Origin of the sequence: Rhodococcus sp. 14-2496-1d (assembly GCF_002259365.1) — a bacterium.
In the GTDB taxonomy this organism is placed as follows: Bacteria; Actinomycetota; Actinomycetes; order Mycobacteriales; family Mycobacteriaceae; genus Rhodococcoides.
Map to the genome: position 1 here is coordinate 286,409 of NZ_NPFV01000005.1, position 81,377 is coordinate 367,785.

Consider the following 81,377-nt stretch of genomic DNA (forward strand, 5'->3'; position numbering starts at 1 on the left):
TCCTGGGGCTGGCGTGTCGCATTCCTCTTCTCGGCCGTTCTCGTCGGTTTCGGTCTGTGGATCCGCTTGAAGCTCGAGGACACCCCGGTGTTCAAAGCACTTCAGGAGAGCGGCGATCGCTCGGAAGCCCCGATCAGCGAAGTGTTCAAGACGGAACTGCGACCACTGGTGGCAGGCATCATGTCCCGCGTCGCACCCGACGTCATCTACGCACTGTTCACGGTCTTCTCGATCACCTACGGAACTCAGAAACTGGGCTTCGAGCGCAGCGAGGTGTTGACGGCAATTCTGGTCGGATCGGCCTGCCAACTCGGCTTGATCCCGCTGGCCGGAGCGGTCTCCGACCGCATCAACCGACGCCTGGTCTACGGCGTCGCGGCCGTGGGCGGCGTTGCCTGGAGCGCGATCTTCTTCCTCGTCATCGGCGGTGGATCCCTGCCGCTGCTGATCCTCGGCGTCGTCGTCGGCCTGGCGTTCCACTCGTTCATGTACGGACCGCAGGCCGCCTTCGTCACCGAGCAGTTCAGCGTTCGACTCCGCTCGACCGGCAGCTCGTTGGCGTACACGATCGCCGGAGTGTTCGGTGGAGCGATGGCACCGCTGATCTTCGTGTACCTGCTCGACAAGACCGACAGTTGGGTACCGATCGCCGGATACATCGTCATCGTCGGCGCGGTGACGCTGGGCGGCCTGGCACTGGGACGCAACCCCGACCCCACCGAGGACGAGCATTACGTGCTACTGAATCAGGAACACGAAAAGGCTACGCGCGCAGCAGAGTCTGAAGTGTGACCTCGAGGTGAGCGTCGATCTTCTCGTGCACCAGGCCCTCGTCGCCGACACTCAGTGCGTCGATGATGGCCTGGTGCTCGGCGCACACGCGGTGCTGCCGGTTGGCCGCGGTGAACAGAGCGCTCAGACCGACCCGCAGCTGCCGAGCACGCAGACCCGCGTAGGTGCGGGAGAGGAGATCGCTGCCCGCCGAATCGATCAAACTCTGATGGAAGGTCCCGTCCCAGTCGATGAACTCCTTCGGCGCATCGGCACTGTCGGAGTTCATCAGCAATTCCTGCTGTTCGAGCGCATGCTGCATCGCCTCGATCGGAGCGTCCCCGGCTCGCAGCGCACGGGTGGCCGCATGCCGTTCGAGAACGCCGCGCAGATCCATCAGTTCGGCGATCTGCCGTCCGGACATGGCCGGCACATGCGCGCCGCGCTTGGGCACCATCTCGACCAGTCCCTCGGACTGCAACATCAGCAGCGCCTCACGCACCGGTGTCCGCGACACTCCGATACGCGTCGCGAGCTCCTGTTCGTTGAGAAACGTGCCGGTGGCCGCCGGTGACGACAACACCTGATCGCGTACGAACAGATATGCCTTGTCCCTCCCCGACAGTGGTTGCATACGATATGTATACCTGTCTTCCCCCGACGAAACCAGGAGTCAGACCGTGAGCTCGACTATCCGCATCAGCCTGGCCCAGATCACCAGTGGCGAACACCCCACCGACAACCTCGAACTCGTCGACACCCACGCCCGTGCCGCCGCACACGCCGGTTCGGACGTCGTCGTGTTCCCCGAGGCGACCATGCGATGCTTCGGCGGACCCATCAGGAAAATCGCGGAGCCTCTCGACGGCGAGTGGGCGAACGCCGTGCGCTCCATCGCCTCCGACGCCGGCATCACCGTCGTGGCCGGAATGTTCACTCCAGCCCCGGACGACAGGGTGACGAACACCCTGCTCGTCACCGGGCCCGGCATCGACGCGAGCTACGACAAGATCCACCTGTTCGACGCATTCGGATTCGCCGAATCCGATACCGTCGCACCGGGTTCGGATCCGCTCGTGGTGGACATCGCCGGAGTTCGAGTGGGCTTCGCGACCTGCTACGACATCCGATTCCCCTCGCTGTTCCAGAAACTCGGCGACCTCGGAGCAGAGGTCGTCGTGGTTCCCGCGTCGTGGGGATCGGGTGACGGCAAGGTCGAGCAATGGACCCTGCTCGCTCGCGCACGCGCGTTGGACTCGACCACCTTCATCGCAGCCTGCGACCAAGCCGAACCCGCTGCCGCCGAGGGTAATGCGCCGTTGGGCGTGGGACACAGCATCGTCTGCTCCCCCACCGGCGAGATTCTCGGTCAGCTCGACGCGACACCGGGCATGCTGACCATCGACATCGACACAGGACTGGTCGACGCCGTACGCAAGACTCTGCCGGTGTTGGAGAACCGAGTCCATTTCGCGTGACGAATCCTGCTCGTTGCAGGTTCGGCTTTTCGCGAGATCTGGGGCGGGAACGCGGTTTCGGGTCACCTCCGCCGTGAAAACGTGGTGTGATGTCGCTTGTCGAACTGGAGAAGTGGCGGGGCACTTCCATCGTTTCACGAGGAGACGACGATGGTGCAGGTCAACCGACGGGATGCGGTAGCACTCGGGCTGAGCGCGGCGATGCTCGGCGGCTCGACAGCGACCACGGCACGCGAGGCCGAACGTTCCGCGATCGACCGCAGAACACGAGGCCGTGTGAACGGCAACACGAATCGCATCCACGATGCCATCCCCGCTCCCTCTCTCGCACAGGGACTTTCGACATGAAACGACTACCACTTCGGGCCTGCCTCGATGGATCGACGCCGAATCATGCCATCTGCGGTGAGCAGGCATGACCGGAAGCACGCGTCCCAGTACCGGCCACAACGACCGGAGACGAAGCCGACCGTCGTGGTCGGTGTTCGACGCAGAACCGTTGATCTACGGGACGGTGATCATCATGACCGTGATGGTGGTGGGAGCGGACGATACGGACGTCGATTTCGGTGACGCGACAGGAATGATCCTCGGGCCGATGGTCGCGACTGCCGTCGCGCACCTCTTCTCGTCGTGGCTGGGATACGTGAACAGCCACCACCACATGCCCGACGGTGCCGACAGGCGCCATTTGCTCTGGCACTCGGCGCATTTCCTGCTGCTGACAGTGGTGCCTCTCATCATCATCGGGCTCGGACGGGTGAGCGGTCTGTGGTCGGCCTACGGCGCACTCGACACCATTTCCGATCTTGCGTTCCTGTTCCTTCTCGTCCTCGGAGCCGCCAGCGGCTGGCACGCAAGCAGGAGGAAATGGCGTGGGGCAATTCTCGGTGGCCTGGTTGCCATCGTCGTCGGTTTGATCGTCACAGTTCTCAAGGTCGTACTCGAACACTGACAACCGAGAAGGAGGAGCCGGCCATGGTTCTCCGCTCCGCCACCACCTCCGGTCGAGGCTGGGCCACGTTGGCTCTCGCGGTCGTACTCGTCCTGACGGCATGTTCTTCGTCCGAGGACCGGAGCGAGGAAGGGTTCACCGAGATGGACCCCGGTTCGGGCACGCTCGTGGCCTCGTCCGGCTTCGACGTCCGGCGGGACGGCTTCTCGTTCCCCAACTGGGGACCGCCGACCGCGGAGCATGGCCGAGGGCTCACACCGGCCTCGATGCAATCGCTGTTCGGAGATGCCGTGTGCACTCCCGGAACCGAGAGCGCCCAGTGCGTTCTCTCGCCGATGGGACGGGTGACCTCGGAGGTGTTCGAGAACGGAATGAACGGTGGTCACTGCTTCGGAATGGCCGCGGTCGCAGGGTTGGCCTACCGCAACTCGATCGACACCTCGTCCTTCGTCGCCCCCGGAGCGACATTGTTCGATGCACGCCCCTCCCCCGCGACCGATGCCGTGATCGCGCGATACTTCAACACTCAGGAGGTCGAACCGACAGCCGACTCCGAGATGTCCGAACCTGTGGACGAGGTGATCGATCGACTCACGTCCGCGTGGGCCGAAGGGCAGGACCATCTACTCGCCTTCTACACCGAGGACGGAACGTCCGGCCATGCCGTGACACCGATCGCGATACGCGATCTGGGAGACAGCAAACGTGGAATTGTCATCTACGACAACAACTATCCCGGTGTCGAGAAGATGATCGTCACCGATCCGGCCGCCGATACGTGGTACTACACCACCTCGGCAGACCCCGCCGACGACAGCTACCTGTTCTCCGGGACTCCGGACAATCAGTTGAAGTTGTTTCCTCTGGCCGAGATGACCGGCGTTCATCGGTGCCCCTCCTGCACGGAGGTCGGTGAGCCGGGCCAGGACTACCTGGTGCTGGTCACCGACGACACCAACGATCCCGTCGATGCGACCGATGTCGAATGGAGCTTGTCGGTGTCCGACACCGACCGGGTGCGACGGTCCGCGTTCATCAACAACGACAACACGGCGTTACTGGAGACCTCGACCGACACACCGATGCGGCTCACGCTCTCCGACGTCGCGGACAACGATCGCGACGCGTCGATCGACATCTCCATCCTGTCCGACGGATGGGTGGTTCGATCGACCTCCCTTCGCCTGCCTGCGGGCGCGTCGATCGTCGCCGAGGTCAGCCCCACCGAGCGATCGTTGACGCTCACGACCGACGCCCCCACCACGAGTGATTACACCGTCGCCATCGAGGATGCTCGGGGGTCACGGTCTGCATTCGTCAGCACCATCGACCTACCCGTCGGCGGCAACCTCGTGGTCGCCCCGACGGATACGGACACCTTGCGCCTGAGCGACGGTGCAGGACAGGTGCTGCGCGAGGTGGCGATGACCTAGCAGCCACGCCGCCGCGAACTCGAAGTCGGGGATGGAATTCGGCGGAAAACCGTCCATCACTTCGAGTTCAGCGAAGCCGGACCAACGACTACGCCGCCGACTCCCGAGGGGAGCCGGCGGCGTCGTTGTACAGCGGGAGCTAGCGGGAGCCGACGTCCTGGTAGTCGCGCTCGGTGTAGCCGGTGTAGATCTGGCGCGGACGGCCGATCTTGCCGGTCGTGTCCTCGTTCTGCTCGCGCCAGTGCGCGATCCAGCCCGGGAGACGGCCCATCGCGAACAACACCGTGAACATGCGCGGCGGGAACCCCATCGCGCGGTAGATCAGGCCGGTGTAGAAATCGACGTTGGGGTACAGCTTGCGCTCGACGAAGTAGTCGTCGGTCAGCGCGGTCTCCTCGAGCTTGAGAGCGATCTCGAGCAGTTCGTCGCCGTTGCCGAGCTTGCCGAGGATCGTGTGCGCAGTTTCCTTGACCAGCGTCGCGCGCGGATCGAAGTTCTTGTACACGCGGTGCCCGAAGCCCATGAGCTTGACGCCGTCTTCCTTGTTCTTGACTCGACGCAGGAAGTCGGTGGCGTCGCCGCCCTCGGCCTTGATCTTGTCCAGCATCTCGAGCACGGCCTGGTTGGCTCCGCCGTGCAGCGGGCCCCAGAGCGCGTTGATGCCGCCGGAGATCGAGGTGAACAGGTTGGCCTGCGAGGATCCGACGAGACGCACCGTCGAGGTGGAGCAGTTCTGCTCGTGGTCGGCATGCAGGATGAGCAGCATGTCGAGTGCCTTGACGATCTCGGGATCCACCTCGTACGGCTCGGCCGGGAAGCCGAACGTCAGACGCAGGAAGTTCTCGACCAGGCTCTTCGAGTTGTCCGGGTACAGGAACGGCTGACCGACCGACTTCTTGTAGGCGTACGCCGCGATGGTCGGCAACTTGGCCAGCAGACGGATGGTCGACAGCTCGACCTGCTCCGGGTCGTTGGGGTCGAGCGAGTCCTGGTAGTACGCCGACAGCGCGTTGACGGCACTCGACAGCACCGGCATCGGGTGAGCGTTGCGCGGGAACCCGTCGAAGAACCGCTTGAGGTCCTCGTGCAGCAGAGTGTGCCGACGGATCTTGTCGGTGAACTTCTCGAGCTGAGCCTCGGACGGCAGCTCCCCGTAGATCAGCAGGTAGCTGACCTCGATGAACGAAGACTTGCCCGCAAGCTGTTCGATCGGGTATCCGCGGTAGCGCAGGATGCCTGCGTCACCGTCGATGTAGGTGATGGCCGACTTGGTCGACGCGGTGTTGACGAACCCGCCGTCCAACGTCGTGTAGCCGGTGGTGGCCAGCAACTTTCCCAGCTCGATGCCGTTGTTGCCTTCGGAGGCCTCGGCAATCGACATGGAGTATTCGCCACCGGGATAGGTGAGGGTGGCTTTGGCATCATTCTCAGCGGGCACGAATGGTCCCTCTCGAACTCGTGTAACGGACACGTACTTGAAGCGGACAGTTCTAACGTCGATAGTGAAACTAGTCTCTCGACGCCTCGGACGCCCACGGAGGGTCGGCACCGGGTCGAGAAACCGTGATTGCCGCCGCTTTCGCGGCGAAATCGAGCGCTTCCCGCCAATCTTGCTTGCTCATCTCTTTCACCGCGTTCGATGTGATAATGCTCTCCTTCTCCAGAAAGCTGAGCAGAGCCCCGTGCACGGTGTCACCTGCCCCGATGGTGTCGACGACGTCGACCGCAACTCCCGGCACCGAGATCTCCTCGGCTGTGACAATTCCTGTACCCGACGTCTCCTCGGCTGCGGTGAAGACCGAGATTCCGTTGCCGCCGCGGGTCATGACCACTGCGGTGACACCCGACGCGAGCCAGTCATCCACCGTTGTGCCCTGGGTTCCGAGCCCCAACCAATGCGAGTCGTCCTCGGAGACCTTGAGGATGTCGATGCTGGGCAACCACGAACGGAAACGGTCGCGGAACCCGTCGGCGGTGATGTCTCCGCTGGTGCTGTCGATCGCGGCAGGCCTGATGTTGGGGTCGAGCATCGTGAGCTTGCCCGCCGCCCGGGCGCGGTGCAGCAGGCCCGCGTACATCGACGCCCCGGGTTCGTAGAGCAGTGACAACGTGCCGAACGAGAGCACGCTGATCTCGTCGGGTAGATCGCCGGGATCGGCAACGAGACGATCGGCGGTGCCGTCGGCGTAGAACGAATACTCGGCACTGCCGTCGTCGGCGAGGGTGGTCATCGCCAAGGTCGTCGGCTCGTCGCCGCGCTGCACCCACGTGGTGTCCACACCCGCGTCGCGCAGACTCGCCAGGATCTGCTCGCCGAACGGGTCGCGCGAGATACGCGAGAGGTACGCGACGGGCGAACCGAGTCGACCGATCGCGACGGCGACGTTGAACGGCCCGCCGCCGAGTTTCGGCGAGAGCAGCGGCCCCTCGTGCACCGGGACCAGATCGACCAACGCCTCACCGCACACCAGAATGGTCACTTCTCGTACCTCATTCCCCAGGTGCCGGACCAGGTTCGTCCCGGATCGAGCACGATCAGATCGATTTCGGAGTTCAGCGCATCGGGCGGGCACGTCATCGGCTCGATCGCCAACGCCCGGCCGCGCTCGGGATATGCCTGATCGTTGGCGGGATCGGCAGTGAACACCTGCACCCATCCGAAGCTGCTGTCGGTCCACAACACCGTCGCAGTGCCGTCCGGGCCGCGCAGTACGTGGTTCGCTCGGCCGTCGACCTCGGGCAACGAGGCGCTGAACGGAGTGTCCAGCTGCACGCCCTCCAGGGCTCTCGGCTGCCGGAAGTCGTACTCGGTATCGGCCGTCGGCACCGAGTTGCCCACGGGCAGATTGCGTACCGGATCGAGCGGCAGCCGGGTTCCCGCGGACAGCTCGAGGGTGCACTCGTCGAGCGGCACGTCCCCCACCCGGACGAAGGTGTGAAAGCCCATCCCGTACGGCGCGGGCGAGTCACCGGTGTTCGTCGCCGACGCGGTGACGGTGAGACCGTCCGCCGACAGCTCGTGCACCACGGTCACCGTGATCGAGAACGGCCAACCCTGATGCGTTCCGATGTCCACGCTCTGCTCGACGCGAGAGTCGGTGTGCTCCAAGAGAGTCCACGCCACGCGTCGAACGAATCCGTGACTGGCGTTGTTACGAGCCGGCTCGGAGATCTCCATCCGATGCTCGACGCCTTCGAAGGTGAACGTCCCATCGGCCGTCCGATTGGGCCACGGGGCCAACACCAGCCCCGCCGACAACGGCGGCTTCGAGCCCGCCTCCCACGTCTCGGTGAGCGCTGCGCCGTCGTATTCGAGCGCCCGAAGGCCCGCTCCGACGGCAGCGATGTCTGCCCGATACTTGCCGCTCGTCAACGAGTACGTCTGCGCGTCAGCCATGAGAGACATTCTTCACCACCGCACCCACGCGATACCGAATGAATGCAGGAAGAGCCAGCGCGGCGATCGAGACGCCGATGACGACCAGAACCCCACCGCCGGCAGCAGCCGCCGCCGTACCGACGGATGCGGCCGCTGCGCCGTGCAGTACGTCGCCGATTCGCGGACCTCCCGCGACGACGACGATGAACACACCCTGCAGTCGACCGCGCATCTCGTCGGTCGCGACCTGTTGGAGCATCGTGCTGCGGAACGCCGCCGAGATCATGTCGGCGCCACCGCCGAGGGCCAGGAACGCCAACGCGAACCACAGGGCGACAGTGGTGGCCCCGTCGGTGGCCGCGCCGACGGCCAGACCGAAGCCGATCATCGCCGCGCCCCACACGACGATGCAGATGAGCACCGCCAGCCCCTGCCTGCGTACTCGGGGCAACCAGCCGGAGAACACGCCTCCCACCACCGCGCCCGCGGACATCGCGGCGAACAGCATGCCGAGCACAGGACCGCCCGACGCGGGATCGCCGAAGCTCTCGTGCGCGATCTGCGGGAACAGCGCGCGGGGCATACCGAACACCATCGCAATGATGTCGACGACGAACGAGGCCAGCAGCACCTTCTGCGTCGCGAGGTAGGCGAAACCGTCGAACACCGAACGCAATCCGGCGCGCTGACCCGACTTCGCCGGCGGAATCCCCGGCAGCCGGATCACCGCCCACAGGGTGGCGAACAGTGCGACGGTGTCGATCAGATAGAGGGTCTCGAGTCCGATGTAGTAGATGAGGATGCCTGCGCTGAGCGGTCCGGCGATGGCACCGAAGTTCATCACCGTCATGTTCAACGAATTCGCAGCGGGCAACTGCTCGGCAGGCAGGATCCGCGGGAGAATCGCGCTGCGCGTCGGCTGGTTGACCGCGAAGAATGCCTGCTGAACGGCCAACAGCACCAGGATGATCCACACGTTGTTCAGGTCGAGAAACGCTTGCAACCAGAACAGCGCCGACGTACCGATCAGGCCGCAGGTGGTGATCATCAACAGGGTGCGGCGGTCCATCACGTCGGCCAACGCCCCACCCCACAGGCCGAAGACGATGAGCGGCACCAACGCGAACACACCGGTGAGGCCCACGTAGGCCGAGCTGAGCGTGATCTGAAAAACCTGTTGCGGCACAGCAACAATGGACAGTTGGGCACCGATGACGGTGACGATGTTCGCGAGCCACAACCGCTTGTAGGCCGGAGTCTTCAGCGGAGTGGTATCGGCAAGAATGCCGCGCAATCGGCTCACGGCTGCAGACGCTCGATCACACCGCTTGCCACCGTCAGGCGAATTCGGTTGTGCATGCGGCTCGTTCGGCCCTGCCAGAACTCGACCGTCTCCGGCTCGACGCGAAAGCCGCCCCAGTTGGGCGGAACCGGCACGTCGATTCCGTCGAACGTCGCGGTGACCTCGGCCAGTCGCGCAACCAGATCCTCCCGCGAGCCGACCGGTCGCGACTGCTCGGACGCCCATGCCCCCAGCTGGGAGCCCCGGGGCCGCGTGCGCCAATACGCCTCGGTGGTCTCGGCATCGACCTTGACCACCGGACCGCGGACGGTGAGCTGGCGGGCAATTCCGATCCACGGGAACGTGATCGACGCATACGGCGTCGCGGTGAGCGCACGGCCCTTGTCCGAGTCGTAGTTGGTGTAGAAGACCACACCGGACGCGTCGAAGTCCTTGCACAACACGGTGCGGGTGGCGGGTCTACCCGACTCGTCGACCGTCCCCAACACGATGGCGTTGGGCTCGGGCAGATTCGCGGCCATCGCGTCGGACAACCACTGCTGCGCCAGCGAACACCACCCGCCCGCCAGAGCATCGACGTCCAGGTCCTCGGGCTCTCCGTAGTCCACCCGCATGTTCGCCAGGCGCTGTTCATCTGCAGACACAAGCCCAGACGCTACTCCCGCGTCGATCCCGGCTATGGTTCTGACGAAGTACGCCCGGATGCGGCGCAGAGCCGGGTGCAGTTGCGACGAGGGAGTCCACAGGCCATGGCTGTTCAACGAGTTCCCGAGGATTTCGTCCCCGGTCTCGAAGGTGTCGTCGCGTTCACCTCCGACATCGCCGAGCCCGACAAGGACGGCGGCGCATTGCGCTACCGCGGCGTCGACATCGAGGAACTCGTCGCGCAGAACGTCACTTTCGGCGACGTCTGGGCCCTGCTCGTCGACGGCGAGTTCGGACGAGGACTCCCGCCGGCCGAACCCTTCCCACTGCCGATCCACACCGGCGACGTCCGTGTCGACGTCCAGGCGGGTCTGGCGATGCTCGCTCCGATCTGGGGATACCAGCCGATACTCGACATCGACGACTCCACCGCTCGCGACAACCTCGCCCGCGCGTCGGTGATGGCCCTGTCCTACGTCGCCCAGTCCGCTCGCGGCATCTACCAGCCCGCAGTTCCGCAGACCCGCATCGATCAGGCCGCAACCGTCACCGAGCGATTCATGGTCCGGTGGAAGGGCGAACCGGATCCCGCCCACGTCGCCGCCATCGACGCATACTGGGTCTCGGCTGCAGAGCACGGCATGAACGCCTCGACGTTCACCGCACGTGTCATCGCCTCCACCGGGGCAGACGTCGCCGCCTGCCTCTCCGGTGCCATCGGTGCGATGTCCGGACCGCTGCACGGCGGTGCACCCGCCCGCGTCCTGCCGATGATCGAAGAGGTCGAGAAGACCGGCGACGCACGGGCTCTGATCACCGGAATCCTGGACCGCAAAGAGAAGCTCATGGGCTTCGGGCACCGCGTCTACCGCGCCGAGGACCCGCGCGCCCGTGTACTGCGCGCCACGGCGAAGAGACTGAACGCACCGCGCTACGAGGTCGCCGCAGCACTCGAGCAGGCGGCGCTGACCGAACTGCGCGAACGCCGCCCCGATCGAGCCATCGAAACCAACGTCGAATTCTGGGCCGCGGTGATCCTCGACTTCGCCGAGGTACCGGCGCACATGATGCCCGCCATGTTCACCTGTGGACGTACCGCGGGCTGGTGCGCGCACATCCTGGAGCAGAAGCGCCTGGGCAAGCTCGTCCGACCCGCTGCCCTCTACACCGGCCCCGAACCGCGGTCACCCGAGTCCGTCGAAGGCTGGGACCTGATCCGGTAGTCGAAGCTGATATGGCACCCGACTACCCTGTAAGGGCCATATTCCATCGACGCTAGGACGCGCTACTCCATGGCCGAATTGCCGATCATTCCCGCCGATCTCCTGCCCGCCGACGGACGCTTCGGCTGTGGCCCGTCCAAGGTTCGCCCCGAGCAGCTGCAATCCCTGGTCGATGTCGGCGCTTCCGTGTTCGGCACCAGCCATCGCCAGAAGCCCGTCAAGGACGTCGTCGGACGTGTGCGCAGTGGTTTGAAGGATCTGTTCTCCCTCCCCGAGGGCTACGAGGTCGTCCTCGGCAACGGCGGCACCACCGCATTCTGGGACGCTGCTGCATTCGGCCTGATTCGCGAGAAGTCGCTGCACCTGACCAACGGCGAGTTCAGCTCGAAGTTCGCCTCGGTGGCCAAGAACAACCCGTTCATCGGTGATCCGATCGTCGTCAAGGCAGAGCCGGGCAGCGCGCCCGAGCCCACCTCCGACCCGTCCGTCGACCTGATCGGCTGGGCGCACAACGAGACCTCGACGGGCGTGGCCATTCCGGTCAGCCGTCCGGCCGGCTCCGAGAACGCCCTCATCGCGATCGACGCCACCTCCGGCGCAGGCGGTCTCCCGGTCAACGTCGCCGACTCGGACGTCTACTACTTCGCTCCGCAGAAGTGCTTCGCCGCCGACGGTGGCCTGTGGGTCGCGCTGATGAGCCCCGCCGCGCTCGAGCGCGTCAGCGAGATCGCCGCCACGGATCGGTGGGTCCCGGACTTCCTGTCACTGCCGATCGCCGTCGACAACAGCAGCAAGAACCAGACGTACAACACCCCGGCCGTGGCGACACTGTTGCTCTTCGCCGATCAGATCGAATGGCTCAATTCGCAGGGCGGCCTCGACTGGGCCACCAAGCGCACCGCCGATTCGTCCTCGCGCCTGTACGACTGGGCCGACAACAGCGAATTCGCAACGCCGTTCGTCACGAACCCGGATCACCGCAGCCAGGTCGTCGGCACCATCGACTTCGACGAGAAGGTCGACGCAGCCCAGGTTGCGAAGATCCTGCGCGCCAACGGCGTCGTCGACACCGAGCCGTACCGCAAGCTCGGCCGCAACCAGCTGCGTGTCGGTATGTTCCCGGCCATCGAGCCGGACGACATCACCGCACTGACCAAGAGCATCGACTGGGTCGTGTCCACACTGAGCTAGTTGGCAGGGCAGGAGTGGAGCCTGCGGAACGATCATTCCCAGGGCAGGAGTGGAGCCTGCGGAACGACCATTCCCAGGGCAGGAGTGGAGCCTGCGGAACGACCCTTCCCAGCAAGCTCACAGCTCCGGCGCTCCCTTCGAGGCCTACACTTGCTATCAAGTAAGCAAGCGTAACGACCTCGGAGGGAGCGCTCGTATGTTCAGGCTCCTCACCGTCGCGCTGCGGATCCGCGTGACACTGGTCTACTGCACCCTCGCGGTGGCAGGCACGGTAGCGCTCGGCCAGATCGGGCCGCACGATCGCTGGCACGTGCTGCATGCGGCGAGTACCAACCTGCACAATCTGACCGACGGTCACCTCGCCACTGTCGTCACGAGCGTCTTTCTCACCGAGGGTCGGGTGAACTGGCTGTGGTTGGCCGCGGTCGCCGTGCTGTTCGCCGTCGCCGAATGGGTCTCCGGCTGGCGACGCTTCCTTCTCACCTTCGGTGCCGGACATGTCGGTGCCACTGCTCTGGTGGCCGTCGGCCTGCTCATCGGTATTCACAACGACTGGCTCGCGGACTCACTGGCGATGGCCGTCGACGTCGGTGTCAGCTACGCGGCAGCAGCGGTCGCAGGGTCGATGATCCGGTACCTGCCGATGCCGTGGCGTGTCGGCTGGGCCGCACTGTGGATCGGCGTCGTCACGATCAGTGGAGTGTCCGATCCGTCCTTCACCGCCGTCGGGCACGCGATTGCCCTGACCATCGGTTTCGGCCTGGGTGCCCTCTACCTGCGCAGGGACGCATCGGCGTTGTCGCACAAAGCAATCGACGCAAGATCGGCCGAATGGGTGCAGCCGAGCCCGCAGCTGTCTACCCTCTGACAGGGAAACGATCGTCGGCAGAAGCGATGCGTGTCGAACACCCGCCGAATACGGCAGGTGAACTAGGCTCGAACTCGACGGTATCGCGAGCCGGCGCGATGAGGAGGTCAAGGTGCGAGACTTACGTGTGGTGGGTCTCGAGGCCGACGGAAAGTTCGTCGTGTGCGCAGATCCCAAGACCGGCGACAGATTCCGGCTTCCAGCCGACGACAAGCTCCGCGCGGCCTCACGCGGTGACATCGCTCGACTAGGACAGATTGAGATCGAAATGGACAGCTTGCTTCGGCCGAAAGAAATTCAGGCCCGCATCCGCAGCGGAGCGACCATCGAACAGGTTGCCGCCGACTCCGGAATGGCCATCAGTCGCGTCGAGGTGTTCGCTCACCCGGTGCTGCTCGAACGTTCGCAGGCCGCGTCGATGGCCCAGGCCGGTCATCCGCTGCGCCACGACGGCCCGGCCGTGCAGACCCTGCTCGAGATCGTCACCCTCGCCTTCCGTGCTCGCGGGCACAACCTCGACGACGCGGAGTGGGACGCCTGGCGCGACGAGGACAACAAGTGGGTCGCACAGTTGAAGTGGCAGGCGGGCCGCACCACCAACAAGGCGCACTGGCAGTTCCTGCCCGACGGCCACGGCGGCACCATCGCGCCGCTCGACGACACCGCCCACGAACTGATCGATCCCGACTTCGGACGCCAACTGCGCGGCCTCGCACCGGTGCGCGCACTGACGTCCGCCGAGGATGACGACCAGGCCTCGCAGCAGAGCTTCGACGAGTACTACGGCACCACCGCCGACAGCGAACTCGACGCCGAAACCATCGAGGTCGAGGTGGACGATGCGCCGACTCCCGAGCCCGAGCAGCCACGCGAACCGGTGGCCAGGGAGCCGAGGCCCGCACCCAAGCCTGCCGCCGGTCACACCGGCGGCAAGGACAAGCGCGGCAAGCCGGCCATGCCGTCGTGGGAGGACGTGCTGCTCGGCGTTCGCAGCAGCGGGCACAACTGATCTCTTCGATGGCCGATTTGCCGCTCGGTGACAGATTGCCGACGCTCACACCGTAGGCTTTCGACGGAGCTTACGGAGAGAGAGGTGCCGGTAGTGGGGGCCAAAGCATCAACGATCTGGTACGTGGACGCACCGGATCCCATTTCGGTACTCCGAGAAGCCACCACCTCGGACTGGAATGCTGCGAGCGCACTCGTCGGACGTCTGTACCCCCACCTGACGGCAGTGCCCCTCGGACAGGGTCCGATATCGACATCGGCAGGCGTGGACGACGATCACGTCTTCATCGGTTGCTACCCCGGCGTCACCGTGGTCTGCGGATCGAACCTGTCGGTGCCGACACCGTCGACGCTTCCCGAATCCTTCACCCGCCCTCTGGCGTCCGAACACACCTACCTCGTCGCCTCGGATCCCCAGCACGCCTGGGGTGCATTCGCGTACTGGGAGCGCGGTGAATTCCGCCGATCGTTCAGCGCCACCCCGGTGTACATCTACGAGGACGCCGGCCTGCCACTGGTGTGGGAGCGATCGTTCTGGGCCGGTGAGCATCCGCTGATCTATCCGCCCGGAGTGATGCCGGATCCACAATCGCTGCCGTTCCACCCACAGGAATTCGCCGAGGCGGCCAACGCCGAGTGGCTCGGATTCCGCTACACCGGCGCGCCGCACGCGGACGAATTCGATCCCGACACCCTGCCGGTCTGCGGCTTCACGATGTACGTTCCCGGACAGGAGCCGCCGCCACCGAACCGGAGTGCGAACGGCCGTGGCGCACAGGAACCGATGCCCGACGCCCCCGACGAACAGGCACCGCGTCCGAAGAAGCGTTGGTTCTCGCGCAAGTAGATGCGGCAGGGCCGTCCTGGGTGCCGGCGAACGTCAGAACGCCAGCGCCGCCAGTGCCACGAAGCTGAGGATGGAACCGATACCGGCTCCGTACACCGCCCAGCGCCACACCGGTATCGCGAGCCACCGCATGACCGTCGGAGCTGCACCCGCGACGACGATAATGTTCAGACCGAGTGCGAGCAGTGGATGAATTCTGGCCAGCTCCAGACCGAACGTCGTCAGTGCCACACCCACCAGCGCCGCCGAGATGACGGCGATCGGGACTCCGGTCCAGCGGACGCTCGGGTCGTGGTCGTTCACGTCAGGCGCACACGTTCGTAGAACCCCATCGCCGCGGCCGTCGCCACGTTCAGCGAATCGGTGCCAGGGGCCATCGGAATCCGCGCGCGAATGTCCGTTGCTCGCATGGCATGTTCGGTCAGACCCGGCCCCTCGGCACCCAGCAGCAGGGCAACCTTCTCCCCCGTCATCGCCGTCGCCAACGACACCGCCGCCGGGTTGGGCGTCAACGAGATCAGCTGAAACCCGTGCGCGCGAACACGATCGAGGCCACGGGGCCACTCGGGCACCTTGGCGAACGGCACCCGCAGCACATGTCCCATCGACACTCGCACCGAACGACGATAGAGCGGATCAGCACACGCGGCCCCGAACAGAACGGCATCGACCCCGAGGCCCGCCGCGTTGCGGAACATCGACCCGAGATTCTCGTGATCGTTGACGCCCTCGAGAATCGCCACCGTCCTGGCACCGTCCAACACCTCGTCGAGATCGAGGGCCGGCGGCCTGTTCGCCGCGGCCAACACACCACGATTGAGGTGGAAGCCGACGACCTCGGCCATCACCTCCGCGGACGTCCGGTAGAACGGAACGTCCGAATCGACGAGATCGTCGCGCAAGGCGTCGAGCCGTCGATCCACGCCCAGCAGGCTGATCATCGGAAACCGCGAGGTCAGCAGCCGCTGCGCCACCAACACACCCTCGGCGATCACCAGGCCCTTGCCCTCGGGCAGGTCGGGTCGCCGATCCGACGAGTTGAGATCGCGAAAATCGTCCAGTCGCGGGTCCGAGGGGTCGTCGATGTCGAGTACATGCACCACGTGCTCATCTTGTCACCCGGCCGATTTCGAGACTCCCTCGGCGAAGGCCTGCTTCCGTATGGCAGATTTTTCGGGTCGTTCCGCGGGCTCCACTCCTGTATGGAAAAGTAAAGTCCGATGACTACCGACGAATCGATCACCATCCGCACCGCCACCGACGACGACTGGGATGCCGTCGCGCTGCTCGACGCCCACGCGTTCGGCGAGCACCAGAACGCCGAGGACCTGGCCGAGACGCAGATCCTGACCCAGTCCGAGCACGTGTACCTGGCCTGGGACGGCGAGACCCCGGTGGGTGTGGCCATGCACTTCCCGATGTCGGTCACCGTTCCCGGTGGTGCGCAGGTCGAGGCGTCCGGAGTCTCCTGGGTCTCGGTCGCGCCGACGCATCGACGACGCGGCATCCTGCGATCGATGTTCACCCAGCAGCACCGCGCCCTGAACGACGCGGGCGCACCACTCTCGCTGCTCACGGCCAGCGAGGCGACGATCTACGGACGCTTCGGCTACGGGCCGGTGACCGAGGAGATCAGCGTCTCGATCGATCGTCGATTCGCGCAGTTCCGCAAGGACACTCCCCCGGCCACCGGCGTCCGGCTGATCGAATCGGCCGAGGCCACCGAACTGCTCCCCGACATCTACCACCGCTGGCAGCAGCAGACCGCAGGCGCGCAGCCCAAGCCGCCGATCCGCTGGGAGCGGTTCTTCGCCGACCGCGAGAACCGGCGCGGCGGACTGACGGCACTGTTCTTCGTCGTTCATCCCGACGGATACGTCGCCTACCGACGCGGCCGCAACCCGAGCCGAGTGGTGGTGGAGGAATTCATCGCGGTGACCGACGACGCGTACGCCGCGCTGTGGCAGATCCTCGTCGGCGTGGACCTGGTCGACACCATCGAGGTACGGCAGGCACGGGACGAAGCGCTGCCGTTCCTGCTGACCAACAATCGGCTACCGAAGGTCACGGCTCACCACGACGCTCTGTGGGGCCGCATCATGCACGTCGAGGCAGCTTTGGAGGCACGCACCTACGCGCTCGACACCTCGCTGATCATCGCTGTGCGAGATCCCTTCCTCGATGCGGGCGGCACCTACTCGCTGACCGTGACCGACGGCCGCGCCACCTGCACCCGGGTGGAATCCGAACCGGACATCGAACTCGACATCGACGTGCTCGCCAGCATCTACTTCGGCACCCATCGGGCCCGCTTGTTCGCCGCGGCCAACCGCCTCACCGCCCGCAACGACGCGTCGCTGCACGCACTCGACCTGACGTTCGGAACTGCGCGCCCGGCCGTCATGGGCTGGGGTTTCTAGGACCGGTCGACGCATCGAGCGCGGTGGCCGAGCCACCCCGCATCCACAGGGCTGCGCAGAGCGTCACCGAGAGCAGCACCGTCGTGTAGACGACGAAGTCGGTGCTGCCACGGCCGCTGGTGGCGTGGTAGATCAACGGTGCCGTACCCCCGAACAGGGAGTTCGCCACGGCGTAGCCGAAGCCGACGCCGAGGGCACGAATGTGAGCGGGGAACACTTCGGCCTTGGCGATGCCGTTCACCGACAGATAACAGGTGAGAACGGCGAATGCGCTCACCAGCATGACGAACACCGCAGGCGGAGACGTCAGCCGGTCGGTGGCCAGCACCAGTGCGCCGGTGACCGGTATGCCCAGTGCCCCGAACGTGACGAGAAGAGGCTTTCTCCCGATGCGGTCGCTCAGTGCGCCGCCGACCGGCTGCAGCACCATCAACACCACGAAGGCCGCGAGCACGAGGCCGGTCGCGGTGAGCTCGCCCCTGGCACCGTCCGCGGCGAAGAACGTCTCGCGAACGATCGAGGGAACGGTGACCGTGTAGGTGTAGAACGCCGCACTCCCTCCCGCGGTCAGCAAGAACACCCAGACGAGCGGACGCCGGTGATCGCGAAAGAGCGCCCCCATCGTGGCGTCTCGGTCCGCCCGCGGCGCTCCCGGTGCACGGGGCACGCGATCGAGTCCACGCGCCCACCACAACGACGCCATGCCCGCCGCGCCGCCCGCGGCGAACGCGAGACGAAAGCCCCACTCGGAAATTGCCGCGCGATCCGTACCCGCGAGGAGCACGAGCAGACAGGCCTGCGCGAGCACGAGACCGCCGACGATGGTCGCGGCCTGGAACGAGGCGAACAATCCCCGGTGTCCGCGCGTGCCCGATTCGGAGAGCAACACCGTCGCCGCCGCGTACTCGCCACCGGTTGCGATGCCCTGCACGATGCTCACGACCGCGAGGATCACCGCCGCCCAGACACCGATGCCGTGGACCGTCGGAGTGACCGCAAGGGCAACAGATCCGGCCGACATCAGCGTGACCGCCGCGACGAGCGCGAACTGCCGGCCCCGCACGTCCGCGAGCCTGCCGAACAGCCACGAGCCGAGTGGCCGTACGACGAAGGTCAGTGCGAACAGTCCGTAGACGTACACGAGCGAATTCGTCGAGGCCGGATCGAAGAACTCGGTCCGAAAGTACGGTGCGAACGTCGCGTAGAGGTACAGGTTGAACCACTGCACCAGGTTCGGCACCGAACCGGCCAGAATGACGCGGATCTGCGGACGACGGCCGGGGCTCGCCGACTCGGTGCGATTCACGAGGCGAAGGTACCCGGCCCGCGGCCCTACCGCTCGCCGTTCGAGCGACAGAACCGCCGTCGCCACGAGCGCGCTCATGACTTTTGTCATGGCCGGACCGTGACGGTGTCACTTCAGGTCATGATGCGCCGCACTGTTTTCGGTGGTTCGGGCGCAGCAGACTCGTAGTCATGAAGCAACCAGACGAGGGAAACCTGTTCACCGATCTCATGGAGCTCGGGCCGGCTCCGACGATGGCGCGTGAGATCGTCGTCATCGTCATCAGTCTCGCGATCGTCGCCGTGTTGTTCGCGATCGTCGGCACGTCCCTTCCGGCATTCGTCGCACTCGGCGTCATCGTCGCCTTCATGGGCGTGCGGTTCGTCATCGGACTCCGCAACTGGGAGAAGCAATCATGACCATCATCGAAGTCAGCGGCATGACTCGCCGCTACGGTTCGGGCAAAACCGCTTTCGAGGCCGTGAAGACGCTCGATCTCGAGATCGCGGAGGGTGAGCTGTTCGGCTTGCTGGGCACCAACGGTGCCGGCAAGACCTCCACTCTCGAAGTGATTCAGGGACTTTCACGGCCGAGCGAGGGCACGGTGCGGATCATGGGAATGGATCCGGTGTCCGATCGCCGCAAGGTTCGACCGTCTCTCGGCATCATGCTGCAGAAGGGCGGCCTGCCCCAGGATCTGACCACCGCGGAAAGCCTGCGGATGTGGGCGGGCACGTGCAGCAATCCACTGCCGACGGCGGAGGTGCTGGGGCGCGTCGACCTGGCCGACCGGGCCGACACGCGGGTGAAGTTTCTCTCGGGCGGCGAGCAGCGCAGGTTGGATCTGGCGTGCGCCATCATCAGCCGCCCGAGGGTGCTGTTCCTCGACGAACCGACCACCGGACTCGATCCCGAATCTCGCCGCAACACGTGGCGTCTGATCCAGGAGCTGAAGAATTCCGGCGTGACGATCATGTTGACGACGCACTACCTGGACGAGGCCGAGTCACTGTGCGATCGGCTGGCGATCATGCACCGCGGCAGCGTCGTTCGTAGCGGAACGGTCGACGAGGTGGTCGCCGACCATCCGGCGAAGATCGAACTGCAGGCCCCCGGTACGGCACTGCCGACTTTGCCCGGTACGTCGATCGACGTCTCGGGAGACACCATCTCGATCCAGACGTCCTCGGTACAGGAGACCTTGACCGATCTGCTGCTGTGGGCGCGAGACAACGGAGTGACCCTCCACGGTCTCGACGCCCGAGCGGCATCGCTCGAGACCGTATTCCTCTCCATTGCAGACGAATTCGACAATTCCGCTATCCAGAACAACGAGGTGATGAGCGCATGAGCACGATGACCGCCCTGTCACGAGCAGAGTTCACGCTGCTCGGACGCAACCGAGTACTGCTGTTCAACGCAACCGTCATACCCCTCGTGCTGCCGATCGCGTTGCTGATCATCGGCAGTCGGGGCGACGACGGATTGACCGACGTGGGCGTCGGAGCGGCGCTCGAGATGTTCGTACTGTTCCTGTTGGTGTTCATGGTCTACTACAACATGCTCTCGATCTACGCCACGCGTCGAGACGAGTTGGTACTCAAGCGACTTCGGACCGGAGAGAGCTCGGACCTACAGATTCTGCTGGGGCCGGCCGTACCCTCGTTCATCCTCACCGTGGCACTGGGCCTGATCGTCGGAGCCGTGGTTCTGGCCTTCGGTGGCCCGGTTCCTACGAACGCACTGCTCGTCGCGGTGGCCCTGCTCGGCGGCGCGGCTCTGTTCGCCGCACTGGCACTGATCACGTCTGCCTTCACCCGCAATGCGGAAGCGGCGCAGATCACCAGTCTTCCGGTCATTTTGATCGCCATGGTCGGCTCGTCACTGCTTCGCGGTGTACTCCCGGATTCGTTCAGCCGGGTCATCGAGCTGACCCCGATGGCTGCGGTCTCGGACCTGCTGAACCTCGGCTGGTTCGGCACCACCACGCCTGGCGACGCGCCCATCGGCTTCGCTGCCACCTTCACCGAAGCCGGAATGCCGCTGCTGGTGATGCTCGCCTGGATCGTCGGCAGCCTGCTGATCGCCCGCACGCACTTCCGTTGGGAACCGCGGTCCTAGATCGCCCCTTTCGCCGCACCGTCTGCAAGGCTGGAGATCATGAAGTTGCACCAGTACCTCAATCCACTGCACGGCTGGAACGACAGCAGTGCAGTGGACAAGGTGCGCGTCTACACCCGCCAGTCGTTTCTGCTGATCACCGTCGGTGTTGCCGCCGCTGCGATGCTGACGTCACTGCAGTTCGAGGACTACCTGTCGATGGCGGCCGTGGCAGTCTGTGCCGCAGCGACCTTCGTGGTCGTTCAGCGCACCCCCGCGCTCGGCGGCCAGTCGACGGCGAGCCCACGAATTCCCCTGGCGATCATGGCAGTCGCCGCTGTGGTGCTGGTTGCCGGCGGGGCCACGAACAATGCATTGTGGGCCGTCGTGCTCGTCACCAGTGCGGTCGCAACGCTGATCCCGTTGCGGTGGTGCCTGGCGGCGGCCGTGGCCGCTGCTGGACTTGCAGCAGCTCTCGGCACGCCGGCAGTGGAAACACTGGTGCTCGGTCTCCTCATCGCCTTCATGGCCTTCACCGTCCAGCTGTCGGCGTGGCTGCTGCGTATCGTCACCGAACTCGATGCCACCCGCGACGCTGCTGCCGCGCTCTCGGTTGCCGAGGAGCGTCTGCGATTCTCGCGAGATCTGCACGACGTCGTCGGCCGCGCACTCTCGGCCATCGCGGTCAAGAGCGAACTCGCCGCGGCACTGGCGCGTCGAGGTGACGATCGAGCTGCGGCCCAGATGGACGAGGTTCGCATTCTGGCCCAGGAATCCATGGCCGACGCCCGAAAGCTGGTCCGCGGCTATCGATCGATCGATGTGGCCTCGGAACTCGACGGCGCTCGATCCCTGCTGTCCGCCGCGGGCATCGCCACCGAGCTCGTCGGTGAAACCTCGATGCTCGACGAGCGCGCAGCCGAGGCCGCCGCGTGGGTGGTCCGTGAGGGTGTGACGAACATTCTGCGTCACTCCGAGGCCACCTATTGCCGGATCGAGCTGACCGACAACAGTATTCGACTGATCAACGATCATCCGCAACCATCGACCGGCCGCGACGACGGCACAGGCCTGAGCGGACTGCGAGAACGGCTGGTCGCCGTCGACGGTACCCTGCACACCGAGCAGACCACCGACGAATTCACCCTCACTGCGGCGTTGCCGACCTCGCCCCAGAACGCAAGGACCACACCATGATCCGAGTTCTCTTGGCCGACGACGAGAATCTCATCCGTGCTGCGCTGGCAACCATGCTCGATCTCGAGGACGACATCGAGATCGTCGGGCAGGCCGACTCCGGGGAGAAGGCGCTGACCGCCGCAGCCTCGCTCTCCCCCGATGTGGCCGTGCTGGACCTGCAGATGGGCGGAATCGACGGCATCGAGACGGCCCAGAAGATCGCCGAGACGTTGCCCGCCTGCGCGTCGATCATCGTCACCAGCCACGGCCGGCCGGGCTACCTCAAGAAGGCGCTCGAAGCAGGCGTGCGCGGTTTCCTCCCCAAGACCACCTCGGCCGCCACTCTGGCCGAGGTGGTGCGCACCGTGCACGGCGGCGGGCGCTACGTCGACCCGACGCTGGCCGCGGAAGCCATCGGGGCCGGAGACTCGCCGCTGACACCGCGCGAGGCCGATGTGCTCGAGTTCGCCGCCGACGGCGCGTCGATCGCGGAGATCGCACGCCGCGCCCATCTTTCGCCCGGCACCACTCGTAACTACCTGTCTGCGGCGGCTGCGAAACTGGGTGCAGCGAACCGGCACGAGGCCTGCGCTCTCGCCCGACGCCACGGCTGGATCTGAACGCCTCACACCTTCGCGGTGGCGGCCACGGTGTCGAGGGTGGGCAGCCGGTGCCCGTCTGCGGGCGGCACCACGGTGATCCGCAAATTGTTGTGCCGCAGTAGATACACGGCCGCGAACAGCCCCGTCGCCAGTGAGATGACGCCGCCGAATACCAGTGGTGCGCGTGGATCGAGGACGTCGGCGAGCCAGCCGAGCACCGGGCTGCCGAGCGGAGTTCCGCCCAGGAAGCACAGCATGTAGATGCCCATCACGCGTCCGCGCATGTCGGACGGCACCGACATCTGCAGAATGTTCATCGCCGACGTCGTGAACGTCAACGTCAGGGCACCGGTGGGTATCAGCAGAAGTGCGACGAGCAGGTAGTTGGGCATCAATCCGACGATCAGCTCGAAGGCTCCGAATGCGATGACGGCACCGATGAACAGCCGCAGGCGCGGCGCGCTCGCCCGCCGGGCCGCCAGGGTCGCGCCGGCCAATGTGCCCACTGCCAGGGTTGTCGAGAGCAGACCGTAGGCGTCTGCCCCGCTACCGAACGTGTTGCGCGCCAACACCGACAGACTCAGCGGAAAATTGAGGCCGAACGTCGAGACCATGAAGACCGTGGCCAGCAGTACTCGTAGGTCACCGCGCCCCCAGACGTAACGAAAGCCCTCTCGCACCTGCCCTTTGGCGCGTGGGGCGGGTTCGACGCGGAAGAGCTGACCGACGTTCATCGCCACGAGGGCACCGAAGACCGCCGCGAACGACACGGCGTTGATGAGAAACACCCAGCCGGTGCCGACGAGGGTGATCAGTACTCCGGACACGGCAGGGCCGACGATGCGCGCCATGTTGAAGGTCATCGAGTTCAACGCGATCGCATTGGCGAGGGTCTCTTTGCCGACCATCTCGATGGTGAACGATTGCCGTACCGGAGCGTCGATCGCCGACGAGCAGCCGAGGACGAATGCGATGACGTAGACGTGCCAGAGTTCGACCATCCCCCCGACGTCGAGGACGCCGAGCACCAGACCGCAGACCGCGGCGAAGACCTGGGTGATCATCAGCAGCTTGCGCTTGTCGTAGCGGTCTGCCAGGACCCCACCCCAGACCGAGAGGAACAGCGTCGGTCCGAACTGCAGGGCCATGACGATGCCGACGGCGAAGCCGTTTCCGCCGGACAGCGTCAGAACGAGCCAGTCCTGGGCGACCCTCTGCATCCACGTGCCGACCAACGAGACGATCTGCCCCGACGCCCACAATCGGTAGTTGTGGGTCTTCAGAGCAGCGAACATCGTCGAGCCGGGGGTACGGGAAGCAGGGGCCACCGTTCAAATAATAAACCTAGGTAACTACTCGGAGTCGCTGACGAGGGCCCCGATGATCGCTACCGCGTCACGGAGTGTGTCGAGTTGCTCGGGACCGAGGCCTGCGAGCTGCGCCGTCATCCATGCTTCGCGGGCACTGGCCTCGTCGGCGATCAGTTCTCGACCGGCCGGTGAGAGCGAGACGATCACCTGCCGCCCGTCGGTGGGATGGGGGGTGCGCGCCACCAGGCCCAGTTCGGCCAACGATGCGATCACCCGTGTCATCGACGGCGGCTGGACCTTCTCCCGCGCGGCCAATGCACCCGGCGTCATATCGCCCTCCCGACTCAGCGTGGCCAGAGCCGACAGCTGAGTGAGCGAGACTTGCGAGTCCACTCGCCTACCCCGAAGGTGGCGAGTCAGCCTCACCACCGCAAGCGACAGGTCGCTTGCCAATTTCCGATTGTCCTTCACACCATTTCCCGACGTCACAGCGCAGAGAATACGCCCTGGTACCGACCATGCGTCATGTAACCGCCTCGGTGATGGGTCCGACGGCGAAATATGCGACGAACAGCAACGCGACGATCCACAACAGGGGATGAACCGACTTCGCGCGACCGGAACCGACCGCAAGTACGACCCAGGTGATGAAACCGACGCCGATCCCGTTGGCGATGGAGTACGTGAAGGGCATCACCACGATGGTCAGGAAGGCGGGCAGTGCGTAGTCGAACCGGCGGAAGTCGATGTCGAGGACCTGCCCGATCATCAGGGCACCCACCACGACCAGCGCAGGCGCAGCCGCCTCGATCGGAACCACGGCCGTGAGCGGGGTGAAGAACATCGCCAGCAGGAAGAGCAGTCCGGTGACGACGTTGGCCAGTCCGGTGCGCGCCCCCTCGGCGATTCCGGACGCCGATTCCACGAACACCGTGTTCGACGACGCCGAAGCACCGCCTCCCACGATCGCTCCTGCTCCCTCGACGACCAGTGCCTTTCCGATGTTCGGCAGGGTCCCGTCCTTGTCCAGCTTCGCTTCCTTGCCCAAGCCGGTCATCGTGCCCATCGCATCGAAGAAATTCGCGAGCACCAGCGTGAAGACCAGCAGGCTCGCGGCGAGCACGCCGATGCGCGTGAACGCTCCGAAGAGATCGACGTTGCCGACCAGCGACAGATCGGGAGACTGCACCAACTGGCTCGGCAACTGCGGCACCGACAGATTCCACCCCTTGGGGTCGACGCCGTTGGAGGGCCCCACATCGGTGACGGCCTCGACGATCGCCGCGAAGATCGTCGTGACGACGATGCCGATCAGCAGTCCGCCGCGTACCTTGCGCACCACGAGCACACCCATCAGCAGCAGCCCGAACACGAAGATCACCGTCGGCCACGACGCGATGGACCCGTCGATACCGAGCCCGACGGGAACCGTCGTGCCTGCGGCGTCGGGGATGCGACGCACGAAGCCCGAGTCGACCAATCCGATGAACGCGATGAACGCGCCGATACCGGCGGCGATCGCCGCCTTCAGCTCCGGCGGGATCGCGTTGAATACCGCGGTGCGGAACCCGGTGACGGCCAGCAGCACGATGATGATGCCGTCGATGACGACGAGCCCCATCGCCTCGGGCCACGTCACCTGCGGCGCGATTGTCACCGCGAGCAGGGTGTTGATGCCGAGGCCCGCTGCGATGCCGAAGGGGTAATTGGCGATGATGCCGAAGGCGATGCTCATGAATCCGGCCACGAGCGCCGTGACGGCGGCGACCTGGGCGACCGGCAGAATGTTGCCGAGTACGTCCGTCTTGGCCGCTGCGTCGTCGGCGGAGAAGCTGCCCAGGATCAGCGGATTGAGGACGACGATGTACGCCATGGCCACGAACGTGACCACGCCACCTCGAACCTCGGATCCGACCGTCGAGCCGCGTTCGGTGATCTTGAAGTAGTTGTCGAGTAGCCGCGACGACAATTGCATGAGCGAACGATAAAGCACACCGAAGCAGTTGGGTAACTGCAGCGACGCAACCGAGACCAACGCAGTGGCGTAGCGTGATTTCGTGGCCCACCTCCCCCAGATTCCGCGCAGCCTCACCGATCCGGTGCCGGTGTTGACGATCGGCATACTCGGCTGGATCGTCGCGCTGGTGGTGTTCACCGCCACCGGAGAGCGCACCGACGACGCACTGGCGACGTGTTGGTCCGGTATCGCCGTGGGTGCAGTAGGGTTCGGAATCTTCCTCGCGCAGAGAGCGGCGTCACGTCGCGGAAGCAAAACCGCCCAACGAGGCCTCGATTGAGATCAGGATCACGTTAGCCCGGTCACCGCACCGCCCCTGACGTGGGCAAACTAACCCGTCAGCCGGTTGAGTAACACAAAGTTAACGTGGACCATGGGTTATGTCAGTTCAGATAACCACTAGATCCACGAAAGCCAGGCCATGAAGCTCGTCTCTCAGTACCGCAACCGCCGCAACCACGTCCGCTCGCTCCGCGCCCTCTACGCACGCGCCAACGCTGTCTCCAGCCCGGCCATGCGCGACGAGCTGCTCGTCATCGCCCAGCGCTCCGATTTCTCGCGCTGATCAGCCTGACGGCATAGATCGACCCCAGCCCCCACAGGGCACCGAACACCCAGCCGGCCAGCACGTCCGTGGTCCAGTGCGCACCCAGGTAGATCCGAGAGAATCCGATCAGCAGGGACGCGACCACAGGTAGTACGAGCAGGGCCGGCCGATGCAGCCACGGAGCAGGCGATCGCAACATCACCGCGATCGCCACCGTGGCAAGCACCATCGACACCATCGCGTGGCCCGACGGAAACGAATGGCTCGCAATGTCCACCAGCCGCTCCGGAATCGGTGGACGCTCCCGCGCGAACGCGAATTTGAGCGCATTCATCAGACCCCACCCGGTCAGCATCGAGCCCGCGACGACAACGGCATCCGATCTGCGTCCGACGCGAAGCAACGCACCCACGATCACCGTGGACAACAGAAACATCGACACCGTGTTGCCCACCGTGGTGATGATCCAGAACATCGTCGTGACCCAACCGACTCGATGCTCGACCATCCAGTCCAGGATCACACCGTCAAGCCCCACGAGGTCGCTCCCAACTCTGCGTGCAGTGGACCGTTCCGTCGGCGGTCACCCACCACGGCACTTCTCGATCTCCGCTCACGTCACCGGACAGCCGAACCACCAGCTCGTGATGGACCACCACCCCTCCTGACGGCAGCGGCAATCCCATTACGGCACAGGCCAACACGGCTCCCGGTTCACGATCCCACGAGCTGACGCGTCCTACGCCGATCACTTCTCCGCCGATCGCCTCCGACGCCTGCCCGACGTCCAGAACATCGGCCAGTGCGGCAGCGGTTGCCATGTCCGAGAGCACGGCGACCTCCGGCGGCACCACGCTCGCCAGCCACGGAGCGTCGATCACCAGCGCATCCGACGCGTCCACGACTGTGCCGCCGAGCGTGCGGACGCGATCCGGTGGATCGATGTCCGAGACCTCGATGCGTTGCTCTGCAACAGCGGTGGCGATGAGCGTGTGGGTTCGCGCGATCACCGCGGGAGTCGGGGTGCGCTGCGAATCCGACAGCGCCGCCAGCAACACGCGGGCAGTATCGGCGTTCTCGCAGTTCGACGCACTGAGCACCGCCCGCAGTTCGGCGGCACGCGGATGATCCAGCGGATCGAGCAACCCGGCGAACGTCTCGTCCGAAGGCGCTCGGAACTCGATCGGACGCGAATCGTGCAGTCGTGCATGACGCCTGAGCCACCACGCGGTGTAGCCCTCACGATCGACCAGTGCCGCACAGGTAACGGGATCGTCGAGTAGCACCGTCAGGGCCTCGGTCCATGCGTCAGATCGAACGAGGTCGAGATCCCGGACCGCGAGAAGTGTCTCCGGCTCATCGGACAGACTCGACCACCACGCCGCCTCGTCGTCGAGATCGTGATCAGGCCCGGTCGGCAGCTCGTCACGCACCACCGAGAATCCCCACCCGACTCCCACTGCACGCAGCGCACGCTCACCGAACCTGTCCACCACCGCGGACGCGAGAACACCGAACGGCGAGTCCTGAACCAGCAGATCCGCCAACGGCGCTCCGGGAAGCAACAATTCGTCGGCGCTGCGCAATTCGCCCTCGTCGTCCGCGAGGGGCAGGCCGCCCAGCCAACTCGGTAGCTCACCCGCCTCTCCCGCCAGCGCGAGCACGGCATCGACCAGCCGGTCGACCTCCTCGCTCTCGTCCCAGTCGAGATCGTCCAGAGCCGCCTCGAGTGCCGGGTCGCTGAGCAGTTCGGTCGCAGTCGCCTCCCGAGCACCCAAGCGTGTGAGCAGCGAACTCACCGCGTCCGGATGCACCAGCCGGACCCAGGTGACCGCGGCAGAGGCATCGGAGCCGATCACCGTCGTGCGCGGGCCGGTCACCGTACGACCGTCTGCGAGCGGAACAGGCAGCGCGGCAAGCTCTTCCGCAGCCACGCCATCGACCACGAGCGGGGTCAAGGCGTCGTACACTCGCCGCCACCAACTCGGCTCGCGATCGAGCCCACCGACCATCTCCGCCAGCCTCGCCAACCCGATCCGGCGCACACCCACCGCCGACAGCGCCGATGCATGCCGCGCACCCGACAGCGACGCGTCGACCGGATTCGGTACGACGTCGACCAGCGCCGAGACGAGTTCCTCGGTGGCGTCCGCGATGACGTTCGCCTGCTCGGGCACGAGGTCACGTCCGTCGGCACCGGGAAGCCATGGCGCACTGGACAATCGACGGAAGATCAGTTCACGCAGTGCGCCGTCGACCTCACTGCGCGCGAATCCGACTTCGGGTACGAACGACGCCCTCGACCCGGCAGGCAGCGAGGCCACGAAGTCCGGGTACCCGTGCGCTACCGCGTCGAACGAGACACCCGGCAACACGCGCCGCCGATCGGGCTGCATCGGCACATCGGCAATGACCAACGCGGGCAACGACATCAGCTCGTCCGAGCGAGTCGGCGCGCGCAAGACGTCGGGCGGCGAGGGAACGGGCACACCGTCGACGACCGGAGCGAGCCAGCGCGCCGCCGGGGTGACGAACTGCCGCCAAGTTCGCGATCCGATCGTGATCTCGGCGCTGCTGTCATCGAGTGTCGTTCTGACGCAGTCGATCACGACACCATCGATCTCGATGGAGTTCAGCGCCTCCAGTTCGAGCAGCAGGTCGACCGCCTCGTCCGCGAAGCCCGCGGCGACAGAATTCGCTGCCGCGTCGGCTCGCACCGTCAGCACGATCTCGGTGTCGAACCCATCGGTGGGCGGGACGGCGACCGGCCACGCGAGCCGCAGCACCGGCACGCCGGTGTCGGGCGTACGCATGTCTCGCTCACGCAGCGCCTCGAGCGTGCGATGCGCGCTGAACATCACGCCGCCGTTGCGGGATCGCACCTCGATCTCGTCGGACACCGACCGCACGGCGGTGAACCCGACCCCGAACTGTCCGACGCCCGAATCCGCAGCAGTCTTGCCCGACGCCCTCAAGGCGGTCAACGCATGCACACCCGAAACATCCAGCGCAGCACCGGTGTTGGCCACATGGACGGCACCGGCGTGATCGGTCCAGACCGCCATGCGACCCGGGACACCGGCGCGTCGGGCAGCATCCGCTGCGTTCTGCGCGAGCTCGGTCAACAGCCGGTCGCGGTAGCCCCCGCGCACCAGATCGGACTCGGACGCCGAATCCTCCCGAAGCCGGGTGGGCGACGAGCCCCACGCCGCGAGAACAGACTCCCGCAACGACCCGGTATCGAACGGATCGATCAGCTCGGAGATGCCGAATCCTCTTCCTGCGCAGCGCGATCGGTGTTGGTCGTGGCATCATCGGCCACTGTGTCGGCCTCGTCGGACGCAACGAGATCGGCAGCCGCGGACTCTACCGGGGCAGCCTCGGTGACTTTCGTCGTCTCGACGGTGTCGGTCGTCTCGACCGTATCGGCCGATTCAATTGTCTCGACAGAGTCCGCTGTCTCGACGCTGTCGGCGGTCTCAACGCTGTCGGCGGTCTCAACGCTGTCGGCGGTCTCGACGCTGTCCGTTGTCTCGACGCTGTCGGCTGTCTCGACGCTGTCGGCCGGCTTCACCGGGGGAACCGGCGTTGCGATGACGTCGAGTGCTGCGTCGTCGTACGGCTCGAATTGTGGCGATCCGGCCCCGGTGGGGAGTTCGGTGTCGGAGTGCGCACCGCAGCCGTACTCGGCGTGCACCACGCGTCCGTCGGCGGCGAATTCGTTGCCGCACACCCCGAATGCGGCCGACAGCGAGCCGGCGATGGGGAGATAGAAGCCGCAGAGCCCGCAGGTCGACGGCGCGGCCTTGGCCATCTCGGTATCGGGACCGTAATCACCGTCGTGCCACCGCTGGGCAGCGTCGAGGCGTCCCTCGAGGCTGGTGACCTGTGTTCGGCCCAGACCGATCTCGCCTGCCACCTCGTCGATCGCAGGGTCACCGGATGCCATGTACCCCGGCACGAGCCGCGGATCGTTCTGACGCGGAGAGAGCAGATCGCCCGGTCCCAGGTCGCCGGGACGGATGCGCTCGTCCCACGGCACCCAGGACGGAGCCACGAGAGCATCGGGGCCAGGAAGCAGAACCAGCTCACTGATCGTGGCGTGGTCCGCGTCCTCCGGGGCGGCGACCACGACGGCCCACTGCCATCCTCGGTACCCCTCGAGATCGCTGGCGAACCGGTGAGTGGCCGCACTGGCGTCCTCAGCGGTGACCCCGAGGTACTCCCCGACACCGCCCTCTCCCAGGTCGAGCAGAGCCTGCCGCGCGAGGTCCACGGCATCGGCCAAGACGGGGCGGATGGAATCGAGCTCTGGAGAAGATACGAAACTCACACATTCAGTTTGCCGCATCGACTCGGTGACGCCCAGTTCGGGCTGCCATCATGGGTGCAATGACCGCCAGCGCTCGCACCTACGCCGCCATAGTCACCTCGCTGCTGGCTGTGTCCGCCTGCTCGTCGTCGACGCAGCCGGCCCCGGTGACGTCCGACTCGGTTCCGGCCCTGACGACAGAGATCGTGCGCGAATACGACCGCGGCGACGACGCATTCACCCAGGGCTTCGAGATCGACGGCGACGTCCTCTACGAGGGCACCGGACTGGAAGGCTCTTCGTTCGTCAGGCGGACCTCGCTCGCGACCATGACCGAACTCGATCGCGTGGATCTGCCGGCCGACCTGTTCGGCGAAGGCATCACCGTCGACGGCGACACTCTGTGGCAGATCACCTGGCAGGACGGCGTCGCGATCGCCCGAGACCCGAACACTCTGGCCGAGCGACGCCGGGTGAACTACGACGGCGAGGGCTGGGGGCTGTGCACGCAGACACCGGACGACCGCCTCGTGATGAGCGACGGCTCGTCCACCCTCACCTTCCGCGATCCCACGTCGTTCGACGTCGAGTCCACCGTGAACGTCACGCTCGACGGCAATCCGGTCGAGCGACTCAACGAACTCGAATGCGCCGACGATGGATCGGTGTACGCCAACGTGTGGCAGACGTTCGACATCATGCGCATCGATCCCGCGACCGGCGCGGTGACCGCCGTGATCGACGGCACCCCACTGTGGAATTCGATGTCGGCCACCGAACGAGGCGGTGCCGACGTGTTCAACGGCATCGCACAGATCCCCGGCACCGACCGGTTCCTCGTGACCGGCAAATACTGGCCCAAGATCTTCGAGGTGCGATTCACCGATACCGCGCCGGTAGGACAGAATTGACCCGTGACCGATCCACGTCTCCCCCACACCCCACCGGGTGCGGACGACCCCGAGCGCAACGGCGCTCCCGACCCCACCGGTCACTCCGCAGGCTCCGCTCCCGACCCCACCGGTCACTCCGCAGGCTCCGCTCCCGACCCCACCGGTCACTCCGCAGGCTCCGCTCCTGACCCCACCGAGCACCCCGGTCTGGCGAACTACCCACCCGCTGTTCCCCTGACGTCCACCCATGTGCCGAGTCGGCGTCAGCCGTTGCCGCCGTTGCACCCGCCGCGGACCGAGCAGATCACTGCCGCGCGTGGCAGGGCCGGCGCACGCAAGCCGCCGCCGATGCCCAAGAAGCTGACCGTCACCCGCGTCGCCGCCATGCGCGGCCGCGAGCTGACCGGCAAGGGCATCGCGTCCTTCCAGCGAGCCGCGAAGGCGGACGGTGCCGACAAGTCCGGTCTGACCGCACTCACCTACGCCACCATGGCGAACTTCGCTTCGGACGCCGCCCTGGCGATCGCATTGGCCAACACGCTCTTCTTCTCGGCTGCCACCGGTGAGGACAAGACCAAGGTCGCGCTGTATCTCGTCATCACCATCGCACCGTTCGCGCTGATCGCGCCGCTCATCGGGCCACTGCTCGACCGATTGCAGCACGGCCGTCGCATCGCGCTGGCCACCTCGTTCGGGTTGCGCACCGTGTTGGCGGTGGTGCTGGTGTTCAACTTCGACAGCTGGGTGTTGTATCCGGCCGCGCTCGGCATGCTCGTCCTGAGCAAGTCCTTTGCGGTGCTCAAGAGCGCGGTGACGCCGCGAGTACTGCCGCCGGAGATCGACCTCGTTCGCGTCAACTCCCGTCTGACGGTGTTCGGTCTGCTCGGTGGCACCATCGCTGCCGGCGCGCTCGCCGGCGGCATCGCGTTCGTCGCAGGTTCACCGGGAGCCCTGTGGTTCGTCGCCGCGATCACCGTGCTCGGCGCTTATCTGAGCATGCGCATCCCGTCCTGGGTCGAGATCACCGAGGGCGAAGTGCCCGCGACCCTGAGCTACCACGCCGATCAGCACGGTGGACGCGATTACGCCGGAAGCGGTGCCCCGACCGAGAACCTCCGCCGCACGGTCTCGGCCCCGCCGACGTCGAGCAGCACCAAGAACCGCAGACAGCCCCTCGGCCGCGCGGTCATCGTCGGTCTGTGGGGCAACGGCACCATCCGGGTTCTCACCGGGTTCCTCACGCTCTACATCGCGTTCGTCGCCAAGTCCCGTACCGAACACGAGCCGCTTCAGCAGGCTGCGATGCTCGGACTCGTCGGGGCCGCCGCCGGTCTCGGCAACTTCTCGGGCAACGCGCTCGGTGCCAGGATCAAGCTCGGTCGGCCGTCCCTGGTCGTCCTGCGATGCACCATCGCCGTGACCGTGGTGGCCGTGGTCGCTGCCATCACCGACAGCCTGCTGACCGCGGCGGTGGCCGCGCTCGTCGCGTCGAGCGCCAGCGCACTCGCCAAGGTCTCCCTCGACGCATCGCTGCAGGCCGACCTGCCGCCGGAATCGATCGCGTCGGGATTCGGCCGCTCGGAGACCGTCATGCAGCTGTGCTGGGTCCTCGGCGGCACGCTCGGCGTCCTGCTCCCCACCGAGTACTGGCTCGGTTTCACGGTGGTCTCGGTGTTGCTTACGATCGGGCTCGTGCAGACATTCCTCACCTACCGCGGCAGATCGCTTCTGCCCGGCTTCGGCGGCAACCGACCCGACCACGTCGAACAAGAAGTGTCCGACGGTTCCTTCGGCGAAAACGTGACCAAGTGAATCTCGCTCCCCGTACCAAGAAGATCGCCGCCCTGACCGTCGCTGGTCTGTTCGTCGTCGCCGCTGCGTTCGTCGCGGTCCTCGCACTGTTGATCGGGAACGCACCGGAGAAGGAACCGACCGTCTCCGCTTACGCCAACGGCCGGGCCGTCGAGGTCGAGCCGTACCTGTACTGCGCCGTCACCGACCCGCTGTGCACCAATGTCGGCGAGACGACCGAAATCGAGGTCGGCAAGGCCCCGACGGTGCAGCTCTCACTCCCCGAGGCCGTCTACTCGGCGCCGTGGGTGCTGGCCCGGGTCTACGGCGACGACAGCGGGAACGTCGTCGAGGACAGCGAGTTCAACGAACCCGGAACCAGGCTCAGCGTCACGGTGCCCACCACGGACGACAGCGACCGGACCCTGCTGGGGATCGAAATTCGTCTGCCCACCGGCATCATCGACACCGACACCAATCAGGAGGGCTTCGTCAGCCACGCCATCTGGTCGATCGGCACGCGCCCGTAGTTCGTTCCCGGGATCAGCTGTCCAGCTCGCGGGCGACGGCCCGGACCACCTCGGAGATGCGCTGCGCGATCTTGCGGTCCGGGTACTTGCCCTTGCGGAGCTCGGGCTGCACGGTCGCTTCGAGCAGCGTGATCATGTCCTCGACCATCCCGTGCAGTTCGTCGGGTGTGTGCTTGCGCTCGACGGGTTCGCGGCGGGTGCTGCCGGTGTTCTGACGCACCGACGGTGCGGGCTCGAGAACCTTCAGGCTCAGTGCCTGCGGTCCGCGGCGGCCCGCGGCCATCCCGAACTCGACCCGCTGGCCGGCTTTGAGGCCTTCGACGCCCTCGGGCAGCGCCGAGGAACGCACGTAGACGTCCTCGCCTTCCTCCTGCGAGAGGAATCCGAATCCCTTGTCGACGTCGTACCACTTCACCTTGCCGGTCGGCACTGAGCTCACCCGTTCATCTGTTGCTGTCGTTAGTTGCGTTGGTCGTGGGACCGATGGTCGGCCCGCACAAGTTTCGCGCCCCACGAGAACGTAGGACGCGAATACTTCAGTCTAGCGCGGTGAGCCCGGATAGAGCATTCGAGTTGTTCCCGCACCGTGCTCCTCACAGCGCCCCGCTTCGCACTACCGTGGGGTACGTGGACACAACGACCCGTAAGAGCAGCACCGCCCTGCTGCGCATCGCGCTGACCCTGTTCGCGATCGGCCTCGTCGCCATCGTCGCGATCCTGATGTTTCCGATCTTCTCCGACGCCAAGCCCCCACTGGGGCTGTATCTGACGGCCATGTTCTCCGCGCCGACCGGCTTCCTGCTGGCACTGGTGTACGCGCTGGCATCCGGACGACGGGCGCGCTGACCATGCGATTGATTCTGAACATCATCTGGCTGGTCTTCGGCGGCCTGTGGCTGGCGCTCGGCTACTTCCTCGCCGGACTGCTGCTGTGCATCCTCATCGTGACGATCCCGTTCGGGATCGCGTCGTTCCGCATCGGCGTCTACGCGCTGTGGCCGTTCGGGTCGACGATCGTCGACAAGCCGGGGTCCGGATCGGGCGCGCTCATCGGGAACGTGCTCTGGCTGATTCTGGCCGGTTGGTGGTTGGCCCTGACTCACGTGCTCACTGCGCTCGCGATGGCGATCACCATCATCGGCATCCCGTTGGCGATCGCGAACCTCAAGATGATTCCCGTATCCCTCATGCCCCTCGGCAAGGACATCGTTGCCGTTCGGTGACCTCTCGAACGAGGCGACACCGATGTGACTTCCATCACATCACGCTCGGGTAACGGACAGGCAACGGACAGGGGTTCAATGCCCGGCACGTCCACTAGCTGGGCCGACTCGAGAGACCCGAAACAGGTACGAAATGCGCTCTCGACGACGCCCCGAAATCGACAGTTACCAAATAGTGACGTAAGGCGGGAATTTCAGTACGGTCAGCAGCGGCCGGAAAGTTCGGCCGAATTCCGGCCCGCAGCGCCAAACCTCGTCCCGCGGGAACCGGAACACCCTCGACGATCACCCAGGGGACGAGGACGGGGGACCCACGTCCTCCACGGACAACCGGGAAGTTGTAGCGGCTCACGAAGCCGCCCCGACTTCCCTTGGGGTTAAGCCCAATTGCTCATTCCGAGGAGTGAGCGAAAAGGCCGGGCTACCTCTCAGCCCGAACCCGACAGCTGACCTCGCAGGCGCGTGTGGAGAGGATTTCAACTCGTATGAGCGGACGTCATCGCAAGCCGAGCACCACTGGCAAGACCGTCGCGAAGGTGGCAGTCACCGGAGCCATCATGGGCACCGCGAGCATCGCCTTCACCGGCACCGCCAACGCGGCACCGGATTCCGACTGGGACCGCCTGGCACAGTGTGAAGCCGGCGGCAATTGGGGCATCAACACCGGCAACGGCTTCCAGGGCGGGCTGCAGTTCTCCCCCAGCACCTGGAACGCACACGGCGGCCAGCAGTACGCGGCCACGGCCAACCAGGCCAGCCGCGAAGAGCAGATCGCAGTGGCGGAGAAGGTCCTCGACTCGCAGGGCTGGGGCGCATGGCCGTCCTGCTCCTCGAGCCTCGGCCTGAACAGCGCGCCCACCGAGCGCAGCGTTCCGGTCACCCCGAAGGCACCGGAGGTTCCCGCTCTCCCCGACCTCACGTCCATCCCGGCCGTGGACAGCTCGCCCGAGGTCGTCGAAGGCATCGTCACCGCCGTCCAGAACATCACCAACGATCCGCAGATCGCAGCGTTCGTGCAGAACGCGGCTCAGGGCATCCAGCTCGATCCGCAGATCGTGAACTTCTACCAGGCCAACAAGGCATTCCTGCCCCAGTAGGCTGCACGGCAGCTCGAGCTCGTACGAGAAAAGCCCCCGACGATCGTCGGGGGCTTTTTCGTGTTCGAGGTCCGCAATCAGCGATTGACCACGGTCACCGGGTGGGCATAGGGCAGGTCTTCGACGGGCAGCGGGAACTCGGTGTCCTCGCCGAAGGGTGACAAGCCACCCGATCGAGCGGACGAGAGTTCGGTCACCGCGTGGTCACCGCGAGCGGTGTCCGGCCAGCCTGGATCGACATAGGGCTTCTTCGACTTGTTCACCATGGGCCCATTTTGACACCTGCCCTGCGGCGAGCACCAGCCCAGGTCTCTAATCTGATAGACGATGACCGACACGACTGCGCACCGACACACCGACACGCCTCCTGATCTGCCGCAATGGATCGCAGCTCGCAGCGACGCCGAGCTGATCAAGGCCATGTCGCTGCGTCCGGATCTGACCGCGCCGCCGCCCGCATCCCTGGCCGTGCTGGCCGGACGGGCCGAGCAGCGCCGATCGATCCTGCACACCGCGGACACCCTCGACACCCTGGCCCTGACGATCCTCGAGATCCTCGCCATCGAGGAAGCGTACGAACGACCCGTCACTCGCGCCGCGCTGCTGGCAGTGGTCGCCAAACGCGCACCGGCCAAGAGCGTGGACAGGGCACTGGCCCAGCTGCGCGAACGCCTGCTGGTGTGGGGCGATGCAGCCGGCTTCCGAATCAGCGCCACCGCGGCGGACGCGGTGCCGTGGCGCATCGGCCGCGCACTCGACCCGGTCGACAACCTCACCGAATCACACATCACCGCGGCTCTGGCCGAGCTCGGCGACGGCGAACGCAGCCTTCTCGACACCCTCGCCAGGTCGTCCCCGACCGGCCGCACCCGAGACGCCGCACCGGGAACACCGCCCGATCGACCCGTCCAGAAGCTGCTCGCCGCAGGCCTACTGATCTGGTTGGACGAGCAAACCGTCGAGCTTCCCGTCCAGGTCGGGCAGATCCTGCGCGGCGAACCGATGTCCGACCCACGCTCGCTCGCCGAACCCAAGCTCGCCACCAGCACCTATTCGCTCACCGATGTCGACGCCGCTGCCGCGGGAGAGGCACTGGAGCTGAACCGACACTGCGTAGCCGTGATCGAGGCGTTGTCGGCCTCGCCTGCACCCGCCCTCAAGGCCGGCGGCCTCGGAGTGCGCGAGCTCCGCAAGATCACCAAGGCCACCGGCCTCGACGACGATCGAGTGAGCATCCTCGTCGAGTTGCTGGCCGCCGCCCATCTCATCTCGAGCGGAACACCGGACCCGGTGCCTGCGTCCGACAACGGCGACGACTACTGGGCACCCACACCCGCCGTCGACGCGTGGCTCACCGCGGCCCCCGCTGCCCGCTGGCACACCCTCGCCTCCGCCTGGCTCGAAGTGCCACGGGCACCGTGGGTCATCGGGATGCGTGACCCCAACGACAAGCCCATCGCCGCCCTGTCCGACGAAGTCCGATCCCCGGCCGCGCCCCGGGATCGACGGATGATTCTCGAGTTGCTCGCCGAACTCGGCAGCGGACACGCAGCGCAGCCCGCCGATCTCGCCCGCACCCTGGCGTGGCGTCGACCCCGGTGGTCGGGACGCTTCGGCGTCACCCCCGTCGGACATGTTCTCGCCGAAGCAACGGCTCTCGGCATCGTCGCCCGCGGGGCGATCTCGACCCCGGGACGCTCCCTGCTGCACGACGGCAACGCCGAGGCCGACATGCGTGCGACGCTGCCCGAGCCCATCGACTACGTCCTGGTGCAGGCCGACCTCACCCTGGTGGCACCCGGACCCCTCGAGCCCGAACTACAGGATCGAATCGAACTGGTCGCCGACGTGGAGTCCGCGGGCGCAGCCACGATGTACCGGATCAGCGACACCAGCCTGCGCCGCGCCCTCGACGTGGGACTGACCGCCTCCGAACTGCACTCGTTGTTCGCCACCCACTCGCGAACGCCGGTACCCCAGGCCCTGACCTACCTGATCGACGACGTGGCTCGTCGGCACGGCCGCCTACGGGCAGGCGTCGCCGCGTCGTTCGTTCGATGCGAGGACCCGGCCCTGCTGGCCGAGGTGATGGCGTCGCCGGCAGCCGAATCCCTGGCCCTGAGGGCACTGGCTCCGACCGTCGCGATCTCACAGGCCCCGCTCGCCGAGGTGCTCACGGTCCTGGCCGGAGCGGGATTCGCGCCTGCGGGCGAGGACTCGTCCGGCACCATCGTCGATCTGCGTGCCCGCGGGTCGAGGGTATCGGCCAGGCGGCCACGCCAGACGTTCCGCACTCCGGCCGTCCCGACCGAGGAACAGCTGGGTTCGTTGGTGCGTGGAATGCGCGCAGCCGACAGGGCGGCAGGCAACGGCGGCGCAGTGGTGCGCGCCGACGGATCTCGGGCCAGCAGCACCGCGACGATGACGCTGCTGCAGACCGCGGCGAAGGTCAAACGGAGCGTGAGCATCGGCTACGTCGACGCCCAGGGCGTGGCCACCCATCGCATCGTCGATCCGATCAGCATCGGCGGCGGCCAACTCGACGCGTTCGACCCCGCAACCGGTGGGGTTCGACGCTTCACCCTGCATCGCATCACCTCGGTCGCGTTGGTCGAGTAGACCGGGCTCACGTGCACGCGCGCCCCTACCTGTGGACAATGGAGAAGTTGCGCTCTTTCGGGCGCAGCAGATGTCTCTAGGAGGAACCGTGACCGACGGCCCGCTGATCGTCCAGTCCGACAAAACGCTGTTGCTCGAGGTCGATCACGAACTCGCGGGCGCAGCGCGGGCGGCCATCGCACCGTTCGCGGAGCTCGAACGTGCCCCCGAGCACGTGCACACCTATCGCATCACCCCGCTGGCCCTGTGGAACGCCCGTGCCGCGGGCCACGACGCCGAGCAGGTGGTCGATGCGCTGGTGAACTTCTCGCGTTACGCGGTGCCGCAACCGCTGCTGGTCGACATCGTCGACACCATGGCGCGCTACGGCCGGTTGCAGTTGGTCAAGAGCCCGATACACGGTCTGGTCCTGATCAGTCTGGACCGCGCCGTGCTCACAGAGGTGATGCGGCACAAGAAGATTGCACCCATGCTCGGCGCGATGGTCGACGAGGACACGGTGATCGTGCATCCGTCCGAACGCGGCCACGTCAAGCAGATGCTGCTCAAGATCGGTTGGCCTGCCGAGGACCTCGCCGGCTACGTCGACGGCGAAGCTCACCCCATCGAGCTCGACACCGAGGGCGGCAACTGGACGCTTCGCGACTACCAGGAGATGGCGGCCGATTCGTTCTGGGCCGGTGGCTCGGGAGTGGTGGTACTGCCCTGTGGTGCCGGCAAGACGATGGTCGGCGCAGCCGCGATGGCCCGAGCGAAGGCGACCACGCTGATTCTGGTCACCAACACCGTCGCCGGTCGGCAGTGGAAGCGCGAACTCATCGCACGCACCTCGCTCACCGAGGACGAGATCGGCGAGTATTCGGGAGAGCGCAAGGAGATTCGCCCTGTGACAATCGCCACGTATCAGGTGATCACGCGTCGCACCAAGGGTGAGTACAAGCACCTGGAGCTCTTCGATTCCCGCGACTGGGGATTGGTGATCTACGACGAGGTGCACCTGCTCCCCGCGCCGGTGTTCCGCATGACGGCCGATCTGCAGTCCCGTCGACGCCTCGGCCTCACCGCGACCCTCGTCCGCGAGGACGGCCGCGAGGGCGACGTCTTCTCGCTGATCGGACCCAAGCGGTACGACGCTCCGTGGAAGGACATCGAGGCACAGGGCTGGATCGCGCCTGCCGAGTGCATCGAGGTTCGCGTCACCCTCACCGATGCCGAGCGCATGTCCTATGCCGTCGCCGAGCCCGAGGAGCGCTACAAGCTGTGCTCGACGGCGCACACCAAGATCGCCGTCGTGAAGTCGATCCTCGCCAAACATCAGGACGCTCCGACGTTGGTCATCGGCGCGTATCTCGATCAGTTGAACGAGCTCGGTGAAGCGCTGAACGCTCCGGTCATTCAGGGCTCGACCAAGAACAAGGAGCGCGAGGTGCTGTTCGACGCGTTCCGCAAGGGCGAGATCCAGACGCTCGTGGTGAGCAAGGTGGCGAACTTCTCGATCGACCTTCCAGAAGCCTCTGTGGCAGTTCAGGTTTCGGGAACATTCGGCTCCAGACAGGAAGAGGCGCAGCGCCTCGGCCGACTGCTCCGGCCGAAGCACGACGGCGGTCAGGCGCATTTCTACTCGGTGGTCTCCCGCGACACCCTCGACGCCGAGTACGCAGCCCACCGTCAGCGTTTCCTCGCCGAACAGGGCTACGCCTACCGCATCACCGACGCGGACGATCTGCTCGGTCCGGCGATCTGAGACGTCGGGTCCACTCGGGACCGTGCTAGGAATACCTCTGTGCGCAAGTTCGAGTTCCCTGTAGACGTAGCCCACGCGAAGTCGGTCAACGAGACGTTCACCGAGCTTCGTCGGCTGCGTTCCTCCGCAGCGCTGACCGCCGTGTTCCTCATCGCGCTCGGGGCCTGGTTCATCTGGATCGCCGCTCCGTGGTCGTACATCCTCGGCGCGGTGTTCCTGATCGGTGCGGCCACCTCGCTCTGGGTGATGCTGTGGGCACCCCGAAAGATGGGTTCCATCGAATCGCAATATGCTGCAGGCGATCTGGTGCCGGCGATGGTGGCCGAGAAGCTACCGAGTGGAGCGATACTGCTGGCTCTGATCGACATCGCGAAGCCGGAGGTGGACGAGCCGCACTACGTGTTGATCACCCGCGTCGTGCGCACGCTTCCCGGCCACGCCGTCGAGCGGGGCGCTCAGGTGCCTGCGGTGTCGGTTCTCGCGGACCGTGGCCGCAACACCGGCGGACGAACGTGGCAGTTGGCCACGGCGATGCCCATCGCATGGGGAACCACCGATCCGGGGGTCATCGCGCGCGCAGTCGAGGAGATCACCGAGGGCGAGTGGGCGTTGCTGCACGCCAACATCGGCCTGTCGGAGAAGGTCCGCACCGCCAAGAACCAACAGTTGCTCATCGATCCTGCGGATCTTCCCGACGACCTGCGCTGAATCGAACCGCATCCCCGGCCTAGGCCAGGGCGGGGATCACCTCGCGCTCGAAGAGTTCGATACCGGACCGGTCGTACGCCGCTTCGGGGAAGTAGAAGATGCCGTACGTCATCCCTTGTTCCTGCAGCGCCGTCAGATTCTCGATGATCTGCTCAGGAGTTCCCACTGCGGGCATCCCGCGGTACGCGTCGAGGGCACTGTGCGCCTTCTCGGCACCCACGTACTCGGTCAGGCGGCTTTCGAGCGCGCGCAGTCGGTCTTCCACCTCGGCCTCGGTTGCACCGATGGCGACGTTGTAGTTCGCCGAGCGGACGATGGCATCGAAATCGGTACCCACGGTTGCACAATGTTCACGCAACAGAGCGGATTTGGTGGCGAAACCGGTGGGGGTTCCGTCGAAGTTGGTGTAGTCGGCGTACTTCGCGGCGATCTTCAGGGTGACCTTCTCGCCGCCACCCGCGATCCACAGCGGGATGCCGCCCTCCTGCAACGGCAGGGGTCGCACCACGGCACCGTCGATCTCGTAGTACTTTCCGTCGAGGAACACCTCGCCGGCCGTCCATGCCTGCTTGAAGATCTGCACGCCCTCGTCGAGCCTGCCCAATCGTTCTCCGGCAGAGGGAAATCCGTAGCCGTAGGCTCGGAACTCGTGCTCGTGCCAGCCGCCGCCGATGCCCATCTCGACGCGGCCGCCCGACACGATGTCCACGGTGGCAGCAACTTCGGCCAGGTAGGCCGGGTTGCGGTACGCCATCGCCGTGCACATCTGCCCGAGCCTGATCCGCGAGGTGGACGCGGCCAACGCGGACATCAGCGACCAGGCCTCGTGCGTGGCCTCGTCGGTCGCGGTGGGAACGGTATGGAAGTGGTCGTAGACCCACAGAGATTCCCACGGACCGGCCTCGGCGGCGAGCGCGTGGTCGCGCATCGCACTCCACTGCCGGGCAGGGTCGATACCGACGAGATCGAGACGCCACCCCTGTGGCACGAACAATCCGAATCGCATGACAGGCACAGTACAGACGCAGGGCGAACGACCGGCTGCCGTCTGTGAACTACGCTGCAGGAATGTCCGAGTCGTTCCCCTCGCGCACAGTGGCACGGTTGCGCCCGTTCGCATCGACGATCTTCGCCGAGATGACCGCGCTCGCCGTCCGGAAGAATGCCGTCAACCTCGGGCAGGGCTTCCCCGACACCGACGGCCCACCCGCCATGCTCGAAGCCGCGCGCCAGGCCATCGCCAGTGGCCTCAATCAGTACTCCCCCGGCCCTGGCATGCCGGTGCTGCGCGCTGCCATCGCCGAGGACCGGTCGGCGCGATTCGGTCTGCGCTACGACCCCGATTCGCAGATACTCGTCACCGTCGGTGCCACCGAGGCGATCTCGGCGTCCCTCCTCGGTCTGATCGAGCCGGGCGACGACGTCCTGCTGATCGAGCCGTTCTACGACTCCTATGCCGCCGCCATCGCTCTCGCCGGTGCCACCCGGACCGCCGTGTCGCTGGTCGCCGACGGCAACGGGTGGACCGTCGACACCGACGCCCTCCAACGCGCCATCGGGCCTCGCACGCGCATGCTGATCGTCAATTCCCCGCACAATCCCACCGGCACGGTCTTCGACCGCGACACCATGATCCGCATCGCCGAGATCGCGGTGGCACACGATCTGCTGGTCCTCACCGACGAGGTCTACGAGCATCTCGTCTTCGACGGCCGCGTACACACGCCGATCGCGACACTGCCCGGGATGTTCGAGCGAACCGTCACCGTGTCGAGCGCCGCCAAGACCTTCAACGCCACCGGGTGGAAGACGGGGTGGGCTTTGGGGCCTGCCGAACTGATCGACGCCGTCCGCGCCGCCAAACAGTTCATGAGCTTCGTCGGCGGTACTCCCTTCCAACCGGCCGTGGCCTACGCGCTCGAGCACGAACAGGCCTGGATAGCCACGATGCGCGACGGCCTGCAACGCAAACGGGACACGCTCTCGGCCGCGCTCGCCGCCGCAGGAGCGGATGTGAAGTACAGCGCGGGAACATATTTCGTCTGTGCCGACATCGCGGCGATCGGGCGCGGTGACGCCTACGAATTCTGCCGTGCCCTCCCGGACCTGGTCGGCGTGGCGGCGGTTCCGGTGACCGCGTTCGTCGACGAGCCGGGTCCGTGGAAATCATTGGTGCGCTTCGCTTTCTGCAAGCAGGACGAGGTTCTCGCCGACGCAGCCGAGAGGCTACGAAGGTTGTGACTGCGCAACCGACGATCCCGGCGTACTTCGTCAGGCAGGCCGTCGACCTGGCGACGAAGAGCGGGGTGGACCTGACCTACCCGCTGTCGATGGCCGGCATCGGTTCCACCATCCTCGACAATCCTGCGGAGCGCCTGACCACCCGGCAGGTCACCGCGTTCACTCAGGCGGTCTGGGCGATGACCGGCGACGAACTGTTCGGCCTCGCCGCAGTTCCGGTACGACGCGGGAGCTTTCGCGTGGTGTGCCAGACGCTGATACACACCGAGAACCTGTGGGCTGCGCTGGTTCGGATGTCCGAGACCATGCGGGTGCTGATTCCGGTGCGTCCCATGACGATGGACCGAACCGAGGAATCCACGGTGTTGACCGTGCACGTCACCCCCACCACCCACCTGAGCCCGGAGGGCAACGAACTCGCCGAGCGACTGCTGACCGATTTCCTGTTGATTCTGCTGCACCGATTCGCGGCGTGGCTCATCGGCAACCGGGTCAAACTTCTGTCGGTCCAACTGCCCTACCCGCTGCCGGGACCCGAAGCGGGAAAGATGTACGACGCCATCTTCGGCACTCATGTGGAGTTCGGAACCGATCTGGCCACACTGGAATTCGACAGCGCAGTGATGCGGGCACCGATCGTGCAGACCGAGGCGACGCTGGCGGACTATCTCGCGGAGTCGCCCAATCTGCTGTTCTCGTCTCGAGATTACGACAGCACGGCGTCGAGCCAGGTCCGTCGCGCCCTGGAAACCGGTTTCAAAGGTGGAGCACCGGGAACCGAGGAGATCGCGGCGATGCTCAACATCAGCCCACCGCACCTGCGACGAATTCTTCGGCAGGAGGGCACCTCCATCAACCAACTGCGCGAGGAGGTGCTGCGCGATGCGGCGATCTCCGGGCTCAGTCGCGGCGACAGCGTCGACGACATCTCGACCCGCCTGGGGTTCTCCGAGCCCAGTGCCTTCCGCCGGGCCTTCAAGCGATGGACCGGCCAGACTCCCGGTGCTTACCGGCTCAACTGACGCAGAACTCGTTGCCCTCCGGATCGGTCATGGTGATCCAGACACTGGGGCCTTGGTGTCCTCGATGCAGTACCGATGCACCCCGGGCCTGCAGTTGCGTGACCACCGTCTCGCGCTCGTCGCCGACGCGAATGTCCAGGTGCAACCGGTTCTTCACCGTTTTCGGTTCGGGCACCGATTGGAACAACACCCGCGGACTGCCGGGCGACTCGGGATCCGAGATTCCGGCGCCCGCCCGCCACACCAGAACGCCCTCGAAGACGGTCGTGTCCTCTTCGCGGGCGTGACCCGCGGCGACCATCTCACGGATGAAACTCTCGTTGCTGGGTTCGACCTGCCAGCCCAGTGTCTGCGCCCACCACTTCGCCAGCGCATGGGGGTTCGAGCTGTCGACCACAACCTGAATTCCGTATCCCATGCGGGCACGATACCGCCACTCACTGGTAATGGGAACACCTGTTCGATACAGTCGATCCATGTCGCTCGCGATGCAAGGCTCCCTGTTCGGTGACGACGACGGTGGCGTCGGATCGCTGCAATCCGTCACCCGCCGCGAACTCACGCTCGGGGCGTGGGTGGACGTTCGACCGGGCTGGTTGGCCGGTACCCACCTGTTCGATTCGCTGGTGGACGCCGTCGATTGGCGAGCCGAACGTAGGCAGATGTACGACCGCGTGGTCGACGTGCCGCGCCTGGTTCGGTTCTACGCCGAGCGCGAACGGTGGCCCGACGCAGCCCTGTACGACGCGCGCGATGCGCTCGACGATCACTACCGCACCGAACTCGGTGAATCGTTCGCCACCGCCGGACTGTGCTACTACCGCGACGGATCCGACAGCGTCGCCTGGCACGGCGACAACATCGGTCGCAGCGCCACCGAGGACACCATGGTCGCGATCGTATCGCTGGGTGCCACAAGGCAACTCATGCTTCGACCGCGTGGCGGCGGAACGTCGCTGAAGTTCACGCTGGCCCACGGGGACCTGGTGGTGATGGGCGGCTCGTGCCAACGCACCTGGGAGCATGCGATTCCCAAGTCGACCCGCGCGATCGGCCCACGCATCAGCGTGCAGTTCCGACCGCGCGGGGTTCGCTGACGGGCCGGGTTCGTCAACGAGCGGTGATCGAGTTCCGTCGCTCCACCACCGCTGCGGCCAACGTGTCCAATTGCGTTGCCGTCGTGTCCCAATCGAGGCAGGCGTCGGTGATCGACTGTCCGTACACCAGCTCGTCCCGGTGGCCGAGTTCGAGATCCTGACGGCCCGCGACCAGGAAGCTCTCCAGCATCAGTCCGACGATGCCGTGTTCGCCTGCCGCCACCCGAGCGGCCACGTCGGTGACGACGTCGACCTGCTTGTTGTGGTCCTTACGACTGTTGCCGTGGCTGGCGTCGATGACCACCCGCTCCGGCAGACCCGACTTACGCAGTCGCGCAACGGTATCGGCGACCGATTCGGCGTCGTAGTTCGGCCCGTCGACACCGCCGCGCAGGATCACGTGGCAGTCCGGGTTCCCGACGGTGCGAATGAGAGCCGCCTGACCGTCGAGATCGGTGCCGGGGAAGACGTGGCTCGCGGCGGCAGCGCGGGTGCCGTCGACCGCAACCTGGATGTCCCCCTCGGTGGAGTTCTTGATCCCCACCGGCATCGACAACGCGCTGCACAGCTGCCGGTGCACCTGGCTGGCCGCCGTTCGCGCACCGATTGCGCCGTAGCTGACCAGGTCTGCGATGTACTGCGGGGTGATCGGGTCGAGGAACTCGCACCCGACCGGCAGACCGAGCGCGGAAATGTCGAGCAGCAGTTGGCGTCCCACTCGCAGACCGGCGTTGATGTCGAAGCTGCCGTCGAGGTGCGGATCGTTGATCAAACCCTTCCAGCCCAGCGTCGTTCGCGGCTTCTCGAAGTAGACGCGCATGACGATGTGCAGGCGATCGCCCAGTTCGGATGCCTTGGCGGCGAGGCGTCGGGCGTAGTCGAGAGCAGCGGCGGTGTCGTGCACCGAGCACGGGCCGACGACGACGATCAGCCGATCGTCGCGGCCGTCCAGCACGTCGACCACACCGGCGCGGCCGGTACGGACCGTGGCCGAGATCGCGTCGTCGACGGCATGCTCGCGGCGCAGCACCGACGGAGCGATCAACGGACTGATGCTGATGGTCCGCTGATCGTCGAGAGGTGGGGTGTCGAGAGAGAGTGTCATGAGAGGTCGTTCCTGTTCCCAGGCCGGCTCCTCATGCTCCACACGCACTTCGAGCCGGTCTGTATCCGGCTCGTGGGGTGGAAGTTCAGCGCATGGCGTCGCTGGCTGACCCACCCGGGGCCGGCCTGCTAAACCAGAAATACGTGCGCTGCATGAGAGCACCGTAGCAGACGCTTCGTCGATGCATCTATGCTCGTCCCTGCAGTCGGTTCGCCAGGTGGTCATGAGGAGCCCCGAAGTTCACCACGGCGCCGAAGCGATGCGTGCGGTACGGCGCGTCGTGAGAGGGAACCCGGTGAGAATCCGGGACTGTCCCGCAGCGGTATGCAGGAACGACCGCCGTCAACAGCACTGAAGAGGCCTCTTCGGGAAGCGACGGCCAGTAGGAGTGGACTGTTCGTCCACGTGCCCGCGAGTCCGAATACCTGCCGTCTGTGCTGTGCACGCCGTGCGCAGCGGTTCACCGCCTCGTGGAATGGGCGCGTAACCCTGGTACGGCTGCTCGTGGGGCTCTCCGGGATTCGCGCGCCCGAGAAGGCGGTGCGCCATCGATGCAGCAGTCACCTGGAGAACTACCGTGAGTATCGAATTCACCGCCACCGTGCTCGGTTCCGCCCGTATCGGACCGAACCGAGAACTGAAGAAAGCCGTCGAATCCTACTGGGCCGGAACGCTCGACGCAGCCGCACTCGAATCCGTCGCGCGAACATTGCGCGAGAACACCTGGCGAGAACTCGTCGCTGCCGGACTCGATTCCGTTCCGGTGAACACCTTTTCGTACTACGACCACGTGCTCGACACCGCGGTCATGCTCGGCGCACTACCCGAGCGGGTTCGGAGCATCAACAGCGAGCTGGACCGCTGTTTCGCCGCCGCCCGAGGCAACGAGACCGTCGCACCACTGGAGATGACCAAGTGGTTCGACACCAACTACCACTACCTCGTGCCCGAAATCTCCCCGGCGACAACCTTTTCACTGCATCCCGAGAAGGTGCTCGCCGAGCTCGAAGAAGCTCGCGCGCTCGATGTCCCGGCTCGACCGGTCGTCCTGGGACCGGTGACGTTCCTGTTGCTGTCAAAGGCAGTCGGCAGCAGCGCCCCGCTACTGGACCGCCTCGACGAGATTCTGCCGCTGTACGCGGAGCTGCTGACACACCTCGCCGATGCCGGGGCGAAGTGGGTCCAGCTCGACGAACCTGCGCTCGTGGCCGACCGCACGCAGCACGAGATCGACTGTGCGAAGAAGGCTTACGACTACCTGAGCGCAGTGTCGACGAGGCCTGCCATACTGCTGGCGTCGTACTTCGGTGACCTCGGTGCGGTACTGCCCGTGCTCGCGTCGACCGGTATCGAGGGATTGTCGATCGATCTGACGGTGCCGGGCACCGTCGAGCACGTTGCCGTGATACCTGCGCTCGCGAGCAAGCACATAGTCGCGGGCGTCGTTGACGGGCGCAACATCTGGCGGACGGATCTCGACAAGGCGCTGGCAACGTTGGCGAGCCTGTTGGGTAGTGCCGGCACGCTCGCGGTGTCGAGTTCGTGTTCGCTGCTGCACGTTCCGTACACCCTCGACGGAGAGACCGACATCGTCGATCCGCTCCGATCCTGGCTGGCCTTCGGTACCGAGAAGGTTGCCGAGGTGGCCGTCCTCGCGAGGGCGCTGCGAGAGGGCACCGAATCGGTGTCGTCCGAGCTCGAGCAGGCCCGAGCCGCGCTCGAGACTCGTCGCACCGACCCTCGTCTGCACGACGCGGCCGTTCGGGCACGTCTCGACGCGGGAATCTCCGTCGACCGCACCCCGGCCGAGGAACGCTGCCGGGCTCAGGCTGCGCGACTGGACTTGCCGTCGTTGCCGACGACCACCATCGGTTCGTATCCGCAGACCACGCAGATTCGACTCGCTCGGGCAGCCCTGCGCACCGGTGAGATCGACGACGCCGAATACGTATCCCGGATGCAATCCGAGATCGCCGATGTCGTTGCACTGCAGGAGAAGATCGGCCTCGATGTGCTGGTCCACGGCGAGCCCGAGCGAAACGACATGGTGCAGTACTTCGCCGAGCAGCTCAGTGGCTTCGCGGCCACGTCGAACGGCTGGGTCCAGTCGTACGGATCTCGGTGCGTTCGGCCGCCGATTCTGTACGGCGACGTCTCGCGCCCGAAACCGATGACCGTGCACTGGTCCGAGTACGCGCAGTCGCTCACCGACAAGCCGGTCAAAGGCATGTTGACCGGCCCGGTGACGATTCTGGCGTGGTCGTTCGTCCGAGACGACCTACCGTTGGCCGAATCCGCAGCCCAGATCGCCCTGGCGATTCGCGACGAGACGATCGATCTGGAGGCAGCGGGTATTCGAATCGTCCAGGTGGACGAACCTGCCCTTCGTGAGCTCCTCCCCCTGCGCTCGAAAGACACAGCGGCGTACCTGGACTGGGCCGTGCGATCGTTCAAGATCTCGACATCCGGCGTGTCCGACCACACGCAGATTCACACGCATCTGTGCTACTCGGAGTTCGGTGAGATTATCGACGCGATCGCCGACCTCGACGCCGACGTGACGTCGATCGAGGCGGCCCGCTCGCACATGGAAGTACTCGACGACCTGAACTCGATCGGATTCGACCTCGGTGTCGGCCCCGGCGTGTACGACATCCATTCACCGCGGGTGCCGAGCGTCGACGAGATCACCGAATCGCTGCGGGCGGCATTGAAAGCAGTTCCTGCCGAACGACTCTGGGTCAACCCCGACTGTGGACTCAAGACCCGCGGCGTGGCGGAGGTCGAGCGGTCGCTGAGAAACATGGTGCAGGCGGCGGCCGCGCTGCGCTGACCCAGGTGAGCGGAACTTCGACCCCTGCTACGAAGTTCCGCTCACCTCGTTCGCCAGGTACAGGCTAGGCTTACCTGCCTACGCCCGATCTGTGAAAGAGAACGAAGTGAAACGTCTACTCCTGGCCACCACGATCGCCGCGGTCACCGCACTGACCACTGTCGCCTGCGGCGGCACCGCCGAGCAGACGGCCACTCCCTCCACCGCGTCGACGTCGGTCACAGCCGATGCGGCCACCGACGCCCCCGGCCCGACCGGCATCCCCGACGGCATGGGTTCCGGTGCCGCGGACGGCGTGTTCCCCCGCACGGTCGGCCACTTCGGCGGCTCGACCGAAATCCCCGCCGAACCGAAGAAGATCGTCGTGATCGCCACCGGCCAGCTCGACGCAGCTCTCACCCTGGGCGTCGTACCCACCGGAGTCGCCTACGGGGACGGCGCCGCACTGGTCCCGGACTACATCAGCTTCTCGTTCCCGCAGTACGCGGATCGCATGTCGCAGTTCGTCGACGTCGGCAACCGACAGGAGGTCGACATCGAGGCCATCGCCGCCATCGAACCCGACCTCATCCTGGCGAACAAGACCGGCTCCGAGGACATCTACCCGACACTGTCGACCATCGCGCCGACCGTGCTCACCGAAGGCACCGGAGTGAACTGGAAGCAGGACTTCCTCCTTCTCGCCGACGCGTTGGGCCGAACCGATCAGGCTCAGACCTTCATCGACACCTTCACCTCCGACGCTGCGGCACTGGGTGGTTCGTTTGCCGACACCGGCGCACCCACGGTCTCGTTCGTCCGCTTCACCGCCGATCGGGCACGGGTGTTCGGCATCCCGTCGTTCGCGGGATACATCGCCTGGGACGCCGGTCTGGCGCGCCCGGACAGCCAGCAGTTCGACAAGACCTCGCAGGACTTCAGCGAGGAGGAAATTCAGCTCGCGAACGCGGACTGGGTGTTCGTATCGAGCCAGGACGCCGGAGCCGATTCCAGCGCCGCGTCGTACACCACCAACCCGCTGTGGACCGGAATGAGCGCGGCAACCGAGAACCACATCGTGCGCGTCGACGACGACCCGTGGTACCTCAATGCCGGCCCGACGGCGGCAACGATCGTGCTCGACGGCCTGAAGAGCGCCCTGCAGAGCTGACCCCCATGTGCATGGAACTTCGTAGCCCACTACGAAGTTCCATGCACATCGAGCAGGTAGGTTGCGCACAACTTAACCGTGCACTACTGTTCTTGACGTGACCAACGAACTCGCACTCGACCGTCAGGTGTGCTTCGCGCTGTACTCCGCATCGCGGGCTACCACCGCGGTGTATCGCCCGATGCTCGACGAGCTCGGCGTCACGTATCCGCAGTACCTCGTACTGCTGGTGCTGTGGGAACGGGACGGGCGCGGCGTCAAGGACATCTGCGCCGAACTCGATCTCGACACCGGCACGCTGTCGCCGATGCTCAAGCGCCTCGAAGGCCTCGGTTTCATCGAGCGCCGACGCCTGAGCACCGACGAACGTCGGGTCGAGATCCACCTCACCGAGACCGGAAGTGCCATGCGCGCAAAGGCACTCGACATTCCACGAAAGCTGGCCGAGAAGACCGGCATGAACGTCGACGATCTCGTCAAACTCAAGGAGTCGCTCGACGCATTGACGAGCGCTCTGCATCACACCGATTCCGGCACGACAGAAGGAGCATCATGAAGACGATCTACACCGCCGAGGCACTGGCCACCGGTGAAGGCCGAAACGGCCACGCCCGCACTTCCGACGGACGGCTCGATCTCGACCTCGCCATCCCGGAGGCCATGGGCGGCAGCGGCAACGGCACCAACCCCGAGCAGCTCTTCGCCGCCGGCTACGCCGCATGCTTCCACTCCGCACTGCAGATGGTCGCTCGTCAGGACAAGGCCGACGTCACCGATTCGGCCGTCGGCGCTCGTGTCGATATCGGCCCCAACGACGCGGGCGGCTTCCAGCTCGCCGTCACCCTCGAGGTGACCCTGCCCAATCTGAGCCGCGAGAACGCCCAGGCTCTGGCCGACAAGGCCCACCAGGTGTGCCCGTACTCCAACGCCACCCGCGGCAACATCGACGTCACCGTCACAGTCACCGAAGACGAGTAGAGGAAATCCCTTGAAGGCACACGAAATTCACCTCGCGTCCCGCCCAGAAGGCTGGCCGACGGAAGACAACTTTCGCGCGGAGGTCGTCGACCTTCCCGAACTCGCCGACGGGCAGATCCTCGTCCGCAACATCGTGATGTCGGTCGATCCGTACATGCGTGGGCGGATGAACGATGTGAAGTCGTACGTCCCGCCGTTCCAGCTCGACGCCCCACTCGACGGCGGTGCCGTCGGCGAGATCATCGAATCCAAGGCCGAGGGTTTCGCTGTCGGCGACGCCGTTCTGCACGGTAAGGGCTGGCGCGATGTCGCCGTCGTCCCCGCCAAGGGCGCAAGCAAGGTCGATCTCTCGGCCGCGAAGGCGTCCGCATACCTCAGCGCGCTCGGAATGACCGGCACGACGGCGTACGCAGGCCTCACCGAAGTCGCTTCGTTCAAGGAGGGCGACGTCGTCTTCGTCTCCGGCGCTGCAGGCGCAGTCGGTTCGCTCGTCGGACAGATCGCCAAGGCCCTCGGCGCATCTCGGGTCATCGGCAGTGCCGGATCCCCCGCGAAGGTCGCTCGACTGCTCGAGCTCGGCTTCGACGCAGCCTTCGATTACCACGACGGCCCAGTTGCCGAACAGCTCCGCACAGCCGCACCCGACGGCATCGACGTGTACTTCGACAACGTCGGCGGCGAGCACCTCGAAGCCGCCATCGGTTCGATGAACAAGTTCGGCCGAATCGCCATGTGCGGGGCCATCGCTCAGTACAACTCGACCGAACCGACCCCGGCACCGCGCAACCTTGCGCTCGCCATCGGCAAGGAACTGACGCTCAAGGGCTTCATCGTCGGCTCCTACGCGCACGTGACCGAGGAGTTCCGCTCGAAGATGACCGAGTGGCTGGGCAGCGGCGCAGTCGAATTCGACGAGACGGTCGTCGACGGCCTGAACAACGCCCCCTCGGCGTTCATCGGCCTGATGAAGGGCGAGAACACCGGCAAGATGGTTGTCACCATCTAGGTAGAACCCGAACGGTTTCACCGCAGACCACACCCCGGCCGGAATTTCCGGCCGGGGTGTTTCCATGCCCAGACCGATTACAGTCGGTGCATGCCCGCCGCTCCCCTCCCGTTGCGCGACGGCCTCGATCCCACTCGGGTGCGGATGCCGGAGGTCGCGACCGGAGCGACGGTGCTCGAGTACCTGCGCGCCCGGTTCCCGCAGGACGCCGCCCGACTGACCGAGAAAGTTGCGAGCGGCGAGATCGTCGACGCAGCAGGCGTACCCGTCGATTCGACGACCGTCGCGAGACCGCGGGCGGACATCTACCTCTACCGCGACCCGCCGGTGGAGCCGACGGTACCGTTCTCACTCGACGTCCTCCATCGCGACGAGAACTTGCTCGTCGTCGACAAGCCGCATTTTCTGGCCACCACTCCGCGCGGCGCATACATCGCTCGCTCTGCCCTCGTTCTGCTCCGCCGCCGATTCGACCTGCCCGAGCTCAGCCCGGCGCACCGTCTGGACAGGCTCACCGCAGGGGTTCTGGTGTTCACCGTGCGACAGCAGGCCCGCCGGCCGTACCAGGAACTCTTCGCTCAACGCACCATCACCAAGCACTACGAGGCGATTGCCCCACGCTCCCGGGACATCGACTTCCCGCTGACGGTACGCAGCCGAATCATCAAGGAGCGCGGCGTTCTTCAGGCCCGAGAGGTACCGGGCGAACCCAACGCGGAAACACTCGTCGAGCTCGTCGACACGTTCGGATCCCACGGCCTGTACCGATTGCGTCCGCGAACCGGAAAGACGCATCAACTTCGAGTTCATCTGTGCTCGTTGGGCATTCCGATCGTCGGCGACAATTTCTATCCCTCGTTCCGTGAGGTCGCTCACGACGACTACTCCGACCCGCTTCGCTTGCTGGCGCGTTCGATCGAATTCGTCGATCCGCTCAGCGGCCTGATTCGACGGTTCGAGAGCAATCGGAGTCTCGATCCGCCTGCGTCGCAGCAGCTTCCGACGTGAGCTCGGCGGTACGGACGGTGATTCGATGCGAGATGACCGCGAGCGCGAACAGTCCCACCGCCACATTCCCCAGCGCGGCGAAACCCTCCTGAGCGAAGTCCACGAGGGCGTTGAGAAGAGTGAAGATCAACGCGGACACCCGGAGGGTTCGCAGCGGCCAGAGCGGTCCTCGAGCACGTAGGCACAGCATCGCAGGCAGCGCCGTGACGAAGGTGAGGCAGGCACTGACGAACAGGATCCCGCTCGCGATTCCCATTCTGTCGACGTCGATCGTCAGGTCGCGTCGATCGATGTGCAGGTCCCCGATGACGAGCTCGACGATCCCGAACACCACCCCCGCCCCGGAGAGCAGAACCAACCCCCACCCGACGACGGGAATCCACCGGGCGCTGGTGAAGAACGCGGGAATCAGCCGGGGAACGACATTTTTCAGCGAGTGGGTCCGCGACGTCGACTGTCGAGCGCGGCCGAGCAACAGTCGTATCCCGGCCACGGTGTCCGCGTCGGCACCCTCGGCCTCGGCCCGCGCGACCATGCGTAGCGCCCAGTCGCGTCGATGCTCGGGTAGGCCGTGCGCGACGCCGTCGGCTGCGATCGCAGCCGCGTTGGCCAGCGATTCGTCGACCGAGGGCCGGCGGAACTCCCGAACGATCCTGCTGAACACCAACAGCAGCACCACCAGGACGTACATGATCTCCGACGAGGGTCCGTAGAAGTAGTCGTTGTCCTTGGTGACGAATTTGCCGACTTCGTCGAGAAAGAGCCCGAATCCGATTCCGCCGAGCACCACCGTGAACACTCGAACGCCGAACCCGATGAACATCCACCCGATCAGCAACGCGAGCATCATCGCAGCGCCGCCGTACAGGGCGTGAGCGATGTGCAACGATTTGCCCCCGACCTGGGGATAGTCGGTCAACTCCAGGTAAGCCCTTGTGATCAGAATGGTCACGATGGCGACGACCATGAACGCCTCGGATGCACTGCTTCCGTAGGCATCGCGGATCATGCCACTGCGGTACGTGGTCCCCGGACGACCGGTCATCGATCGAGTATGTGCCGCCTGCCGTCGCCCGCGGGCCGTTTTCGCGGGCCGTTTTCGCGCCTCGATGTTTCCTGGGTTGACAAACCTCGTTGCCGAACCTGCAATGGTGTCATGGAAGATTCGATCTCTGGCCTGGACGAGGTCATCGCGGGCCTCGGTCCCCGCCTCAAGCGCATCAGGATGGAGAAGAACACCACCCTGGCATCGCTGTCGGACACCACGGGAATTTCGATCAGCACACTGTCGCGACTCGAGTCCGGTGACCGCAAGCCCAGCCTCGAATTGCTGTGGCCCATCGCTCGTGCGCATCAGATGAAGCTCGACGATCTGGTGACCGCGCCGCCCGTGGCGGACCCTCGGGTGCGCACCACGGCCACCGTTCGCGAACACGTGACCATCCTGCCGCTGACGCTGCGTCCCGGCGGTCTTCAGGCGTACAAGCTCCTGGTCCGCCCAGAGGGCTCGGAGCCGCGTCCGCGAACACACGAGGGGTACGAGTGGTTGTACGTCCTCGACGGCACCCTGCGGCTGATTCTCGGCGAGCACGATCTGACGATGAAGGCAGGCGAGGCAGCCGAATTCGACACTCGTGTGCCGCACTGGTTCGGTGCCGTCGGAAACCGACCGGTGGAGCTTCTGAGCCTGTTCGGACCCCAGGGCGAGCGGATGCACGTGCGGGCGAAACCGACGGTATGAAATGTCACGTCCGTGTGAGACAGTGAAGCCGCTCGACGCCAGGATCCACTTCGGTCATCCGCACCGACCACACACCATCTCGAGGAAAAAGATGACCGACAGACTGCCCGAATCGCCTGCGTCCCGCACTCACGTGGACATCGCAACCGGAGTGCTCATCGGGATCCACGGTGGATCCGTTGCCGACGCCATCGACGAGCTGTTCACGACCGCGAGACATCACCGGGTCAGTCTGTTCGAGCTCTCTCGCACGCTCATCACCGTCGCGGAAGGCCGCGACATCGAGCGATCCTCCGCCACCGACGCGGTGTACGAGGTCTGGGGATCGGCACTAGGCCGTCGAGGCGCAGAGACGACCTTCGGCCTGGTCACCGATTCGGCTGCCCTCTGATCGAACGAGCGCTCCGGAGAGCTAGCCGCGAACGGATGGGTCGCTGCGCAGCTCCGGAAAGCGTGCCGTCATCGCGTCGATGTGTCGGTACATCTCGTAGAGCTCGGTTCGGAGCGTCGACGCTTCGGACTCGAACGCTCGGGCCCGTGATTCGGCGCGATCCGCGCGAGCTCGAAATGCCTTGGACTGCGCGAGTTCGATGGATGCCGAGCACGTCACGATATGTTCGGCCAGCCCTCTCGCGAACACCCTCGCCTGCTCGAGGTTGACGGCATAGTTGTCGTCTCGCGGAGCCGGTGACGCCGCACCGTTCGCTGTGCCCATGGAAACTCGTCACCCTCGATCGTCGGCGGAAATTCTTTCGCGACTCTACGCTCGGTGCCGCACGCTTCGTCCGTGAACCGGCGTCACCCGAAGACGAGTGCCAGCACCACCGATGCCGAGGTGGCAGCGATCGCGATGACGATGGTCGCCGCGATCGCCCGCTGCCGCACCGTTCGGTAACTCGACCCTGCGCGGTCGTACTCCGAGTCGTCCTGATCGCCGTCCCGGCCGTAGAAGTCGTCCGAGTTCAGCCCGTCCTCGTCGAAATACACGACGTCTCGTGGCGGCACCCAGTGCTGACCGTTGGCTTCGATCGCGGCACCCAGCCGCTCCAGCCGTATCCGAGCGCGGGTGGGATACCAATCGGAGGGCGCGTGGATGGGCAGGGCCCGCGCCATCATCAGAGGCGACCGGTACTGCTTCTCCAGGGCGGCGAACGCTGCGGACGCCGTCGGATCGTCGTCGGACTTGTCGGTGAGGAACCAGACGGCTCCGGCCGCCGCACGATCGCCGATTACCAGATACGTGTACGCGAGCAATTCGAGAATGCCGGGCGACGTCGGGTTCCGGACCAGTGCGACGAGAAGCCGATCTCGAGCGGCGATACTGTCTCCGCGCGCCAGATCCTCCTGCGCTCGATCGATCACGTCCACGCGTCGACAATAACTCCTGGGAACGAAAAAGCCCCTGCCGGACGACCGGAAGGGGCTTTCATCGTGCTTGTCGATCCAACACCGTGGTGGCCAGGGCCGGGATCGAACCGGCGACCTTCCGCTTTTCAGGCGGACGCTCGTACCAACTGAGCTACCTGGCCGGGCGGCACCGGTGAAACAATGCCATCGCAATGTCGGCACCTTCGTACCGATGTTGCGACCCTGACGGGACTCGAACCCGCGACCTCCGCCGTGACAGGGCGGCGCGCTAACCAACTGCGCCACAGGGCCTTGCTGTTGTTGCCGCGCTATTTCTAGCGCACCAACTCTCCGAACTGCAAATCCGCATCACGCGGGAAGCGAGACGAAGAATGCTGTACTGCCGACCGGATTGTCAATCCGATCTCTTCCTACGTACCCCCTACGGGATTCGAACCCGCGCTACCGCCTTGAAAGGGCGGCGTCCTAGGCCGCTAGACGAAGGGGGCCCGCCGAACTGCTTCGACGTTACCCTCAACGGCGTTCCGTTGGGAGCTGGGATAGCTTAGGACACTTTCGCTGTAAATCTCAAACCGGCAGGTCAGAGGTGGTTTTCGCGCAGTTTTCGCCGTAGTGCTCCCACCCGTGCAGTTTGAACTCGGCGAGCCAACGCTCGGACGCCATGGCGAGCAGTACGACCTCGACGGATTCCTCGAACCGCTCGCGCAGATCTGCGTTGTCGGCAACCAGATCCGACATGTACCGCTGACCGGCCATCGACGCGGCAAGCACCCGCACGAACTTGGCTGCGTCGAACTCCGGCTTGAGGTCGCCCATCGCGAGAGCGCGCTCGGCTTGCTTGTGGCCTTGAGCTCCCCAGACGCGACCGCCCCCGGAGTGCACCTCCGCGTAGAACTCCGGCTCGACTATCAACCGGAACTCGGCGCGCACGATCACGTCGTTCTGGAAGTTCTGCGCGATGTCGTCCACGATCCCGCGGATGACGTAGAACGGGTGTGCGGTGGTGTCGGCCCACTTCTCCGTAATGGCGACGTACCGATCCAGACCGGCCGCGAGCACGGCTCGGGCCAGATCTTCCTTCGACTGGAAATGGAAATACATCGCACCCTTGGTGGCGTTGGAGCCCTCCAAGATGGTGTTGACGGATGCCGCTGCGTATCCACGCTTGGCGAATTCCGCCGCCGCCGCCTCCACGATGGCAGCCCGGGTCCGCCGTGCGCGCTCTTGTTGTGCCATTTATTCCGTGCCTCCGAGCCCCAAGCGCCCTGCGTATCCGCAGGTAGTACATATAGAGAGTACTTCACCCGAACGACACGTGAGTCGACTCACCTACGGTTCGCTTCGCCACACACATCCGTCGGAAAAATCGGTTAGGCGTCCGAAACAAGCCGGATGGTATGATCTGCGCGGCTCGAGTGCGCTGCAGGGGGTGCGCACTCGAGCCGCTTTCCACTCGGTCCACCGCTGTCGCCGACGCGACCTTCTTCGGACCGACCCCCTTACCGACCGCGTGCCGACTCGCGGCTCGTCCGATTCGCCATCGGCAGCGACCGAGGTACAGCCGAGTTCCGTGAAACGAACGATCGACGCATCGTTCACGTCGCTTGGAGCACACACGCACTTTCGGTTGAAAACCGAATTACATTTCACGGTAACGGATCTCGGACCAGAACTGATTCGCGTGCCTCGTTAGCATTTTTCAAATCTAGTGATCAGCAATCGAATACGCCGAAACCGCTGTCTGCCCTCGGTCAAATCCATTGCCCGGTAATCGATACGAGAAAGACCGGTCGGTAACGTTTTCGACACGTTCCCGGACTCGCACCGAACTCGCACCTGTACTGAATTACTGTGACATGCACCACATGGAGTAGTTCGGCCGATCGGAAACGAGTGCATGCCATGAAGGTGTCATTTCGCGTATTTCGTTCCATCACAACGTCGTTCGCGGTGGTCGTACTCGCTCTGTCGACGACCGGCATGGCATCTGCAGACCCCCTGGGTAACTTCGTGGCCCCCGTCGCCGACCCGGCTCTCTATCTACCCACCCCACTGGGTGAGCCCTGGTTCGATCCCCCTGCAGGCTACGAACAACAACCTCCCGGGACCGTACTCGCAACCAGACAGGCGACCGTCGGACCGTTGTTCACGCCGGTCACCTCGACTCAGATCCTGTTCCGCACCAACGATTCCAAGGACCGTCCCGTCGCTGCGGCCACCACCGTGATCGTGCCGGTCGCACCGTGGACCGGAGCCGGGAGCCGACCCGTCGTGGCATACAACATGGCCATCAATTCACTCGGCAACACCTGTGCGCCGTCGTGGCTGCTTCCTCGCGGCCTCGCCCGAGAGATACCGGCCGTTCAGGCGTTTCTGGCCAAGAACTACGCCGTCGTCGTCACCGATCACGAGGGGCCACGGCAGGCCTACGCCGCCGGACGCATGGCCGCACACGCGGTGCTCGACGCCCTCCGAGCCATGGTTCGACTGCCCGAGCTCGGCGTGCCTGCGTCTTCTCCCATCGCCATGACGGGGTACTCGGGTGGGGCGATCGCCACAGGATGGGCGGCACAATTGGCCCCCACGTACGCGCCCGATGTGAATCTGGTGGGCGCGGCGTTTGGTGGTCCACCGACCGATTACCGGATTCTGCTGACGTCGATGAACGGCACGGCCGCATCGACGCTCTTCCTGTCGGCGGCGCTCGGGGTGGCACGGGAGTACCCCGAGATGTTCTCGCTGATGAACGCCGACGGACTGCGTCTGGCCACGATCGCCAAGGACATGTGCGTCGGTCTGCTCGCCCCCGGTGGCGTGGTGGCTCCGATCCCGGCACAGGCGCTCTCGAACGTTCCGAATGTCGATCGCACCGAGATCGCCGAGAGCATCATCGCCGCGACCCGTCTCGGCGGCGACCTCGCGCCCACCATCCCCACCATGATCTATCAGGGCAGGCAGGAGTTCTGGATTCCTCGACAGGGAGCCGAGACCCTCTACGACGAGTGGTGCGCCCAGGGTGCGAACGTCAGACTCGAGGAATATCTCGGCGAACACCTGATCGTCGCCCTCAGCGGCATTCCCGGCGCGTACGCCTGGATCGACGACCGGCTGGCAGGCATTCCGGTGCCGAGCGGATGCAGCAGCTTCGGGCGCTGACCCGTCGGAACCCACTGCCGGGGGTACTGCCCGTTGGCGCTACGCGGCCCATTACACTTTCGAGCCGCGCCCCTATAGCTCAGTTGGTAGAGCTACGGACTTTTAATCCGCAGGTCGTAGGTTCGAGTCCTACTGGGGGCACCGGAGGTGCTGGGACAGGCGATTCGCCCGTCTCCAGCCAGCGGAGGTTCACGCCCGTGGCCATTGCCCACGCAATCAGGATCGGCCGCTTCGGCTGACGAACGCCGGCCTCATAGGACCCGATCGTGCGCCGGCTCATGCCGAGGCGGTCGGCCAGTTCGTCCTGACTCAACCCGACATGCCGGCGCGCTTTGTCCAGCCGGTCCCCGATGGACCAGCTGGGAACGTCGCCCCCGCTCTCGTATGACGTCGGCTCACTCATGGCTTCCCCGTTTCTCCCTATTCGGTCTGTTGGTCAAGCTTAACCACATGCACTGACATGCGGCAAGTGGTGAAACTGCGCGTCGTTCTTGCAAAAGTTGCGCATATGGTCAACTATCACCGTCATGGAAACAGAACTGATCGGCGCTGCCGAGGTCTGTGAGCGACTGCACATCGGGCGTTCGACCCTCCAGCGCTGGGCCAAGAGCGGCCGACTCCAACCCGTCCACAAAGCCCCCGGCACAACCGGGCCGCGTCTCTACGATCCGGCCGATGTCGAGGCACTCATGCCGGCGGTATCGCAATGACCGCCCCGAAGAACCCCGAGTGGTCCACCTCAAGGCCGGCCGACGCAATAGTCCTTCGCCAGTACGAGATGACCATCAGTACGGCCGGCGTCGATCTCGAGGGCAAAGACATGCCAGCGGACGTGTCGCGCGCTCACTTTGTCGAGCAGGCCGCTGTGGACGCGTGTCTGGTGGCGTCGATGTTCGCTCGTGAGGCCGGCCTGGGTCGGTCGGCCGCCGAGCTGACGCGGATCGCCCACGGGATGCTTGATCGGCTCGAACTGTGAGCGCCCGGTATGTGACGCCGACTGCTCGCCCGCAGTGGCCCACCGGTCCACAGCTGCGTGAGTTGATCCGCAAGTTGTTCTTCTGGTGGTTGGTGCCGTCGTGTGGCTTCGCGTGCATCCTGCTCGCTCTGGGGGCCTGCTACGTCCTCGCTGGCGGTCAGGGATGAGGCGGCGCGCGATCATCGGCCGCACTCTGAACCACATCCACCATTCAAGGTTGCGAGACCGTATGGAGTTCGGCGCACACGAGGTCTGGTCGCCCCGTTCAATCAGACACCTCGGTGCCGGCAGGGGCGTCCTGCTCGATGAGTTGGTCATCTACTGCCGCTGGGACGAGATCCGTTCGTTTGATGACGTGATCGAGATCCTTCGGCCCTGCTTTTCAATGTCGAGTGAACCGCAGATTCGTTGGGTGATTGAGCCGTGACCCCTGACCAGTGGGGTTATCGAGTATGGGGCCATCCCGAGTTCGGCACAGAGTTCCATCACGTCGGCACGATCCTGGAGACGCTGGCAGCAATCGACCAACACGAGTTGCGCCGCAAGGACGACCACACGTTGGGGCCGGCCACCATGGTTCACGAGGACGAGTTCCTGTGATTGATTACGGCGACCGCTATCAGCGAACAGTATGCGATGGCTGTGACCGTCCGTTCCCCCGTGACCGCATGGTCCTGCATCCCTTGTGCCGCGATTGCCGCGATGCTGCCCGCGAGGCAGCTCTGCCGCCCGTAGATCTCGATTCGGTGGGCGGCGACGACGTGCCGCCGTAGCCCTCTAGGTGCCTCGTAGTCCCTGCGCCCGTGGATCTTTCACGTACGGGTGATGCGCTTAGCCCGCGTAGTCGTCGCCCGTTAGAGGGGCCACTGCACCCATCCCGATTCGGGTGTCTGACCTGGTTAAGGCGGACTCGGGCAGGAACACCGTTGCTGGTGTATCAGGCACTCGAAGTATCCCAGTCCCGGCAAGCCGAGTAATTCCCGCGCTTGCGTTCACACCAACCGACCGACGACCGACGCGACCGACGCGAAGGAACCGAGATCGGGTGATCCCGTGCCTTTGCGGTACGGGGTACGCCCTGCCCTCCCAACTCCCTCTGCTCCCTCTACGAAGCGTCACAACGGCTCTCAGCGCAACGCTGAGAGCCGAACAAACACAAGGAGATTGAAATGCAACCCACGATCGGACGAGTAGTCCACTACAACCCGCACCCCACGCAAGCTCGGAACGCTGGCCTGCCACCGCAGCTGCTCGGTGATCCCCACGCAGCGCTCATCACCTACGTGCACGACGAGAAGGACGATCCAGCCGAGAAAGACTGGGTGGAACTGGTGGTGTTCCCTCCGCGCGGCATGCAGTACACCGTCTCGGCTATCGAGGGCACAGCGGCCGGTGACTGGTCCTGGCCTCCGAAGGCGTGACGCATGGTCGCCAAGGGCAAGTTGGTCATCAAGCTCTACACCCGTAGTCGGCCGATCATGAAGGCGCTCAAAGACTTCTGCGAGACCCACGACTGGGAACTGTCCATCAACATGGGCGACCGACCCGATACGGCGTCGTTCGTGGTCACCTGCGCCGACCACACAAGGGACACAGTCATTCTCGCCAACATGTACTGCACGCCGCTATCTCGGTGCGAGGTCGTCACTCTTCCCGAGGGAAACCTCTACATGGCCGCTGCTGCTCGCTATGCACGCGGCCTGACGTTGGTCGGATCTGACCACGTTCGGCGTGCCGACCCCGGCAACAAACAACCCGAAGGAGTGCTGTTCTGATGATGGACAAGGACTTGGCGACGTTGCTCGATGCGACCTCGTTCCAAGTAGCGGGTCTGGTGGGGCCGGCCATCGTGATCGAGGGAGCGGCGAATCATCTGCTCTCGCGGCTACCTGAGACGGACGATCACCGGTGGAATGTGACGCAGGCGCTCGGGTCGATCGTCGCGGCGCGTAAGTCGTTGGAGTCGGCCGCTGAATCGTTGTTGCACATCGTCGCTCAGGACGGTGTCGACATGCTCGCAGTCGAGGTCGACGGCGGCACCATCGTGGGGCAGCCGCAGTGCACTGCTCTGTACATCGATGCGAATGACGATGAGTGGGACCAGCCGGCTCGATGTGTTGGCCTTGCCGACCATGCCGGTCCGCACTGGTCGAACGACCCTGATCTGCCTGCATGGGACGCTCCCGTTGCAGTGGCTCGATCGAGGCGTATCTGATGGCGGGCCAGTTGGTGCCGCTCGATGGCCTGCCGGGTCGGTTCGCATCGGTGTCGTACGACGCTGAGCGGAAGATGATCGTGGTCCAGGTCGATGACGCCGAGGGCAACGTGATGGGCTCGATGTCGTGGGGCTACACCGAGCCCGAAATCATCGAAGAGCCGGTGACCGAGCCATGACAGTAGTCCACGACTTCTACTGCCAGGAGTGGTGCAACCACTGCATCGTCTGCGGTGCCGGTGTCCTGTACGGCTCGCTCTGCCACGAGCACCAAGCCCGATGAGCCGTTGCCGAGGGCGTGCTGCTGAATACGAGTATGCGAATGTCGCTGGCGGGCAGTGGCGTACGAAGCGGGCGGCTGCCGAGCAGCTGTGTGCTGGCTGCCCTGTCCTGTCTCGTTGCGCTCAGCGTGCGCTGCAGCATCACGCTCTCGGCATGGTGTGGGCCGGTGTGCCCATTCCCCCTGACCACGACAACAAGAACACTCACGAGGCACGTCGCCTCCTGATCGAGGTGGCTCTGTATGGCAAGCGATAGGCGTCCTCCGATACCGGACGACATGGCCAAGGCGGTGCGCGCGCGTGACGGCTACGTGTGCCGTAAGTGCGGCAGCGATGACCGCTGCGAGATAGACCACGTGGTGCCCTGGCACATCGTGAAGGTGCACGAGCTGGACAACCTGCAACTGCTGTGCCTGCCGTGCAACCGCAGCAAGGGCGGCAAGGTGGAGGCCGATGGCCGGCGTACGTGGTTCGATCCAGAGTTCTTCGGCGCAGGGATCACAGCATGAGCTATCCCCAACGCTGCTGTGCCGCTTGCCGTGTGCCACCTGTGCGCTTGGCTATGTCAGCCCAGCTGTACCCATCACCACGTACTGCTGTCACTGCTTCGGTGATCTGCCCATCCAGCTCTGAGCGCAGTGCTATCAGGTGTGGCAGTGACTCGATGTCGGTGCCTGCCCTGCGCCCTGCTGCCCTCACGATGCGACGTACGAAGGCGATGTATTCGGCTGTGTCCATTGGTCGCTTCACGTGTCAAGGATGCATTGACATAGTCGACAAGTCAATGCATCGCAGTGCATACTCATTCATGCATAATCATCCACTCTCATGCATGATCGGCGGTGGCAACCGTATCCCCGTTTTTGTAACGGGGACGGTTGACACCGAGGGGCTTCCTGGACTTACACCCCCCAGAGCTGCCAGAGGTCTAGTTCCAAGGAGTGGGACGAAAACGATGCATGATTATGCATTGCGGTATGGATGGCGGATGCAGGCTCTTCGGATTTTATGCATGGCCGGATGGAGGTCGTTGTGGGTTTCGTGACGAACGAGTCATACGAGGGGTCGATCGAGTCGTTCCTGTCGGTCAATGAGTGGGTGAGTGATTCGGAGGCCCCGTATTTGGCGTCGCTGTTCCATATTGCGCGGCTCCTGGACCTGAAAGTGAAGGCAGGGCAGGCGCTTCCGGCCGGTCTCACGATGGAGTTTCGGATGCTGTTCTCGGAGCTGCGCAAGTGCAAACCCGCTACGGAGCTGTCGGACGACGACGGCTTCGATGATGAGATCGCCAATATCTGATGGACGGCGCGCTGCCGACCATTGTTCTGCCCGAGGAGTACCGGGAGAACTGGACGGACGAGATCCCTCCGTGGCTGCCTCGCGTCTACACGCAGCCGATCGAGAACCCAGACTACGACGAGGCCGACAAGCTGATTCGGCTCTCGGAGAAAGTGTTTCGGTTCGCTGCCGGCGACGAGCTGCGCCTGGACATGTGGCAAAAGTGGCTCATCCGCGAGATCCTGCAAAAGTACCCGGCGGACTACCACGACCAGGCACTCGCCGGCCAGCTCGTCTATCAGCAGGTCGTCGTCTCGATGGGTCGGCAGAACGGCAAAACCGTGCTCGGTGCCGTCATGGCGCTGTACGGGCTGATCCTGATGGTGCCCCGAGCACCCGAAGTGATCTCGATTGCGGCCGTCGTGGACCAGGCGAAGAATCTGTACGCCAAGGTCCGGTACTGCGTCGACAACGTGCCGCTACTCAAACGCCGGTTCAAGACCACCGACCGTAGCGGTATCAAGTCGCGGAACCTGAAAAGGCCGGCGACCTACGTCGTGAAAGCGGCCGGCGACGGCGACGGATTGCAGGGCTTCTCCGGCTGCCTGATGCTGCTCGATGAGCTGCACCTGCTCAAGCCCGAGGCGTGGGACGCGCTCACCCTAGGCGCATCCGCTCAGCCGAAGGCCCTCGTGGCCGGCTTCACCACTGCCGGCGACGACAACTCGGTGCTGCTCAAACTGCTGTACCGCATCGGCCGCGCCGCTGCTGCGAAGGAAGAGGGTCACGATCCGAGGTTCGGATTCTTCCTGTGGGAGGCAGATCCGAACCTCGCACTCTACGATCCGCAGGCCCTCGTGCAGGCGAACCCTGCGATCGCATCCGGCCGACTCAGCCTGGCAGACGAAGTGCGGCGCGGAAAGAACATGCTGGAGTCCTCGTTTCGGCGCTACCGCCGCAACGAGTTCGTGTCCGTCGAGAGCATTTGGATGCCTATGCCGGCGTGGCTGGCCGGCGAGTACGGCCCCATTCCAGGGCCTGCCCGTAAGCAACCGCTCATCATCTCCTTCGCGCGCTCTCGGCGCACGTGGAACTACGTCTCGATCGTCGCGTCCACCAAGTACGACGGCGTTGTGTACACCCAACTCATCGCGACGATCACGTTCGGCAACGACGAGTTGCTGTTGAAAAAGCTTGTGCAGCTGAGCCGTACGATGCGCGTGGAGAAGTTCGTGACCGACGCCGAGACGATGAAGCCGACCATCCTGGCGCTCGACAAGACGCACCACCTGCCGGCCGAATACATGACCCGAGGGAACATCGCGAACGCCACATCAGCGGTGCACTCGATGATCAAGGATGGCCGCGCGAAGCACGCCGGCCAGAAGGAACTCGCGACCCAGCTGACGAAGACGGTGACCGTCAACGCCGGCCAAGGTGTGCTGATCGACATGAACAAATCTCTGGGCGACATCGACGCGATGTATGCCACGGTCATGGGCGTTTTCATGGCCGAGCAACAGCAACCGTTCGTCTCGCAGCTGAGAATGTTTTCGAAAACCACCGCATGAGAATCACACGGTTGGGATTAGCGTTCCCCAGCAATGAACGCAATCGGCAGGTTCTTCGGCTTCGGCACCGACGTGGAGACACGCAGCGGGTCGGTTGGCTCGGCTGGCGGTGACTCACCGCTACCGGCCGTAATCCCGCCTCCCCGAATGGATCTCGGCGTCACCTGGCAGGAAGCACTCAAGGTCTCGGCGTTCTCCCGCTCGATGGACCAGACCAACACGATGATGTCCTCGATGCGTGCCACCGTCCGTGATGCACGTCAACGGCTGATCCCGTTCGACGATCGCGCGTTCCCGTCGATCGTGAACAAGCCGAACCTCGATATGGACTGGGAAGAGTTCGTGCAGTCGACGGTCAACGACCTGTTCCTGCATGGCGAGTACATCTGGCTTCGCGTCGGAGATCCGCAGACGGTCAACCTTATTCCGACCTCGCCCCGCGAGATGACGATCGTTCGCGAGCGGCTTCCCGATGGCACGTGGGGACGAACTCGCTACGCGCACTTGGGTCGTGAGATCCCGCGCAGCCGCGTCGTTCACAAAAAGCACACCGCCGTCACCGGCGAGGCACGCGGCATCGGCCCGCGCCAGCTCGCACAGGGTGAGCTGCGAGCTGCACTCACCCTGGCAGAGTTTCAGCGCGAGTGGTTCGACTCCGCCGTGGTCCCCTCCGGCATCCTCACCACCGACCAGCATCTGTCGAACATCGAGCAGGACGATCTCCAGGACCGGTGGAACAACTTCCTGCGCTCACACCGAGGACAGGCCGTCGTGCTCGCTGCCGGCCTGAGCTACGACGCGATTCAGCTCAAGCCGGCCGATGCGCAGATGCTCCAAGTGCAGGACGCCATCGACCGCAAGATCGTACGCATTTGCGGCACACCAGCTTTTGATCTGCTCGTACCTGGCGGCACCGAGTCGCGGACCTACCAGAACCTGGAACAGTCCACCCTGCAGTACCTCACCACCACCCTCGCGAAGTACATGAACGCCGTCGAGAGCGGACTCACCGAGGTCATACCACGCGGCAACAAGGTCGAGCTGGACGAGACCGGTCTGCTGCGTATGGACAGCAAGACACGCTCCGAGGTCGACACCGCCAACGTTCAGAACGGCACCCGCACCATCAACGAGCTGCGTGCCCGAGACGGACTGGACCCCCTCCCCCACGGCGACGAGAAGCCTGCCCCGAAGCAAATTCCGTCCGAGCGCATCGACCAGACGAAGGAGATCGAAGCATGATCCGTGTCATCGTCGGCCCGCCCTGCGCCGGCAAGTCCACGTACATCACCGAGAATGCCGATCCTGGCGACACCATCGTGGACTTCGACAAGCTCGCAACAGCTTTCGGTTCCACCGGCCACCACGACACCCCACTGTCGATGCGCCGCGTGGTCCAGGCAGCACGCCACGCAGCCATCCATCAGATCCTCATGGGCCGCGTCGAGAACGCATGGGTCATCGACACCGATCCGACCCGCCTGATGCAGTCGCAGTATCGACGGGCCGGCGCAGAGATCATCCTGCTCGACCCCGGCATGGACGCCTGCCTCGAACGCGCCACCGAGGACAACCGGCCCGACTGGACCGCAGAACAAATCCGCCGCTGGTACCGACTGAGGATCACCGCATGAGATACACACAGCTCGAAACCCGGAACGCCGCAGTCGATACCGAGGTGGAGATCCGCAGTGCACCCGTCAACGTCGTGGACGAACAGACACGCATCATCTCCGGTATCGCCGTCCCCTACGGCCAGACGACCGAGATTCGCACGAAGAACGGTAGCTACCTCGAATCGTTCGCACTGGGCGTGTTCGAGGACGATGCGCCGGCATCGGTGCACGCGAACCACAGCTGGAAGACACGCGGCGATCTCCCGATCGGCACGGTGATCTCAGGCAAAAACCGACCCGAGGGCTACTACGTCGAGTGCCGCATCGCCAACACAGCACGTGGTGACGAAGTGCTCGAACTCGCCAGAGATGGCGTCCTCAAATACTTCTCGGTGGGTTTCCTTCCCGGCACCCACGAGACGCGCGACGGGGTGCTCGTCCGCACCAAAGCGGCACTCGGCGAAGTGTCCATCACAGAAATCCCCGCCTACAAGGGCGCGGTCATCGAGAGCGTGAGAAACGCTGACACAGAACAGGAATCACGTATGGACCCCGAAGAGTTCGAACGCCTCGTCGCCGCCCGCATCAAGGACGACCCCGAGGTAACTCAGCTACGCACGGACAACGCCGAGATGGTTCGCCGGATCGGAGTACTCGAAGACGGTGGTGGCACCCAGACGCGCGGCCGGCGCGAGTTCCAGGTTCGCACCGGCGGTGAACTGCTCAAGGCTATGGCCAAGGGCGACCGCGATGCCATCGCCGAGATCCGCGCCGTCAACGACGAGCTGGAGTCGCTGCGCATCGAGACCCGAGCGTACGAGGGTCAGGTCATGGCAGATGGCGTCGTGCAGCCGGCGTGGCTGGAGAAGCAGCTGCGACTCACCAACCGCAGCCGGCCGATCTCCACCATGTTCTCCCGCGAATCGCTGCCACCGGACGGCGACAGCTTCGAGTACGCCAAGGTGATCTCCGAGACCGGGGCCATCACCGTGCAGGCGGCAGAGGGTGACGATCTCGGCTACCTCGAGATCAAGCTCGGCACCGGCAGTGGCACCGTCCGCACAGTCGGCGGCTACACCAGTTTCAGCCGACAGGCGATCGAACGCTCGAAGGTGCCGATCCTCGACACCGGCCTGCGGTGGATGGGCATTCAGTACGCCGAGGCGTACGAGAACTACGTCCAGGCGTTCATGCTCGCACTGCCGATGGGCGGTGCGGAGGGCATCAACGAGATCCCCGTCGTCGCGAAGCCGGCCACCGCGGCCGAGTGGATCTCTGTCGTCCTCGACGCGAAGCACTCGATCATCCAAAACGCGAAGGGATTGCGTGCCGACCTGATCGTGTGCAGCTTCGACGTGTACAAGGACATCGCACTGCTCGAAGATGCCACCGGCCGTCCGATCTTCAACGTCAACGGCGACGGCCAGAACACCTGGGGCAGCGCCAACGTCAGTCAGACCGACGATGTCGAGATCGGCTTCAACATGGCCGGCCTCCCCGGCGTAGTCGGAGACCGCCTGCCGGCCGGCACATTCCGCGTCACGTCCCGCGAGGCGATCACGTCGATGGAAAGCGCCGGCGCTCCGTTCTCGCTCCAGGACGAGAACATCATCAACCTGACGAAGGACTTCTCGGTGTACGGCTACCAGGGCATCTACTCCGAGCAGCCGAAGGGCATGACCGCGATCACCTGGGCACCGTAGCCATGACGGCCCCCGAGCAGGACTCTCCGGCGGTGGTGCATCCCACCGTCGAAGAGTTCCGCAACTTCGTCAAGGCCGAGGCGTCCGAAGATAGCAAGCTGAAAGACGATCTCGACATCGCCATCGAGCGGATCGACGACTTCTGCGCACAACCCGTCAAACCGATCCCACCGGCCACCCGCAAGCGGTGGTATCTGCTCGTGGCCGCCGAGATGTTCGACGCCTCGAACGGACCGAGCACCAGCATCGACCAGTTCGGCAATGCTCGACAAACTCGATCCTCCCGCGACCCGATGCACGTCATCATCCGGCAGGTCCGTCCCTACGTACCGGGGTTCTGATGGACCTCACACAGGTGCAGACCACGATCATCGACACCCTCACAGCCGCCGGCATCAGCAAGGTCGTCGGCTGGGAGGTCAAAGACCCGGCACCACCGGTCGTCGTTGTCTGCCCCGCTCTCCCGTCGATCGAGACCGACGTACCCGGTGTCACCCACGGCAAGCCGTTCATGACGAACTGGCTTATCCAGATCGTCGCCGGCCGAGGCAGCGCATCGGTGACTCGAGATGCCCTGAACGACCTGATCGCTCGTTCACTGATCGCCCTCCGGCCGTACATGACCGGCATCGAGGTCGAGACCCCGAAGCTCACAGATCCCGAAGAGGGCAAGCCGCAATATCTCGGCGCTGAAATCGCAGCGTCGATCGCTATCGACATGAAGAAAGAAGTGTGACCGCAATGGCTCCGTTCAAGGGCACCAAGGGTAAGGATCTCTCGATCCTGATCGATGAGACCGAGTACAACACCGACATCAAGGGCTTCCGCGTCGAACCCGACGACGGCGACGACGCCGCGTTCGTGACGTTCGCCCGATTGAAGAACGGCGACACGAAGACCTGGTACCTACGCGGTACTGCATTCCAGGACTTCCAGACGACCTCGTTCTGGACGTTCGTATGGGACCACGCCGGCGAAGAGGTCGAGTTCGTCGCACGCCCGTACGGCAACCTGGTGCCCACCGAGGACCAGCCGCATTTCAAGGGCACCGCAACGATCGCCTCCAAGCCCGGCTTCGGTGGCGACGCCGACGAAGAGTTCGAGTTCGAGGTCGAGTGGGAGTGCACCGGCGTGCCCGAGAAGATCACGGCCGCTGCGTAGCTCATGGCCACCATGAAGATCCAGCTGTCGATCGAGGGCAAGCGCCCTCTGCTCGACAAGCTGACGGTCTTCTACAAGACGGTTCGACAACTCAAGCCGGCGTTCGACCAGATCGCCGCGAGGACGTTCACTATCGCAAACGTCCTCGCCCCGGTCTACTCCGGCCGGACAAAGAAGTCGATCCGCGCCAAGGGCTCGAACATGCGGGCGTACGCGAAAGCTGGTGGCGCTGGCCGTAAGTCGCACGGCGGCGGCATCTACGTCGCGATGAACCACGCCGGCACCCGCTGGGACCCGCAAGCGCCCTACCCCTTCATGTTCATCACCCTAGAACGAGTCACCCCCTTCGCCGTTATCCGAGTGAAACGCGAAGTCATCCAAAGAAAGAGAGACGCAGGACTATGAACGGTTTCCAGGATAAGTTGCAGGGACTCACCGGCCGCGCGCTCAAGCGCGTGCAAGGGCTCACCGGTGCCGAGGTCGCAGAGAGTGACAACATTCAGCTCATCTTCGCCGTCGGCTATGTCTCCCGCCTGCACCCCGAGCAGATCAAGAATTGGTCGAAGGCCGAGCAGGCCGGTTGGGACGAGTATCTCGACAACACCAGCTATGCCGAGGCTCGCGTGAATGCCGGTGTGGTCGAGGAAGATTCGGACCCAAAAGACGCGCCCGCAAACTAGCGAAGCGGGAGGCTCGGCGACTGGCCGAGTTCTGCATGCTGACCGGCCAGTCGCCCACCGTGTTCGAGGAGCTGACGCTGCTCGAGCGCAACGCATTCATCGAGATCGCCAACAAACGAGCGAAGAGGAAATGATGGTCACCACCGAGAACGGATGGGCCTCGATCCCCCCGAGCAAGGTCGTACGACGTGGCATCACCGGAACGAACATCGTGCTACCCCTGCACCCGCACGATTGCGGATTCGTGCTCATCAGCTTCGCGGCAATGTACAACCGCGTCATCGAGCCTCTGATGGGCGGCGCGTCCGATGAAGGCGGCTACACCGAAACGAACTCGGTGTATACGTCGAATCACAAGTCAGGCACCGGCATTGACCTGAATTGGAACAAGTACCCGTTCCGGCGGTACACGATGGCCAAGGCGATGGTCAACGATGTGAAGGCCCTACAGGCCGACTTCGCGTGGCTCATCGACTGGGGCCGTGACTGCTGGGGCGGCAACCCGGTAGACGAGATGCACTACCAGGTCGCCAAGGGCAAGTCGATGCAGGCGTACGTCGACTTCGCGAACGAGCTGCGAGCCGGCAAGTTCGGTCTATACGGCGCAACCGCACCGACCCTCGATCCGGTCATCGTCCCGCCGGTCCTCAACCCGCACGCCGGCGGTCTGCTCATGCGTGGCTCGACAGGAGACGCAGTGCGCCGGCTCCAGGACCGGCTGAACCGGGACTATCCCCGGTACTCCCGCCTCGTGGTCGACGGCGACTTCGGGCCGGCCACCGAGGGCGTCGTGCGTGAGTTCCAGCGCCGCGCGAATCTGCTCGTGGACGGCATTGCGGGGCCGGCCACTCTCAAGGCTCTCGGACTGTGAGGGCGCTCCACACCTTCGCCACGGCGGTGGTGATCGGCGTCGTCGCCGGCACCACCGCAGCGGCGAGCTATCTGCTGCGTACCGAACTGCCCACCGAGGCACAGCTCATGGAAGAGAAATCATGACCGCACCACAAGGCCCCCTCGATCTCGTGCGCAACGAGATCATGCGCCGGCTCGGACCGATGATCGACGCGAAGTTCGAGGAGCTGACGCCGAAGCTGCTGAAAGCTCTGAACGACGACGAACCGCTGTCGTCGGTACCCGAGGAACCCACGGTGCCCGCAAAGACTGCAGCGGCCCGTACAGCCGTGCAGGCGGCTATTGCGCTGCCACTGTCGGCTGCGCTCGGCTACGCAGCCGAAGTCATCGGCGGCGACGACTTCGAGCTGTTGGATCTCACCGACTGGAAAGGGCTCGGCAGCGGCGCAGTGGTGGCCGGCATCATGGCTGTGCTCGCATTCGGCGCACGCAAGATCGGCCGCTGATGAACGAACGCGCCGTGCTCGCAGCAACTCGACTGCTGTCGATGCTGCTCGGTTTCGGTGCGATCGCAGTCGGCTACCTCTACGCCGGCCCTGAGTCGCTGGTGCGCCGGCCACTGCCCGCCGGTCAAGAGACACTGGTGGTGCTGATCGAATCGGCCTTCCCTGTGTGGCCGTTCCTGTTCGGCATCAGCGGCACAGTGCTCATCGTGTGCGCCTATCTCCAACGCCAGATCCTCTACGCCCACGGGCTGGTGATCTTCGCGTGGTCGTTCTGGGGATTCTGTCTCATCATCGCGCCACTGCGCAGCGTCCCACCCACACCGATCATCGTCGGCGTTATCGCATTCGTGTGTTGCGTCGCGGCCAATGTCGGCACTATGCGCCTCTGGGCGGCTCTCGGAGTGAAGTAATGGATGTCGTCTCGATCGTCGTAGCCGCAATCGGCGCACTCGCCACCGCAGTCGCAACGGTCGTATCCGTCAAGGGACGCATTCAGACCGAAAACGTTGTCGCACTTGTGAAGTCGAACAAGAGCCTCAACAGTCAAGTTGCTCGGCTGGACGAATGGAAAATAGCCGGCCGGTACTACATCGCTCGACTGCGAGGGCAGTTGGCCGACAACGGGATCGAGCCTCTGCCGCTTCCCGCAGAACTACGGGAGGACTTGACCGATGGCCGGTAATTCCGTCGACATCTACATCAACGGTCACGAGCGAGATCTCCTCCAGGCGATCGAGCGCACGAAGGCCGCGATCGCAGCGCTGCGCGACTCGAAGGCCACCGTCACCGTCGACGTGGACGACGGCGCACTCGACGTGCTCAAGGCGAAGCTCGCAGCCATGCGAGACGGTGACGTGACCGTGGACGTGAACGTCAACGACGCGAAGCTCGCCGCGCTCCGAGCGAAGATGGATGCGCTTCGCAACACCCGCGTCAAGGTCACCGTCGATGTCGACCGGACCGAGCTGAACATTCTGCGTGCCGAACTCGCCGGCCTACGTGACCGCACAGTCAACGTCGACATCGACTCCGATCTCGCCGGCTTCCGCGCTGCCCTGGCCGCATCCACCCTCGGAGGCGCGAACGCACGGATCAACCTCGATCTCGACACCGCCGGCGCAGCAGCCGAACTCGCCGCATTCCTCGCGGCCGTCCCCCGCTCGGTGACGATCAACCTCGATGTCGATACCGCCGGTGCAGCAGCCGAACTCGCTGCGTTCCGCGTCGCCATGCTCGCATTGAACAACGACTCGATCAGGCTCGGTGCGAGCACCGGTGGCAACGCAGCATCGGGCATCGCACGCATGGGCGCGTCGGCCGGAACCTCGCTGCCACTGCTCGGCGCACTCGCCCTTGCCGTCGCACCGCTCGCGTCCGGTGCGGCCGGCCTCGGCATCCTCGGCACCGCTGCCGCCCTCGGCGCGGTGACCGCTGCCGCCGGCGGCATGTCCGTCGCCTTCGGTCTCGGCGTGGCCGCTCTGCCCATTGCCGCCGCCGCAGCCTCTCAGGAGGTCAAAGACTCCTTCTCCTTCATGAAGGACGACGTGGTCTCCACCATGAAGGAGATCGCTCAACCGGTCCAGCAGCCGCTGATGGACCTCGCGACATCGGTCGGTGCCGCGTTCCATTCGATCCGACCGAGCCTCGATGTCGTGACCGCCGGCGCGGCCCGACTCGTCGGTGAGCTGACCGGCAAGATGCCGGCCATCGCCAACGAGGTCGGCCCCGCGCTGGAGAAGATGTTCACCGGCGCAGAGCCACACATCAAGAATCTGATAGGAAACATCCCCGAGTACGTGCGGGCGTTCGGTGACTTCGCCGGCAAGCTCGGAGATCCTGCGATAGTCGAAGGCGCACAACGAGTCTTCGGTGCCATACCCGGCATCATCGACGGCGCAGGAGACGCACTCGTCGGTGCCGGCGAGGCATTCGGAGATCTGATGGGCTGGCTCGATGCCGGCAACCTCTCCGGGTTCACAGACGGCATCGGCAAGCTGTTCGAGAACCTGGGCAACACCGACTGGTCCGGTGTCACAGCAGGATTGGCCGACGCAGGCAACGCCTTCGGTGACTTCATGGCGAACATCGACACCCAGAATCTCGCCACCAACATCGAAGGCATCACCCAATTCGCCACTGATCTCACGTCCGCCGCAGACAAGGTGGTCTCGGAATACCAGCGCATGGACGAGGCGTTCCGGCAGTCCAACGAGGATGCCGGCGGCGGCCCCGTCGAGTGGGGCGCGAAAGCTGCGCAATGGATGAAGAGTTCGCTTCTCGACGGGCTCGGCGACTTCAGCACAAGCGGACTGTTCGACACCCTGTTTCCCCCTGGGGACGCACCGGTTATCCCGGCCCCCGAGATCACTCCACCGGACACGTCTGCGATCAACGATCCGTTCGCGATGCTGCCGCCCGCGGTTTTGCCGGCACCGGTGGTGACACCGCCCGACGCTGGGGCGGTCAACGATCCGTTCGCCGCGATGCCTCCCGCTGTGCTGCCGGCACCCGTGGTAACTCCACCGGACACATCGGTCATCGGCGGCGCGCTGGAGAACATCGCGCCCCCGACGATCGAGGCCCCGGTCGTGCCGGCCCCCGAGGTCACTCCGTCCGCACCGATCCCTGCACCCGAGGTGACTCCACCGCCTCCGGTCCCCGTCACTGTCGAGGTAGTGGAGGGCGAAGCGGTCACGGTGCCGCCGCCGGCCCCGGTGCCGATCACGTTCGACGTGACACAGCCGACGCTCGAACTGACCCCGCCACCACCGGTGCCGATCACGTTCAATGTGACACTGCCGACCATCAGCATCCCTGCCCCGGCCCCGGTGCCGGTCAGTGTGCAGGTCGACACGTCGGGCGCGAACGTGAACCTGTCCGGTGCCGGTGCGCGTGCCGGCCAGTCGTTCGCATCCGGTCTCGCCGGTTCCGCTGGTGCCGTCGCCGGCGCTGCCGCGTCGATGGCAGCCGCCGCCTCGAGTGTGTCGGTGAACCTGTCCGGTCAGGGTGCAGCTGCGGGCGCCAGCTTCGCGGCCGGCCTCGCATCACAGGCCGGCGCAGTGGCTGCCGCTGCCGCTCAGCTCGGCGCAGTCGCCGCCGCGAACAAGGGTGTATACAAGGGCCGCAAAGGAATTGCGGCCGACCGGATCATGCTCATCCCACACGGCCAGGCGATGGTCCGTGGCTTCATCGACGGTCTCGGCAGTCAACGGCGCGAGCTGATCACCGAGGCATCGTCCCTGGCACAGGCAGTGACGAAGCGTTTCGACGAGGAGCTGGTGCCGAACATCGGACTCAGTGGCGGCGTCGGCGTGCAGCAGGTCGTGCACGTCACCGTCGAGGCCGGCCTCATGGCCGACCCCGTAGTGATCGGCCGCGAGGTGCGCGACGTGCTCGGCGCGTACGCCTCCGCTGTCGGTGGATCGGAGACGATCGATGTCTAAGTTCACCGACGCCACGATGGTGGCCGTGCAGGTGGAGACCGCGCGCGAGCAAGTATGGGTGGAGGACGGCATCACGCCCGCTGTCTACCCTGTCGGCGGCATCCCGCTGCTGTCGTTGCTTGCGGCACAGGAGAACTCGGAACTCCGCAACGTCACTACCCCTTTCGTCGGCAAGGGCCTGTTCGCCACCGACCGACGCGACCAACCGCTCACTGGAGCAACGGTCGCAACGTCGCTCAATCTGAGCATCGACTACTCCGGCTTCGGTTCGGATCGAGTCGTGAAGGACATCAGCGGCACAACGTCCAGCGTGGTCAGTGCGGAGTCGGAGACGAGCCTGGGGCCGGTGATCGTCCAGACACGCATGCCGACCCCCGTCACCCCCGGCGATCGTGTGAGCTTCAGCGGTCAATTCGGCATCCGGCGCTCCGGCTCGACGTGGCCGCGCGACGAGAACGATGCTCAGACCGGCCTATCGGTGGTGTGCACCCTCTACGGGATCAGCCGCACCGAGGACGAATACGGCACAGTCGACCAGGTATCGACACCGCTACTGGAGTACGTGAGCAACTTTCAGCCGGCGCTCGGATCTCAGCAGACTTCGCACACTCTGCCCACAGTCTCGCCGGCCGTGGTGCCCGCCGGTGTGAGCGAGGTGCATCTGACTATCTGGTTGCGCGCCAACACAACCGGCAAGCCGGTCTCTGCTCAGTACATGGCGAAGAAAGCCGGTGTGCTGTACATCGGTGCGACATGGAACTACTTCACGTTCAGCGACGCGAACCCCCTGACGCTGACTGTGCTGCCGCAGGTGATCCCCGCCGGCCCGCCGGCTCCGACGTGGCACACCCGCACGCAGGAGCAGAACCGGATCTACCGCTACACCTACGAGACGATCACCGATGACGTGGTGGAGGTGAAGACGGAGAAGATCGAGGCCGATCTCGGTGTGCAGCGAATCAAGTTCGCATCGGCCACCGTGGACCCGAAAGTCACTGTCGGTAAACGTGTTCGGATCATCGCCCTGGACCCCGATGGTGTGGGCCTGACGGTCATCGCAGCCGGCCGCGTCCGATCACGCCGCATCGTCCCCGGCATCGGCCGAGTGCCACAGGTGGAGATCGGCGTGCACGACAGTCACGCCCGTCTCGGTGAACCCTGCCCTGCCGCGTTCGACACGTTCGGCAAATATGTGCCGGCACTCAACAGGCTCGGTATCCCCGTGACCATCGACGGCGTCGACGTGTCCGGCCCGCCCCGCCCGCTGCCCCCGTGGGGCGGCGCTTACCCGTCGTACGCTGACGAGAAGCTGACCTACCTCACATCGCTCGTGATGGCCCGCAACGCCCGCAAGGGCTTCCTGCGGATCACCCGCGAGGATCGCCTCGAGGTGCTGTCCGCGCTGCCGGACACCGTTGCGCTCGACGTATCGGACGAACCCCGCGAGGGCGATATGTCGTACTCGATCAACGCCGAGTTCGGCTCGGATACAAAGGATCTCGTGAACGCTGTACGTGTCACTGAGAACCTGCTGGACTCCGAGGACTTCACCGACCGTTATGTCGGCAGCGACGACCCACCGGCCAAGCTCGACTTCATCGCCGGCCGCACCCAGACCGCCGAGTACCGTCGCGAGGCGTCGATCGAGGCGTTGGGCCTGTCGTCGCGCACGTTCCCCGTGGTGCGTGGTTCGGGTGCGTGGCTCGACATCGAGGCCGGCAACTACGGCACGAACTTCGCAGCATGGGCGTCGGCCATCCTCGATCAGTACAGCGTCGAGAAGACCAGCCCCCGTGCGATCACGCTGCCCGTTGTGACCGCAGCCGAACGTGCGCTCGTTTCGAAGCTCGACGTACTCGACGCAATCGTGGTGCGCCGGCTCGGTGTCCCGTACGTGCAACGCATCCGGCGTATCAGTCACACGATCAAACCGGGCTCGTGGAAAGTGGAGCTCCGGTTCGATGTGACCGGCTCCCAGGTCTACTGGCTGCCCGATACCCCGGTGCCGCTCATCACACTCGGCGACACCGACGCCGGCACCATCTTCGCGCCGTCGCCGGGTCTGGTCGACGGCGGGCACCCCGACGACACCGTTACGCACCTACTCGATGGAGGAACGCTCTGATGGCCGACCGCAAACGCATTCAACAGCTCCGCGCCACAGCAGCGGAATGGACAGCACTGAATCCCGTGCTCGACGCCGGCGAACTCGGCTGCGAGATCGACACCGGCTTCCTCAAGGTCGGCAACGGCATCGCCCCATGGAACGACCGCCCGTACCAGGTGGGCCCGCAAGGCCCGGCCGGCCCGCAGGGCTCAAAGGGTGATACCGGTGCGGCGTCGACCGTCCCCGGCCCGCAAGGACCGCAAGGGCCGGCTGGTGCAGCGTCGACCGTCCCCGGCCCGCAAGGACCGCAAGGGCCGGCCGGCCCCGCCGGCGGTGTCCAGAACGTGGCCGGCATCGCCAACGTCCGCAAGATGACCGCCGCCGCGTACGCCGCGCTCGGATCGAAGGACGCCACCACCGCCTACTTCATCGTCGGCTGATGCCACTCCAGATAGGTGAGGCCGCAGTCAGTTCCGTCTACATCGGCGCAGATCCGGTCTCACGCATCCATATCGGTAACGATCTCGTGTGGCAGGCCTACGCCGGTGCCGGCATGGACAAGTCCGGCAACCAAACCCTGTCGGGCTCGACGTGGTCGCAGATCACCAGCTGGGCGGCGCGCAGCGGCTCGGTGGTGGTGAGCAACGGGCTTGTGCTGCCGGCCGGCGTGACCGCCACCGCAGTGGTGCAGGTGACCTACGGCGGTAGCAACGCAGTCAACAGTTGCCGCGTCCTCGCAGACGGCGTTGTCGTCGGCACATCACCAGCCGGTGGACAGACCGTGACCGCCACACTCACCATCCCCGCTGCCGGCGTCGATCGACTGATCACCGTCGAGGGCTACGTCGCCGGCCTCACGGGTGGTCGAGCAGTCGCCGCTGCCGGCACTTTCCTGACGCTGAGCTAGCTGGTGACCTGCGCTAGAAACAGGATCACCACGACGAAGACGACTATGCCGGCGCAGATGCACAGCAGGACGGTGGTCGCCCGGTGTGCATTCGGGTTCGCCGCTGTGGACTTGCGCGCACGCCGACGACGCAGCAACGTGTCGATCGCGAATCCCCACAGGGTGAGCAGTATCAACAGCTGAATCCACGCCATCTCCTGGAACACCGTCATGGTCGGTCAGGCTACGGCACGGAACAGGTCCAGCTTGTCGATTGCCGCTCGCATCCGCACATCGGACACGCCGGTGTACCCCTGAGTGGAGGTGATCGAGCCGTGGCGCATCAACTCTTGCACGACACGCACATCGGCCCCGTCCTCCAGCAGCGTAGTTCCGTACCAGTGCCTGAGGGGGTGCGCTGAGCCGGGGACGTTGGCACGCCGGAATGCGTCACCGACGATCTGCGACACGGACTTTCGGGTCACGTGCTGACCGGGCCGAGTCTTGTTGCTGGGGAACCACCAGCCTCGTTGCGGCATGGTCTCGGCGGTGGCTGCGAGCACCGGGTGCAGTGGTACCCACTTCTCGTCGCCGCCCTTGCCGAGGATGAGCATGCGACCACGAGCGATGTCGATGCTTTCACCGCGGAATGCTGCGATTTCGATGCAGCGGAGGCCGGCCAATGTGGCGAGCAGGATCATCACGCGTGTGCGGTGATGCATGTTCGTTTTCAGCAGCTCGATCAGGTGGGCGTCGGCGACAGGGCGCGGCTTGCGCTTCGGCTGCCGCACGGTGCCCACTTTCAGCATCGGATTGTCGACTCGAATGTCCTGCACCTGTAGCCATTTGAACCACGTCGAGAGGTACGAGTGGTAGCAGTAGTGGGTGCTGCGAGACCACTCGGGATGCGAGGCGTACCAGCGCACGATGTCGAGAGGCTGAGCGAACGTTGGGTCGAGCTGTGCCTCACGCTCGAACTGCCGCAGTACTCGTATCCGCTCGCTCGTTGTCAGCTCTGATCGGCGCTGGCCGTGCTGAAAGATCTCCCACTGATCGATAGTCGCGTTAGTGCTCATGCGTCACAACTACCCCAAACCGGACAGGGCGGTCGGGCTTCTTCACAGAGTCGATACACGATCGGTGCCGAACCGGTACCGGCGGCGCAGATCCGGACACCTCGCGGATGAACTCGCCACACTGGGAGCAGAACAGGGCGCTCATGCGACGGCTCGCAGCGCGGTCACAGGGCTAAATCGTGGACCTTTTAATCCGCAGGTCGTAGGTTCGAGTCCTACTGGGGGCACCACACACCGTCCGAGTAACAGTGCTCACACCTGTCCGGAACGTACACTCGGGCGTAACGATCGGCCGAGACCGAGCGACGTGTTGGGGGAACTGCAGCGGTCGTGCACTCGCGAAGGCCGGTCGCAAGATCGACGCTCGGGGGAGACTTCGCGCCGATCGACACCGAACATCACGACCGCCGGAACAGCAAGTGAACAGCCACGACGAGGTTCACACCGAACCTACGGTGCCGTAAGCTGGACCGGTCGTACGCAATCTATGGAGGCGATCTAATGGCGAGGGATCTGACACAGCTCGAGCTTCTGCAAGAGCTGGTGCCCACTGCCGAGGACAATGTGAACCGTCACATCTCGATGGCTCGGGAGTGGCACCCTCACGACTACGTACCGTGGGACGAAGGTCGTAACTTCGCCGCACTCGGCGGCCAGGACTACGACCCGGAGCAGTCCAAGCTCTCCGACGTCGCACAGGCCGCGATGATCACCAACCTCCTCACCGAGGACAACCTGCCGTCCTACCACCGGGAGATCGCCGAGAACTTCTCCCAGGACGGTGCCTGGGGCACCTGGGTCGGCCGGTGGACCGCCGAGGAGAACCGGCACGGCATCGTCATG

94 protein-coding genes, 4 tRNA genes, 2 pseudogenes and 2 riboswitches (1 of these 102 cut by a window edge) are annotated in these 81,377 nt (G+C 65.1%); of the genes and pseudogenes, 70 read left to right on the forward strand and 30 right to left on the reverse strand.

All coding sequences use genetic code 11. The features are described from left to right. Positions 1 to 792, forward strand: the 3' portion of a protein-coding gene (locus tag CH296_RS03565) for an MFS transporter (protein ID WP_094684030.1). Its footprint begins 558 nt before the window's first position; only the last 792 of its 1,350 coding nucleotides appear in the window; the start codon falls outside the window, past its left edge; it ends in the stop codon at positions 790 to 792. Here CH296_RS03565 and CH296_RS03570 read toward each other — a convergent pair. Continuing rightward, the gene (locus CH296_RS03570) at positions 764 to 1,405 is read right to left on the reverse strand and encodes a GntR family transcriptional regulator (protein WP_094645688.1); all 642 of its coding nucleotides are present in this window, start codon (positions 1,403 to 1,405) and stop codon (positions 764 to 766) included. The two genes, CH296_RS03565 and CH296_RS03570, sit on opposite strands and share 29 nt — an antisense overlap. A 46-nt stretch (positions 1,406 to 1,451) precedes the next feature. On the opposite strand from CH296_RS03570, the gene CH296_RS03575 reads away from it, so the two are divergent. The 4 genes from CH296_RS03575 (at position 1,452) to CH296_RS03585 (ending at position 4,637) form a co-directional block, all read left to right on the forward strand. Continuing rightward, entirely contained in the window at positions 1,452 to 2,249 is a 798-nt protein-coding gene (locus tag CH296_RS03575) for a carbon-nitrogen hydrolase family protein (protein WP_256980319.1), read from the forward strand. A 150-nt stretch (positions 2,250 to 2,399) separates the two neighbouring features. Continuing rightward, the gene (locus CH296_RS28505) at positions 2,400 to 2,597 is read left to right on the forward strand and encodes a hypothetical protein (RefSeq protein ID WP_143544488.1); all 198 of its coding nucleotides are present in this window, start codon (positions 2,400 to 2,402) and stop codon (positions 2,595 to 2,597) included. 67 nt (positions 2,598 to 2,664) lie between these two features. Then, positions 2,665 to 3,204, forward strand: coding sequence for a hypothetical protein (locus tag CH296_RS03580; protein WP_094631159.1), 540 nt, complete (start codon positions 2,665 to 2,667; stop codon positions 3,202 to 3,204). 23 nt (positions 3,205 to 3,227) lie between these two features. Then, positions 3,228 to 4,637 carry a hypothetical protein gene (locus CH296_RS03585; protein WP_094683171.1) on the forward strand — a complete coding sequence of 470 codons (1,410 nt, stop codon included), beginning with the start codon at positions 3,228 to 3,230 and terminating at the stop codon, positions 4,635 to 4,637. Positions 4,638 to 4,776: 139 nt separating this feature from the next. On the opposite strand, the gene CH296_RS03590 is transcribed toward CH296_RS03585, so the two are convergent. The 5 genes from CH296_RS03590 to pdxH form a co-directional block, all read right to left on the reverse strand. Beyond that, positions 4,777 to 6,075 (reverse strand): citrate synthase, encoded by a 1,299-nt coding sequence (locus tag CH296_RS03590; RefSeq protein ID WP_032395834.1) that lies wholly within the window; start codon positions 6,073 to 6,075, stop codon positions 4,777 to 4,779. Positions 6,076 to 6,145: 70 nt separating this feature from the next. Further along, positions 6,146 to 7,117 carry a carbohydrate kinase gene (locus CH296_RS03595; protein ID WP_032395835.1) on the reverse strand — a complete coding sequence of 324 codons (972 nt, stop codon included), beginning with the start codon at positions 7,115 to 7,117 and terminating at the stop codon, positions 6,146 to 6,148. Continuing rightward, entirely contained in the window at positions 7,114 to 8,043 is a 930-nt protein-coding gene (locus CH296_RS03600) for an aldose 1-epimerase family protein (RefSeq protein WP_094684031.1), read from the reverse strand. The genes CH296_RS03595 and CH296_RS03600 overlap by 4 nt, the downstream gene beginning before the upstream one ends. After that, positions 8,027 to 9,319: an MFS transporter gene (locus tag CH296_RS03605; RefSeq protein WP_094684032.1), complete on the reverse strand. Its 1,293-nt coding sequence runs from the start codon at positions 9,317 to 9,319 to the stop codon at positions 8,027 to 8,029. Before CH296_RS03605 ends, CH296_RS03600 begins: the two co-directional genes overlap by 17 nt. Beyond that, the gene (gene pdxH, locus CH296_RS03610) at positions 9,316 to 9,933 is read right to left on the reverse strand and encodes a pyridoxamine 5'-phosphate oxidase (RefSeq protein ID WP_143545350.1); all 618 of its coding nucleotides are present in this window, start codon (positions 9,931 to 9,933) and stop codon (positions 9,316 to 9,318) included. The genes CH296_RS03605 and pdxH overlap by 4 nt, the downstream gene beginning before the upstream one ends. A gap of 135 nt (positions 9,934 to 10,068) precedes the next feature. Between pdxH and CH296_RS03615 the strand changes: the two genes are divergently transcribed. From CH296_RS03615 to CH296_RS03635, 5 genes are all read left to right on the forward strand, one after another. Then, on the forward strand, positions 10,069 to 11,187 hold the full coding sequence (locus CH296_RS03615) for a citrate synthase 2 (RefSeq protein WP_032395838.1): 1,119 nt from the start codon (positions 10,069 to 10,071) through the stop codon (positions 11,185 to 11,187). Between the two features lie 69 nt (positions 11,188 to 11,256). Further along, complete coding sequence (gene serC / locus CH296_RS03620) at positions 11,257 to 12,378, forward strand: phosphoserine transaminase (protein ID WP_094684033.1); 1,122 nt, start codon at positions 11,257 to 11,259, stop codon at positions 12,376 to 12,378. A gap of 196 nt (positions 12,379 to 12,574) precedes the next feature. Further along, positions 12,575 to 13,246, forward strand: a complete 672-nt coding sequence (locus CH296_RS03625; RefSeq protein WP_094684034.1) for a rhomboid-like protein — start codon at positions 12,575 to 12,577, stop codon at positions 13,244 to 13,246. A 112-nt stretch (positions 13,247 to 13,358) separates the two neighbouring features. Next, entirely contained in the window at positions 13,359 to 14,255 is an 897-nt protein-coding gene (gene sepH, locus CH296_RS03630) for a septation protein SepH (RefSeq protein ID WP_032395841.1), read from the forward strand. A gap of 93 nt (positions 14,256 to 14,348) precedes the next feature. Continuing rightward, complete coding sequence (locus CH296_RS03635; protein WP_045196604.1) at positions 14,349 to 15,101, forward strand: hypothetical protein; 753 nt, start codon at positions 14,349 to 14,351, stop codon at positions 15,099 to 15,101. 33 nt (positions 15,102 to 15,134) lie between these two features. Here the strand turns inward: CH296_RS03635 and CH296_RS03640 are convergent, their stop codons facing one another. Together CH296_RS03640 and CH296_RS03645 are read right to left on the reverse strand one after the other, a co-directional pair. Beyond that, entirely contained in the window at positions 15,135 to 15,404 is a 270-nt protein-coding gene (locus CH296_RS03640; RefSeq protein ID WP_032395842.1) for a DUF2537 domain-containing protein, read from the reverse strand. Further along, the gene (locus CH296_RS03645) at positions 15,401 to 16,204 is read right to left on the reverse strand and encodes an RNA methyltransferase (RefSeq protein ID WP_032395843.1); all 804 of its coding nucleotides are present in this window, start codon (positions 16,202 to 16,204) and stop codon (positions 15,401 to 15,403) included. Before CH296_RS03645 ends, CH296_RS03640 begins: the two co-directional genes overlap by 4 nt. Positions 16,205 to 16,321: 117 nt before the next feature. Between CH296_RS03645 and CH296_RS03650 the strand changes: the two genes are divergently transcribed. After that, the gene (locus tag CH296_RS03650; RefSeq protein WP_094645693.1) at positions 16,322 to 17,521 is read left to right on the forward strand and encodes a GNAT family N-acetyltransferase; all 1,200 of its coding nucleotides are present in this window, start codon (positions 16,322 to 16,324) and stop codon (positions 17,519 to 17,521) included. Here CH296_RS03650 and CH296_RS03655 read toward each other — a convergent pair. Further along, positions 17,502 to 18,827, reverse strand: coding sequence for an MFS transporter (locus tag CH296_RS03655; RefSeq protein WP_179277616.1), 1,326 nt, complete (start codon positions 18,825 to 18,827; stop codon positions 17,502 to 17,504). The genes CH296_RS03650 and CH296_RS03655 overlap by 20 nt on opposite strands. 170 nt (positions 18,828 to 18,997) lie before the next feature. Between CH296_RS03655 and CH296_RS03660 the strand changes: the two genes are divergently transcribed. Genes CH296_RS03660 through CH296_RS03680 form a run of 5 tightly spaced genes read left to right on the forward strand, consistent with a single transcriptional unit; the run spans position 18,998 to position 22,705 of the window. Further along, the gene (locus CH296_RS03660) at positions 18,998 to 19,225 is read left to right on the forward strand and encodes a hypothetical protein (RefSeq protein WP_082073783.1); all 228 of its coding nucleotides are present in this window, start codon (positions 18,998 to 19,000) and stop codon (positions 19,223 to 19,225) included. Beyond that, a complete protein-coding gene (locus CH296_RS03665; RefSeq protein WP_094631149.1) occupies positions 19,222 to 20,157 on the forward strand; it encodes an ABC transporter ATP-binding protein in 936 nt (311 codons plus the stop codon). Before CH296_RS03660 ends, CH296_RS03665 begins: the two co-directional genes overlap by 4 nt. Beyond that, a complete protein-coding gene (locus tag CH296_RS03670; protein WP_094631148.1) occupies positions 20,154 to 20,927 on the forward strand; it encodes an ABC transporter permease in 774 nt (257 codons plus the stop codon). Before CH296_RS03665 ends, CH296_RS03670 begins: the two co-directional genes overlap by 4 nt. Before the next feature lie 39 nt (positions 20,928 to 20,966). Then, positions 20,967 to 22,103, forward strand: coding sequence for a sensor histidine kinase (locus CH296_RS03675; RefSeq protein WP_094631147.1), 1,137 nt, complete (start codon positions 20,967 to 20,969; stop codon positions 22,101 to 22,103). Continuing rightward, positions 22,100 to 22,705: a response regulator transcription factor gene (locus CH296_RS03680; RefSeq protein WP_032395848.1), complete on the forward strand. Its 606-nt coding sequence runs from the start codon at positions 22,100 to 22,102 to the stop codon at positions 22,703 to 22,705. The genes CH296_RS03675 and CH296_RS03680 overlap by 4 nt, the downstream gene beginning before the upstream one ends. A 5-nt stretch (positions 22,706 to 22,710) precedes the next feature. Here CH296_RS03680 and CH296_RS03685 read toward each other — a convergent pair whose 3' ends face one another. From CH296_RS03685 to CH296_RS03695, 3 genes are read right to left on the reverse strand one after another with little or no spacing between them, the layout of a single operon-like run. After that, complete coding sequence (locus CH296_RS03685) at positions 22,711 to 23,982, reverse strand: MFS transporter (protein ID WP_094631146.1); 1,272 nt, start codon at positions 23,980 to 23,982, stop codon at positions 22,711 to 22,713. 57 nt (positions 23,983 to 24,039) lie between these two features. Then, positions 24,040 to 24,468, reverse strand: coding sequence for a MarR family winged helix-turn-helix transcriptional regulator (locus CH296_RS03690; RefSeq protein WP_032396280.1), 429 nt, complete (start codon positions 24,466 to 24,468; stop codon positions 24,040 to 24,042). A 52-nt stretch (positions 24,469 to 24,520) separates the two neighbouring features. Then, positions 24,521 to 25,972: an NCS2 family permease gene (locus tag CH296_RS03695; protein ID WP_032395850.1), complete on the reverse strand. Its 1,452-nt coding sequence runs from the start codon at positions 25,970 to 25,972 to the stop codon at positions 24,521 to 24,523. A gap of 82 nt (positions 25,973 to 26,054) precedes the next feature. On the opposite strand from CH296_RS03695, the gene CH296_RS03700 reads away from it, so the two are divergent. Together CH296_RS03700 and CH296_RS28775 are read left to right on the forward strand one after the other, a co-directional pair. Then, positions 26,055 to 26,294, forward strand: coding sequence for a DUF2530 domain-containing protein (locus CH296_RS03700; RefSeq protein WP_094631145.1), 240 nt, complete (start codon positions 26,055 to 26,057; stop codon positions 26,292 to 26,294). Between the two features lie 141 nt (positions 26,295 to 26,435). After that, positions 26,436 to 26,579, forward strand: a complete 144-nt coding sequence (locus CH296_RS28775; RefSeq protein WP_155289340.1) for a hypothetical protein — start codon at positions 26,436 to 26,438, stop codon at positions 26,577 to 26,579. Here CH296_RS28775 and CH296_RS03705 read toward each other — a convergent pair. The 3 genes and pseudogenes from CH296_RS03705 to CH296_RS03715 all read right to left on the reverse strand — a co-directional run. After that, on the reverse strand, positions 26,548 to 27,099 hold the full coding sequence (locus CH296_RS03705) for a phosphatase PAP2 family protein (protein ID WP_176459147.1): 552 nt from the start codon (positions 27,097 to 27,099) through the stop codon (positions 26,548 to 26,550). The two genes, CH296_RS28775 and CH296_RS03705, sit on opposite strands and share 32 nt — an antisense overlap. Continuing rightward, positions 27,089 to 29,791 carry a sacsin N-terminal ATP-binding-like domain-containing protein gene (locus CH296_RS03710; RefSeq protein WP_256980320.1) on the reverse strand — a complete coding sequence of 901 codons (2,703 nt, stop codon included), beginning with the start codon at positions 29,789 to 29,791 and terminating at the stop codon, positions 27,089 to 27,091. Before CH296_RS03710 ends, CH296_RS03705 begins: the two co-directional genes overlap by 11 nt. 370 nt (positions 29,792 to 30,161) lie before the next feature. Continuing rightward, positions 30,162 to 30,912: pseudogene (locus tag CH296_RS03715) on the reverse strand (DUF3027 domain-containing protein); the annotation flags it as partial. Positions 30,913 to 30,944: 32 nt separating this feature from the next. On the opposite strand from CH296_RS03715, the gene CH296_RS03720 reads away from it, so the two are divergent. From CH296_RS03720 to CH296_RS03730, 3 genes are read left to right on the forward strand one after another with little or no spacing between them, the layout of a single operon-like run. After that, entirely contained in the window at positions 30,945 to 31,784 is an 840-nt protein-coding gene (locus tag CH296_RS03720; RefSeq protein ID WP_094684038.1) for a glutaminyl-peptide cyclotransferase, read from the forward strand. 3 nt (positions 31,785 to 31,787) lie between these two features. Then, entirely contained in the window at positions 31,788 to 33,578 is a 1,791-nt protein-coding gene (locus CH296_RS03725; protein WP_256980321.1) for an MFS transporter, read from the forward strand. Then, positions 33,575 to 34,087 (forward strand): DUF2771 domain-containing protein, encoded by a 513-nt coding sequence (locus CH296_RS03730; RefSeq protein WP_032395853.1) that lies wholly within the window; start codon positions 33,575 to 33,577, stop codon positions 34,085 to 34,087. The genes CH296_RS03725 and CH296_RS03730 overlap by 4 nt, the downstream gene beginning before the upstream one ends. Positions 34,088 to 34,100: 13 nt before the next feature. Here the strand turns inward: CH296_RS03730 and CH296_RS03735 are convergent, their stop codons facing one another. Then, on the reverse strand, positions 34,101 to 34,517 hold the full coding sequence (locus tag CH296_RS03735; RefSeq protein WP_008719325.1) for a cold-shock protein: 417 nt from the start codon (positions 34,515 to 34,517) through the stop codon (positions 34,101 to 34,103). A gap of 197 nt (positions 34,518 to 34,714) precedes the next feature. Here CH296_RS03735 and CH296_RS03740 point away from each other — a divergent pair, with 197 nt between their 5' ends. From CH296_RS03740 to CH296_RS03750, 3 genes are all read left to right on the forward strand, one after another. After that, complete coding sequence (locus tag CH296_RS03740; protein WP_032395854.1) at positions 34,715 to 34,933, forward strand: hypothetical protein; 219 nt, start codon at positions 34,715 to 34,717, stop codon at positions 34,931 to 34,933. A 2-nt stretch (positions 34,934 to 34,935) separates the two neighbouring features. After that, positions 34,936 to 35,310, forward strand: coding sequence for a YccF domain-containing protein (locus CH296_RS03745; protein WP_032395855.1), 375 nt, complete (start codon positions 34,936 to 34,938; stop codon positions 35,308 to 35,310). A 269-nt stretch (positions 35,311 to 35,579) separates the two neighbouring features. Further along, a riboswitch (cyclic di-AMP (ydaO/yuaA leader) is annotated at positions 35,580 to 35,787 on the forward strand. 8 nt (positions 35,788 to 35,795) lie between these two features. Beyond that, complete coding sequence (locus CH296_RS03750; RefSeq protein WP_094684039.1) at positions 35,796 to 36,407, forward strand: resuscitation-promoting factor Rpf1 domain-containing protein; 612 nt, start codon at positions 35,796 to 35,798, stop codon at positions 36,405 to 36,407. A 77-nt stretch (positions 36,408 to 36,484) separates the two neighbouring features. Here CH296_RS03750 and CH296_RS03755 read toward each other — a convergent pair whose 3' ends face one another. After that, the gene (locus tag CH296_RS03755) at positions 36,485 to 36,673 is read right to left on the reverse strand and encodes a hypothetical protein (RefSeq protein WP_032395857.1); all 189 of its coding nucleotides are present in this window, start codon (positions 36,671 to 36,673) and stop codon (positions 36,485 to 36,487) included. 61 nt (positions 36,674 to 36,734) lie between these two features. Between CH296_RS03755 and CH296_RS03760 the strand changes: the two genes are divergently transcribed. The 3 genes from CH296_RS03760 (at position 36,735) to CH296_RS03770 (ending at position 41,478) form a co-directional block, all read left to right on the forward strand. Then, a complete protein-coding gene (locus CH296_RS03760) occupies positions 36,735 to 39,026 on the forward strand; it encodes a helicase-associated domain-containing protein (RefSeq protein ID WP_094683162.1) in 2,292 nt (763 codons plus the stop codon). An 88-nt stretch (positions 39,027 to 39,114) separates the two neighbouring features. After that, positions 39,115 to 40,770: a DNA repair helicase XPB gene (locus CH296_RS03765; protein ID WP_032396285.1), complete on the forward strand. Its 1,656-nt coding sequence runs from the start codon at positions 39,115 to 39,117 to the stop codon at positions 40,768 to 40,770. A 39-nt stretch (positions 40,771 to 40,809) separates the two neighbouring features. Beyond that, positions 40,810 to 41,478, forward strand: a complete 669-nt coding sequence (locus tag CH296_RS03770; RefSeq protein WP_032395859.1) for a DUF3239 domain-containing protein — start codon at positions 40,810 to 40,812, stop codon at positions 41,476 to 41,478. A 19-nt stretch (positions 41,479 to 41,497) separates the two neighbouring features. Here CH296_RS03770 and CH296_RS03775 read toward each other — a convergent pair whose 3' ends face one another. Beyond that, a complete protein-coding gene (locus tag CH296_RS03775) occupies positions 41,498 to 42,484 on the reverse strand; it encodes an LLM class F420-dependent oxidoreductase (RefSeq protein WP_094684040.1) in 987 nt (328 codons plus the stop codon). Positions 42,485 to 42,546: 62 nt separating this feature from the next. On the opposite strand from CH296_RS03775, the gene CH296_RS03780 reads away from it, so the two are divergent. Together CH296_RS03780 and CH296_RS03785 are read left to right on the forward strand one after the other, a co-directional pair. Then, positions 42,547 to 43,719: a pyridoxal phosphate-dependent aminotransferase gene (locus tag CH296_RS03780; RefSeq protein WP_094684094.1), complete on the forward strand. Its 1,173-nt coding sequence runs from the start codon at positions 42,547 to 42,549 to the stop codon at positions 43,717 to 43,719. Next, on the forward strand, positions 43,716 to 44,741 hold the full coding sequence (locus CH296_RS03785; protein ID WP_032395862.1) for an AraC family transcriptional regulator: 1,026 nt from the start codon (positions 43,716 to 43,718) through the stop codon (positions 44,739 to 44,741). The genes CH296_RS03780 and CH296_RS03785 overlap by 4 nt, the downstream gene beginning before the upstream one ends. Here the strand turns inward: CH296_RS03785 and CH296_RS03790 are convergent. Beyond that, a complete protein-coding gene (locus CH296_RS03790) occupies positions 44,734 to 45,159 on the reverse strand; it encodes a VOC family protein (protein ID WP_094683318.1) in 426 nt (141 codons plus the stop codon). The two genes, CH296_RS03785 and CH296_RS03790, sit on opposite strands and share 8 nt — an antisense overlap. A gap of 58 nt (positions 45,160 to 45,217) precedes the next feature. Here CH296_RS03790 and CH296_RS03795 point away from each other — a divergent pair, with 58 nt between their 5' ends. Next, on the forward strand, positions 45,218 to 45,838 hold the full coding sequence (locus CH296_RS03795) for an alpha-ketoglutarate-dependent dioxygenase AlkB (protein ID WP_094683160.1): 621 nt from the start codon (positions 45,218 to 45,220) through the stop codon (positions 45,836 to 45,838). Positions 45,839 to 45,851: 13 nt separating this feature from the next. Here the strand turns inward: CH296_RS03795 and CH296_RS03800 are convergent, their stop codons facing one another. Next, positions 45,852 to 46,943 carry a 3-deoxy-7-phosphoheptulonate synthase gene (locus tag CH296_RS03800; RefSeq protein ID WP_094645833.1) on the reverse strand — a complete coding sequence of 364 codons (1,092 nt, stop codon included), beginning with the start codon at positions 46,941 to 46,943 and terminating at the stop codon, positions 45,852 to 45,854. Positions 46,944 to 47,192: 249 nt separating this feature from the next. After that, positions 47,193 to 47,391, forward strand: a riboswitch (cobalamin riboswitch). Positions 47,392 to 47,520: 129 nt separating this feature from the next. On the opposite strand from CH296_RS03800, the gene metE reads away from it, so the two are divergent. From metE to CH296_RS03830, 6 genes are all read left to right on the forward strand, one after another. After that, positions 47,521 to 49,776, forward strand: coding sequence for a 5-methyltetrahydropteroyltriglutamate--homocysteine S-methyltransferase (gene metE / locus CH296_RS03805; RefSeq protein WP_094631137.1), 2,256 nt, complete (start codon positions 47,521 to 47,523; stop codon positions 49,774 to 49,776). 106 nt (positions 49,777 to 49,882) lie between these two features. Then, a complete protein-coding gene (locus CH296_RS03810) occupies positions 49,883 to 50,926 on the forward strand; it encodes an iron-siderophore ABC transporter substrate-binding protein (protein WP_094684095.1) in 1,044 nt (347 codons plus the stop codon). A gap of 97 nt (positions 50,927 to 51,023) precedes the next feature. Next, positions 51,024 to 51,482 (forward strand): MarR family winged helix-turn-helix transcriptional regulator, encoded by a 459-nt coding sequence (locus tag CH296_RS03815; protein WP_032395865.1) that lies wholly within the window; start codon positions 51,024 to 51,026, stop codon positions 51,480 to 51,482. Then, positions 51,479 to 51,904, forward strand: a complete 426-nt coding sequence (locus CH296_RS03820) for an organic hydroperoxide resistance protein (protein WP_027495882.1) — start codon at positions 51,479 to 51,481, stop codon at positions 51,902 to 51,904. The genes CH296_RS03815 and CH296_RS03820 overlap by 4 nt, the downstream gene beginning before the upstream one ends. A 10-nt stretch (positions 51,905 to 51,914) precedes the next feature. Beyond that, positions 51,915 to 52,910 (forward strand): NADP-dependent oxidoreductase, encoded by a 996-nt coding sequence (locus CH296_RS03825; RefSeq protein WP_094684041.1) that lies wholly within the window; start codon positions 51,915 to 51,917, stop codon positions 52,908 to 52,910. A gap of 90 nt (positions 52,911 to 53,000) precedes the next feature. Continuing rightward, positions 53,001 to 53,918 carry a pseudouridine synthase gene (locus CH296_RS03830; RefSeq protein WP_094684042.1) on the forward strand — a complete coding sequence of 306 codons (918 nt, stop codon included), beginning with the start codon at positions 53,001 to 53,003 and terminating at the stop codon, positions 53,916 to 53,918. Here CH296_RS03830 and CH296_RS03835 read toward each other — a convergent pair. Further along, complete coding sequence (locus tag CH296_RS03835) at positions 53,845 to 54,963, reverse strand: hypothetical protein (RefSeq protein ID WP_094683158.1); 1,119 nt, start codon at positions 54,961 to 54,963, stop codon at positions 53,845 to 53,847. The genes CH296_RS03830 and CH296_RS03835 overlap by 74 nt on opposite strands. 111 nt (positions 54,964 to 55,074) lie before the next feature. On the opposite strand from CH296_RS03835, the gene CH296_RS03840 reads away from it, so the two are divergent. Then, positions 55,075 to 55,659, forward strand: a complete 585-nt coding sequence (locus CH296_RS03840; protein ID WP_094631133.1) for a helix-turn-helix domain-containing protein — start codon at positions 55,075 to 55,077, stop codon at positions 55,657 to 55,659. 91 nt (positions 55,660 to 55,750) lie between these two features. After that, positions 55,751 to 56,050, forward strand: coding sequence for an ANTAR domain-containing protein (locus tag CH296_RS03845; RefSeq protein ID WP_141214673.1), 300 nt, complete (start codon positions 55,751 to 55,753; stop codon positions 56,048 to 56,050). A gap of 21 nt (positions 56,051 to 56,071) precedes the next feature. Here CH296_RS03845 and CH296_RS29285 read toward each other — a convergent pair whose 3' ends face one another. The 6 genes from CH296_RS29285 to CH296_RS03875 form a co-directional block, all read right to left on the reverse strand. Continuing rightward, positions 56,072 to 56,374 carry a hypothetical protein gene (locus tag CH296_RS29285; protein ID WP_094684043.1) on the reverse strand — a complete coding sequence of 101 codons (303 nt, stop codon included), beginning with the start codon at positions 56,372 to 56,374 and terminating at the stop codon, positions 56,072 to 56,074. An 83-nt stretch (positions 56,375 to 56,457) separates the two neighbouring features. Further along, positions 56,458 to 57,027, reverse strand: a complete 570-nt coding sequence (locus CH296_RS03855) for a DUF6584 family protein (protein WP_094684044.1) — start codon at positions 57,025 to 57,027, stop codon at positions 56,458 to 56,460. An 84-nt stretch (positions 57,028 to 57,111) separates the two neighbouring features. Then, a tRNA-Phe gene (locus CH296_RS03860) sits at positions 57,112 to 57,188 on the reverse strand. A 56-nt stretch (positions 57,189 to 57,244) separates the two neighbouring features. Further along, positions 57,245 to 57,318, reverse strand: a tRNA-Asp gene (locus CH296_RS03865). Between the two features lie 124 nt (positions 57,319 to 57,442). Further along, positions 57,443 to 57,515: transfer RNA gene (locus tag CH296_RS03870), tRNA-Glu, on the reverse strand. Between the two features lie 79 nt (positions 57,516 to 57,594). After that, positions 57,595 to 58,263 carry a TetR/AcrR family transcriptional regulator gene (locus tag CH296_RS03875; RefSeq protein ID WP_032377441.1) on the reverse strand — a complete coding sequence of 223 codons (669 nt, stop codon included), beginning with the start codon at positions 58,261 to 58,263 and terminating at the stop codon, positions 57,595 to 57,597. Between the two features lie 666 nt (positions 58,264 to 58,929). Here CH296_RS03875 and CH296_RS03885 point away from each other — a divergent pair. Then, complete coding sequence (locus CH296_RS03885; protein ID WP_094684045.1) at positions 58,930 to 60,183, forward strand: lipase family protein; 1,254 nt, start codon at positions 58,930 to 58,932, stop codon at positions 60,181 to 60,183. Positions 60,184 to 60,251: 68 nt separating this feature from the next. Next, positions 60,252 to 60,324 (forward strand) — tRNA-Lys (locus CH296_RS03890). Positions 60,325 to 60,358: 34 nt separating this feature from the next. Here the strand turns inward: CH296_RS03890 and CH296_RS03895 are convergent. Continuing rightward, positions 60,359 to 60,586 (reverse strand): annotated as a pseudogene (locus CH296_RS03895) (helix-turn-helix domain-containing protein); the annotation flags it as partial. Positions 60,587 to 60,710: 124 nt separating this feature from the next. Between CH296_RS03895 and CH296_RS03900 the strand changes: the two are divergent. From CH296_RS03900 to CH296_RS04030, 29 genes are all read left to right on the forward strand, one after another. Beyond that, positions 60,711 to 60,893 carry a helix-turn-helix domain-containing protein gene (locus tag CH296_RS03900; RefSeq protein WP_094684046.1) on the forward strand — a complete coding sequence of 61 codons (183 nt, stop codon included), beginning with the start codon at positions 60,711 to 60,713 and terminating at the stop codon, positions 60,891 to 60,893. Next, complete coding sequence (locus CH296_RS03905; RefSeq protein WP_094684047.1) at positions 60,890 to 61,159, forward strand: hypothetical protein; 270 nt, start codon at positions 60,890 to 60,892, stop codon at positions 61,157 to 61,159. The genes CH296_RS03900 and CH296_RS03905 overlap by 4 nt, the downstream gene beginning before the upstream one ends. Next, positions 61,156 to 61,326, forward strand: coding sequence for a hypothetical protein (locus CH296_RS28780; RefSeq protein WP_179277617.1), 171 nt, complete (start codon positions 61,156 to 61,158; stop codon positions 61,324 to 61,326). The genes CH296_RS03905 and CH296_RS28780 overlap by 4 nt, the downstream gene beginning before the upstream one ends. 256 nt (positions 61,327 to 61,582) lie before the next feature. Continuing rightward, positions 61,583 to 61,759 carry a hypothetical protein gene (locus CH296_RS28785; RefSeq protein WP_179277618.1) on the forward strand — a complete coding sequence of 59 codons (177 nt, stop codon included), beginning with the start codon at positions 61,583 to 61,585 and terminating at the stop codon, positions 61,757 to 61,759. 569 nt (positions 61,760 to 62,328) lie between these two features. After that, a complete protein-coding gene (locus CH296_RS03915) occupies positions 62,329 to 62,580 on the forward strand; it encodes a hypothetical protein (protein ID WP_094684049.1) in 252 nt (83 codons plus the stop codon). Between the two features lie 3 nt (positions 62,581 to 62,583). Beyond that, a complete protein-coding gene (locus CH296_RS03920; protein ID WP_094684050.1) occupies positions 62,584 to 62,934 on the forward strand; it encodes a hypothetical protein in 351 nt (116 codons plus the stop codon). Then, a complete protein-coding gene (locus CH296_RS03925) occupies positions 62,934 to 63,374 on the forward strand; it encodes a hypothetical protein (protein ID WP_143546315.1) in 441 nt (146 codons plus the stop codon). Before CH296_RS03920 ends, CH296_RS03925 begins: the two co-directional genes overlap by 1 nt. After that, the gene (locus CH296_RS03930; protein WP_094684052.1) at positions 63,374 to 63,553 is read left to right on the forward strand and encodes a hypothetical protein; all 180 of its coding nucleotides are present in this window, start codon (positions 63,374 to 63,376) and stop codon (positions 63,551 to 63,553) included. The genes CH296_RS03925 and CH296_RS03930 overlap by 1 nt, the downstream gene beginning before the upstream one ends. Before the next feature lie 100 nt (positions 63,554 to 63,653). Beyond that, the gene (locus CH296_RS29845; RefSeq protein ID WP_094684053.1) at positions 63,654 to 63,911 is read left to right on the forward strand and encodes a WhiB family transcriptional regulator; all 258 of its coding nucleotides are present in this window, start codon (positions 63,654 to 63,656) and stop codon (positions 63,909 to 63,911) included. Next, on the forward strand, positions 63,898 to 64,164 hold the full coding sequence (locus CH296_RS03940) for an HNH endonuclease (protein WP_080731714.1): 267 nt from the start codon (positions 63,898 to 63,900) through the stop codon (positions 64,162 to 64,164). The genes CH296_RS29845 and CH296_RS03940 overlap by 14 nt, the downstream gene beginning before the upstream one ends. A gap of 523 nt (positions 64,165 to 64,687) precedes the next feature. After that, a complete protein-coding gene (locus tag CH296_RS03950; RefSeq protein WP_143546316.1) occupies positions 64,688 to 64,954 on the forward strand; it encodes a hypothetical protein in 267 nt (88 codons plus the stop codon). Next, complete coding sequence (locus tag CH296_RS03955) at positions 64,954 to 66,504, forward strand: terminase large subunit domain-containing protein (protein WP_094684055.1); 1,551 nt, start codon at positions 64,954 to 64,956, stop codon at positions 66,502 to 66,504. Before CH296_RS03950 ends, CH296_RS03955 begins: the two co-directional genes overlap by 1 nt. A gap of 33 nt (positions 66,505 to 66,537) precedes the next feature. Next, positions 66,538 to 67,746 (forward strand): phage portal protein, encoded by a 1,209-nt coding sequence (locus tag CH296_RS03960; RefSeq protein ID WP_094684056.1) that lies wholly within the window; start codon positions 66,538 to 66,540, stop codon positions 67,744 to 67,746. Beyond that, positions 67,743 to 68,138 (forward strand): hypothetical protein, encoded by a 396-nt coding sequence (locus CH296_RS28790; protein WP_179277619.1) that lies wholly within the window; start codon positions 67,743 to 67,745, stop codon positions 68,136 to 68,138. Before CH296_RS03960 ends, CH296_RS28790 begins: the two co-directional genes overlap by 4 nt. Next, the gene (locus CH296_RS03965) at positions 68,135 to 69,823 is read left to right on the forward strand and encodes an HK97 family phage prohead protease (RefSeq protein WP_179277620.1); all 1,689 of its coding nucleotides are present in this window, start codon (positions 68,135 to 68,137) and stop codon (positions 69,821 to 69,823) included. The genes CH296_RS28790 and CH296_RS03965 overlap by 4 nt, the downstream gene beginning before the upstream one ends. A gap of 2 nt (positions 69,824 to 69,825) precedes the next feature. Then, the gene (locus CH296_RS03970) at positions 69,826 to 70,164 is read left to right on the forward strand and encodes a hypothetical protein (protein WP_094684058.1); all 339 of its coding nucleotides are present in this window, start codon (positions 69,826 to 69,828) and stop codon (positions 70,162 to 70,164) included. Further along, the gene (locus CH296_RS03975) at positions 70,164 to 70,559 is read left to right on the forward strand and encodes a hypothetical protein (protein ID WP_094684059.1); all 396 of its coding nucleotides are present in this window, start codon (positions 70,164 to 70,166) and stop codon (positions 70,557 to 70,559) included. Before CH296_RS03970 ends, CH296_RS03975 begins: the two co-directional genes overlap by 1 nt. Continuing rightward, a complete protein-coding gene (locus CH296_RS03980; protein WP_094684060.1) occupies positions 70,556 to 70,984 on the forward strand; it encodes a hypothetical protein in 429 nt (142 codons plus the stop codon). Before CH296_RS03975 ends, CH296_RS03980 begins: the two co-directional genes overlap by 4 nt. A gap of 3 nt (positions 70,985 to 70,987) precedes the next feature. Continuing rightward, positions 70,988 to 71,389, forward strand: coding sequence for a hypothetical protein (locus CH296_RS03985; RefSeq protein ID WP_094684061.1), 402 nt, complete (start codon positions 70,988 to 70,990; stop codon positions 71,387 to 71,389). Next, positions 71,386 to 71,664 carry a hypothetical protein gene (locus CH296_RS03990; RefSeq protein ID WP_094684062.1) on the forward strand — a complete coding sequence of 93 codons (279 nt, stop codon included), beginning with the start codon at positions 71,386 to 71,388 and terminating at the stop codon, positions 71,662 to 71,664. The genes CH296_RS03985 and CH296_RS03990 overlap by 4 nt, the downstream gene beginning before the upstream one ends. Positions 71,665 to 71,794: 130 nt before the next feature. Beyond that, positions 71,795 to 72,535 (forward strand): peptidoglycan-binding protein, encoded by a 741-nt coding sequence (locus CH296_RS03995; RefSeq protein ID WP_094684063.1) that lies wholly within the window; start codon positions 71,795 to 71,797, stop codon positions 72,533 to 72,535. Continuing rightward, positions 72,532 to 72,660, forward strand: coding sequence for a hypothetical protein (locus tag CH296_RS29420; RefSeq protein ID WP_256980323.1), 129 nt, complete (start codon positions 72,532 to 72,534; stop codon positions 72,658 to 72,660). Before CH296_RS03995 ends, CH296_RS29420 begins: the two co-directional genes overlap by 4 nt. Beyond that, entirely contained in the window at positions 72,657 to 73,022 is a 366-nt protein-coding gene (locus tag CH296_RS04000) for a hypothetical protein (protein ID WP_094684064.1), read from the forward strand. Before CH296_RS29420 ends, CH296_RS04000 begins: the two co-directional genes overlap by 4 nt. Next, the gene (locus CH296_RS04005; protein ID WP_094684065.1) at positions 73,022 to 73,432 is read left to right on the forward strand and encodes a hypothetical protein; all 411 of its coding nucleotides are present in this window, start codon (positions 73,022 to 73,024) and stop codon (positions 73,430 to 73,432) included. Before CH296_RS04000 ends, CH296_RS04005 begins: the two co-directional genes overlap by 1 nt. After that, positions 73,432 to 73,704, forward strand: coding sequence for a hypothetical protein (locus CH296_RS04010; RefSeq protein ID WP_094684066.1), 273 nt, complete (start codon positions 73,432 to 73,434; stop codon positions 73,702 to 73,704). The genes CH296_RS04005 and CH296_RS04010 overlap by 1 nt, the downstream gene beginning before the upstream one ends. After that, complete coding sequence (locus tag CH296_RS04015; RefSeq protein WP_094684067.1) at positions 73,694 to 76,465, forward strand: hypothetical protein; 2,772 nt, start codon at positions 73,694 to 73,696, stop codon at positions 76,463 to 76,465. Before CH296_RS04010 ends, CH296_RS04015 begins: the two co-directional genes overlap by 11 nt. Further along, complete coding sequence (locus CH296_RS04020; protein ID WP_143546317.1) at positions 76,458 to 78,590, forward strand: hypothetical protein; 2,133 nt, start codon at positions 76,458 to 76,460, stop codon at positions 78,588 to 78,590. Before CH296_RS04015 ends, CH296_RS04020 begins: the two co-directional genes overlap by 8 nt. Next, on the forward strand, positions 78,590 to 79,012 hold the full coding sequence (locus CH296_RS29760) for a collagen-like protein (RefSeq protein WP_094684069.1): 423 nt from the start codon (positions 78,590 to 78,592) through the stop codon (positions 79,010 to 79,012). Before CH296_RS04020 ends, CH296_RS29760 begins: the two co-directional genes overlap by 1 nt. Beyond that, a complete protein-coding gene (locus CH296_RS04030) occupies positions 79,012 to 79,479 on the forward strand; it encodes a hypothetical protein (protein WP_094684070.1) in 468 nt (155 codons plus the stop codon). Before CH296_RS29760 ends, CH296_RS04030 begins: the two co-directional genes overlap by 1 nt. Here the strand turns inward: CH296_RS04030 and CH296_RS04035 are convergent. Beyond that, positions 79,476 to 79,691, reverse strand: coding sequence for a hypothetical protein (locus tag CH296_RS04035; RefSeq protein ID WP_094684071.1), 216 nt, complete (start codon positions 79,689 to 79,691; stop codon positions 79,476 to 79,478). The two genes, CH296_RS04030 and CH296_RS04035, sit on opposite strands and share 4 nt — an antisense overlap. A 6-nt stretch (positions 79,692 to 79,697) precedes the next feature. Next, on the reverse strand, positions 79,698 to 80,534 hold the full coding sequence (locus tag CH296_RS04040; RefSeq protein WP_094684072.1) for a tyrosine-type recombinase/integrase: 837 nt from the start codon (positions 80,532 to 80,534) through the stop codon (positions 79,698 to 79,700). A gap of 501 nt (positions 80,535 to 81,035) precedes the next feature. Between CH296_RS04040 and CH296_RS04045 the strand changes: the two genes are divergently transcribed. After that, positions 81,036 to 81,377: acyl-ACP desaturase (locus CH296_RS04045; protein ID WP_179277621.1), on the forward strand; the 342-nt coding region annotated here is incomplete at its 3' end.

What these genes read in the sequence shown, in the direction of transcription:
- CH296_RS03585 (WP_094683171.1), top strand. Translation starts at nt 3,228, where the DNA reads ATGGTTCTCCGCTCCGCCACCACCTCCGGTCGAGGCTGGGCCACGTTG.
- CH296_RS04030 (WP_094684070.1), top strand. Translation starts at nt 79,012, where the DNA reads ATGCCACTCCAGATAGGTGAGGCCGCAGTCAGTTCCGTCTACATCGGC.
- CH296_RS29760 (WP_094684069.1), top strand. Translation starts at nt 78,590, where the DNA reads ATGGCCGACCGCAAACGCATTCAACAGCTCCGCGCCACAGCAGCGGAA.
- CH296_RS03840 (WP_094631133.1), top strand. Translation starts at nt 55,075, where the DNA reads ATGGAAGATTCGATCTCTGGCCTGGACGAGGTCATCGCGGGCCTCGGT.
- CH296_RS03625 (WP_094684034.1), top strand. Translation starts at nt 12,575, where the DNA reads ATGTTCAGGCTCCTCACCGTCGCGCTGCGGATCCGCGTGACACTGGTC.
- CH296_RS03600 (WP_094684031.1), bottom strand. Translation starts at nt 8,043, where the DNA reads ATGTCTCTCATGGCTGACGCGCAGACGTACTCGTTGACGAGCGGCAAG.
- CH296_RS03670 (WP_094631148.1), top strand. Translation starts at nt 20,154, where the DNA reads ATGAGCACGATGACCGCCCTGTCACGAGCAGAGTTCACGCTGCTCGGA.
- serC (WP_094684033.1), top strand. Translation starts at nt 11,257, where the DNA reads ATGGCCGAATTGCCGATCATTCCCGCCGATCTCCTGCCCGCCGACGGA.
- CH296_RS28790 (WP_179277619.1), top strand. Translation starts at nt 67,743, where the DNA reads ATGATCCGTGTCATCGTCGGCCCGCCCTGCGCCGGCAAGTCCACGTAC.
- CH296_RS03965 (WP_179277620.1), top strand. Translation starts at nt 68,135, where the DNA reads ATGAGATACACACAGCTCGAAACCCGGAACGCCGCAGTCGATACCGAG.
- CH296_RS03875 (WP_032377441.1), bottom strand. Translation starts at nt 58,263, where the DNA reads ATGGCACAACAAGAGCGCGCACGGCGGACCCGGGCTGCCATCGTGGAG.
- CH296_RS03650 (WP_094645693.1), top strand. Translation starts at nt 16,322, where the DNA reads ATGACTACCGACGAATCGATCACCATCCGCACCGCCACCGACGACGAC.
- CH296_RS03990 (WP_094684062.1), top strand. Translation starts at nt 71,386, where the DNA reads ATGAACGGTTTCCAGGATAAGTTGCAGGGACTCACCGGCCGCGCGCTC.
- CH296_RS03685 (WP_094631146.1), bottom strand. Translation starts at nt 23,982, where the DNA reads ATGTTCGCTGCTCTGAAGACCCACAACTACCGATTGTGGGCGTCGGGG.
- CH296_RS03660 (WP_082073783.1), top strand. Translation starts at nt 18,998, where the DNA reads ATGAAGCAACCAGACGAGGGAAACCTGTTCACCGATCTCATGGAGCTC.
- CH296_RS03680 (WP_032395848.1), top strand. Translation starts at nt 22,100, where the DNA reads ATGATCCGAGTTCTCTTGGCCGACGACGAGAATCTCATCCGTGCTGCG.
- CH296_RS04020 (WP_143546317.1), top strand. Translation starts at nt 76,458, where the DNA reads ATGTCTAAGTTCACCGACGCCACGATGGTGGCCGTGCAGGTGGAGACC.
- CH296_RS03720 (WP_094684038.1), top strand. Translation starts at nt 30,945, where the DNA reads ATGGGTGCAATGACCGCCAGCGCTCGCACCTACGCCGCCATAGTCACC.
- CH296_RS03750 (WP_094684039.1), top strand. Translation starts at nt 35,796, where the DNA reads ATGAGCGGACGTCATCGCAAGCCGAGCACCACTGGCAAGACCGTCGCG.
- CH296_RS03755 (WP_032395857.1), bottom strand. Translation starts at nt 36,673, where the DNA reads ATGGTGAACAAGTCGAAGAAGCCCTATGTCGATCCAGGCTGGCCGGAC.
- CH296_RS03920 (WP_094684050.1), top strand. Translation starts at nt 62,584, where the DNA reads ATGGTCGCCAAGGGCAAGTTGGTCATCAAGCTCTACACCCGTAGTCGG.
- CH296_RS29285 (WP_094684043.1), bottom strand. Translation starts at nt 56,374, where the DNA reads ATGGGCACAGCGAACGGTGCGGCGTCACCGGCTCCGCGAGACGACAAC.
- CH296_RS03845 (WP_141214673.1), top strand. Translation starts at nt 55,751, where the DNA reads ATGACCGACAGACTGCCCGAATCGCCTGCGTCCCGCACTCACGTGGAC.
- CH296_RS03790 (WP_094683318.1), bottom strand. Translation starts at nt 45,159, where the DNA reads ATGGGATACGGAATTCAGGTTGTGGTCGACAGCTCGAACCCCCATGCG.
- CH296_RS03995 (WP_094684063.1), top strand. Translation starts at nt 71,795, where the DNA reads ATGATGGTCACCACCGAGAACGGATGGGCCTCGATCCCCCCGAGCAAG.
- CH296_RS04040 (WP_094684072.1), bottom strand. Translation starts at nt 80,534, where the DNA reads ATGAGCACTAACGCGACTATCGATCAGTGGGAGATCTTTCAGCACGGC.
- CH296_RS04035 (WP_094684071.1), bottom strand. Translation starts at nt 79,691, where the DNA reads ATGACGGTGTTCCAGGAGATGGCGTGGATTCAGCTGTTGATACTGCTC.
- CH296_RS03925 (WP_143546315.1), top strand. Translation starts at nt 62,934, where the DNA reads ATGATGGACAAGGACTTGGCGACGTTGCTCGATGCGACCTCGTTCCAA.
- CH296_RS03800 (WP_094645833.1), bottom strand. Translation starts at nt 46,943, where the DNA reads ATGACACTCTCTCTCGACACCCCACCTCTCGACGATCAGCGGACCATC.
- CH296_RS03905 (WP_094684047.1), top strand. Translation starts at nt 60,890, where the DNA reads ATGACCGCCCCGAAGAACCCCGAGTGGTCCACCTCAAGGCCGGCCGAC.
- CH296_RS03885 (WP_094684045.1), top strand. Translation starts at nt 58,930, where the DNA reads ATGAAGGTGTCATTTCGCGTATTTCGTTCCATCACAACGTCGTTCGCG.
- CH296_RS03775 (WP_094684040.1), bottom strand. Translation starts at nt 42,484, where the DNA reads ATGCGATTCGGATTGTTCGTGCCACAGGGGTGGCGTCTCGATCTCGTC.
- CH296_RS03835 (WP_094683158.1), bottom strand. Translation starts at nt 54,963, where the DNA reads ATGACCGGTCGTCCGGGGACCACGTACCGCAGTGGCATGATCCGCGAT.
- CH296_RS04000 (WP_094684064.1), top strand. Translation starts at nt 72,657, where the DNA reads ATGACCGCACCACAAGGCCCCCTCGATCTCGTGCGCAACGAGATCATG.
- CH296_RS03580 (WP_094631159.1), top strand. Translation starts at nt 2,665, where the DNA reads ATGACCGGAAGCACGCGTCCCAGTACCGGCCACAACGACCGGAGACGA.
- CH296_RS04015 (WP_094684067.1), top strand. Translation starts at nt 73,694, where the DNA reads ATGGCCGGTAATTCCGTCGACATCTACATCAACGGTCACGAGCGAGAT.
- CH296_RS03970 (WP_094684058.1), top strand. Translation starts at nt 69,826, where the DNA reads ATGACGGCCCCCGAGCAGGACTCTCCGGCGGTGGTGCATCCCACCGTC.
- CH296_RS28775 (WP_155289340.1), top strand. Translation starts at nt 26,436, where the DNA reads ATGAAGCTCGTCTCTCAGTACCGCAACCGCCGCAACCACGTCCGCTCG.
- pdxH (WP_143545350.1), bottom strand. Translation starts at nt 9,933, where the DNA reads ATGCGGGTGGACTACGGAGAGCCCGAGGACCTGGACGTCGATGCTCTG.
- CH296_RS03830 (WP_094684042.1), top strand. Translation starts at nt 53,001, where the DNA reads ATGCCCGCCGCTCCCCTCCCGTTGCGCGACGGCCTCGATCCCACTCGG.
- CH296_RS03570 (WP_094645688.1), bottom strand. Translation starts at nt 1,405, where the DNA reads ATGCAACCACTGTCGGGGAGGGACAAGGCATATCTGTTCGTACGCGAT.
- CH296_RS04010 (WP_094684066.1), top strand. Translation starts at nt 73,432, where the DNA reads ATGGATGTCGTCTCGATCGTCGTAGCCGCAATCGGCGCACTCGCCACC.
- CH296_RS03915 (WP_094684049.1), top strand. Translation starts at nt 62,329, where the DNA reads ATGCAACCCACGATCGGACGAGTAGTCCACTACAACCCGCACCCCACG.
- CH296_RS03940 (WP_080731714.1), top strand. Translation starts at nt 63,898, where the DNA reads ATGGCAAGCGATAGGCGTCCTCCGATACCGGACGACATGGCCAAGGCG.
- CH296_RS03760 (WP_094683162.1), top strand. Translation starts at nt 36,735, where the DNA reads ATGACCGACACGACTGCGCACCGACACACCGACACGCCTCCTGATCTG.
- CH296_RS03975 (WP_094684059.1), top strand. Translation starts at nt 70,164, where the DNA reads ATGGACCTCACACAGGTGCAGACCACGATCATCGACACCCTCACAGCC.
- CH296_RS03960 (WP_094684056.1), top strand. Translation starts at nt 66,538, where the DNA reads ATGAACGCAATCGGCAGGTTCTTCGGCTTCGGCACCGACGTGGAGACA.
- CH296_RS03615 (WP_032395838.1), top strand. Translation starts at nt 10,069, where the DNA reads ATGGCTGTTCAACGAGTTCCCGAGGATTTCGTCCCCGGTCTCGAAGGT.
- CH296_RS28505 (WP_143544488.1), top strand. Translation starts at nt 2,400, where the DNA reads ATGGTGCAGGTCAACCGACGGGATGCGGTAGCACTCGGGCTGAGCGCG.
- CH296_RS03955 (WP_094684055.1), top strand. Translation starts at nt 64,954, where the DNA reads ATGGACGGCGCGCTGCCGACCATTGTTCTGCCCGAGGAGTACCGGGAG.
- CH296_RS03695 (WP_032395850.1), bottom strand. Translation starts at nt 25,972, where the DNA reads ATGCAATTGTCGTCGCGGCTACTCGACAACTACTTCAAGATCACCGAA.
- CH296_RS03900 (WP_094684046.1), top strand. Translation starts at nt 60,711, where the DNA reads ATGGAAACAGAACTGATCGGCGCTGCCGAGGTCTGTGAGCGACTGCAC.
- CH296_RS03675 (WP_094631147.1), top strand. Translation starts at nt 20,967, where the DNA reads ATGAAGTTGCACCAGTACCTCAATCCACTGCACGGCTGGAACGACAGC.
- CH296_RS03930 (WP_094684052.1), top strand. Translation starts at nt 63,374, where the DNA reads ATGGCGGGCCAGTTGGTGCCGCTCGATGGCCTGCCGGGTCGGTTCGCA.
- CH296_RS03745 (WP_032395855.1), top strand. Translation starts at nt 34,936, where the DNA reads ATGCGATTGATTCTGAACATCATCTGGCTGGTCTTCGGCGGCCTGTGG.
- CH296_RS03665 (WP_094631149.1), top strand. Translation starts at nt 19,222, where the DNA reads ATGACCATCATCGAAGTCAGCGGCATGACTCGCCGCTACGGTTCGGGC.
- CH296_RS03780 (WP_094684094.1), top strand. Translation starts at nt 42,547, where the DNA reads ATGTCCGAGTCGTTCCCCTCGCGCACAGTGGCACGGTTGCGCCCGTTC.
- CH296_RS03795 (WP_094683160.1), top strand. Translation starts at nt 45,218, where the DNA reads ATGTCGCTCGCGATGCAAGGCTCCCTGTTCGGTGACGACGACGGTGGC.
- CH296_RS04005 (WP_094684065.1), top strand. Translation starts at nt 73,022, where the DNA reads ATGAACGAACGCGCCGTGCTCGCAGCAACTCGACTGCTGTCGATGCTG.
- CH296_RS03985 (WP_094684061.1), top strand. Translation starts at nt 70,988, where the DNA reads ATGGCCACCATGAAGATCCAGCTGTCGATCGAGGGCAAGCGCCCTCTG.
- CH296_RS29845 (WP_094684053.1), top strand. Translation starts at nt 63,654, where the DNA reads ATGAGCCGTTGCCGAGGGCGTGCTGCTGAATACGAGTATGCGAATGTC.
- CH296_RS03820 (WP_027495882.1), top strand. Translation starts at nt 51,479, where the DNA reads ATGAAGACGATCTACACCGCCGAGGCACTGGCCACCGGTGAAGGCCGA.